Genomic DNA, 95,048 nt, shown 5'->3' with positions numbered 1-95,048 from the left:
GGTCGTACCAAAACATTTAATCTTCTTCAGAATTAAATGCCTGTACGACCGTAGCTCAGTTGGTTAGAGCACTAACACTCTCAATGACCCACGCCAAAATCGGTGGTTCGAATCCACTCGGTCGTACCAATTCTTAATGTTCCAAATTTAAAATATTTGTAGCTCAGTTGGTTAGAGCACTACCGCTCTCTATGACCCACGCCAAAATCAGTGGTTCGAATCCACTCGGTCGTACCAATTTATTCAAATTCCTCATAATTTTATTATCCTAAAATCAATATTATACAGTTGAAACTCAGTTGGTTAGAGCACTACCACTCTTATCGGCTCGGTCCAAAGGTCAATAGTTCGAATCCACTCGGTCGTACCAATTCTTAATGTTCCAAATTTAAAACATCTCTAGCTCAGTTGGTTAGAGCACTACCGCTCTCTATGACCCACGCCAAAATCGGTGGTTCGAATCCACTCGGTCGTACCAATACTTAATTTTCCAAATTTAAAATATCTGTAGCTCAGTTGGTTAGAACACTACCGCTCTCTATGACCCACGCCAAATTCGGTGGTTCGAATCCAGTCGGTCGTACCAATTCTTAATGTTCCAAATTTAAAATATGTAGTTCAGTTGTTTAACGCACTACTGCTTCAATCGTTTGCTCTCAGTCTCATACCCTGAATTAACGTTATGAAACTGAGTAGGAGCAGTAAAAAATTTATTAATTGGCGAGTTTCAAACCAATAATGCCAAGGGCGATCAGTAGCAAGCTGGCTATTTTTAATAGACTCACGCCTTCAGCTAATAGTGTCATGCCTATTATTGCTGAGCCAATAACGCCGATACCAACCCAAACCGCATACGCCAAACTAAGTGGTAATGATTTGAGTGCCACACTTAAGCAATAAAAGCTGGCAGCCATGGTTAAGATTGTAAAGAATGAAATGAGGGGTTTTGTGAAACCATCTGATTGTTTTAAGCCATAAGCCCAAGCGACTTCAAGTAAGCCAGCAGCAATAAGTAGGATCCAATTCATGGTCGACCTCTTTATGGGGTCGTCCCCGAATTTAATTTCAACTTTAAGGTCGTCCTCAAAGCGGTGTAGTACATCACTACACACGGCGCAATTTAGCACGCCCAAATTATCAAGGCAACTATAGCCACAAAAAAGCGAGCAATCTGCTCGCTTTTTTATACTTGGCTTTTATTCGTCGCCTATAAACTCACAGTTAGCGACCAATAATCAGTGCGCCACCTTGAGCTAATAAGTTTAAGGTTAACTTGCCACTGTTACTTACTGTGACTTGCATAGTACCAGCGCTGCCATCTTTTTTATCAAACAACAGGGTGATTTTTTTACCCGCTAACATAGGTAAATCAATATCTACTGTTTTGGCTTTACTTTCACCATTCACGGCTGCTACCCACCATGTTTGTTGATGACGCCTTGCGATCGTTGCATCTTGACCCGGCTGACCTGCAATATAGCGTGTTTCATCCCATACCGTTGGCATCGCCTTTAAAGTATCAATAACAAATTGGGGTTGCTCTGCAAGGTTATTTGGCGTCAGGCCAAAATGTTGCACTGGTGATTGATAAAGCACACCTGTTGCCAGTTCAAATGCATCTGTGGTTTTACGAATAGTGCCGACGGTTTGATCTTGCGATAAACGTTTGTTTAAAAACACTGGGGCAAAATCCATAGCGCCAATAGCATTACGAGTGAATGGTAAAATAGTCGCGTTATAGGCATGTAAATCTAACGAATTTTGATGAAAAACAAGGTTCTCCGATGCCAGTACCGCTTCAGAAGTGACGAAGTTAGGATACATTCTTTCCCAGCCACGCGGGATGGTGCTGCCATGAAAGGTGATCACTAAACCATACTGATTTGCATCTGTAAGAATATCTTCATACAGTTTAATGGTTTCTTGTTTATCACCACCAAAAAAGTCTACTTTCAGCCCTTTTACACCAATGCTTTGCAGCCACGCCATTTCATTTCGACGTGCAGGTGCACTGTTCATTCTATTTTGTGGGGTCTGTGGTGCATCATTCCACCAGCCATTTGAGTTGTACCACAAAATAACATCAACGCCCTTTCCATTGGCGTACTTAACCAATTCAGCCATTCTCTCGCGGCCAATGTTTTTATCCCACCAATTGTCGATTAATACATATTCAAAATTTAATGATGCAGCTAAGTCAATAAATTTGATTTGATCATCGTAGTTGATACTTGGGTCTTGCCAAACAATCCAGCTCCATGTTGATCGACCCATTTTATAATTTTGACTTGCTTGATAAAGTGGTTTAACCAAATCAAATGCCACGGTTGATTCAACAATTGGTTTTAAACTTGTTCCTAACGTGATGGTACGCCAAGGTGTGGTTGCTGGCATTGCCATAGCGGCATAAGTTGCACCAATGCCATTGTTTTCACCGGCCTGAGGAAATGAAATACGATATACACCGTCTTTCGTGCCTTCGCTTAATTTTGAGCCAACATAATGACTATCAACACCGGTTTCTGAAATTAATAACCAGCCTTTGTCGCTATTTTTAAATAATGCAGGAAAGGTATAGCCCACGCCGTTCGCTGACGGTGTACCAAGGGCTTCGTTAAAGGTGTAAGGCTCTTCGTAACTTGGTTTTGTTTGCATCCAGCCCGTTTCAGGTAAGGCTTGTGGGCTTATAAATGTAGTTGCATTATCTGGTAGGTTAAAAGCACTGTATTCAGCTAACACCTTGATACGGGTATCTGTTTCAGCTCCCGATATCTGATAACGAAATGCAACATCGCTATCAGACACATTAAACTCGACGCCAAGCATTCTGCCGTCTTGGTTTTCAAATTGCGCTTTGAGTGTATTCGCTGTGTAATTTACGTCACTTACCTTCGCATTATGCAGTTTATAGCTTTTATTGACCGAAGCGGTTGTATGGCTTTTATATTTGAGGCTTTGTGAAAAATCACCTAGGTTGGTATTTAAACCAAGCTTTGATTGCTGCAAAAAAACCTGCTTGCCATAATTTACGCTATAAACAAGCTGGTTTTGTTGTTTTTCGAGTTTTACAGTTATTTGTCCATCAGGGCTTGTAACGCTAAGCGGTAATTGTGCGTGAGCAAGCATAGAGCTTGTGAGAAGTGATATATAGAGACTTAGTTTTATCATTGTTGTTATCCTTAAGCTGTAAAAGCATTAGGTGATACCATAATACAAATGTAAACTTTTTGTCACTCAAGTCTACAACTATAAGCTGTGATCGAAAAATGTACTCCATTCGTTAAATATTGTTACAGTTCCTAGGTTGTATATTTACGGCAAAAGGCTAAGCTTTAGATAAATAACAAAAACTTAAACAATTTATGAAACTATTAACAGTGTTCTTTTTATTCGCCTCATATCAAGCCCTTGCGGGTCTAACACCTGTTAGTTTTGAAAAAAATGGTGAAATCGTCACTGAAGAAGCGGTGCGTTTCAACGGCGGATACGGTTATAACCTAAGTGCCAAACATGTTTTAAAGCTCGTCACTTTAGATTGGCCTCCTTATATTGACGAAAACTTGTGTAACAAGGGCTGGCTCTATCAATTTACTGTCAGCTCACTTCTTGAAAAAGGTTATGGCATACACATTGGTTTCTACCCATGGGCGCGTGCCGTTAGAGAAGCTGAATTAGGGCGCGCTGATATTCTTTTTCCTGAGTACTTCATTGAAGATGATGTTGTATCAGATAATTTTCTTAGTAAAACTCGCAACAATTTACTTGCTTTAAGTCATGAAATACCTGGTGGAGATCTATCATTCGTGGCGTTAAAAGGAAATCAAATCCCTTTCAATGGTGATTTAAAATCAGTTGAGAATTTACCTATTGGTGTAGTCCGCTCTTATAAAAACACAAAAAAACTCGATGCTATGATTGATAATAAAGAAATCGATACAATCGTCGCAAATAATGAATACCAGTTAATCCATCTTCTACTAAGTAATCGAGTAAGTCTGATTGTGGCGGACCTTGAAGTTCTTAAAGCCAGTGTTTATAAGTCTGAATTATCAATTAGCGGCAAACGACAAATTTTAGAATCACTGGTCGCGCTAGAACCAAAGCTTGAATACAAACCGCTTTATTATTCTATTAGTAAATCAACGCCGCACTGGCAAAAAGTTTTACAAGATTTAAATGATGAAATTGAACTGATGCAACAAAGCGGCAAGTTTGATGAATATATTGAAGAAATGAAACAACAGTGCTACGGATCAGACAAAGCGGCGTAACCGCCGCTTTATTTTGATTATATCAGTACGCGATTGAGTACTACTCGGGCACTCTAACCCAGCCTTCCATCAACACACGCGCACTTCGGCTCATACTTGCTTTAGTGACTTGCCAATTGCCATCAACAAGTGTTGCAGCAGCGCCGACTTTTAAAGTGCCAGAAGGATGACCAAAGTTTACCTCTTGTCGCTCACCACCGCCTGCCGCAAGATTTACTAAAGTTCCAGGTATGGCAGCTGCAGTACCTATTGCTACCGCAGCCGTGCCCATCATAGCATGGTGCAATTTACCCATCGACATAGCACGTACCACTAAATCAATATCTGTACCACTGACAACTTTACCGCTTGATGCGTGATACGTTTTAGCAGGTGCTACCCAAGCTACTTTTGGCGTATGTTGGCGTGCCTTTGCTTCATCAATATGAGAAATTAGCCCCATTTTCAACGCCCCATAGGCGCGAATTGTTTCTAATTTTTCAAGTGCCGATGCGTCACCATTTATGGCTTCTTGAAGCTCTGTGCCATCGTAGCCAACTTCACTGGCGTTAATGAAAACTGTAGGAATACCCGCATTGATCATCGTTGCAGACAACATACCAATACCCGGCACTTCTAGCTCATCGACTAAGTTACCTGTTGGGAATAAGGCCCCTTCGCCATCTGCAGGGTCCATAAATTCAAGTTTTACTTCAGCGGCTGGAAAGGTCACGCCATCAAGCTCAAAATCACCGGTTTCTTGCACTTCGCCGTTAGTAATTGGCACATGTACTATAATGGTTTTACTAATATTGACTTGCCAAACTTTAACTTCGACAACGCCGTTGTCTAGAATTTTGCTGGCATCAACAAGGCCGTTCGACACAGCAAAGGCTCCGACTGCAGAAGTTAAATTTCCGCAGTTACCACTCCAATCAACAAATGCTTTATCAATAGCTACTTGACCAAATAAATAATCAACATCGTGATCAGGTTTCGCGCTTTTTGATAATATTACCGTCTTACTGGTGCTTGAGGTTGCACCGCCCATACCATCAGTTTGTTTTTGGTAAGGATCGGGGCTACCAATCACACGTAACAACAGGTTATCGCGCGCCTCACCTGCCACCTGGGCAGGCTCAGGTAAGTCAGTTAAGTTAAAGAAAACCCCTTTACTGGTGCCGCCACGCATATAGGTCGCTGGCACCTTAATTTGTGGTTTAAACGCCATCGCTTAGTGCTCCTCAGATTCTAAAAAATCTTGCGCGAAACGTTGCAGTACACCACCCGCTGAATAAATTGACACTTCTTCAGCGGTATCTAAACGACACGTCATTGGTACTTCAACGGTTTCACCATTGGCACGAGTAATTACTAATGTCAGTGTTGCGCCTGGTGTTGGCTCACCTTTGACACTAAAACTCTCACTACCATCAATACCTAGCGTAGTTCGTGTCGTGCCTGCTTTAAACTCAAGCGGTAATACGCCCATACCAATTAAGTTAGTGCGGTGAATACGCTCAAAGCCTTCTGCTGCAATCACTTGAACACCAGCTAGGCGAACACCTTTTGCAGCCCAGTCACGTGACGAACCTTGACCATAATCGGCACCAGCTACAATGATAAGCGGTTGTTTGCGCTGCATGTAGGTTTCGATAGCTTCCCACATACGCGTCACTTTGCCTTCTGGTTCAATGCGAGCATATGAACCTTGCTTCACTTCACCATTTTCTTTAACCATTTCATTCAATAACTTAGGGTTAGCGAATGTAGCACGCTGTGCTGTTAAATGGTCACCTCGGTGAGTAGCATAGGAGTTAAAATCTTCTTCTGGGAGACCCATTTTAGCCAGGTATTCACCAGCAGCACTTGACGCTAAAATCGCATTCGAAGGTGATAAGTGATCAGTAGTGATGTTGTCGCCCAACACAGCTAATGCACGCATATCACTAAGAGAGCGTTCACCCGCTAATGCGCCTTCCCAATAAGGAGGACGACGAATATAGGTACTTTGTGGACGCCATTGGTAAAGTGGATCGTTGTCTTCACCGTAATCTACACTTAAGTCAAACATTGGCTCGTAAACCTTTTTAAATTGTTCAGGTTTAACACTTTGTTTGATCACCGCATCAATTTCTTCATCTGTTGGCCATAAATCCATAAGGCGAATTTCGTTACCTTGTTGATCATGCCCTAATACATCTTTTTCGATATCAAAACGAATAGTACCGGCGATAGCATAAGCAACAACCAGCGGCGGTGAAGCTAAGAATGCTTGTTTAGCATAAGGGTGAATACGGCCATCGAAGTTACGGTTACCCGACAGTACAGCGGTTGCGTATAGGTCGCGGTCAATCACTTCTTGCTGAATTTTAGGATCAAGCGCACCACTCATGCCGTTACAGGTTGTACACGCAAAGGCAACAATACCAAAGCCAAGTTGCTCAAGCTCAGGTAACAAATTAGCTTCTTCTAAATAAGACTTAACCGCTTTAGAACCCGGTGCCAGTGATGTTTTAACCCATGGCTTACGAGTTAACCCTTTAGCGTTAGCATTACGCGCAAGTAAACCTGCGGCAATAACATTGCGTGGATTACTAGTATTCGTACAACTTGTGATTGCAGCAATTATACAGGCACCATCTGGCATTAAGCCTTCTTCATTCTCAACAACGCCAGTGATACCCGCTTTATCAAGATCGCTAGTTGCAACACGGCGATGTGGATTCGAAGGGCCCGCAATATTGCGACCAACTGATGATAGATCAAAGGTTAACACACGCTCATATTCAGCCGTTTTAAGGCTATCACTCCAAAGGCCAGTCTCTTTTGCGTAAGTTTCGACGAGTTTAACTTGCTCTTCTTCACGGCCAGTTAAACGTAGGTAATCAAGTGTGTTGTCATCAATGTAAAACATCGCAGCTGTTGCGCCAAACTCCGGCGTCATATTAGAAATAGTTGCTCTATCGCCTAATGTAAGTGCATCGGCACCTTCGCCATAAAACTCAAGGTAGGTCGATACAACTCTTTCATTACGTAAAAATTCGGTGATCGATAATACGATATCGGTTGCAGTAATACCCGGTTGTGGCTTGCCTTTAAGCTCGACACCCACAATATCAGGTAAACGCATGTAAGATGCACGGCCAAGCATCACGCTTTCAGCTTCAAGACCACCTACACCGACTGCAATAACACCTAATGCATCGACCATAGGTGTGTGGCTATCTGTACCAACTAATGTATCTGGGAATGCCACGCCGTCACGTTTTTGGATCACAGGCGACATTTTCTCTAAATTGATTTGATGCATTATGCCGTTACCCGGCGGGATCACATCAATATTTTTAAATGCTGTTTTCGTCCAATTAATAAAGTGGAATCGGTCATCGTTACGACGGTCTTCAATAGCACGATTTTTTTCAAATGCGTCAGGTTCAAAACCTGCGTGTTCAACCGCTAATGAGTGGTCAACAATTAACTGAGTTGGTACCACGGGGTTTACTTTTGCAGGATCGCCGCCTTTTGCAGCAATGGCATCACGTAGGCCTGCTAAATCAACTAACGCTGTTTGACCTAAGATATCGTGACACACAACGCGCGCAGGAAACCATGGAAAATCTAAATCACGCTTGCGGTCAATCAATTGCGACAATGCATCATTTAGCATTTCAGGGTCACAACGACGAACTATGTTTTCGGCAAGTACTCGCGATGTATAAGGAAGTGTGGCATAGCTGCCCGGTTTAATTGCATCAACAGCAGCGCGCGTATCAAAGTAATCGACGCCGGTGCCTGCTAATGGTTTTCTAAAATTTGTATTCATGATGATTCTACTTGTACTTGGTGACGGTGAACAATGGTGGGCTGATTGTTTTTGTATTTATTTCGCCCCTTCATAAAGGGGCAGCCAAGCCACCCCTATCACTGATTTAATTAACGATTAACGCTCAGAAATTGGCGTGTAGCTACGCGCTTCTGGGCCAGTATAATCGGCACTTGGGCGAATAATACGGTTATTAGCACGTTGCTCTTTCACGTGTGCTGTCCAACCTGTTACACGGCTCATCACGAAAATTGGCGTAAATAACTTAGTTGGGATACCCATGAAGTGATACGCAGATGCATGGAAGAAATCAGCATTACAGAATAATTTCTTTTCACGCCACATAACTTCTTCACATCGAACAGATACAGGATATAGAACATCGTCACCCACTTCTGCAGCCAGCTTTTCTGACCATTTTTTGATGATCACGTTACGTGGATCTGATTCACGGTAAATAGCGTGACCAAAGCCCATGATCTTGTCTTTACGCTCAAGCATGCCCATCAGCGCATCTTCAGCTTGGTCTGCACTTGTAAAGCCTTCAATCATATCCATAGCCGCTTCGTTCGCACCACCATGAAGTGGACCACGTAAGCTACCAATTGCACCCGTTACACAAGAGTGAATATCAGACAATGTTGATGCACACACACGCGCAGTGAATGTTGATGCATTAAACTCATGCTCTGCATAAAGAATTAAAGACACATTCATTACTTGCTCAAACAGTGCTGATGGTGCTTCGTCATGTAATAAACGTAAGAAGTGTGCACCTACCGAATCATCATCTGTTTCAGTTTCAATACGAACGCCGTCATGGCTAAAACGATACCAGTAACAAATAATGCTTGGGAATACGGCAACCATGCGGTCAATCGCATCATTCGCCTCTGAGAAGTCTTGCTCCATTTCTAGGTTACCTAGCATTGAACAACCCGTACGCATTACATCCATTGGATGCGCGTCTTTAGGAATGTTCTCAAGCACTGTTTTAAGTGCATCTGGTAAACCACGTAGTGATTTTAGCTTTGCTTTATATTCAGTCAGCTCAGACTCTGTTGGTAATTCACCGCGCGACAGCAAAAAAGACACTTCTTCAAACTGCGCTTTATCTGCTAATTCACTAATATCATAACCACAATAAGTTAAACCTGAACCTGACTTACCTACTGTACACAGAGCTGTTTCACCTGCTACTTGACCACGTAAACCTGCGCCGCCTAATGCTTTATCTACCATGAGTGTTCTCCTTATATGTTGTCGTTATGATTTTTTAGCTGAGAAAAGGTTATCGAGTGTGTTTTCATATGAGTGATAATCTAAAAACTCATATAATTCTGCACGTGTTTGCATATTGTCTACTTGGCTTTGTTGCGAGCCTTCGCTAAGAATAGACGAATACACATTAAGTGCGGCTTTGTTCATCGCTCTAAATGCACTAAGTGGATAAAGTACAATTTCAACACCCACTTCGCTCAATTGCTCAGTTGTATAAAGCGGTGTTTGGCCAAATTCAGTGATATTCGCAAGAATTGGCACATTTAAAGCTTTAGCAAACGCTTGGTAATCTGCTAAATCATGTACCGCTTCTGCAAAGATCGCATCTGCGCCAGCTTCAACACACGCTGCTGCGCGGTCAATCGCGGCATTTAAGCCTTCTTTTTGGAATGCATCAGTACGCGCCATAATATAAAAATCACTGTCTGTTTTGGCATCAACCGCCGCTTTAATACGGTCAACCATTTCATCTTTAGACACGATCTCTTTATTAGGACGGTGACCACAACGTTTTTGTGCTACTTGGTCTTCAATATGGAAGCCCGCTGCGCCTGCTTTGGTCATTTCTTTAACGGTACGAGCAATATTAAAAGCACCGCCCCAACCTGTGTCAGCATCAACAAGAAGCGGTAAGTCGGTAGCGCTGGTGATTCGACGAATATCTTCAAGTACGTTATCAAGGCTAGTCATACCTAAATCTGGCATGCCGTATGATGCGTTAGCAACACCCGCACCTGAGAGGTAAAGTGCTTGGTGGCCTGTTTTCTCTGCCATCATTGCGCAGTACGCGTTGACGGTGCCAACCACTTGCAATGGCTTGTTGTTGGCGATTGCCTGTTTGAATTTTAATCCTGCTGACATTGGATAACTCCTATCTTTGAACGGTTTCAGCTCTTTGGCTAACTCTATTTTTTAAATCTAAATTGTGACTGTTTAACTACGGCGCTACTGATTTTTTGCTGCGAGTAAGTCAAACTTCGTCTGAATATTTGCCTGAGACGCACTGATATGGCGCTTCATAAGCATTTCGGCTAATTCACCGTCATGGTTTTCAATGGCATTAATAATAGCCAAGTGTTCATCAAACGCTTTTGATACACGTGGCCCAACCATCCCCATTTGTACACGGTACATACGAATTAACTGGTACAACTCATTACATAACAGATGAATTAAGTGTGCGTTTTTCGACCCTTTAATAATGCGATAATGAAAATCAAGGTCGCCCGCTTCTTGGTAGTATGATTCACCTTCTTTTACACGCTGTGTTTGTAAGTGCTGATTCAATAACTGTTTTAAACCCTGTACTTCTTCAGGTTCCATGTTGTCGGCAGCTAACCGACAAGCTAGCCCTTCTAAGGCACTACGAACCTGATAGACTTCGATTAAACGCTCGGCGGTTAGCGCAACAACACGACAACCGACATTTGCTTTACGCTCTACCAAATAACAGCTCTCTAAACGATTTAGTGCCTCACGTAAGGTGGCACGGCTTACACCATAGCGTTTAGCAAGTTCTGGCTCAGAAACTTTGCTACCCTGCTCGATGGTGCCTTGGACAATTTCACGACGCATGTCGACAAACACTTGGTCTGATGCTGTTGTTATCGTGATATCGTTGTAGTTATCGTTGGCTTTTTGCTCTGTCATAATAGGTCTATCAAAGTACTAAATTAAGATTGTCGACAATTTGTGAGTTCACTATGCGCCCTATCATTGAAACTGTCAACCTTGAGATCGGAAAAACAGGCTAAAAAACCAGCGAAATGTCGACATAAATTGATATTTATCAAAAATAATGGCTATAAAGAACATTTATATTAGCAATGTGTCGACACTTCAATCTCACTGTTAAAAAGCTAAAAATATCCCCTGATAGCGCTATAAATGGTATGATCCAGCTATTATTACGTGATGTGAGAGCCATTTAGTGGACGCTAATACATATATTCCTGACTCATTTATTGATGATGTAAAAAGCTACCTTCCTGAACATTTATCATTAGACGACTTTATTGCAGCCTGTCGCCGCCCACTAAGACGATCTGTTCGCGTAAATACATTAAAAATGTCAGTCGATGAATTTCAGCGTCAATGTGCCAAAAAAGGATGGGAGTTAACAGCAATTCCATGGTGCGAAGAAGGGTTCTGGCTAACACGACCAAGCGACGAAGAAGCCGCCCTTGCAATCGGTAATACCGATTTACATTTAAGTGGTGCTATGTATGTGCAAGAAGCCAGCTCAATGTTACCGCCGGTAGCACTAAGAGCCGAAGTTAAGCAAAGCGATGCAGTACTTGATATGGCATCGGCACCGGGTTCAAAAACATCACAAATTGCCGCCATGATGGATAATAGTGGCGTGTTAGTGGCCAATGAGTTGTCATCGTCACGCTTAAAAGTATTGGCTGCAACCCTCAAACGTATGGGTGTGGGTAATTGTGCATTATCACATTTTGACGGTGTGATATTCGGGGACTACATGTATGAGTGCTTCGACAGCATTTTGCTAGATGCCCCGTGTTCAGGTGAAGGCACGGTTCGTAAAGATGCAGACGCCCTAAAGAATTGGTCAATCGAATCTAATATTGATATTGCTGCTGTGCAAAAAGCCCTTATCAAAAGTGCCTTTTATGCCTTAAAACCAGGCGGCACATTAGTCTATTCGACCTGTACTTTAACACCCCTTGAAAACCAACAAGTGTGTGAGTATCTATTAGCAGAGTTCCCTGATTGCATCGAAGTACAACCGCTCGACAGCCTGTTTGATGGCGCAGACAAAGCGACAACCAGTGAAGGTTATTTACATGTTTGGCCGCAAACTTACGACAGTGAAGGTTTCTTCATCGCTAAATTTAAGAAAGTAGCATCAAGCGATAACCCAAATCAAAAAGTTAAAAAAGGCGCATTTCCGTTTGCTGAATTTGATAAAAAGCAAAGCCAAGCGTTTATGCAAACAATTAAAAAACAGTTCGGTCTAAAATCACTTCAAGGCACCTTAATGCAACGTGATAAAGAGCTTTGGTTGTTTCCTGATGGCTTTGATGAACTGCATGATAAAATTAAATACTCACGTTTAGGTATTCAACTTGGTGTGATCCACAAAGGCGGTGTTCGCTTAACTCACGAGTTTGCCACTGTCTTTGGCCAAGATTGCGATAAAAATACCTTTGAGATGTCTGCTTGCCAAGCAAACGATTACTTTAACGGTAAAGATATTAGGCTCGAAAAACCAACGCAAGATAATGGTGAAGTAGTTTTAATGTTATGTGGTTGTCCGGTAGGCCTAGGTAAGTGGCAAAAGAATAAAATTAAGAACTCATTACCTCGTGATTTGGTCCAAAATGCCCAGTTGATAACTTGGGTATAAGTTGCGCATAAAGACTGTATAAATAAGGCGCTAATTTAGGTAAAAAGCTGTAACAGACTGATTTTAAACCAGTATAAAATTTGTACATTTACCGTGCAATTTCCTGTTGATTAACTACACTTAAAAGTACTTTCTACTTCTCCCTACTGAATTTAGAAGGTGTTTTTTTTATAGTTAGCGCAGGCTCACACGAGCCACCCCCTAAGCCCAGAACAATGCGGATTCGTTCTGGGCGTTTTTTTATTCTAATGTATTCGATTAATTATCGTTTAAATCGAATTCAGTTATTTGGTTATCAGCGTGAATAAGTTCATATTTAGCAAGTAAACCGTCATTGAGCTCAATTAAGCTGATAGCCGCATTACTGACCAAATACTTTTGTCCTTCGCCTTTGGTTTGATGTTTATCAACTTCCATTTGCCAACGTTTAGTGAAAAAGTTAAGTGGGCTTTTCGGGGCATATAAAATTGAGTCGAGTTTATCGAGTACATTAATAAGTTTGCGTGGGAACTCATTTTTAATACCACTGGCAGTCAACTGCCAAATTCGGTTTTTATGTTTACCAAAGCGCTTTTGCACTGAAAAACAAAATGAATAATGGACATCACCAGAGAGGATCAAGGTTTCTTTTGGTGTATCTTCACGGCGAAAAGTATCTAGCAGTTTTTTAGCAGAACCTTCATGGGCCATCCAGTTTTCAACATCAACCAACAATGGCTGCCCGCAAAAATTAAAAATAGCTTGGATTGCTTCAATCGATTTAACACCAAACACCGGTGCTGGAGATACAATAATCACTTTATCGTGAGACAATAAGCTTTCTTCTAATTCAGTGAGCCTTTCCCAATCAAGTAAGCCTGATGGTTCATTGAAATTTTGCTCATTACGCCAGCGATGGGTTCGGGTATCGAGAACCACAACTTTGGGGATGGTATTAAGCTCGTAATGCCAATGGTTAAAATTGAGTATTAGCTTATCAAAGTCTTTAAAATGCCAGCTCTGTTGTTGCAGGCTTTGTTTAAAACTGGGTAATAAAGACAAAGTGTTATCACCGGCATCATTACCAATCCCTTGCATTAACCAATAACTAATCAGGCCATTATTTACAATACGACGGCTAGCTGGGTGCTGATAAATAGCTTGCTCCCACCCTGCTGTTAAGTTCCAATCATCGGTGACATCATGATCATCAAACATCATTAGTGTCGACACATTGGCGAATAACCTTTCAACACTCTGAAGGCCATTTGCAAAGCCAACCAGTGCGTCCTTTTCAAGTTTAAATAGGTTAGCGTATTTAGGGGCTAATGCTGGGCATTCAATTGATTCAAACTCAATTAGCTGCCAAGTAACAGCACTGAAGTTTAATAAATATAGCGCTATAAATTCTTGAAAATGAATTAAATGGTTTTCAGCTTTTAAGCTTGAGAAGTGTGGCTCATCTTTTTTAAGCCAATAACCAACACCAAATTTGCTCCGTTTTTGCCAAGGTACTTTGGGTAAGTGTAAATGGCGCTGATAAAGTTGCTGCTCGAACCCTGCTGGTAAATCTAAATCAAGCGCTGGCTCTTGAAATACACCAAATAGACTAATCACTTTTTCAATCGCGAGCAGCATAGGCCCTGCGACATCATCCGCATATATTTGATCGCCAGATAACAATAATAGATCAGCACCTGCATTAAGTGACTGGCGCTGATCATTTTGCCAATTATCTGCAGCTACAAGGCTATCTTTTGCAGGATGATGAGGGTTACGACACGAACCATGCAGAATTCTATCGAGTCGATTTGGGATCACAAATGCAGGAGATTCTGCACGTTCATAGCAATAAGACGATAAATCAAGGCTTTTTTCTTCATCATGTAATGAATAGTAGATCAGTGAGTCAACTGCAAACTGGCCATTGACAGGCATGACATTGATGAAATTTAAGTAAAGATGTTGCCCTAATTGGATGGACTCTAAGTTCGAGTATGTTTCAACTCCGCTAAACTCAATTCGGTAGTGGCAAGGCCTAGTTGTAACAAATTGAAAGCACACTCGCCCTGCATCTGCTCGGCGTACCATTGGCCCCATTACTAACTGAGGTAAGTTCGATACGCCGTCCACTATTATGCCCTTTTAGCTTGATTAAACAACGAATAAAAGTTGTTAGTTGTTGCTTCAGCTAATTCGTTAAAAGTAAGCCCTTTTAACTCAGCGATGTAGTAAGCCACATCTTCAACATAGGCTGGTTGATTTGTTTTACCACGATATGGAACAGGCGCTAAATACGGTGAATCTGTTTCGATTAGTAAGCGATCTAGCGGAATTTGCTTTACAACGTCTTTTAACTCTACGGCATTTTTAAACGTAACAATGCCCGAAATCGAAATATAAAAGCCCATATCAATGGCTTTTTTGGCCATATCCCAGTTTTCTGTAAAGCAATGCAATACACCACCACACTTCTCGGCATTGTGAGCGCGCATTAAGTTGATGGTGTCTTCTCTGGCATCTCGTGTATGAATGATTAGCGGTTTATTGAGCTCATTAGCAACCTCGATATGACCAACAAAGCTTTCTTGCTGAACAATATGGGTCTCTTTTGAGTAATAGTAATCAAGACCCGTTTCGCCAATTGCCACCACTTTGTCGTGGCTTGCATGTGAAATAAGCTTTTGCTTATCGAGTGCGTCTTTTTGATCAAGTGGATGCACACCGCATGATGCAGAAACATCTGGATAGTGTTTAATTTTATCCAGCATACTTGGGAATTGATCTAAAGTTACGCTTACACATAAAAAGTGTTCTACTTTCTTAGCGCGAGCGTTTTCAAGTACTTGGTCTAAATTAAGGTCGAGTTTATCGAAATCAAGCCTGTCTAAATGACAATGAGAATCTACAATCATGGTACTACTTTTATTACATGGTATAGGTCGGATTGCCTGAGTTTAACATAGTACCGAGTAGTTTTTCGATTTTGGCATTTAAATTGGTTTTATCATCGATAAAATTCACACCAATACCTGGCGGGTTTGAGCTTTGCGCACCTTGTGGTGTGATCCAAGCAACTTTACCCGTTACGACATCATCTTCGAGTGCATCTGGTAATGTTACTTTTAAAGCCAATGAATGACCCATTTCAAAGCGCATATTAGTGCGCACAAACAAACCACCATTTTTTAGATAAGGCATGTAACAGCGATATAATTCTTCCAAGTCTTCGATATCTACTAATAATTCTTGCACGATATATCCTAATTTTGACTTTCACGTAAAGTAAACGCTAATTGTGAAATGGCTAGTTCCATATTTAAGCCAAGCACATGCGAGCTGTTATAAAGAAACTCTGAAATAGCAGATTGTGCTTTTTGATAATTGAAAAAGTCCATTCCTAATACTAATTGCGTTTTAAGATGCTCTGTTAAAAACAAGGCAAATACATTAACCAAGCTATGATCTTTATTAAGGATGTCGACTAACGCACTGAAATTATGGCTGTCTTTTATCTCAGTTGCAAATTTAAAGAGTGAATCAATAGCTTCAAGTTGGTTATCATTTTGCCACTGCTGAACAAGCAGTGGCTGCCTAGCGAATAACTCTAACCATGAATAATTAGCAATGTTCAGTGATGCTAACCATTGTGTTGTATATTCTTGGTTAACCTTTATTTCGTGTACCGCACAGCGACTTAAAATTGTTGCAGGTAATAATGCTGTTTGTTCGCACGTTAACAATAAATAACGGCGCAAACTTGGCTCTTCAAGGGTTTTTAATAAAGCATTAGCCGCTGCAGTGGTCATTTTGTGACACTGTTCAAGCACCACTACTTTGTTACCATTTTGCGCTGCTGAATGGTTGATAAAATCACTGATCTCCCGAATTTCATCAACGCCTATTGTTTGGCCTTCTACTTTTACAACGCGTTTATCAGGATGAGTACCCGCTTGATTTAGTTGGCAGCTTTTACAATTGCCACAGACTTTTAAGTTTACAGGTGACGCACAAAGTAACCCATCAGCGAGCGAATCGACTAAACGTTGCTTGCCAACTCCTTTATCACCATTAAATAGCTGTGCATGATGAAAGCGTTGCTGTGCTAAACTTTGCGCAAGTTGCTGATAAAGCCCTTCAAGCCACGGCAAAGGCATATTAATTTAAACCTGCAAAAAAGTTATCAAGCACAGTTGTGATTGCCGCATGTACTTCTGGCATTGTTTGGTTTGCATCCACAGTTTTGATACTGCTATCAGTTTTAGCTATTTCAAGGTAGCGTGCGCGAGTGCGCTCAAAAAAGTCTAATGCTTCTTGTTCGATACGATCAAGTTCACCACGTCCTTTAGCGCGAGCAAGACCCACAGCTGGGTCAATGTCTAAATAAATGGTTAAATCAGGTTTTAAACCATTTAGCACCATATCAGCTAAAAAAGAGAGTTTAATCTGTTCAATACCACGACCACCACCTTGATATGCTTGTGATGAAAGATCATGGCGATCACCTAAAACCCAAGTGCCCTTTTCAAGTGCCGGATTAATAACATTAGCAACCAATTGCGAACGTGCTGCATACATGATTAACAGCTCTGTTTCACTCGTCACTGTTTCTTGGTGAGCCTGTTTGACGATATTACGCAGCTCTTCAGCCATAGCTGTACCGCCAGGCTCACGTACATTAATAAAATCGACTTGCTTGTTTTCTAAATAAGCTTGGCATACGGCAATAGCCGTTGATTTTCCGGCCCCTTCTAGGCCTTCAATCACTATAAATTTCGCTGTCATATGACTCAATTCTGGTTGTTAGTTTAATTGGTACTGCTTTACCGCTCGATTATGTTCTTGCAATGTTTTCGAAAATTGATGGCTGCCATCCCCTTTCGCAACAAAATACACATATTCAGACTCAGGTGGATTAACCGCGGCCAAAATCGCTGCTTTCGAAGGCATGGCTATGGGTGTTGGCGGCAAGCCTTTTATCTTATACGTGTTATACGGTGTATAGGTTGTTAAATCTTTTCGTTTTATATCGCCATCAAAATCAGCACCAATACCATAAATAACCGTTGGATCGGTTTGTAAGCGCATATTGGTTTTTAAACGATTGGTAAATACCGCAGAAATTAATGGTCGCTCAGAAGCAAGGCCCGTTTCTTTTTCGATGATAGAAGCCAGTATTAACGCTTCATACGGTGAGCTTAATACTAAATCTGGCGCTCTAGTTTGCCATGCGGTGTCTAATTCCTGCTGCATTTTGTTGTATGCGCGTTTTAATAAGCCGCTGGCACTATCTTCGCTATGGTAGTGATAGGTATCAGGGAACAACCAGCCTTCTAAATTCTCTTGCGTGTTACTTATCTGCGTCGCTAAATTTTCTGTATCTAAGTCTTGGCTTAAATGCGCTTGCTTTTGAATATTAGCAACAACGTCACGAAGTGGCTGACCTTCAATAATTGTGAAGCTAAAGCTCACTTGTGCACCTTGATTGATACGACGAATATTATCAATCACAGCGCTTGTATCCAGTTCATAAAGACCCGCTTTTAGATCAGTAAGCGTAGGATCTAATTTAGCTAGTACCTGAAATTTAAAACAGCTATCAACCCACTGCTTTGAATGCCATGCTTGGCAAAGTTGATTAAAGCCGGTGCCACGCTCCACTTTAAATAAAGTACTATTTCCAACTTTTAACGGCATTTTTAATGCTGATTGAAGTTGTTGATAGCCAATACCACAACATAGCAATGCTAATAACAGCACGCTAACAATGACTTTTATCACACACTCTCCTTGGCAAACTGCGCCGTTAATAGCGCTTTACTGCATTCAATATCAAACTGTGTATCAGCAATTCGTGCAACGGGCACCACGCCCATTAAACTATTACACATAAATACGGCATCCATAGCTAAAAGCTCATCTAATTGGATTGCTTTAAATTCAATGGCTAACTTATCACATAAAGCGCTGAGATAAACCCCAGTGATACCGCAGCGGTCTAACTTAGGTGACATAACTTGACCGTCTTTAATAGCAAAAATATTTGCAGCAGAGCACTCAATCACATTGTTATCATAATCAAGTACAACAACGTCATCACATTCAAGGCTGCTCATTTGCTTTTTGATAAGCACTTGCTCTAAACGGTTCAATGTTTTTAAGCCTGCAAGTAAAGGTTGATGTGCAAGTTTCACGTCACTGATTTCAAGGTTTGCCCCCTGCTGCTGCCAACTTTTATAGTGTGAAACTGCAGGCATGGTACTGATCAGCACTTGGATACTTGGTGTGTCTGGTAAGCCATAACCACGCCCACCTGCACCACGGGTGACAACTATTTTTAAAATACCGGTTTGTGTATCACTGATTACGTGGTTAACTTCACGCTCAATTGCGCTTAAATCTAATTCGGGGAAAAATAGTCTTTGCGCGCATTCTTCTAAACGCGCTTTGTGTAAATCCCAGTGCTCAACGACAGAATTCATCACAGAGGCTGTGGTAAAAAAGCCATCACCATAATTTAAGCCACGATCTTGCGTGCTTATTGTGGTGTCTGGTGTGACTATTTTTATTGTTTGTTTTAATTTATTCATACAAAAAAGCCCAGTTAAACAACTGGGCTCTTCTTTTTAGTCCGTTGTTAAAAAGAATTATACCTTTTTAAACAGCAACGAGCCATTAGTACCACCAAAACCAAATGAATTACATAGTGCGTAATCCAATTTAGCGTCACGTGCAGTGTGCGGTACGTAGTCTAAATCACAGTCTTCATCTGGGTTATCAAGGTTGATTGTAGGGCTTACTTTCTGGTCAACAAGTGACAAGATAGTAATAATTGACTCTACCGAGCCTGCTGCACCTAACAAGTGACCCATCATTGATTTAGATGAACTTACCATCACATCTTTCGCTGCATCGCCAAAAATAGTTTTAACAGCGGATGTTTCGGCTTTATCGCCTGCATTCGTCGATGTACCGTGAGCATTAATGTAACCAACTTGGTCTGCATTAACTTGTGCATCGTTTAGGGCATTTTCCATCGCTAGAGCCGCGCCTGCACCGTCTTCAGGTGGAGATGTCATGTGATATGCATCGCCACTCATACCAAAACCAACGAGTTCAGCGTAGATCTTCGCGCCACGTGCTTTAGCATGCTCATATTCTTCAAGTACGATAACACCAGCACCATCAGCAAGAACAAAACCATCACGGTCTTTATCCCAAGGACGAGATGCTGCTTGTGGATCGTCGTTACGAGTTGATAATGCACGTGCCGCATTAAAGCCACCCATACCAATTGGTGTCGATGCTTTTTCAGCACCACCGGCTACCATTGCATCTGCATCGCCGTATGCAATCATACGTGCAGCGTGACCAATGTTATGTAGACCTGTAGTACAGGCTGTAACGATTGAAATATTAGGGCCACGTAAACCGTGCATAATCGATAAATGACCAGAGATCATATTGATAATGGTCGAAGGCACGTAAAACGGAGAAAGCTTACGCGGGCCGCTATTTAATAGTTTGATGTGGTTTTCTTCAATTAAAGTTAAACCACCGATGCCAGAACCCACTGCTACACCAACACGAGTGGCGTTTTCTTCAGTGATCTCTAGACCAGAATCTTGTAGTGCTTGTACACCCGCTGCAATGCCATATTGGATAAACAAATCCATTTTCTTTGCATCTTTCGGTGACATGTAAGCTGATGCATCAAAGTCATTCAGCAAACCTGCGAATTTGGTGCCGAAACTTGAGGTATCGAAATGCGTGATAGTTTGAATACCACTTTTACCGTTTAACAAACCTTGCCAAGTAGATTCAACATCATTACCTAGCGGTGTCAACATTCCTAAGCCAGTTACGACGACTCGACGTTTAGCCACGGGTTGCCTCCAATAAGGAAATTATTTTAGGTGGGGTGTATACCAAATTTATTAGTATCATTCTATAGATAGACTAAGGGCAGCTTAATGCTGCCCTTAAAATCAAAATGCGTAAAATTACTCAGCGTGAGCTGTAACGTAATCGATTGCAGCTTGAACTGTAGTGATCTTTTCAGCTTCTTCGTCTGGGATCTCAGTGTCGAACTCTTCTTCAAGAGCCATTACTAGTTCTACAGTGTCAAGTGAATCAGCACCTAAGTCGTCAACGAAAGAAGCTTCATGTTTTACTTCTTCTTCTTTAACACCTAGTTGCTCAATGATAATTTTCTTTACGCGTTCTTGGATGTCGCTCATTCTTCTTTCCTTTATTAAAAACGCCAATGCGTTATTTTCAGATTGCGGCGTAGTTTACGCCGCATAATTCTGTGATTCAAGGATTTGCTGATAATTACTTATCTGGTCAAACCTCTCGAATAGTATTTGTTCATTTATCGCTTATTTTCATAGCGAATTCAAGTATGTTTAAAGCAAGATCACAAAAATTTCAACAATTTTCGATAATCTTTCGCTAGCAAATTTTTGCTAACTTTCATTAAACCATGTACATCGCGCCATTTACGTGCAATGTTTCGCCTGATACATACGCAGCAGCGTCAGATGCTAAATAGCATACCGCAGCAGCGATTTCTTCAGGTTGACCTAAACGCCCTGCAGGTACATTTGCAAGCGTAGCTGCTTTTTGGTCTTCAGTCAGCTCGTCTGTCATATCTGTTTGGATAAAACCCGGTGCAACAACGTTCACTGTGATGCCACGTGATGCCACTTCGCGTGCTAATGACTTAGTAAAACCAATTACACCCGCTTTCGCTGCAGCATAGTTAGCTTGACCCGCATTACCCATAGTGCCCACTACAGAACCGATATTAATGATACGACCATTTTTCTTTTTCATCATAGGGCGTAAAACAGCCTTTGATAAACGGAAAATTGAGCTTAGGTTCGTGTCGATGATGTCATCCCACTCACCGTCTTTCATACGCATTAATAAGTTATCGCGAGTAATACCTGCATTGTTAACTAATACGTCGATATCGCCTAAATCAGCCTTGATCGCAGCAAGTGTCGCCTCAATCGATTCAGGATCTGTAACGTTAAGGGCATAACCTTTACCGTTGTCACCTAGATATTCACTGATTTTAGCAGCACCTGATTCGCTTGTTGCAGTACCCGCTACTTTTGCACCTTGTGCAACTAGCGTATTTGCAATCGCTTTACCAATACCACGGCTTGCACCAGTGATTAGGACAACCTTGCCCTCAAGAGAAAATAAATTTGTCATTCTATTCCTACTTATTTCGCTTCATCAATAGCAGCTTGCGTATTAACCGCACCACATACCATTGCTTTATCAATTCGTTTAGCAAGGCCCGTTAATACTTTACCTGGGCCAAACTCATAGCTTTGTGTGATACCTTGCGCAACTAATGCTTGTACAGTTTCAGTCCAGCGTACTGGGCTGTAAAGTTGACGTACTAATGCATCTTTAATTGCTTCACTTGATTGCTCAGCTTTTACATCAACGTTGTTGATTACATCACACTTAGGTGTATTAAATGTTAAAGTGGCTAAATCAGCAGCTAATTTCTCAGCAGCTGGTTTCATTAGTTCACAGTGAGAAGGTACGCTTACTGCAAGTGGTAAAGCACGTTTAGCACCTGCTTCTTTACATGCTTCTGATGCACGCTCAACTGCCGCTTTATGGCCGGCAATAACAACCTGACCTGGTGAGTTGTAGTTCACTGGTGAAACCACTTCACCATTTGCTGATGCTTCACACGCTGCTTTGATTTCGTCGTCACCTAAGCCGATGATTGCAGCCATAGAACCAACACCCGCAGGTACTGCTTCTTGCATATATAAACCACGATTTTCTACTAGTTTAACTGCTTCGCTTAAGCTTACAACGCCAGCACAAACTAATGCTGAATACTCGCCTAAACTGTGACCAGCCATAACAACATCGGCATCAGGGTTTGCGTCTAACCATTGACGGTAAATAGCAACACTAGCTGTAAGAAGTGCTGGTTGTGTACGATGGGTTTGATTTAATTCTTCTTCTGGACCATTTAGTACAAGTGCAGCTAGATCATAGCCAAGAGCTTCAGATGCTTCAGCGAATGTTGCTTTAGCAATTTGAGAATCAGCTAATAGTTCAGATAACATGCCCACAGTTTGTGAGCCTTGACCTGGAAATACGAGTGCAATTTTATGTGCCATACTTTGCTCTTATAATTAAACAAAAAAATATTCTGTAGCAGGCAGCATAACAAGTTTTAGATATGCTGCACTACTTTGTTGTTGGATGTGTTTGCTCAAAAATCGCAGCGATTTTTTCAGGGAGTTGGCGTTCGACTTCCCGCGCGGCTTCATCAATAGCAGCATGAAACGCCTTTGGTGAGGCATTGCCATGGCTTTTAACAACAATACCGCGCAATCCTACCAGACTTGCGCCGTTATACTGGTCGGGGTTCACCCGCTTGTAGAGTTTTTTTATCACTGGACGCAATAAAAACGCTAAACTTTTGTATAAGAAATGTTTGTGTAAGGCTTTGGTGAGTTTATGCATGATCAGTTTGGCAATACCTTCACAGGTTTTTAATGCCACATTACCTACAAATCCTTCGCACACAATAACATCGGCTTTTCCGCTGAAAATATCACTACCTTCACTGTAACCTGTGTAGTTGAGATATTCACACTGCTGCATTAACTGTGCAGCTTGTTTTATTCCTTCATGCCCTTTGATGTCTTCAGAGCCAATATTCAATAAACTAACTCTTGGGTTATCACACCCAAGTGCCTGCCCTGCTACCACAGAACCCATAATGCCAAATTGATAAAGGGTTTGTGCGTCACAATGCACATTAGCGCCTAAATCAAGTAAATAAACAGGGTTTTTACGTTCGGTTGGAACAGCAGAGATTAATGCAGGACGTTTTACGCCTGGAAGCATCTTTAATACATAATGCGCCATAAAAAATAACGCGCCTGTATTACCAGAGCTTACACACGCTTGCGCTTCACCCGATTTAACTAAATCGAGGGCAACTCGCATTGATGAATCTTTTTTAGAACGGACCGCTGAAGCAGGTTCACACGCATTTGTCACGACTTCGCTACAATGGCGAATAATTAAACGAGGGTGTGAAACAGAATCGAGTGCTTCGAGTTCTTTTAGAATAACTTGCTGATTACCACATAAGATGAGTCTTAAGTTGGTATTAGCATTTACCGCTTGCACGGCAGCGGGGATAGATGAACGGGGGCCGTAATCGCCCCCCATCATATCTAACGCTATGGTTAGATTGGTCAGCATATAGCAATCTCTTAGTTAGAAATTACTTTAACGCCTTTGTAGTAACCGTCAGCAGTTACGTGGTGACGACGGTGAGTCTCACCAGAAACTTGATCTACAGTTAAAGTTGGACCACTGATCGCATCGTGTGAACGGCGCATGCCGCGTCTTGCACGAGACTTTTTGCTTTTTTGTACAGCCATTAGTCTTCTCCTAAGAATCTTTCTTAAGTTGTTTCAAAATATCAAATGGATTTGGTTTGTCATCTTTTGCTGCTAATTTACCAAAGCTAGTAGGCTCTGATGAATAACTGCATGAAGCTTCGTTGTGTGTAGGCACTATTGGAATAGCTAAAATCAGTTCGTCTTCGATTAACTCAAATACGTTGATTTCACCGTTTTCGTCAAGCTCTACTTCATCGTAACCTTCAGGTAGATGATCTGACTCTGCATCCAAACCAATTGGCGAATACACAAAGTCTTGTTCCAAATCCAACCCTAATTCTCCATTACAGCGTTGGCAAGTTACAGTTACATGTGTTGATAAGTTACCACTTATTACCACTAAACCTTGCTCGTCAATTTTGCAATGAATCTTTACCGCTATTTCACCTGCTTCCTCCTGCACAACTTGCTCTAAACGAGAAAGTTTTTCAAGCGGGACAATACCGTCATACGTTAAACGATGTTGAGCTGCTTTGCTGGGATGAAGAGTGATGGGAATTTTCACCTTTTGCATAGGGGCTGCATCATATAGATAGTTAGTAAGTTAGTCAAAGTAAAAAACCAATTTTGGTAGGTTTTTAACGATCTTCTGCTTTGTTTTCGGATTCATTGTGGCTTATCCTTGGCAAAATACAATTTTCATCCAGAATTTATTATGAAACCAACACTTATATTAGCGTCAAGCTCACCATTTAGACAGCAATTATTAACTAAGTTTAACTTACCTTTTCAAAGTTTTTCTCCAGATATTGATGAGTCCCCTATCGCAGCTGAAACACCAGAGCAATTAGTTGCTCGTTTAAGCGAGCAAAAAGCCCGAGTTGCCAAACAACATTTTAGCGAAGGATTGGTGATCGGCTCTGATCAAGTTGCGGTATTCAACGATACAATTTTAGGTAAACCTCATACTAAAGAGAATGCCATTAAGCAGCTATCATCATTTAGTGGCCATACAGTGACCTTTTTAACGGGTTTAAGTGTTTTTGATATACAAAGCGATAAAGCAATTACCACCGTGGTGCCATTTGATGTGACATTTAAAACACTCACACATGAGCAGATCAATGCTTATTGCGATACAGAGCAGCCATACAACTGTGCAGGTAGCTTTAAAAGTGAAGGATTAGGCATCTGTTTATTTGAAAAGCTCAGTGGCGATGACCCTAATACATTGATAGGCCTGCCACTGATCACACTAACTAAAGTGCTGGCTGAGTTTGGTGTTGACGTGTTAACTCTGCAAGGGGCGTAGTTAAAACCTGCAAAAGTTGTTGGTATGAATCAACAACACATAACGGCGTATGTTGTTGCAACTGCGCCGGGCTATGGGCACCAAAACTCACTCCAATACAAGCAATGCCTGCGGCATTAGCCATTGCCATATCGAGTTGGCTATCGCCAATCATCACAGCATCGCTTTTTGCGATGCCCTGCTCACGTAAAATTTGCTCAAGCATATCTGGAGATGGCTTCGACTCAGCATCGTCAGAGCATTTTATATTCACAAAGTACTTACCAAGGTCTGACTCATTAAGAAGCCTATCAATGCCTTCACGTCCTTTACCGGTAGCAACAGCCAATTGCATACCTGCATCGCTTAACTGCTTTAAAACGGATTCTACATCTTTAAATAAAGGTGTAGGTGTAACATCTAACTCACGGTACTGTGCTTTGTAACCTGCAACGAGTTCGTCGCTTAAATGTAAATGCGCCGGAAAAAGCACTTCAGTGGCTTTTGCCAGCGATAAACCAATAACGTCTTTCGCTTGTTGCTCTGTTGGAACAGGAATACCTAAGTCTCGCGCAGTATTTCGCAAGCAGGTGACAATTTTTGGCACAGAGTCCATCACTGTGCCATCCCAATCAAAAATAACCAGCTTAAACTTGTTCATTATCTGCACGTAGCTTTTTGATACAATTTTGAAGTGCATTATCGAGTGGCGCTTCAACATGCATGGTTGTTTCATTTTTAGGGTGCATAAAACGTAAATCGTGGGCATGTAAAAACAAACGATTTAAACCAGTCAGTTTATTCACGTATTGATCGAACTCTGCAACGCCATATTTATCATCACAAGCAATTGGATGACCTTTACATTGCGTATGCACACGAATTTGGTGAGTACGCCCCGTTACCGGCGACGCTTGTACTAATGAGCACTCAGCATATCGCTCAAGCACACGAAAACGCGTGTGCGATGGTTTACCTTCAGTATTATCAACACGCACCACACGCTCACCAGACTTTAAGGTGTTTTTACGAAGTCCTTCGGTAACGTTTTTCGTTTTAGAATCCCATTGACCATCAACTAATGCCCAATAGTTTTTCTCCATGGTTTTTTCACGTAACTGTTTATGTAAATCAGTTAACACTGAACGACGTTTAGAAATAAGCAAGCAACCTGATGTGTCACGGTCTAGTCTGTGTACAAGCTCTAAACTACGCTCTTCAGGACGAAGTACGCGAAGTGCTTCGATTAAGCCATAACTTAGGCCACTGCCACCATGCACAGCCATACCCGAAGGCTTGTTGATCACCATTAAATACTTGTCTTCAAACAAAATGGCGTCTTCAAGTTGTTTTACTTTATCGAGTTTTTTTGGCACAAACTCTTCTTTTTCGGCCACTTTGATAGGTGGAATACGAATCACATCGTTTAGTTGTAGTTTGTAGACAGGTTTTATGCGTTTTTTATTTACTCGCACTTCGCCTTTACGAAGGATTTTATAAACTGCACTTTTAGGCACACCTTTTAGGTGAGTAATAAGAAAGTTATCAATACGTTGACCTAGATGGTCTTCACCTATGGTGACAAACGAAACTTGTAAGCCGGTTTTTTCTGACATTGCCTAATCACTGATTTAAGTAAATAATTTAGTTGCTAACGCGACTGTAATAGTGGGATAATCACCGTCGCGAACATAAAGTTTGCAAGTAACAACGGTGCTTTTATCACATTAATACATTCGTGAAGCATATTCTGGGTTGCCGATCATACAGATCCGCGCTAAGTTTTCCAAAGCTTTTATAATTACCCAGCCAACACGAGCGTTCAATTATCGGCGATGCGCGTAATATATTGCCTGAATAATTTGAGCACGAATGTTGATTAATGAACATAAAAAGCAATTGAACAAGATAAATTGACTGATAGTGACGACGTAGCAACGTCATTCAGAAGCAGCTGTTGTAGCAAGACATTGAATAAAAATTTGAACATGGTCGACTTCGGGACAAAACTCGTAAATTAAAACCGCAGAATTGGCGGCAGTTTTGACACCTATAAGAATTTAATAACGTGACAACATGTTATTGTCAGCCACACTTAGTGATGCTCAATGTAAGCAAACAACTTCAGGTTTTGACTTTACCCAGTCGTGAGACTGCACAAAAACAACCGTCAGAAACCACTGAACAGACGAGTTTATACCGTCATGTCAGCGACAGAATTAGTAGAGTAACAATATGAAACGTATGCTAATCAATGCGACGCAGCAAGAAGAAATGCGCGTTGCACTGGTTGATGGCCAGCGCCTGTATGATTTAGACATAGAGAGCCCAGGTCACGAACAAAAAAAAGCAAATATTTACAAGGGTAAAATTACCCGTATCGAACCGTCATTAGAAGCTGCCTTTGTTGATTATGGCGCTGAAAGACACGGTTTCCTTCCTCTTAAAGAAATAGCTCGCACCTACTTCCCACAAGGCTATACATTCCAAGGTCGTCCAAATATCCGTGACGTGATCAAAGAAGGCCAAGAAGTCATTGTGCAAGTTGATAAAGAAGAGCGTGGCCAAAAAGGCGCTGCGTTAACGACTTTTATCAGCGTTGCAGGTAGCTATTTAGTACTTATGCCTAACAACCCTCGTGCCGGTGGTATTTCTCGCCGTATCGAAGGTGATGAGCGTACTGAACTTAAAGAAGCACTAAGCCGTTTAGAACTACCTAAAGGCATGGGCTTAATTGTTCGTACAGCAGGTGTTGGTAAATCATTTGAAGAACTAGAGTACGACTTAAAAGCACTATTAGTGCATTGGCAAGCGATTCAGCAAGCTGCTGATAGCGGCCCTGCTCCGTTCTTAATTCACCAAGAAAGTAACGTAATTTTCCGCGCAATCCGTGACTATTTACGTCGTGACATTGGTGAAATTTTAATTGATAAAGCACGTGTATTTGAAGAAGCGAAAGCGCATATTGAGCGTTTCCGTCCAGATTTCATGAGCCGCGTTAAGCTTTATCAGGGCGATGTACCACTATTCACTCACTACCAAATTGAAAGCCAAATTGAATCTGCTTTCCAACGTGAAGTTCGCTTACCATCAGGTGGTTCAATTGTAATTGACCCAACTGAAGCACTTACGTCTATCGATATCAACTCATCTAAAGCCACTAAAGGCGGTGATATCGAAGAAACAGCACTTAATACTAACTTAGAAGCAGCAGACGAGATTGCCCGTCAATTACGTTTACGTGACTTAGGTGGTCTTATTGTTATCGACTTCATCGATATGACACCACCACGCCACCAACGCGAAGTAGAGAATCGTTTAAAAGACGCTGCTCGTCCTGACCGTGCCCGTGTTCAGATTGGTAAGATCTCACGCTTTGGTCTGCTTGAAATGTCGCGTCAGCGCTTACGCCCTTCATTAGGTGAAGCAAGCCAAGGTCCATGTCCTCGTTGTAATGGTCAAGGTACGATTCGTTCTAACGAATCAATTGCACTGTCTATCCTTCGTTTAATCGAAGAAGAAGCAATTAAAGACAACACATCACAAGTAAATGCACAAGTGCCTGTGGCTGTTGCCGCTTACCTATTAAACGAAAAACGTCGTAGCGTGCAACGCATCGAAAAACGCCATAACGTTGATGTTGTGATCATTCCTAATCAACACATGGAAACGCCACATTACGAAGTAGTTCGCTTACGTAAAGACGAAACAATCGAAACAGTAAGCTACGAGCAAGTTGTTGCTCCTGAGCCAGAAGCATTTGAAATGGCTAAAGCGCCTTCAGCACCAGTTCGTGAAGAGCCGGTTCTTAAAGGTGTTGTTATGCCTACTACACCTGCACCTCAAGCTGCACCAAAAGCTGAGCAAACAACGCCTGCGGCTAAAAAGTCAGAAGGTGGATTATTTGCTGCAATTGGTAAGTTCTTCAAGTCGTTATTCAGCAATGCCGAAGAAGAAGCTGAAAAAGAGCAAGAAGAGAAAAAAGCAGCACAAAGACGTAGCAATAATCGTCGCAACAACGACAACCGTCGTCGTAGCAACAACCAACGCCGTCGCAACTCTCGTAATAAACGCCCTGACGATGCACAAGCTAAAGAAGAAAACACAAATACTTCAAATAAGCCTGAGCAAAAAGAAGGTAACGAGAATCGCAACAAACGTCGTCGTAATTCTAACAACAGAAAACGTAATGAAAAACGTAATGATGATGTAGAACAAACGAATAAAGACACTGCACCAGAGGCGAAATCTGAGCAACCAAAGGAAACTAAACCTAAGGTTCGTCGTCAACGTCGCAACTTACGCAAAAAAGTTCGCGTAACAGATGAAAGCGCAGATGAAGCAAAAGCAGTACAAACTACTGAAACAACTGAGCAAGCACCTAAAGTTGAAAAACCAACTAAGCCTGCAAAAGAAAAAGTAGCAGTTGAAACTGAACAAGCAGAACAGCCTGTTGCTGAAAAGCAAGTACCTGCAGAACCAGTAAAAGCTGACGCTGAACCTAAACAAGCAGAGCAAACTGAATCGGTAGTTGAAACATCAACTGATGAAGAACAAGCTCAACCTCGTACACGATCTCGTCGTTCACCTCGCCACTTACGTGCTGCTGGTCAACGTCGCCGTCGCCCTGAGCATGATGAAAAGTCGAGTGATGACAAAGCTGATGCGCCAGCATTTATTCCTGTAGCAGATCAAGCTGCTGCTGAATATGAAGCTGAGCTAAAGGCAAAACAGGCTCAGGCTGAAACTGAAGAGCCTGTTAAAACTGAAGAGCCTGTTAAAACTGAAGAGCCAGTTAAAACTGAAGAACCAGTTAAAACTGAAGAACCAGTGAAAGCTGAGGAACCAGTGAAAGCTGAAGAACCAGTTAAAACTGAAGAACCAGTTAAAACTGAAGAACCAGTTAAAGCTGAAGAACCAGTGAAAACTGAAGAACCAGTTAAAGCTGAAGAACCAGTTAAAGCTGAAGAACCAGTGAAAGCTGAAGAACCAGTGAAAACTGAAGAACCAGTTAAAGCTGAAGAACCAGTTAAAGCTGAAGAGCCAGTTAAAACTGAAGAACCAGTGAAAGCTGAAGAGCCAGTGCAAGCTGAAGAGTCAGTTAAAACTGAAGAACCAGTGAAAGCTGAGGAACCAGTGAAAGCTGAAGAGCCAGCACAAGCTGAAAAGTCAGTGAAAGCTGTAGAACCTGCTAAAAATGAAAAAACTATTTTAGTAAAAGGTTCAGCAAGCGCTGCAATGGCAAAACCTACGCCAGTTGCAGATAGTGAGCCAGAGCCAACACCAGCGGCTATGGCGCATGACAAGCGTACAGCTATTCCAGATAGCGGCCTTCGTGCAGGTTCAATTAAACCTGCTGGCAGAGCCCGTGCTGATATGGCAAAAACCTTAGCGGCTGATTAATTTAGTCACTTAATAAAAAAGCCGCGTTTATAACGCGGCTTTTTTGTGTGTATTTTTCTTATAAAGCAATATCTTGTGTACCTAGGTGATTGGCATAGCCACCTACAAGAACCTTATAAACACCCTGCTCATCCGAATAAACACTGGCAGAAATATGTGAACTGCATCCCATTGCTCGGCCTTGTTCAAACTTGAAATGGTTTTCTTGCTGTACTAATACGTGTTTTGATAAGTAGCATGCAAGCGCGCCACTGGCGCTACCGGTTGCTGACTCTTCGGGTATACCAACCAAAGGCGCAAAGTTACGACAACTTGCGGTCAGCTCACTTTGCTCTTCACATAATTCAAAGGCATGCACACCAATCACATTATGCTGTTGGCAGATCTCGCTAAGCGCTGCCTCATCAATAACAATTTTATCTAAGTAGCCATTCGGCACAGCGACTATAATATCCGGCAATCCTGTAGTTATTACATCGATCGGCAAGCCAGTTTCTGCAAGAGTCGTTTCATCAAGCCCTAATAAGCCTGCAAGGTCGTCATAAGCAAAGTTGCCTAGGTATTTTGGCAAGGCTTGCTCCATGGTAATTTGCCCATCTTCGGCAATTGTTACACCTAACAAGCCCGCTTTTGTTCGTTGAGTGTAATAGCCAGGTTTTAATAACCCTTGTTCGAAGAGCGTAGCAAACACAGCTAGGGTTGCGTGGCCACAAAAATCAACTTCTTCAGTTGTCGTAAAAAATGACACAGCAAAGTCAACTTCATGATCTTGCGCCACAAATGCGGTTTCTGAAAAGCCAATTTCTTTTGCAATCGTCAGTTTTTCTGCGTTTGTGAGTTTATCTGCATTCAAAACGACACCTGCTGGGTTCCCGCCTGTATTATTTGCACTAAAGGAGTTAACTAAAAATGCGGTTATTGTCATTATTGTGTGCCTTGGTTTAAATTAAATTCAAAAAACAACATGCCATTTTCCTTAGATGCTTGCTCTTCAAAAGCCAACTTTTTTAAAAGCTTAATTGATGGTGTATTTGACTCGTCAACACCTGCGATGAGCTTATGCCAGTGTGACTGAGTGCTAGCCAGATTGATAAAACCCTGCAATAACTCAAATGCAAGACCCCGCCCCCAATATTGCTCAGCTAACAAATAACCTATATGAGCATCTTGGTTTTCGGTATAGATAAATAAAAGCCCAACAACATCTTGATGTTGAGATTGCACCATTAGTAAACGGCACTCGTTAAGCATGTTAGCCAACCACTTTTCGGCAGCAGCTATAGAATCTATCCCCTGAAAATAACTCGGTAAATTCTCAACTACAGCAGGTGTTAATATCGCTGGTAAGGCAATCGTTAATTGATGATGCTCAACCATTGACGAGCTTGCGTTTATTTCAATCACATTTAACCTTTTCGTAGTGAAAGATAAACTCATTTTTCATCACCTAGTAAAAGCAATAGTAAAATAACTTATTACATAGACCATTTATTTGAAACAACTAAGATTGCAACACTAACGCTTATTACAGCAAATAAAAGACCTATAAGCAGTTGCCGATATGCAATGAAAATTGAAAATCCAATAGCAGCACCGATAAAAAAATAGCCCAGTATTAGCTTTGTTACGTTTAATAACAGTCGTGTCCCTCATCTGTTACCTCATCCTTGATGTTTCTTCTAATTTTTACTGTTTCGGTAAGTCAGGGTCGAGCTTCCCGCCTTCGTTGATATAAAGGCTGTCCTTTATCAATTCCGACAAGTACTCAGCATAGCGTTTTAACTCAGGATCAGTCACCGATTTCAATGCTGTTTCCAAATCGTCTAAGTAACCTACATTTTTATTTTGCTCTGCAAACTGCTTTGAGTAGTTCGTCGCCAAATAAAGATATTCAAGTCGTTTATATCCATTTAAATCTCCATTAAGGGCATGTTGAATATCTTTAAATGCTCTAGCTCGATAATTATTTGCCTTATCAAGGTTCCCTAAAGACTGCTGCCAACGAGCAAGGATCCTTAGCAACTTATTTTTAAAAAATTCATCTTTTTCGCGAAGTGCGTAAGTTTGCTCGAGCAAAGCTAACTTTTGCTCAAGAGTTGGCTTCGAAATGTGTTGAGACGCAAGAAATTCCGTTATTCTCTCAATTTCTGCAGGTTTAAGTTCGTCAAAATCACCAATTAAAGCTATAAAACCCGATGTCTCGCAAAACCAAATGCCATTTCTATCCGTATGCGGCCAAAACACCTGATCATATTTTGATGGCCAACTGTAAATATAACCACCATAGCTTGCAGGCTCTGCAACCTTGCATTTTGCATCCTTAACTATTGGGTCATCTACTTCTAACTCTCCCCAAGTTGTTGAGTTAGCAAAAGACGATAAAACCAAAAAAGCCACCGATAACTGTTTTTTCATAAAAACTCCCTTATAAACACCTTTAAAGATTTGATAAGTAGTTACACCTTCACGATATTCACTAAAACGTTTCAAAATCAGTTAAGGGGTTATAATTGTCATTTTAATTTTCAGCTGTTTGGTTTTGTGGATGAGTTACCACTTGTCTGAGGCCTCCGGAGGGCATGCATTTTTTATCTCTGCCACAAGCTTTCTTTGCTGAGCAGTCGGTTCACCTTCAACAATCGCTACCTCATCGACGAGATAACAAATTGAAGCTGCTTGCTCTTTTGTTACTTTATCTAAGCATCGCTCAATTACTTTGTGAGGTTTATCGTAAACGTCGCTAGTATGCCCTAATAAATGCGTACTTGAGCGTAATAAATCAGTTGCTTCTTTCATAGTTAAATGAAATTCGCTGTTAAAAAGTGATAAGATTTTTTCTTTTTGTTCTTTACTCATTTCACCGTCTATTTTGGCTACTGCGACCATATATAACGCAGCTACATCCATGGGTGAATCTAACTTAAATGCAGGATTTAAATCATGGTGTTTCCTGAATTTACGACGTCGGTACCAGCTAAAAGGATTCAACCAACCAATATCTATCCCCCCTTCTTGAAGTCGATTCAGTAACACCAAAATGGTCACTACAATACCTAAAACACCTAATACAACATGCATAATTTTTCCTTATTTTTATTGCAGTCTATTGTTATTTATATTTTTTAAATTCTTCAGCCGTAAAATTACTTTTAAATGTAAAAGCATAGGGTGTGTCGCCGTTATCTCGCAGATATTGCAACCTTTCTAATGCCTCTTGAGGTGTTGGAATATGCTTATCTTCAACCCACCATAAAACATAGCTATCTTCTGCTAAGCGGTGAAACCATTCACCTTTTCTGCGCATGAAATCTCTGTGGTGAGTGCGAAACATAAAATTTTTTAGATCTTCAACGCTTTCCCACACAGACATATTGATTATCATATTTGGATCATCAAACAATTTAATATTGGTGGCATCGCCTGATTTGTCTTTTAATCGCCATACAAAACCAACACTGTTTTCAGCCACCCCATTTATTAAATCAAGATTATCTACAAAATCTTTTATTTCTGGGGCATCCAATGGGTATTTAGCAAGAGCAATATTTAGTTGGGCAAGTTTCATTAATGACTCTCCTTAGCCATCGGGGAAGTGTGTACCTTGAGTGTATTAAAACTAAGCGATATAGCAATAGCAACGTCATTGATATTAGTTAAATTCACCTTGCACAATTGCTTATAAATAAAAAAGCCCAGCAAGTGCTGGGCTATAAAACGAGTATTTATAATCTTATCGCTTAAAACTTAGAGCTTTAAGCTTGAGCCAAATTAACCTTCGTCTTGCTCCATAAAGCGCTGAAGCTGGTCTTTAAGATTAGGTGGAATACCTTTAATTACCAGTGTATCGGTTGCTTCGTTATACATGACGCGCTCACCTAAGTGCTTACGTTCAAAGCTCACGCTAACACCGCCGCCCATGCCAGAGAACTTCACCATGCTAGTGACTGTTTTCTTATCAACAGGGAACGACTCTTCTAAGTCATAACTTTGCTCTTGGCAGAAGCTTTCAAATGGACTGTCGTCATTTTTCGATAAGGTTGCAGAAAGCTCTTTAACGCTGGCATCTTCACCTGTGGTTACGCAATCATTACAGTAATCAAAAACTTGCTTACGTAGCTCATCTTTTTCTGACTTGTCGTATTGTTGCTCAGATAAATAATCTTCTACAGCACTAAGCATAACTTGGCTTTGCTGTTTAGGATCAATGCCCTCTTCGCAGCCTAAAAAGTCTAAAAAGAAATCAGCTACTTTACGACCTGCACGACCTTTAATAAACGACACATAGCGATTATCTTCTGGTTGCGTATCCCACGCAGTTAAATCGACACGTGCAGCTAGTTGCATACGCGAAATATCTAAGTGACGAGATGACGCTAAATCAAGCTCAGAAGTAATTGAGTAATGCTCTTTAATATTGATCATCGCAATTAACAAGAAGTCACTTGCAACATATTGATAATGGCAAAAAACTAAATAACCCGTTTCGTTAAAGGCATACTTATTTAACTCTTCTTTTAGCACATTCGTTGCTTGCTCTGTCATGTGCCAAAAGCCAAGTTCGTCGTTACGGTAACTTTGCATTGCCGAAGCAACAATGCTGTTTTTCTCGCCGCTGAATGCACAGTAGCCTTTACCTGGCTTACCATTATATGCATGGTGTAGCTGCTCTATAAAAACGGCTACTTTATCGTTAACAACCATCTCATCATTGCGTAAATGAATATCTGTATCGTCATCTTTTTTGTCTACATAATGAACGACTAATTTTTTAACATCTATTGTCATCTTTGTTTTTCACGCCTCTGGTGTTAAAATACGGGAATATAACTCTTTTTATCGAACCAACTGATGCCTATCATATCAAAATATTCTAATGAGCAAGTAGAACAAATCGTTGATCAGCTGATTGATGTACTAACAGAGCACAAAGCGCCTGTTGATTTAAGCCTTATGTGTTTAGGAAATTCTATCACGCATATTTTAAAAGAGCATGTACCATCAGAGAAAAGACAAGCTGTTGCCGACAACTTTGCAAAAGCATTAGCACAGTCGGTTAAATAAGATTTATGAATTTATCGCAACAAAGTCAGTTTTCTTCAAAAGTAAGTCAGCTTTTAAGTTGGGGCCATTGGTTCACCTTTGCAAACATAGGGTTAGTGCTATTTATTAGCTTAAGCTACTTGGTTGCAGACAGTGCACCGACAACCTTCATGGGCTATTTATACATGCTCGTGACCTGGTTAAGCCACACCAGCTTTATTACTTTTATTGCCTTTGTTTTAACGATATTTCCATTAAGCTTAGTGTTTCCATACCCTCGGCATATCCGAGGGATGGCAGCCATTATTGCAACCCTCGGCGCGTCATTCTTAACACTTGATGCCTATGTTTATTTTAACTTGGGTTATCACTTAAATACGTCTGCTCTACCTGAAATCGTTTCTTTGTTGTGGCACCGTTTAACAAGCTCACCGGCATTAACAACGATTCTTGCAGGCGGTATTGTGCTGCTAATTTTAGCGTTCCAATTATTAGTCAGTAACTACACCTGGCACCATTTGGCACGCTTAAAACAATATAAGTTCCCGCGCTATGCAACCAGCACAATTTTAGTGTGTTTTGCACTTAGCCACAGTATTCATATTTGGGCAGATGCCAATTTAAAATTTGATATCACTAAACAAGATAATGTATTGCCGTTGTCTTACCCTACTACAGCAAAAAGCTTATTAGCTAAAAACGATTTGCTTGATTTAGAAAGCTACAAAGAAGCGCACGATGTGAGGCTTGACCCACATAATATCGATTACTTAGCACCTACTCCACTTGCCGAGTGTAAAGCTGAGTCGAGTGCGACTATCGATATTTTAGTATTTGAAAATAATGCTGACCTTGAGCAATTTGTTGCCACTGAGCCAGCACTACGTAAAACAGACTTGTTCTTACAACCTGTAGAAACAGAAGATACGTTATTTAGTTTAGTGTATGGCCTGCCAGCATTTTACAAAGCCCCTATTCTAGACAAACAGCAACTGCCTGTGTGGCTTGCGGATAATCGCTCAATTCAAATTAATGGTTTTGAGCAATTCGAGTTTATTAATAACGACGACCAAAACCCAGCGGTTCGCCTTGTACGCGCAGACGCTACAACACAAGCGCGTGAATCTGCTAATGCCGTGTTTGCCTTTAGTCTTGCACAGCAGAGCAATGGTATTGTTACAGCCTCTCGCTTATACAGCTCAGATAAAAAAGTTGTACAAACCGAAGGCCTTATTCAACCAAGTGATATTATCGCCACCAGCGTAGGCCATTATTTAGGTTGCAAAACCCTAGCTAAACAAAGCATGTTGGGCAGTAACTTATACAAACGCCATGACGACACGGGTGTTAACTACTCGCAAAATGTGTTCATCGCATTTAAAAAAGACAGAATTACCCTGATTGATTCAGACGGTAATTTTAAAAACATTTCAGCAGCACAAGGCTTTGCCATTGAACAAGGCCTAGATATTCCATTCTTAGTGCAAAGCATTAAAAAGCTGAAACGATATACGCCCTAGCGCTTATTGATAAATCATTATTTCGAGCTAGCTTTAGATATTAGACACCTTAATTGATTAGGAGACACGGACGTCATGAAAGCCATAATCATTTATCTAATATCAATTACACTACTTTGTTTTACCAACACATCACTTGCTGCCACCACAGAATACTATAAATGTGTCACAGACAGAGGCACGGTATTCAGTGAGTTCCCCTGTGGTAGCCGTGCAACCAAGCATAAAATTCAAGTAACCGATCCAGACTTAAAAGCACCGCAAAACTTTGTTAAAGAGCTCAACGAGCTTGAGCGCCAGCAAATTATCAGAAACCTCGAAGCTGAAATTCGCAGCTATAAACACCGGTTAGATATTTTAAGCCGTGATCGAGACCGAGCTCAGTACCAGCAAGAGCAGCGCTTAAACCGAATTTTGTCTGATAAAGAAGCGAAGCAAATTAATAAAGACATTAAAAAACAGCTAAAAGCAATTAACAAGCAATACGGGCGCGACGTAAAAAACGTTAATAAAAAACTCGCAAAACTTGAGAAAAAACTCGCTCGCTATAATTAAATACACTTTACTATTGGGTTTGAAGAATAAATAACATATTCTTAACACCAATAGAGTTATTGCTCTATGTTGGTATTAGTAAGGAGTTTATATGCAGCCACAACACATTGCAGAGTTAATTTTATCTGGGTTTCGCAATCACTATAAACTCTTTCAAGCAATTACAGCCAAAGCACCACTTGCGTTTGCACATCGTGATTGGCAAAAAATAAATGAGATTAGCAAACTCAGAATTAGCCATTACGATGATCGGGTTAACGAAACCATTGCTAAGCTCAAGTCGCTCAACGAACAGCAAATTATTACCTTAGATCAAACCTGCTGGCTCGAAACCAAACAGCTTTATCAGCAATTTTTGCGCTTTCACCCTCAGGCAGAACTTGCCGAAACCTTTTACAACTCTGTTTTTTGTCGTTTATTTCATCGTCGTTATTTTAATAATGACTTCATCTTTGTAAAAGCGACGCTTGCAGATGCCCCCGCACTTCCAATGGAAGTTGAATACCGCAGTTACCACCCTGTTGTTGATGGCTTAAGACCCACGATACGCAAAATTATTAATCAGTTTGATTTTAAAGCGCCCTTTGTTGATTTAGAACGCGATATTCGCTTGCTGGTAAAAGCCTTTTATAAACAAGCGCCCGATACACATCACCAAGCATGGCAAATGCGCTTTGATATACTGCAAGCCCCGTTTTACCGAAACAAAGCGGCTTATATTGTTGGCCGCGTGGTATCAGAAAGTGGCGTACAGCCATTTATTATTGCGGTGTTACACCATGAAGACAAAGGGTTATACCTCGATGCCCTACTCACCAAATCATCGCAAATGCGGGTTATCTTTGGTTTTGCCCGTGCTTATTTTATGGTTGAAACCCATGCACCATCAGCGTTAGTACGCTTTTTAAATCAACTTATGCCAAACAAGACCCTGGCAGAGCTTTACAATGCAATAGGCTTTCATAAACAAGGTAAGACCGAGTTTTACCGAGAGTTTTTAAGTCATTTAGATCATTCAAACGATCAGCTTGTAATTGCCCCTGGTACACCTGGTATGGTGATGATGGTATTTACCCTGCCGTCGTTTGGATATGTGTTTAAAGTCATTAAAGACACCTTTGGTGAAAGCAAACCCTTTGGCCGCGATACCGTATTAAAACGCTATCAATTAGTAAAAAGCCATGACCGTGTTGGCCGCATGGCCGATACCATAGAGTATTCGAACGTCGTATTTCCACTAGCCCGATTTGATAGTAAATTACTTGCAGAGCTACGTAAAACCATTGGTTCTTCGATGATTATTGAAGGCGAATGGTTAATCATCAAGCATTTGTATATAGAAAGACGCATGACACCGTTAAATCTGTATCTTGAAAATGCCAGTGAACAACAAGCGTTTGAGGCGATAGAAGAATATGGCCAAGCATTAAAAGAAATGATCGCCGTAAATATTTTCCCAGGCGACATGCTGTTGAAAAACTTTGGGGTGAGTAAACATAATCGCATTATTTTTTACGACTATGATGAAGTTCAGTACCTAACAGACATGAACTTTCGGGCCTTACCAAAAGCAAAGTCGTACGATGATTACTTAACCAATGAGCAAAGTTACTCTGTGGCACCACAAGATGTGTTTCCAGAGCAATTATGTACCTTTGTGACAGCAAACCCGGTGTATAAGCAATATTTATTGAGTACACACCCAGAGCTTGAAGATCCAGCCTATTGGCGACAAGCACAATACAATTATAAGCAAGGTGTAGTTAGCCACATTTATCCATACCCTGCTGCACAACGATTTATCCATTATTGGTAAACACCAAGGACACACAATGAATATAAGTAAAATAGATTTAAACTTACTTGTTTACCTAGATACTTTACTAAGGGAGTGTAATGTAACTAAAGCTGCTAACCAGCTAAGCATTACGCAGCCTGCCATGAGTAATGGCCTAAAAAGACTCCGTAATTTATTCAACGACCCTATTTTAGTGCGTACCAGCGAAGGTATGGTACCTACAGAGCGCGCAAAAGAGCTACAGCCGGTGATCCGCGGCATTTTAATGACCCTTGAAGAAACACTTGCCCCAAATCGCGAGTTTGAAGCATCACAAAGTAAGCGTGTTTTTCGTATCATGGCCAGTGACTATGCAGCAAGTACCCTTGCTCCTCGCTTATTAAGTAAATTACACGAAGAAGCGCCCGATACAACACTCGATATTTTGACCCCAAGTGATGTAACCTTCCACGACGTTGAAAACGGTAAGGTAGATATGGCTATCAACCGCTTTGAAAACTTACCGCAATCGTTTCACTACAAACAAATTTGGAAAGACAGCTTTTGCTGCTTAGTAAAAGCAGATAACCCGATTATCAAAGACTTCAGCCTCGACAGCTATTTAAAAGCCCGCCATATCTGGGTAAGTAAAACAGGCTTTGGTGTAGGTGTGGGTATGGACCCTAAAGATGTGCAAAAGCTAGGTTGGGTTGATGAGGCGCTCGCTCACTTTGGTAAACACCGTAATATTGCCACCTTTACCCGTAACTACCATGTAGCCATTCACTTAGCGAAAGAACAAAACTTGGTTGCTACATTACCATCAAAAGCCGCAAATATTTATTTAGATGATCCGGGCCTTAAAATTCTTGAGCCGCCATTCCCTATTCCGCCATTTGAGCTCGATATGATTTGGAGCCCGCTATTACACCGTGATGCAAGCCATATTTGGTTACGCCAAAAGGTTGCAGAAGTAGCCGACGAGCTTAAGTAAGATTTTACCAACCAGATTGTAATTATTGCTGATAAGCAAGATGTTAGCTTAGCTTATCAGCAGTCCCCCCTTCTTTTAAAAACCAATAACCACTTGAAATACAATAACTTTATATTTTAGTAATGAACTGGAATATGCTTTGCAAGTATCTAATTGCATTGTTTTTAATATTCAAAAAGAGGTCATTATGAATACTCATCAAGGACAAGACGTTCATCATATTGCAGATATCATCCAAGTTATGAATAGCGGTATCGATTTTTATGAAAAAGCACAGGAAAAAGTAACCGACCCAAGCATAATTGCCTTATTTCAACGCATGATAGATGCGCGTAAAGTAAGTGTTGAGCGCTTACAACCTTATGCTATTAACGAAAATGGCGAGCGCGAAAATGGTTCTGATTTTGCTGTAGAAGCGCGTAAAGCTTATACATCAGTAATCACCAAACTCGGTGCCGACAAAAACGCTACCTACGTTAGCGAGCTTGAAGAAGTTGAAGATAAAACGCTAGCCGAAATCAAACATGCGCTTAAAAAGCCACAACCCCATGATTGTGAAGCCGCGTTATCAAAAACCCTGCTGACGATTCAAAGTTGTCATGCTGAAATGAGTAAAATGAAAAAGCATTAAATTGTGAGAGTGCAAAGCCCAGCAAAGCTGGGCTTTTATCTGTTTAGATATACTGTTTATTATATCTAAATTAAACTTCTTGGTTGTAACTTCATTTGACAGACAACTTAGAACTAATCCACCATCCAGCCAAAGTTCGGCTAAGGTCCAATAGCTGACATAAGACATAACTAGTTATTGCCCTTTTAGTGTTTCGCATGACTGAACTAGCTTTGGTTGGTACTTGCCTGTTGGCTTAATTTTAGTAATACTGAAAATGTCTATTGCTTTAGAGGTATACCAACAACTTGCTTCTATCAAGAACTACAGAAGGATATGAATAAATTGGCAAGGAATAATAACCAGCTCGCTTTGGCTGATGTTTTAAGGGAGTTTGAAGAAAACGGCACTACCTTTACCGCTGAGATGGTAGCCCAACGCACCGCGTATAGTAAAAACTCCATCAACAAGTACATTAATGAGAAGTTGCTTAATAAGTACATTTTTCATGCTGGTTCACGTGCCAAATACCGAATTGAAGGAATAAGCGCCTTATCAAATGACGAGTTCCTTGCCGTAATGAGTCAGTCAGCGAAAACTAAGCAAAAAAAACCGGAAGAGCAGTTTCACGACAAGCTGGTTAGTCGGAGTCTCGATGCGTTTACTTTAGCGCTGGAGGTATATAACCGACCAAGTATGAAAAACCGTGTTGAGGCCTTCGCAATCATGATGGTCAATGCTTGGGAACTGTTACTTAAAGCAGAAATACTCAAGGCTGAAGGGTATGAAAAAATTTTTAATGATGGGGATAGAAGTATATCCATTTCAGATGCGGTTAAAAGGAGGCTGCAAGAAAAAGATCCTGTCAGAATCAATTTAGAGACGATTATTGATTTACGTGACCACGCCATCCATCTGCTGATACCAGAATTACAGCCACAATTGTCCCGGCTTTTTCAAGCAACCGTTCTGAACTATCAAACACGTTATAGACATGAAATGGGTAATGCCCCTCTTGCTGGGCAAAGTGTGGGTATGCTGAGTTTGGTTGTAGATGGCCCCGCTCCAGAAGTAGCATTAATTCAAAAGTTGTATGGTAAGCATGCTGCTCAATCAGTATCGAAATTCATTAAACGCTTTGACGAAACATCGAAGACGGTTGATTCTACAGAGTTCTCAATCCCAGTTGACTACAGGCTTGCGCTTGTTAAGCGGGAAGATGAAAGCGATCTGTCACTTAGTGTGGGTGATGCCGGTGAAGGGGCTATTATAATCACGAAGACTAAAGATCCAGATGCTACACACCCCTACCATACGAAAGAGACCCTTGACGAAATAAATAAACGGCAGGCAACCATTTCAATCAAGAGTGGTGCTTTTCAGGCCGTGCTGAATAAACACAAAATTAATTATCAGACAAAGTCTGATATGCGTTGGGTGATTGATGGGAGACCTCGCTATTCTGAAAAATTCATCCGATGGTTTGTGGACAATTTAAAGCAACCCAAGTGGCTGGAATCAGCTAAGGAATTTAGACGCAACCAACTTAGGAACAAGCGCTGATATGTCAGAAATAAAGTTTGATAGTGAGACTCTTGACGGATGCCTATTCATCGGTGTTGTGTACGACTTATACCAACCGCTCTGCTTTCAAGATTTTGAATTTGGAACAGCTCCTTCCGACGTAAACTACGTTTTACACGTCCATCACAGGGCAAATGCCCTGAACGATACATTTAAGTCACTTGAAACAATCTATCAATTATTGTCATTGACGAATCTTCCGGTTGAAACACCACTTGGAAATATTTCACGTTACAACTGGGTGCGTTCGATTCTAGATGTCATGTTAGGTAGAGTAACATCGATTAGGGATTGCGTATTTCTATTGATTGAATCGGTTTGTGAGGTTGGCCTATCTCCGCGTAAGGTATCCAGAAAAACGTTAATTAGGAATGAAAAAATAATAACTAACAATAGGTTAATAGAACTAATAGATGAAGTGGCTGAAGCGGGCAAACATTTACGAGAGGAAAGAGATAGACTTTTTCACCGTGGAGAGAGAAGAGCTTTGGGGAGCCTCCCAGAATTTTATTATGCAGCAAGTGCAATGGAAGCTTTTGGAGTTTCAGGCAAGCATACTGGACCGGACGGCGAGGAGTTGGTTCTCGAAGCGGAACACAAAAATGTTATTACGGAGATAGAGGTCGATTTCCATCAAGTTGTAACTGTTCTGTCGGCAACGCTCACTGAAATATTTTCAAACCTTTACCCGATGTTTAAAGAGACATTTATTGGAAAAATGAAAGCCGGAGATGGTATAAGCAAAGACGCATTGGGTTTGATAGAGCGAGCGGAATACTACAACAGTAAGTTTTATCAAAACTAACCTATTGAAATAGAATTAGTTGAGTATTCACGACTATGATTGTTGCTATAAATGTCAGAGGTGCGGCAGCTTGTAAATTAACTTATTAAGCGCTTTACTGTTTCTTAAAGTAATATTTTTCGAACTATAGAGGATGAGTGGAAAAGCCACTGACTCATTTATGTCCAAAAACGAGTTAATCCGACACTATACTTCTTGCGCATATTAAACTGTCAGATTTTATTAAGGACTAAAAACAAATCTGACAAGATATGATAAAGGTTGATTATAACTAAGCTCTCCTAAAAAGCGTTTCAACTATTTAACATCAAGTTCCATTACAACACCGTCTTCATCGTCTTCTTCGGTGACCACAAAACCAAACTGAGAATAAAATTTGCGCATCATATGGTGGCCAGGCATGTAGAGTATGGTTATTTTTTTACATTCTGGAATTTCTTTCATCTCGTTAATTACTAATTCTGTTGCGATTTTACCTATACCTTGGCCTTGATATTTTACATCAACCATAAACTGAGCAATGTAAAACTCATCAGGTAGCCCTTCTTCAAGCTCTTGGTAATATTGAATAAAACCGACAACCTCATCTTCACGATATATTGCCCGATTAACATAATGGGGATAAAAGCTTGATTCAGCGATAGACTCTGAATTTAACGCTACGTAATCCTCTTGCTCTTTAGTTATTTCTAAGTGAATTACATCCAGCCAATTATCCTTCGTAACATCACGCAAAGTTACATTCATAAAATTCCCTTTATTTTTTCAGTAAATGTATAGATATGGGTAAAGTGAATAAAAACAATACATAATTGAAAAATATGACTTTAACTATATACGACAACTTTTACATTAAAATCGCTTGGTCGTTAAACCACCAAGTTTATTTGGTAATCAAATAATCGGGAGCACCGCCAAGCGATTTAGTTTTATTTATTGGCCCGTTAAACGCTTAGCAAATGAAATCGCATAGGCTGTTGAGCGTAATTTAAGTACTTTATCATCACTTGGCTTAAACCCTTTAGATAACAGATTTGGGTCATAATTAGTGAGGTCGCAACCTGACTCACCTGTCGATTCTATGGTGAGCTTTCCTAAATTAATTGTTTTGCGCTCCGCAGGCCATTGTACTGAAGGGTCAGTTAATGCATCACCGGGCTTGGCTAATTGTGCTTGAAAACGATAATGAACCTTTCCTTTCGCTAAACCCTCTTCAAGTCGCTTAGCCAGAAATGATTTAGGGAAGGTTTTCATTTGCTCTTCAGTTAGCACCTGCTCAGGCTCTTCTGGCACCATGGTCCATCTAAAGGCATGCTTAGCGCCCTTTTCATCAACCATGTAAAAGGTATGCACACCAAAATAACGCGAAGACACATACGATGCTGGCGGGTTATGGCTTTGCAGCCAATTAAATTGCCCTAAGGTACTCGGGTTTTGCTCTCTGTATGCTTTTACTTTTGCATAATCGATTTGCCCAGTTTTTTCGTCAGGTACTAAGGTACTTAGCAAACCAAAAAACGCTTCTGGGCTTTTACCTGCAAATACAGGTGTACTTAGCCCTGCAATATTGTGTACATCACCATTTTCTAGTACAAACTGCACCCCCACTCCTCGCGGCGAGCGTGATGTTTCATCAGCATGAGGGTTACCACCGCCCATAGAAAAGCGAATATTTGTTTTTGACGGTGCGTTAAATAAAGGGCTAATTGAATACTGCTTTGCTGCTTGATTAGGTGTAAATGTGCCGACAGCGCACACCCCTTTGGCGTGACCTTTTCTGATACCGGGTTGCTTACCTGACAGCTTTTCGAATAAATTAATAAAATCTTGCCCGTTTACTGATTGCTCAGCAAAACTTACTGTTGGTAAAACAAGACACATTGCACAAACTAAAGACGTAATTTTTATCATTTATCCATCCTTTAAACTTAGTTCCGACAAAAATGACCAGATAAACTTCAAAATGATTTCATCAAAGTTAATAAATATTTTTACCAACAAAAACGCTACAAATATTTAATAAACTTAGAATATTTATTTAACCACCGTTTTTTTAAAAGCTGCTAACTTTAAATTTAGGATCCGAAAAACTGCTGTGGCGCCCAGCATTTTAAAAATAATCCGTGGTATTAATCACGACTATGGCTAGTCCACTTAATCGTAAATTTTGTGGCTTAGTCAAAAACAACAAGGACCTAATTATGGTGAAACAACATAAAAAAACCACTGCAAACGCTGATGTAGATATGACTCCTATGCTCGATATTGTGTTTATCTTGCTGATATTTTTTATCGTCACAACCTCATTTGTTAAAGAGCGCGCTATTGAAGTGAACCGCCCTTTAGCAAAACCAAGTCTTGAAAACCCTAAAAAACAAGCACAATTTACTATCACTGAAAACGACAGTATTTATTTTGCAAATAGGCTTATCACACCAGAGCAGATAATCGCTAACCTTGCGTTATTTGCCGCACAGTTTGAAATGACCAATGTGCAAGTAACAGCAAGTGAGCAAAGCAGCCATAAAACCTTGGTCACCTTGCTTGATAAAATAAAACAATATCAAGATGTACCAATTGCTATCAGCACGTCTTTATAACTTATCTCAAAGGGTCATTTGACCCTTTTTTAATATTAAAAATAAAAAACCGTCACATCTTTGTAAAAAAGCCTCTCTATTATTGTCTGCAACAAATCTGGTCTAGTCCAGATTAAATTTAAAAATAAGAGGCTCAACAGATGATTAAACGACGTACACTCAGCACAGCTGTTTTTTTGTGCAGCTACCCATTTTTATCAGCGCATAGCGCTTTTGCCACTGATGCAAAAATTCAAGGCTCTATCACAGATCATAGTAATCGCTTGCCAGGTGCTTTGGTTAAAGTCGTTGGCACAAATCAATCAACGGTGACTGATTATGATGGTAAGTTTGAGCTTGCTAAATTAGATGCAGGCCACTACCAACTTGAAGTTTCGTATATGGGTTATAGCAGCCAGATTGTTGATGTTGAGATAAGCAACAATGAGGTTAAATTACTGTCTCCTATTGTGATGGATAATTCAGCTAACACCATTGAAGAAGTCGTTGCTGTTGGTCAAATTCAACGTGGTGAAATGGCTGCGGCCAATAGCCAAAAGAATGCTAAAAATATTAAAAATGTTATTTCGGCTGATGGCATCGGTAAGTTGCCAGACCGTAACGCAGCTGAAGCAGTTCAACGCATCCCTGGTGTTTCTATAGAACGCGACCAAGGCGAAGGCCGATTTGTTGCTGTTCGCGGCTTACCTGCCCAGTGGAGCTCTGCAACTATCAATGGCAACCGATTACCAACTGCAGAAGAAGAAACCACCAGCCGCGCCACTGCGTTTGACTTTTTCCCGAGTGAGCTTATTGAATTTGTAGAGGTATCAAAAGCATTAACGCCAGAGATGGAGGGAGATGCTATTGGTGGTAACGTTAACTTTATAACCAAAAAAGCACCCGATGATTTTGTATTTAATGCCAATTTAGCACTCGGTCAAAACGAACTAGCTGATGGCAATAACTACTCTGCCAACTTACTTTATGGCGATCGCATCTTAGATGACAAGTTAGGTTTTTTAATTAACGCAACAGCGTGGCAACGCGACTGGGCAACAGATAACTTTGAACCACGTCGAGGAAATGATGGTTTAGGTATTTATCGTTTAGAGCTAAGAGATTACACCGGAACTCGTGAAACTTACGGTTTAAATGGTTCTGTTGAATACCAGCTAGAACAAGGCAATGTTAGTGCTAGTGCAATGTACGGCACACTAATCGACGATGAAACGCATTATAAGCATCGTATGCGTTTTGATAAAGACAGAGCAGAGCTACAACATATTAGAAATGAGCTCATAACAGAAATGACGGGCTTTGAGTTTGCTGGTGAGCATTTTTTTGGCTACGACAAAACATTAAATTGGTCTTTATCTAGCTATGAAAACGAATTTAGGTATGGCAACACGCCTAACAGTGAAGATAACAGTTATTTTGTAGTTCGATTTGACCAAAAAAATGTCGGTTACGAAGGCCTTGAAGACAGAGATACAGGCAAAAACTACGCTTATAACACGATTGATGGTGGTTCAGATCCATGGGATCAAATCAGTACTCATCTACCAAGTGGTTTTTCGTTTGATCCAAGCCAAATGGGCTTATCGTGGGTCGAACTTTATAAAATTAAGGTGAATGAAAAAGATAAAATTGTTGCCGCTTTAGACTTTGAGTGGCAACTCAATAATGATCTTATTGTTAAAGTAGGCGCAAAGTATCGCGATAAAGAACGCGTTGCTAGGTTCAGCGATGAATTTTATGCATGGGATACTGAAAACTATGGCGCAGCCCCTACTCTGAGTGATTTTGCATTAGCCGACCAACCTGGGCGAAGTGACTATTTAAGCGAGCTTTCTTACGATTATCAAAGTCAGTTTTCGCAAGTTGCTAGTACTGATGACTTAGCGAATTTTTGGAATAACAATAAAGACAAGTTTGTCCTTGATAAAAGTGAATCTGCTTTAATCGAAAATGGTGGAGCACTTGGCAGAAACTTTGATGTTAATGAACAACATACATCTTTATATGGTATGGCTACATATACCATTAATGCTAATTGGGAAATGCTAACAGGTCTTCGTTTAACTCAAACCGACACCGAAGTTGACGGTTATATTTACCTTGCAGATGAAGATAAAGTCGAAAGCGTTAAAGCAAACAATGACTACTTGTCTGTGTTACCTGCATTGCATTTAACCTATCACCCTAACAGTCAAACCAATTATCGACTTGCATTAACTCGCTCTTTTGCTCGTCCTGACTTTGGCTCATTAACGCCAGGTGCAACTTACTTAGAAGCAGACAACGAATTAACTTCTGGTAACCCAAATTTAGAGCCGACTTATTCAAATAATGTCGACTTAATGGCTGAATACTTCTTTGACCGCTTAGGGTTAGTTTCTCTGGGGGTATTTTATAAAGATATTACCGATCCTATTTTTCAAAGTAGCTCTATAGGAGAGTTCGGCAATAACACTGGGGTTAATATTATTCGCCCTGAAAATGGCGATAGCGCATGGCTTGCAGGTCTCGAGGTCGCGTTCAATCGTGATTTAGGGTTTATTACACCTGAACTAAATAACTTTGGCATCATGGCTAATGCGACCTTCATGGATTCAGAAATGACGATTCCAGATCGCGCAGACAAAGTCTCCATTCCTCGCCAAGCAGATAGTCTCTACAACTTTACGGTGTATTACGATAATACGCATTTTGCAGCTCGATTAGCCGTTAACTTCAAAGGTGAATACATTGAAGAGCATGGCAGCAGCAAACAATTTGATAGCTATTATGGCGACAATACAAGCGTTGACTTTACCACGTCATATCAGCTTAACGAAAACGCATTAGTCTACCTCGAACTGAATAACTTAACCAACGAGCCTCTTAAATACTACCTAGGCGATGAAAGCCGTCCTCTACAAGTAGAGTACTACGGTGTACGCGGCATGGTTGGCATTAATTATCAGTTCTAATCAGTTTTTGAGTTGTATGCGGGGCCATTGCCCCGCAAAGGATACCTAATGTTTTCACACCCTAATTGGCTTAAACGTGCGCAAGGAACCGGTTTTGTGTTATTTGCAGCCAGTGCTGCATTTCTCACTTACTTTTCTATGTACGCATTTCGTAAGCCATTCACTGCAAATAGTTACACTGAATTCGACGATCCGAGTTGGCAGATAAGCTTTAAGATTGCACTGATTTTGGCGCAAGTTTTTGGCTATTTATGCGCTAAATTTATTGGCATAAAAGTTATTTCAGAGATGCAGCATCAGCAACGAGGTTTAACAATTATTGGCCTGCTTGCCGCTGCAGAAATATCGCTGGTGTTATTTGCTATCACTCCGATTGGGTTAAATGTTATTTGGCTATTTTTTAATGGCCTCTCACTAGGCATGATTTGGGGACTTGTTTTTAGCTTTCTTGAAGGAAGAAAAACCAGTGAAATTCTAGGCGCTATTTTGAGTGTCACTTTTATATTGGCATCAGGCCTTGTTCGCAGTGTAGGCAAATGGCTTATTGATACACTAAATGTACCTGAACTTTGGATGCCTGCAGCAACAGGTGCGCTATTTTTCCCGCTGCTATTGTTTAGTGTTAAATGCTTAACCCTCATTCCAGAACCAACAATAGAGGACGAACAAGCAAGACAAAAACGCTTACCTATGGATGGCAAAGCCCGTTGGCAATTTTTTAAACAGTATTGGTTTGGTATTAGCTGCCTCATTTTAAGCTTTATGCTGTTTACTGGTTTTCGTGATTTCCGTGACAATTTTGCAGCTGAAATTTGGCAAGCTCTTGGCCATGGTGAAGAACCTGCCATTTTCGCCTACGCGGGGATAAGAATGTCATTTATTGTCCTTATCGCATTAGGTGCGATGGTTTTGGTAAAAAACAACAAAACCGCATTTTATGTCAATCACGGCTTTATTTTATTCGGTGCCGCTTTGTTATTGTCGAGTACCTTTGCTTTCGAAGCTAACTTGATATCCGCAAAAGCGTGGATGGTCTTACTTGGCTCAGGTCTCTATATCAGTTACATCCCGTATAACTGTTTTCTATTTGACCGAATGATTTCTGCCGTTGGCTCTGTCGCTAATGCTGGTTTTTTAATTTATCTTGCTGATTCTGCAGGCTATCTTGGCTCTGTCAGTATTTTACTGTACAGAACATTTGCTATGCCTGAACTCAGTTGGCTTAACTTCTTTATTAACGCTTGTTACTTAGTTGGCATTGTAGCCGCCGCTTTAGTTGCATGTTCACTGTGTTATTTCACAGTACGTTTATCCCCTATTCGAACTCATCACTCAAAACAGGTTGTGACCTGAAACAATTAAAAGAGAATCTTATGAAAAACATAGAAGCTATCATTTTAGATTGGGCTGGAACTGTCGTGGATTATGGCTCAGTTGCCCCCACCACCATTTTTGTTGAAGCATTTAAACAAGCTTATGACTTTGAGATTTCACTTGCTGAAGCGCGTATTCCAATGGGTATGGGAAAATGGGATCACATTGCCACACTTGGAAAGTTAGAGTCAGTTGCTTCACGCTGGCACTCACAGTTTGGCCGAGCAATGTCAGACTCAGATATTGATCACATCTATCAAACTTTCATGCCATTGCAAAAGGCTAAAGTAGCAGACAGAGCAATGCCTATTCCTGGTGCGCTTAAAGTGATCAATCGCTTAAAACAGCAAAACATCAAAGTAGGCAGTTGTTCGGGCTACCCTCGCCAAGTTATGGAAGTGTTAGTCAGCGCCGCTGCAGACTATGGCTATCAACCGGATCATTGGGTAGCAAGTGACGACCTTAAAGCCGGTTCTCGCCCTGGCCCTTGGATGGCTCTTGAAAATGTAAATGCTTTAGGCATTAAAAAAGTTGCTAACTGTATCAAAATTGATGATTCAGCCCCCGGCATCGAAGAAGGTTTGAATGCCGGCATGTGGACAATTGGCCTCGCATTAAGCGGTAATGCGGTTGGCTTAACAGAGCAAGAGTGGCAAGCTTGTAGTGCTGAACAGAAGCAACAACTGACACGCCAAGCTTACCAAAGCTTGTACTCTGCAGGTGCACATTTCGTGGTCGACTCACTGGCCGATATTGAAGCTGTTTTAATGGAGATTGATGCAAAACTAAGCCGAGGGGAGCGCCCATAATGCAGTTTCAACCTTTTTGGTTTGATAACGCAATGCAAGAGGAAGCCAATGCGCTTCCTCTTGCATTACCTGCAAAGCATCATTGCGATGTATGTATCATAGGTGGTGGTTTTACTGGTCTTTGGACCGCAATCAAACTTAAGCAGCAACAAGCTAATTTAAAGGTTACCATCATTGAAAAAGGCTTTTGCGGGCAAGGTGCATCAGGGCGAAATGGCGGTGCAATGTTAACTTGGTCAACTAAGCTGCCCAGTTTAAGTAAGTTAGTCGGTCTCGAAAAGGCACTGTTTTTAGTCAAAGAGTCTGAGTCAGCGGTTCATCAAATTGCAGAGTTTGTTTGTCAGCACGGTATCGACTGCGATTGTCGGATTGATGGCTGTTATTACACCGCCTCAAATGAAGCACAAAAGCACTTGTTAGCCCCCGCAATAAAAATGCTTGAGGATAACAATCTTAATGCGTGGCAACACTGTGATACTCAAGCTCTTATCAATACAGGATCAGCCGCCAATATTAACGGTCATTATTCACCTCATGGTGGAAGTATTCAGCCGGCAAAATTAGTTCGTGGTTTAAAACAGGTCGCTGAAAGTTTAGGCGTTACAATTATTGAACAGTGCCAGTACACAGCACATAGCGGACAGTCCCCCCTAAATGTTGAAACAAGCCAAGGTAATATTTGTGCTAATCATCTAGTATTTGCCGTTAATGCGTGGCTCCCTACCCTAAAGCCGCAGTTTCAACGTAATATCGTGCTGGTTTCAAGCGATATGGCAATTACTAAACCGATGCCTGAAACGCTAAATCATTTAAGTCTCAATCATGGCGCTGCAATAATAGACTCCCGTATTTTTGTAAACTATTACCGAACCACTACTGATGGTCGATTAATGCTTGGCAAAGGCGGAAATTATTTTAGCTTCGCAAACAGAATGAGTGATAAATTTGAGCAGCCGAGTCGCTATCAAACGCTATTAAATAACTCTTTATCACACTTTTTCCCTAAGCATAATTTTGAAATTGATCGAACTTGGACAGGCCCTTCTGACCGAAGTGTCACTGGCTTCCCGTTTTTTGGACATTTGAATAATCAAGCAAACGTTATCTACGCCGGGGGTTATTCTGGTAATGGCGTCGTACAGTCTTTTTTAGGGGCAAATATTCTGTGTGCTTTAATTTTAAAGAATGCACCTGTTTGGCAACACTGTGGCCTTGTAAATCAAACATTAGACAACTTTGTAGTTGAGCCCTTTCGAACTGTCGGCGCTTACCTAATTCGTAATGCAATTCGTCGTAAAGAACGAGCAGAAGACAATAACACCCATGTAAATCCAATAGATACGTATCTTGCCAGCCTCATAGGCAGCGCAGGAAAAGTCGATATGAAATCGTAGAGTTTTTTAGATGGCCATTACACACCAACAAACAATTACACAGATCTGTTATTTATTTGAGCAGTTTGGTTACCAACACTATGACGAAATTTGTACTCAGTATTCTCATGCAGCCCAGTGCGCTGGGCTTGCATTGCAGCAAAAATTAAGCGCTGATACTGTCGTTGCTGCATTTTTACATGATATTGGACATTTAATCGCACAGCAGCAAAATCTCACTATGACCAAGCAAGGATATGTAAATCACTGTGAGCTTGGCGCTATTTTTTTAAAAGAAAATAACTTTAATGATGCTGTCGTTGCCATGGTTTCTCAACATGTTCAAGCTAAACGCTATTTAGTCGCAAAGAATGCAGGTTATGAGCAAACACTTTCGCCTGCCAGTACACTCACCTTGCAACAACAAGGTGGCCCTTTGTCGTTACAACAAGCTAATCAATTTTCAGCCCAGCCATTTTTTGAAGAAATTTTACAATTAAGAGAACTTGACGACTGTGCAAAAGATCCAAATATGCATATTGAACCACTTTCTTTTTGGCTAGATTACTTAGATAACTATTTAATTTCATAATCAAACGTTATAAATCCCTTTATTATCAGTTAAGCTAAAGCTGTATTTAGCAAAAAGGCACCGTATGCTTTTATATCAACAAATCAGAAATTACATACATCAATTACTAAGCGAAGGGACTCTGAACACGGGTGACAAACTCCCTTCTGAGCGTTTGTTACAAGAACAATTTAACTCGACCCGTATTACAGTCCGTGAGGCACTACTTCGTTTAGAAGCTGAAGGATTGATCTATAGCCAAACGCGCCGTGGTTGGTTTGTAACACCAACAAAACTTAAGTGGAACCCTGCCACTAAAGTAAACTTTTATGAACTTGCAAAACAACAAGGCTTTGTTGCTGATACCCAAGTGATTAGCCATCAAGAAATTAGCAATCATGATTTAAAAGCAGAATTTTCTGCATCAACTTTGCACCATTTGCAACGTGCCCGCAGCCTTGATGAGCGCTTAGTGATGTTTGAAGATATTTTTTGTGATGCTGCGCGTTTTGATGGACTTGCTGAGCACAACCTAAATGGCTCGATAACACAAATAATGGCAAATCAATACGCAACAAATGTAGTCAATGAGCAGTGCGCGATTAGTGTGACTGTCCTTCCTGACGATGTAGCACAGGTATTGCAAAAAAATAGTGGCACACCCTGTTTAAAAGTTATTCGTAAACGCTTTGATGAACTAGGCAGTTTAGTGGATTACAATGTTGAGTATTGGTTGCATAATGCTATTGAAATGACTGTAGAAGGTCACTAAGGCAATAAATGAAAAAAGGCTTTGTTAAACAAAGCCTTTACACGGGTGAACATTCTTTATAACCAATATCTGCTGTTTGATATTGCCTCAATTAAACGTGTAATATCGTTTTCGAACACATGACCAATATTGCCAATTCTGAAGCAGTCAGCATCTGACACCTTACCTGGGTAAATCACAAACCCTTGGTTTTTAAGCAACAAGTAAAACTCTTTAAAGTCATACCCATTCGCTGTTGGAGAATAAAATGAGGTGATAATCGGTGAATGTAAGCTCTCATCTAAGAGCGTTTGAAAACCTAACTCTCTCATCGCAGTGACTAAAAGTTGCTGATTGTCTTTATAACGCTTATGACGTGCTGCAATACCACCCTCTTGTTCTAATTCAATTAGAGCTTGATGAAATGCGCGTACAACATGTGTAGGAGATGTGAAACGCCATTTACCTTGATTATTCTCCATACACTGCCACTGTGCATGTAAATCAAGTGACAACGAACGTGCAACCCCCTGTGATTCTTCAATTAAGTCACGTTTGCAAATTACAAAACCAAAACCTGGAACACCTTGAATACACTTATTAGATGAGCTAATCATTACATCAATGTGCCAATCTGCTAAGTCAAACGGTACGCCACCAAAGCTGCTCATTGCGTCTAAAATATACACTTTGTTATGGCGTGATAATAGTTCGCCCACTTGCTTTGCTGGGTTTAGCATGCCGGTCGTCGTTTCGCAGTGCACCATTGCAACATGACTAATGTTTTCATCACTCAAGAGTGTTTTTTCAATGTCGTCACAGTTTGGTAGCTGCGTTTCAGTGTAATTTAAAACACAATGGTCAACACCTAAATACTTGGCAATTTCTGCCATCCGTTTACCATATGCGCCATTGTTTATTATTAATAACTTATGTTCATTTGCGACTAAACTACCTAAAGCACTTTCTACACTCGCAGTGCCACTGCCCTGCATTAATGTGCACGTATAGTCAGAACTTTTAGTGGCCAAAGTTACAAGTTTGCTGCGAATAGCCTGTACAACACCTAAGTTATAATCGTCATCCCATGTACACCAATCCTTTAACATCGCTTGTTTTACACTGTCCGATGTTGTTAATGGGCCAGGAGTTAACAGTAAATATTCATTCATTTTTAATATCGCCTAAAATCTGGTCTAGTCCAGATATTATTAGGGATTTATGTTGATAAAAAAAGTGAAGTTTTTATGACTGCATTAAAAAAGGGCCTAACGGCCCTTTGCAAGTTAAATAATAAAGGAATCTAAAGGGAGTTTAGAACTTGTACTCTGCACCTACGTAGTAGTACGCACCGTTAAAACCAAATGGTGCTGAACGACGTGAGTAAGTGAATACACCAGGGCTTGAAACAATTGTGTTGCCGCTAGCATCAACAATCGTACCCGAGCGCGAATTACCAATGGTGTTCTTATCTGGGTAAACATCAAATAAGTTATTTGCACCAATGTTAAATGACAGGTTTTCGTTAAAGAAGTAGTTAACTTTAACATCAGTTAAGATTTCAGCACCGTATGTTTGACGGCCACCATCTTCAACTGTGTATTCGCCGTAACGGTTTAGAGATAGGTTTACAGTCCAATCTTCTAAGCGGTAAAGCGCGCTTAAGTTAATGCGGTCTTCAGGTTGCCATTCTTCGATAATTGACGTTTCTTGGGCAGAAAACACATCTTCTACCGGAATAGTTTCAAGACCACTGCCTGATGGCGTAAATAAATCAACCACATCTGTTTTAGTAAAGTTAGCAGCAAAGGTGAAATCTAGCGTACCGCCAAGACCTTCTGTGTTCCATGTGGCAACTAAATCAACACCTTCTGTTTCTGTGTCTGCACCATTTAAGAAGAACTGACCCGCACCTGCGCCTGAGCTTTCAAGTGCAGCATCTAGCGTATCTGATAAACCTTTACCTAAACGGTTTGAAATAACGATACGGTCGTCGATATCAATCGAGTAGTAATCAATGGTTAAATTGATATTGTCGGTTACGTTATACACAATACCTAAACTGCGGTTTTGTGACTTCTCTTCTTTTAGCTTAGGAATACCAATTGATTGCGCTAAAGTACTGTCGTTTCTGAACGTACCTACTTGCTCAGCCACTAAGCTGCCGTCATCGCCTACAACAAACTGAGTACTTACGTTATTAAAGTAAAGTTGTTGCATAGAAGGTGCTCTAAAACCTGTGCTTAATGCACCACGCAAAGACACATCTTCAGTGACAGACCAGTTACCTGCTAACTTAAAGTTAACGGTATCACCAAAGCCTTTGTAGTTATCGTAACGTACCGCACCTGAAATAATTACATCATCGATAACATAGGTTTCTGCATCAATATAGAATGAGATCACATCGCGCGACTCATCAACAGATGATGCCGGATCTGAGCCACCAAAACCTTGCGTACCGCTTGCAGCGTCAACACTACCTACCCCGCCATTTAAGCCAGAATAGATGCTCACACCATCAACTGTATCGTAATCACGGTATGCGTATTCGCTACCTTCAAGAATACGGAACTCATCGGTACGAAGCTCAGCACCTAGTGCTAATGAGAAGTTGTCGTAATCTTTGGTGTAATCAAGGTTTAGAGTTTGCAGTGATAATTCAAGGCCATATGCATACGCTGAACGCGGGATAGTGGCACGAATTTCATCAGCCGTTAAACCTTGGTCATAACGAAGGTAGTTAGCATAAGAGCCGTTGATAGTGTCGCTTGTGGTGTAATCAATGCTGTTTTCACCGTAGGTGTACGATAAATCAATGCTTGAGTCATTATCGAACGATTTTTTATAACCAAAGTTATAAGACACGTCATCAATGACAGTATTAATTTTCGGTAAGAACCCCATAGGAATGGTTGCATCACCATCTTGTAATACAGGGTTACCATTAGCATTTGCGTTATGACGGAAAAACGCAGCTGATTCGTTTTCACGATTTGAATAAGTGATAAAGCCATATAGCTCACCACCAGCAAGCTCGTAGCCAGTGTTAACGGTTAGAGCAAATTGCTGTGAATCTGCATCACCAATTCTAAACGTATCACGAGGTGCCGTTAACTCACGAGGGTCGCCTGCTAAAAGCGTACCGTCATCAAGTTCAGTACAGCCGTAAAATTGACATGAGCCATGAAGGCCAGCACGGTTTGTCGGCGCACGGTCACGGTAGTTGATTGTGGTATTTAAATAACCTTCATCACCTAAAGCAAAACCTTTGTTGAAATCAACAGTTACAGTTTCGCCATCGCCCTCTGAGTACTCACCGTAATTAATCGCCGCTTTACCTCCCTCTTCAGCGTCTTTTAATACGATATTAATAACACCTGCGATGGCATCTGAACCATATTGCGCAGCAGCACCATCACGTAATACTTCAATACGTTTGATTGCAGCAGCAGGAATAGCATTCATGTCGGTACCCGCCGTACCACGACCTACTGACGTATTAATGTGAATAAGGCTCGCTTGGTGGCGGCGTTTACCATTGATAAGAACTAAGGTTTGATCTGGCCCTAAGCCACGTAATGTTGCAGGGCGAAGTGCATCAGTACCATCACTGATAGACGAGCTTGAAAAGTTAAAAGACGGTGCAATAGCCTGAAGCATACGGCCAACTTCTGTTTGACCTGTATTCTCGAGTGCTTCGGCACTTAAAATATCAACCGGAACCGGCAAATCTTCAACCGAGCGTCCTGCTACACGGCTACCGACAACGGCAATTTTTTCGATGTTTTGTTCTGCTGATTGATCTTCTGCTAACGCTTGCGTATTGGCGGCAAGCAGTAATGGCACGACTGCAGCGCTGACCCCTGATACTTTGATCATGTTATTATCTATCCTATCTACTTGTTTGAGTTTTATACTCAGCAAGCCTTGTTGATCAACAACCGCATCGAGCTCAGTGCCTTCTAGCATCGCATTCAGTGCATCAAGTTTGGTGTAAAAACCAAACACTGATTGCGCTTGATATTGCTTTGCTAATTCGAAAGAAAAAATGACTGTTTGTTCGGTTTGCTTTGCAAATTCGATTAACGCCAAATCAGCTCGTTGCGCTTTGATGTCAAATTGCAGCATTTGTTTTTCAGCCGCTATTGCTACTTGGCCTGCTGTAAGGCCATAAATAACAAAAGAGGCAGGTAACAACGGCAATTGCTTACTGCGCAATTTAAACAAACAAGTGAGGAAGAAAAATCCGCTATGTAAATTTAACTTTTTTTTAATTAATTTTTTGTGACGAGAAAGTGGCGCACAATTAACATCATTAGATTGGCGTATTCTCATAGACAGAACTAACCTTTTGCAGCGATAGTTAAGCTAACACGATGTTCACCTAAACGTTGATGTTCTACACCTAAGTTGACCTGTAAAGAATCAAGCAAACCTTTAATGTCACCAGTTTTAAACACGCCAGCCACTTTTAAAGAGGCAAGTTCTGGATCATTTAATTCAAAACGTGTGGCGGTATAACGACTCACCTCTTGCAGAGCTTCGTCTAAAGACTCGCCATTAAAAATCAGCATTTCTTGTTGCCATGCCAAATCACGTTGTACGTCATCAACAGATAACTGCTTAATTGGTTCTGTTTTACTTTGTTTTATCAGTGCTTTCTCACCAGATACAACAACATTAGCGCGAAGCGCTTTTATATCTTCACTGTTATCTGAGGCGTCTTTTAAACGATTAAAGTCGCTAGCATCAACCTGCGTACCAGGATCAGCAATCATCACCTTGCCCTCGGTCACCACTAGCTCTAAGTCTGAAGCGGTATTTCGCTGAACATTAAACACTGTACCAAGTGCAGTAAATGATTTATCACCAGCAATAACCGTAAACGGACGGCTGGGGTCTTTGGCAACATTAAAGCGCCCTTCACCGCGACTCAAAATTAATTGACGACGATCGCCTGAGTAGGCAACTTCGAGTTTAGTATTGGTATTAAGCTGCACAATAGTGCTGTCTGGTAACACAAATTCAGCTTGCTCACCCACTTTAGTGCGGTAAATTTTGCTAAATTTGGCGTAGTCATTTTCTTCACTTTGCCAATAGCTTGAATAGATAAGCATGATACAACCAAGCAACATCACCACTAAAAAGCTGGCTGCGGTTGACATACCAAATACAGCAGGTTGTTTTTGCGGTGCTTTATAAGGAAACAAACTACTTAACTCATTAAGCACACTCATTTCATCCCACAAGGTCGCAAGTTCAAACAGAGCCTCTTGATGAGCCATACTTTGATGAGCCCAGATATGTAATTGGCTAACTTCATCTTTAGATAAGCCACGATCAATTGCACTGATCCAATGACTCGCCTGCTCTTGAATCATGTCTTTTGATGAAAATGGATGAACATTACTCATTTGCTCACCTCTTTTGCAGTGAACTCTGTGGTAGGGGTAAATGCCTGAGGTTGTACATCGTGTGATTTCATTGCTCGGTGAACATGCAATAAGCCTTTAGCAATATGTTTTTCAACAGTACTCTCGCTGAGATCCATTTTAGCTGCAATTTCCTTTTGGCTTAAGCCATAGACTTTTTTTAAGATAAAACATTTTTTAACCTGAGGGCTTAATTCGTTAGTTACTCGGCAAAAAAACAAAAAACGCTCTTTAGAAGTCACTTCATCTTCAAGTGCCATTGAACGCATGTGATGCTCAACCTGCTGTTGTTCATCTAACGATTCTTTGTATTTATTGTCCCATTTAGCGATGTGATTCAGCGCTAAATGTTTAGCTGTTTTCAGCATGTAACTGTGAGTATATTCGATATTTTGCTTAAGATCAGCTTCATAACTTTTTATAAACGTTTCTTGTATAATATCTTCTACATCATCAGGGCTGACAATTCGCGATACAAAGCGCCTAAGCTTGCTCGATATCTCAGTAAAAGCGGTGATAACCCCAGTTTGTTCTGTCATCCTTAACTCACCTTTATTATATTTTTATTGCTTTAGGGTACGAGATTTCAGTTTAATTACAAGCCATTTGTTAAGTTTTTGTACCTTAAGTAAACAAAGATTTCATAAACTCATAAAAAACCTCTGTTTTACGCGTCACTAGGTTGTTTTGTGGTTTTAAAAACCACACTGGCGCATCAGCATCAACTAGGCTATTAGGGAGTATTTCAATTAACCGCCCTTCGGCTAAATCGTCTTTAATTGCAATATAAGATTTAATCGCTATGCCATGGCCTGCAATCGCAGCCTGTGTCATGTTATCTGAATTAGATACAGTAAAACGCGTTCTCGCATTATAATTAATGACTTGTCCGCCTTCGCTAAATTTAAGCTGTCGCTGCCATGGCAAACACACCCAGTAATGGTCTTTAAGATCAGCCACCGACTTAGGTTGCCCATATTTTTCAATATAGCTCGGTGCTGCGCACAAAATACGTGAATTATTAACCAGCTTACGAGAAAGCAAGTTTGAATCTGCTAACTGACCAACTCGAATAGCCACATCTTGGGCATCATCAACAATATTCACAAATTGATCTGTAATCATAAAATCGAGTTTTAAGTCGGGAAATTGCTGTTCAAAGTGGCCAAGCTCAGGCATCACAAATTTTGAAAATACCCAAGGCGGCATAGTGACTCTTAAAAGCCCTGTTACTGCTGAACCCCGTGCGCCAATTTGATGCTCTGCATCATACAAGGCCTCTAAAATGGCACCAGCACGTTGATAAAACAGCTCTCCTGCCGGCGATAAGCGTATTCGCCGACTATCACGAAACAACAATACAGTACTTAACGCTTTTTCTAACTTACTTAAGCGATGACTTACCGTAGCTGGTGAGAGGCCCTGAGCTTTAGCGGCGGCAACTACACCTTGGTTTTCAACTATGGCAATAAAGGTTTCTAAATCACATAAACTGTACATGGCTTTGATTCAACATTTTCGAATTTAGGTTTCAGTTTTGTATTGTATATATAAATATTTAAAACTCTATACTTGCTACTAATTGTAAAAAATGATTGGAGCATGTATGTCTTTAAAAACCCAAATCGACGCCTTTGAAGTGCAAAAGAAAGCCAATGTCCCTGCTGATATCTTAAATTTGATGGATGTAACGACTGAAAAACTAATTGCTGAACAATTAAGTGAACATGCTTTAAAAGTCGGTGATAAGTTTCCAGCATTTGAATTACCCGACAGCAAGGGCAAACAAATCAGCTCGACTGAATTGCTAACTAAAGGCCCGCTTGTGCTTAGCTTTTACCGTGGTGGTTGGTGCCCGTATTGTAATTTAGAGCTTCGCGCGCTTAACAATATGCAACAAGCATTTGCTGATCAAAATGCACAGTTAGTTGCTGTTTCGCCTCAGTTACCTGATGAATCACTGTCTACCCAACAGCAAAACGAGCTAGCTTATACGGTGCTTTCTGATGTGTCTAACTCTTTGGCTAAAAAGTGTGGCCTAGTATTCACCTTAGATGAACGCTTGATCCCTGTTTACGATCAACTTGGTTTAGATATTCCAAAAGCCAATGGTGACGAAAGCTACGAATTACCATTACCAGCAACCTACGTTATTGATAGCCAAGGGGTAATTCAATTTGCATTTGCCCATGAAGATTACACTCTAAGAGCAGAGCCTTTAGATGTTCTTAACGCAGTTAAGGCACTAAATCATGTTTAAAAAAGTATTTTTTAGTCTAGTTTTATTGGTAACCCTAACTTACTCGGGAGGCACAATGGCAGAGTCTCAACACCAAGCAAAACCAAAAGTAATTGTGTTTGATGTCAACGAAACCTTGCTTGATCTTGAACAAATGCAAAGCTCAGTCGCTAAAGCGCTTGATGGCAATACCCAGCTATTGCCACTTTGGTTTTCGACAATGCTTCACCACTCTTTAGTAAGTACGGTATCGAATGATTATCATGACTTTGGTGAAATCGGTGTTGCAGCACTGATGATGGTGGCAAGTAATAATCAAATTTCGTTAACCAACGAGCAAGCAAAACAAGCGATTGTACCACCGCTTTTATCTTTACCTGCGCATAGGGATGTTAAACCAGCATTAGCGAAATTAAAGCAAGACTATAAACTAGTCAGCTTTACAAATTCGACAAACAACGGTGTAAAAGCACAGTTTCAACATGCTGGCTTAACAGAATACTTTACTCACCGTTACAGTGTTGAAGATATTAAAGTGTATAAACCCGATCTGCGCGCTTACAAGTGGTTGCTTGAACAATTAAATGTAGCGCCTCACGAAGCCTTGATGGTTGCTGCTCACGGCTGGGATGTAGCAGGCGCTAAAGAAGCGGGTATGCAAACAGCGTTTATCGCAAGGCCCGGTAAAGCGCTTTACCCACTGGCAAAGCAACCAGATTACATTGTTAAAAACCTTGAAGAGTTAGCCTCTTTACTAACGAAAAAGTAAAAAACGATTTAAACCCTTAAATTAACGCAAAGCGAAAATGCTTTGCGTTTTTTTGTGCCTAATAAAAAAGTAAACTACAGGGTGTACCTTTCTCTTTTTTGGGTATAAACTAAACGCTAATTGAAAATGCATAGTGACGTCTTTCATCCTGATAGACTACTTTTTATGTATACCTACTTAACAATTGGACTGTGGAGTAAACATGCGTCTGCCTTTCGCACCTGCCAAATTATCATTATCTGCGTTGTTATTAGTTTCTGCTCCTTTGCTACTGCAAGGTTGTTCTGAAGCGCCACAGCAACAACAGGGTCAAATGCACCCCGCCGCTGTCGCGACTATGACAATGGAAACTCACGATGCACCTTTTACTATTGAGCTGCCAGCGACGCTGTCTGGTTCAAAAGAAGTTGAAGTTCGTGCCCGTGTCACCGGTATTCTTGAATCACGCAACTTTGAAGAAGGTCAGCGTGTAGAGCAAGGCCAATCACTGTTTACAATTGACCTTGAACCTTATCAACTTGCGGTTGACCGAGCGCAAGCAGCACTTGATGGTGCAAAAGCAGCGCTTGTTCAAGCTGATCGTGATGTTAAACGATTAGCTAAACTACGTGCCGAAAAGTCCGTTTCACAACGTGACTACGATAACGCTAGTTCAACCAATGATATTGCTAAAACTGATTTAGCAGCTGCAAAAGTTGCCTTAAAAGAAGCGCAACTAAACCTTGAATATGCGCAAGTGAAAGCCCCTGTTGCAGGTGTAATGGGACGTGAGTTTGTTTCTGAAGGCACTTATGTTTCTGGTCCAGATTTATTACTGACTCAAATGACTCAGTTTGACCCTATTCGTATTCGTTTTGGCTTATCTGAGCGTGAACAACTGCAAATGCGTCAAGATGTTAAAAATGGCTCACTGACATTACCTGAGCAAGGCCATTGGAAAACACAAATTAAACTTCAAGACGGCTCGTTATACGGACAAACCGGTGAAGTTAACTTCTCAGATGTGCGTATTAATCCAAACACAGGTACCAGTGAGTTTCAGGCAATTATTCCTAACCCTGATTTTCAACTTCGCCCGGGCCAATTCGTGCGCGTTGAGTTAAGTGGTGCAGTACGCAAAAACGCTTTCATCGTACCGCAACGTGCAGTACTTGATAACGGCACCGGTAAGTTTGTTTATGTAGTAAGTAAAAACGAGCAAGGTATGGATGTCGCTTTACCTGCCCCTGTTACTGTAGGTGAGTGGATCAAAAAACCAGAAAACGAGCAATACCAAAATTTTTGGTTAATTCGCAGTGGGTTAAAAGAAGGTGACCAAGTTATTGTTGATGGCATGGCACGTATTTTCTTCCCGGGTATGCCAGTCAATGTTGGCAAACCAGCCGCTAACCCTAGCCACGCAAAATAAGCACAGGAAGTCTTATGTTTTCTCGTTACTTTATAGACAGACCCATTTTTGCGTTTGTTATCTCTATTGTTATTGTACTTGCGGGCCTTGCTGCGATGCGCAGCTTACCTGTGGCGCAATATCCTGAAATAGCCCCACCGGTTGTACAAGTAACCGCAGCCTACCCAGGTGCATCTGCCGATGTGCTTGAGCAAACGGTTGCGACACCGATTGAAAATGCCATTACCGGTGTTGAAGGCATGATGTATATGTCATCAACGTCAACCAGTGCAGGTTCAACGACCATCGAAGTTACTTTTGAAATTGGTACTGATGTTGACCAAGCAGCCGTTAACGTAAACAACCGTGTTAAGCAGGTTGAAGCGCGTTTACCTGAAGAAACACGCCGTCAAGGTGTGGTGGTTCAAAAAGGTTCTTCTAGCTTTTTACAAGTTCATGCCTTTTACTCACCAGATGGAACACGTTCAAGTTTATGGACATCAAACTATGTCACTATGAACGTGCTAGACCGTGTTAAACGTATTCCAGGCACTACCAGTGTACAAATTTTTGGTGCCAAAGATTACGCAATGCGTATTTGGCTGCGCCCTGATGTAATGAGCCAGTTAGGTGTTACTGTTGAAGAAATTGCAGGGGCAATTCGCGTACAAAATTCACAATATGCGGCAGGTAAAATTGGTGCAACACCAACTACACAATCTCCACAAGAGCTGGTTTACAGTGTAACTGCACAAGGGCGTTTGTCTGAGCCTGAGCAGTTTGAAAATATCATTATTCGTTCAAACACTGACGGCAGTAGCTTACGCTTAAAAGACGTTGCCCGCGTTGAGCTTGGCTCAAAAGACTATAACTTCAAAGGGACGATTAACGGTAAAGAAGCGGTACTGTTAGGTATCTTCTTGCAACCGGGTGCTAACGCTCTTGATGTAGCTGAAGAAGTAAACAGTGTTATTGAAGAAATGAAAAGCCAGTTCCCGACCGGACTTGCACATTTAACCTCGTACGACACAACCCGCTTTGTTGAAGTATCGATTCGTGAAGTTGTAAAAACACTGCTTGAAGCCATGGTATTAGTATTCTTAGTGGTGTACTTATTTTTACAAAACTGGCGCGCCACGCTTATTCCAACTCTTGCAGTGCCAGTATCACTACTGGGCACATTTGCCGGTATGTATATGCTGGGTTACTCAATTAACTCACTCACCTTATTCGGTATGGTGCTGTCGATTGGTATTGTTGTTGATGATGCCATCGTAGTACTTGAAAACGTTGAGCGTATCATGCACGAAGAAGGGCTCGGTGCTAGAGAAGCCGCTGTTAAAGCGATGGGCGAAGTAAGCGGCCCGGTGGTGGCAATTGTTTTAGTACTTTGCTCAGTGTTTGTGCCAATTGCGTTTTTAGGTGGCTTAACCGGTGAGTTATTCCGCCAGTTCGCTATTACTATTTCGATTGCTGTAAGTTTATCGGGTGTCGTTGCTTTAACGATGACGCCAGCGCTTTGTGTACTTATTTTAAAACAAGAACACAAGCAAACTGCCCGCTTCTTCTTATGGTTTAACGACATGTTTACCAAGATCACCGGCCGTTACGTTGGTGCTGTTGGATTTATGGTGCGCCGTGGTCTGTTAGGTCTGATCTTAATGACAGGTATGATTGCCGCAACGATTGGCCTTTGGCAAAACACCCCAGGTTCGCTTGTGCCAGATGAAGACCAAGGTTATTACATCTCTGCAATCTTCTTACCTGACGGTTCATCACTTGAACGCACAGAGCAAGTCACGCAGCAAGTTGTTGAGGCCGTGCAATCAAACCCAGCGAACGAAAACGTGGTAGCGTTTACCGGTTTTGACTTTATTGGCGGTGGTTACAAAAACAGCGCTGCAACCTTATTCGTGACACAAAAACATTGGGATGAGCGCGAAGTTGATACCAAGGCGCTGGTGCAAGAGCTCTTTATGAAAACAGCAGGTATTAAAGAGGCGCTCGTTCTTGCCTTTAATCCTCCGGCTATTTTTGGTTTAGGTAACACAGGTGGTTTTGAGTTTTACATTCAAAACAAAGGTGATAGCGACCCAGACAAACTTCAACATGCAATGCAGTTGATGACAGCTGAAGCACAAAAGAGCCCTATTATCAGTGGCCTGCAAACACTTTGGCGCCCTGACGCACCACAGCTACGTGTTGATGTTGACCGTGAACAAGCCCGTGCCATGGGTGTAGAAATTGATGATGCGTTCACTGCCCTTGCCGGTAACTTGGGGACTTATTATGTTAACGACTTCAATAAATTTGGTCGCGCATGGCAAGTGCTAATGTCTGCAGACGCTGAATTCAGAATGAAGCCTGATGACATTGGCCGTATCTATGTTAAAAACAACCAAGGTACTATGGTGCCGCTTTCAGCCTTTACCACTATCGAGTATAGCCGTGGCCCTGAAAACCTAAATCGTTATAACAACTTACCAGCTGTTAAACTGATGGGTAATGCAGCGCCGGGTTACAGTTCGGGTCAAGCTATTGCTGAAGTTGAGCGTATTGCACAAGCCGTTTTACCACCTAATATGACCTACGAGTGGACAGGCTCTGCATTCCAAGAGAAACGCAGTTCAGGCACCACAGGAATTGCCTTAGGCCTTGCTGTGATCATGGTATTTTTGATTCTAGCAGCGCTATATGAGCGTTGGTCACTACCGCTGTCTGTGATGCTTGCTTTGCCATTTGGTACCTTTGGTGCGCTTATAGCGGTTTGGGTTGTGGGCATGACAAACGATGTATACTTCCAAATTGGTCTGGTAACACTTCTTGGTCTTGCTAGTAAAAACGCGATTCTTATTGTTGAATACGCCTTGATGAAACATCAACAAGGCTGGAGCGCAAGTACGGCTGCGCTTGAGGCTGCGCGTTTACGTTTTAGACCAATCATTATGACTTCGCTTGCTTTCATTTTGGGCGTTGTGCCTTTAGTACTAAGCTCTGGCGCAGGTGCAGGTGCCCGTCACAGTGTTGGTACCGGTGTAATGGGCGGTATGATGGCAGCGACATTCCTGGCAGTATTCTTTGTGCCGCTGTTCTTTTATTGGTTAACGGCACGTAAGTTAACTGAAAAACGTTCAAGACAAGAGCTTGCTGATGAGATAGCAGCACATCATCAACAAGAACATGTTAAAACCCAAGAGGGTAACCTGTAAAAAATGAAGGGCAAACAATGAGTTTGCCCTTTTTTTTGATTATTTGATTACTAGCAATTTACTGCTTCGAACGCTAGTATTAAGGAAAGATGTGTGGAGTACAGCATGAATAATCAAAAATTAGCCGAATTTGAACAGTATTTTCAAATCAACGAGAGCAACCGTGTCAATTTATATGCGGTTGAACCAAGTGCTGTGCCAAAAACCAATGCTGAACTTGAAGCGGATATCCCTGCCCTATTTAAACTTGCCAACGAAGTAAACGAACTTGAGCAAACAAGCTTACGACCACTTCGTAATCTAGGTGATGTTGCACAAGAACTGGCGGCCTTTTTACAGGCGCAATCTCGTAAAATTGATTTAATCATGAGTCACATCTTAGCCTCAGAGCAGCCTGACGATAACGCAAACTATTGCGATAGTTATGGCGGTGGCGGTGTAAAACTTACCTCAGCTGATGTGTATGAATTAGGGCAAACATTTCGCACAAAGTTATTCTTACAACACGAAGCATCAGCTATTTATTGCTATACCGAATTAGTGGCCATTGAAAAATGTGATGATGATAAATACCAATACACATTATTGTTTACTGCCATTCGCGATGCTGACCAAGATTTAGTCGTAAGAGCGGCCCTGCACGCACAAACACGCCAACTAAAAAAACGTCAGCAAGAAAACAATCAGCAAGACAGTTAAAAATCACGCTTTATCGCGCACAAAAAGCTGACATCTATGGCTAAAATGCTAAACTAGCCCCACCTTAGTTTGTTTAATACCTTCATGAAATTTAGACTTTTACCTGAATGGGCTGAGCAAGATGCAGTTATGCTTACTTGGCCTCATCAAGACACAGATTGGGCAGCAAATTTAACCGCTGTTGAGCCTGTGTATGTAGCACTTTGCCAAGCAATAAGCCAACAACAAGATGTTGTGATTGTGGCACATGATAATGCCCTCAAAGCACATATTGAGGCATTACTTTCAAATGCAGAGGTTGATGCTAAACGCATTCACTTTGTGGTGACACCCTGTAACGATACTTGGGCACGTGACCATGGCCCATTGACCTGTGCGAATATTGATGACGCAACAGAATTGAAAGTAATGGATTTTATTTTTAATGGGTGGGGCAATAAGTTTGCAAGTGATCTTGATAACCAAATTAATCAAGTACTTGTAAAAAAAGTCGCTAATTCTAAAAATGGCTATCAGCAAAGTGAACTGGTTCTTGAAGGCGGTGGCGTCGAGATCAATGAACACGGCGTGCTACTCACAACCAGCGAGTGCTTATTAAACCCAAATCGTAACCCAGAACTCACAAAAGCAGATATAGAACAAACGCTGGTTGAGCAACTGGGTGCTACGTCGTTTCTTTGGGTTGATCATGGTTACCTTGCGGGTGATGATACCGACAGCCATATTGATACGCTGGTACGTTTTGCACCAAACAACACGCTTGTTTATGTACAGTGTGATGATAAAAATGATGAGCACTTTGCAGCCCTTAATGCAATGGAAAAGCAACTGCAATCATTTAAAACAGCCGAGGGTGAAAACTACACGCTGATTGCCTTACCTTGGCCAAAAGCAGTGTTCGATGAAGATGGTGACAGATTACCTGCCACATACGCTAATTATTTAATTATCAATAAAACCGTTTTAGTACCAATTTATGGTGATGAAAACGATCAACTGGCGCTTGGTCAGGTTGCCAAAGCATACCCAGATCACACTGTAGTAGGTATTAATTGTGTGCCAATTATTCACCAATTTGGCAGCTTACACTGTATTACAATGCAATTACCGCGCGGCTTTTTAGCAGGAACAAACAATGACTAAACCAACGCATTTAAAGGTTGCTCTTGTTCAGCAATCAAACACCGATAATGCTCAAGACAATATGGCAAAATCAATTGCTGGTATTCGTGATGCAGCAAGCCAAGGCGCTAAGCTTATTGTTCTTCAAGAGCTACACCGCAGTTTATACTTTTGCCAAACCGAAGATGTAGACGTTTTTGATTTAGCAGAAACAATTCCTGGCCCAAGCACAGACACCTTAGGCGCACTTGCCAAAGAACTTAATGTGGTGATCGTGTCATCATTATTCGAAAAGCGCGCTACAGGACTTTATCACAATACTGCTGTGGTACTTGAAACTGACGGGAGCATTGCCGGTAAATACCGTAAAATGCATATTCCTGATGACCCAGGCTTTTACGAGAAGTTTTATTTTACACCAGGTGATTTAGGTTTTGAGCCTATTCAAACCTCTGTCGGTAAATTAGGTGTATTAGTATGTTGGGATCAATGGTTCCCAGAGGCTGCACGCTTAATGGCAATGGCCGGTGCTGAAATTTTAATTTACCCAACAGCCATTGGCTGGGACCCGCGTGATGAAAAAGACGAGCAAACACGTCAAAAAGACGCTTGGGTTATTTCACAACGTGCTCATGCAGTTGCCAACGGCGTGCCGGTGATCAGCTGTAATCGTGTTGGCCACGAAAGTGATCCAAGCGGTCAAAGTGAAGGTATTCAGTTCTGGGGGAACTCGTTTATCGCGGGCCCTCAAGGTGAAATCTTAGCCGAAGCGAACAACAGCGATGAGCAATTATTAGTTGTTGAATTAGACCAAGCACGTAGTGAAAACATACGTCGAATTTGGCCTTACCTTCGTGATCGTCGTATCGATCACTATCAGGACTTAACCAAGATTTATCGAGACTAAGCAGAAAAAACAGTTTAAAGGAGTAGTAAATGGCGTTTGCGCAATGGGCAGCATTGCCTTGGGTAAAATCTGAAAAAGATAAAATTCAATGGGGACAACTTACCGGTAGCGGGCTTAGCATCGCAATCGCAGAAGGTGTAAAACAACACAACGAGCTGGTTGTGATTGTCACCCCAGATACGCCAAGCGCCCTACGCCTTGAAACTGAACTCGAATTTCTGTTGCCCGAAAACCCAGTCATGGTCTTCCCTGACTGGGAAACACTCCCTTATGATCATTTTTCGCCCCATCAAGATATTATTTCTGCGCGCTTAGCCACGTTAAATACATTAAAAAAAGAACAACAAAGTGTATTAATCGTGCCAGTGTCGACCTTGATGCTGCGTACTGCCCCTGCTTCGTTTATTTATGGTTCAACCCTTAAATTTAAAGTGGGCGATACCCTAGATACCCACACACTACGTGAAAACTTAGAACAAGCGGGCTATTTACATGTACAACAAGTGATGGAGCATGGTGAATACGCGATTCGCGGCTCTATCGTTGACTTATACCCTATGGGTAGCCCGCACCCATTCCGTTTAGACTTTTTTGATGATGAGCTCGACAGCATTCGTTTATTTGATGTTGAAAGCCAACGTTCAGATGAAAAGGTCGACAAAATTGAGTTACTGCCAGCTCACGAATTCCCAACTAACGACGCTGACATTGAGCGTTTTCGTATCAATTATCGTGAACAATTTGGCGCAAGCTCTGAGCAAGACTCAATTTATATGCAGGTGACTAAAGGAACCTGGCCTGCGGGTATCGAATATTACATGCCACTGTTTTTTGATGAATTGGCAACCATCTTCGATTACTTACCAAGTAATACAACCTTTATGCATTTTGGCGATATTGAGCATGCTGCTGATCAGTTTTGGCATGATGTGAATGTACGCTATGAAAACCGCCGTGTTGATCCGCTCAGACCTTTGCTTGAACCTGTAAAGCTGTATCAAAGTGTTAATGAGCTATTTGGTGAATTTGGTAAATACGCGCGCATTCGTTTATCACAAGCAAAATTAGGCACCAAAGCGGGTCATATAAACCTTGCTAGTAAAGAGCTGCCAAATGTTCGTATTGATCATAAGTTACATGAACCATACCAAGGTTTAATTGACTATGTTGCCAGTGAGAAAAAACAAAAAGGCCGCGTGTTGCTCTCGGTTGAATCGGATGGCCGCCGCGAATCATTACTCACTTTATTAAAGCCAAGTGGTTTAAAGCTTAAAGAATTTGAATCGTTTAGCGATTTCACCAGTAGTTCGAGTGATGTTGGCCTAATCGTTTCGCCACTTGAGCAAAGTGTGGTGCTAGACGGTAAGCCGCGTTTAACCATTATCACAGAGCAAGAGTTATTAGGCATTAAGGTCTCGCAGCGTCGACGCCGTAAACATAAGTACGAAGCCAGCCAAGATGCGCTTATTCGTAACCTTGCTGAGCTACGCGAAGGCCAACCAATTGTGCACCTTGATCACGGTGTAGGCCGCTACCAAGGCCTTGAAACCATTGATGCTGCCGGTGTGATCACTGAGTTTGTTACGATCATCTACGCTAATGAGGCAAAACTATACGTGCCCGTTTCTGCGTTACATATGCTGAGCCGCTATTCTGGTGGCGAAGAAGCCTCTGCCCCACTCCATAAATTGGGCTCCGATGCGTGGGAAAAAGCCAAGAAACGTGCCGCCGAAAAAGTCCGTGATGTTGCTGCTGAGCTATTAGATATTTACGCTAAACGTCAAGCAAAGCCTGGCAATAAATTTAAGCTTGATGGCAGTGCTTATCGTCAGTTTAGCGACAGCTTCCCATTTGAAGAAACTGACGATCAACGCAACGCCATTGAGTCTGTGCTCTGTGATATGCAAAGCAAACAAGCGATGGACCGTTTAGTGTGTGGTGACGTTGGCTTTGGTAAAACCGAAGTGGCAATGCGCGCTGCCTTTGTGGCCGTAAATGATAACAAGCAAGTTGCGGTACTTGTACCAACCACACTACTTGCACAGCAACATTATGAAAACTTTAAAGACCGCTTTGCCGATTTACCAATTGAGGTTGGCGTTTTATCGCGCTTTAACTCAACCAAAGAGCAAAAAGACACCCTAGATAAAATGGCTGAGGGTAAATTAGATATCGTGATTGGTACTCACAAGCTTATTCAACAAGATATTCAATTTAAAGATTTGGGCTTATTGATTGTTGACGAAGAGCACCGTTTTGGGGTGCGTCAAAAAGAAAAAATTAAAGCATTACGTGCCGATGTCGATATTTTAACGCTCACAGCAACCCCTATCCCACGTACGTTGAACATGGCAATGAGTGGTATGCGTGACTTATCAATCATAGCCACACCGCCTGCAAAACGTTTAGCGGTTAAAACCTTTGTTAGACAAAGAGATGCTGAACTTATTCGCGAAGCAATTCTGCGTGAGATTAAACGCGGTGGTCAGGTGTATTTCTTACACAATAATGTTGAAACCATAGACCGAGTTGCTGAAGAAATTAGCGAATGGGTACCTGAAGCCAGCGTAACAACCGCACATGGTCAAATGCGAGAGCGCGAGCTTGAGCAAATTATGAGTGATTTTTATCACCAAAAATATAACGTGATTGTGTGTACCACCATTATCGAAACCGGTATCGATGTACCCACTGCCAACACCATTATTATGGATAGAGCAGATAAGCTGGGTCTGGCACAACTGCATCAGTTGCGTGGTCGTGTAGGCCGAAGCCATCACCAAGCGTATGCCTACCTACTGACTGGTAACCCTAAATCACTCAGTAAAGATGCGGTTAAACGCCTTGAAGCGATTGAATCACTGGAAGACTTGGGTGCAGGTTTTGCGCTCGCAACCCATGACTTAGAAATTCGTGGTGCCGGTGAGCTGCTTGGTGATGATCAATCAGGTCAAATGCAAACCATTGGCTTTAGTTTGTATATGGAAATGCTTGAGCAAGCGGTTAACTCCCTCAAAGAAGGTAAAGAGCCAACCCTTGAGAACTTATTAGGTCAACAAACTGAGGTTGACTTAAAGCTGCCAGCGTTATTACCTGATGATTATATTCATGATGTAAACGTACGTTTAGGAATCTATAAACGCATTGCAAGCTGTGCTAATCTCAATGATATGGACGAGTTACAGGTAGAGCTGATTGACCGTTTTGGTCTACTACCTGACGCCACTAAAAACTTATTCAGTTTGCAGCAATTAAAACTGCAAGCAAGTAATATTGGCATTAAGAAGATTGAAGCAAACCCGAAAGGCGGTTATTTTGAGTTTAGCCAGCATACAAAGGTTAACCCTAGCTTCATTATAGGTTTGATACAAAGTGCACCGCAGGTGTATAAAATGGATGGCGCAAACAAACTGCGCTTTGCAATTAGCGAAGCCAACGCTCGCGAACGCTTAAAAATGGTCACTGCAATGATTGCAGATTTCGAAAAAAAGGTTAGCCATTAATGTTGTTTAGAAATAGTTTACTACTGCTTTGTTGCTTATATACAAGCTCGTCATTTGCAGCACGTTGGTTCGAAATAGAAGTTCTTATTTATAAACAGCGCCCAGCCCCTTATTTACAGGAAGATTTCAGTTTAAAACACGATGAAATCAAGGCTAAGCGAAGCAAAGACTTATTATCTCCAGCTTACTCAGCACAAGCTAAACAGGCATGTATTGAGGGTGATAGCCGCTTTCGCTCAAATTCGTTTACCGATTCTTTAGTGAATAGCAACCCTCACTCTAATGTATGTGACGACAGTGTTGATTTTTTAGCAAGCTATAATCAACTGCCTGTTACACCCGTTGTTGAGCCCCGTGAAGACACTGACGACATTTACTTAATGGCGCCAGAACAATTACAATTTGTTGAGCAAAAAAATCAGCTTGATAGAAAAGGCTTAACCCCTATTTTGCACACTGGGTGGCGTTTTCCTGAAATGAGTGAAAGAAACGCACCCAGTATCCGTTTATTTTCCGGTGAACACTTAGCAAAACACTCAACCCCAGTAGAGAATGAAAATAACGACTTTATAAGCCTAGTGGGCCCTACTGAGCGCTATATTCCCGACCAGTTGCAAAATGTGCCAAAGTGGGAATTTGATGGTTTAATGAAAATTTATGTTCGTCACTACCTATTTATAAACGCAGATTTTGATATTAGTCAGCGCCTAGAAAACGGTGATTACGAAAAAGCACGTTTTTCACAATTTAAACGTGTGATAAGTAACGAGATACATTATTTTGATCACCCACGTATGGGTATGATCGTGCAAATAAGACGCTACAACCATTAATGGATACAATTATGAAAAAATATATGGCAATTGCAGCAGCGGCTGCAACACTTACTTTAGCGGGTTGCTCAAAAGTAAACTTAGAGAACTACGAAAAAATTAAAATTGGCATGGATAAAACTGAGGTTGAAGCTATCTTAGGTTCAGCAGATAAGTGTGAAGAAAAGACACTACACACTAACTGTATTTGGGGTAACAAAGATAAAAATATCGAAATTACCCTAGTGTCAGACAAAGTATCGCTTTATAGCAAAACTGGTTTAGACGCTAAATAAACCCAATTGGGTGGCCAAGGCCACCCTTTCATCTTTCATCTTTCAGAATGTCAGTTTGTGAGTAAATACGCTCAATATTAACAATTTTGCTGCGATTTAACGTAATCTTGTAGCGCTGATACAAAGTTTCATCTTCGCTTTGTGTAAAGACTAATACCACATTTAACTGATAACGCCTCTCTACGGCTTTCTTAGAGATTTTATTACTATCAAGATGATAGAGCTTACCTTCCCCCCGCTTTAAGTAGCGAGCAAACGGTGCCAAGCTAAATTGCATGGTTTGTTGCAAGGTATCGTAGCCTGGTAAAAACTCTTTCGCGTTAACTTGTGTTTCGCTTGCAAAATGCAGCCACTGAGCAGCCTGTTTATTTTGATGTCGGCGCTTTGAAAAAATTCTTCTTACCGCTTTAGGCAGGCGTTTAAAACTGGTGTATTCAAGCCAAATGTATTGGCTGGCAATTTTGTCTTTGGTTATGCTGTTTTTAAACTGAAAGCGCCATTTTGGTCGCCCTCTTACGATAGCTCGCCAGATCACCCGTGTGATGTCTTCTTTAAATATTTCACGAAGACCATAAATAACACCCAAGATCAAAATCAAGGTTGCTGTTACTTCGGTAAAGTTTGAGCGAGCATTTAACACAACCAACATCACAAAGGCCATGATCACAGCGGTCACCGTGCCCTTTACCATGCGTTTTAAATAACTGTTTAAATGCCGTGTAGTGCGATTAAGTACCACCCCATGCTCAATTAAACGTTGTAACAGGCGCATTTTATTAGTGATACGGTTGGCATCTTCGAGTGTTGATTGCGAATTATATTCTTGCTCATCACGATAACTGTTTTCAGCTTTGCAGAACTCTAATAAATCACTGCGCTCTTTTGCAAAATCACTACTGCGCGGCCCTTCATCCAATAGTTTCAAAAATGACTGCTCTACATGCCAACTTAAGTAGTTATCGGCATTTTTATAAAATGGCAGCAGCTTTTCATCATCGGGGGTATAGCGTCTTAGCTTTTTCAACAAGCCTTTGGTTTGCTCGCACAACTCAATGGCAACAGGGTAAAACTCTTCGGCTTCTTGGTGTTTTAAGGTGTCTTTGATATCTGCATTCAGCGCGAGTCGAACTTGATAACAAAATAAGTTTAAGTTTTGTCGATAATCCTGTTGTTCACCTTTGTTTTTACTAACAAAGCGGCTTCTCACTAAGGGTAAGTGAATGTTGTTAGCGTTATACGCAAGATGCGATTTAAAATTGTTGTTAAAGAAAGATTCTTCGCTCAGTGTTTGTGGGTTAACACTCATTTCATTCGGAATGGAAAAATACAGGTCGAGTCGTTGCTCTGTGCGTGGTTTAAGCTCAGGCTCAATAATGAAGGATAAGTTTTCGTCTTGTTTAAGCAATATCACCTCGTTTTTTAATAATGCTCCCTTAGTTTACGCGTTGATAGGCTTTCAGACAATAAAAAAGGCCCAGTAAAAACGGGGCCTTAGTAATCATTTCAAACTAGATTAGAACTTAACGTTAATACCAGCGTGGAAACGACGACCTAATACATCATATGTGTACGGGTCAGTGTTTGAATCATTGTTACCTGAGTAGTAAGGAGGCTCTTTATCAAATAAATTGTTTACACCCGCAGATAGTGTAACTGTATCTGAAAGTAAGTATGAACCACTAATGTCATGATAAACAACAGAAGGAGTCGTAGGCGCTAAACAGCTCGATGGATCATCTTTACATAAGTAGCTATCCATACCTGCAATGTAACGAGCTTTATATGTTGCATCCCAGCTTTCGCCTCGTGCTGACAACGTGAAATTTGACTTAATGTCTGCGTAGCCACCAGAACCTGAAGTGATCAGGCCAGCATAGTCTACTGTCTCATCAAGTACAGTTACAACGTACTCGTCAAGATAAGTTGTGTCTAATGCAGCTTTCCAAGATAAACCAGCAGCTTCAAAGTTATACGTTAGGTTAAGGTCTAAACCAGACGTCTCTTCAGAACCGATGTTTTGTAATTGGTTATTGAATTTAACACGACCTGTGCTATCCATGCTGATGTTAGCAGATTGACAAAGTACAGTGTTTGCATTGTCAGTAGTTGCTAAACATTGATCAACAATGTATTGCTCGTTAACTGAGGCAATCGCATTTTCAATTTCAATTTTGTAATAATCAAGTGTCATGCTGAAGCCTTCGAACCACTCTGGCTCGTATACGATACCAGCGGTTAATGTATCAGCTTCTTCAGGTGTTAGTAGAGAGTTACCACCAACAGTGACTTCTGCTTGGTCTTGCGCTCCAGGGAACGTAATTTGTTCAAATGATGGTGAATTACCTGAGTAAAGCTCAGATACTGTAGGTGCACGGAATGCTGTTGATACAACACTACGTAGCATTAGCTCATCATTTGCTTTCCAAGTTAAACCTAGCTTCCAAGTCTCATCTGAGCCAAATGTGCTGTAATCAAACGCACGAATAGCAGCGCTTAATTCAACATTTTGCGCAAATGGTGCATCGGCTAACAATGGTAATGCAAATTCAACATATGCTTCGTTTACGTCAAAACCACCTGCTGTTGGCTCAACTGGAGGATCATTTGCCAACCCTTGAGCAGTTAAAGAATCAGGCGTGTACCAAGCTTTTTCTTGACGACGTTCAACGCCTGCTGCGAATGCAGCATAACCTGCAGGCATTTCAAATAGCTCACCTGAAACAGACGCTGCAATAATAAATAGCTGGCTACCACCATTGTTTACTTCAGTATAAACATTTTTACGGAAGTCCTCAGATACCCATGCGGCTTGGTCAATAGGGTTGAAGGTTCCAGCTGTGATTTGGTCCTGAATTGCACCCATGTTGTGAAGATTGCTCAGCTTATCAACTGAATCGTTACGACCGAAGTTAGCTGAAACATCCCAAGAGTAATCACCGATGAAACCTTGTGCACCCACAACAGCACGTACAGTGTCAACAGACTGTTCAAAGTAACGTGCACCAGTGTCAGACATACGACGACCGTAAGAAATCATATCACCGTACTGATAGTTTCTTTCTTGAGTTACGTAGCTACCATCAGCATTTTTATCTAGATAACCGTCACCATCAAGATCAACACGCTCATCATAACTTTGGCTAAGAAGTGCATTACCCATATTTTCAGTGTATTCGAAGTCAAACCATACAGGTTGTGGAGCCATTTGTTGCTCTGACCAACGCTTAGTGTATGTGAATTCAGTGAATAAAGACGTATCATCAGATAATTCGTATGTCGCGATACCTGTTAGATTTAAACGCTCCATTGGCGTGTAAAGATAGCTAGCTGGTGAATAGTTGTATGCGTCTTCATTGGCATAACGGTGATAATCACCACCACGGCCAGTTACACCGCTATCATCTATTAATGATACTTGAATATCATCACCAGCGGCGTTTACAGTTGTACCTTTATCACCATTACCATTCCAGATGTGGCCACCTTCATTATATGAAGAACCCGTACAGTATAGGCCATTGCTACCTTCTGCTAATGGACACTCTGAAAAACTACGGTCTGCTTGAGATGCTTTACCACGGTCAGTATACTGCATTCCGATAACAATGTTTCCCTTATCGAAAGATGTACCTACTGTGAAATCAATTGAGTTTTCTGTTGCATCACCTTCGCCTGTGATCGCAGTATTAGCGTTCATGTCTAGGCCTTCAAAATCGTCTTTTAAGATGATATTTACAACACCAGCTACCGCGTCAGTACCGTATACAGCAGAAGCACCATCTTTAAGTACTTCCACAGACTTGATCATAGAAACAGGAATTGTATTTAAGTCAACAGTTGAAGCTGCACCTGTACCAGATGCAATCATACGACGACCATTCACTAAAACTAATGTACGGCTTGCACCTAAACCACGTAAATCGATACGTGCATTACCACCAGAACCATTGTTGATACCTGGGTTAGTCATCGCGCCGCCAGTAGCGGTCATTTTTTGTAATACGCTATCGATGCTTGTTGCACCCATTGCTTTGATGTCATCTGCACCAATAATTGTTACTGGGCTTGCGTTTTCCATATCAGAACGCTTAATACGAGAACCCGTAACTTGAATTTTTTCAATAGACTCTGCTGCATCATCAGCAGCTAAAACTTGCATGCTTGAGAACATTGGGATTGCTGAAACAACAGCTAAACCAAGAATTGATTTTTTCATGTGAAAACCCTACTTGTTGGAAATTTACCTTTAGTTAGGTAGCGCTCGTTATTATTAGAATCACGAGTCAGCGGAGGGCAACTTAGGCCCAGCTAACTGAACGAAAACTGAATAAAAGATCAAATAAAGAGCAACCCAGAAATGGCGTACCAACTTTAGGTAATAAGGTTTCACGATGTATCAATGTTAATAGAAAAAAACACCTACATATCAACAAAATAACATTATTGAGTAGCAAAAAAAACACGATTGAAATCAATTGCACGTACTTTGTAATCAAGTGTAATCAAAGCCTAATTAATGCTACAAATGAAATTTTTACAAGTTGATCACACAACGTTATAAAAACCGTAAAAGCTTGGTAAGACTGCTAACCATAGTTATTCACTTAAATTAACTAAATAGACAAAGTTAGTCTGTTAAACAGTGTATTAGAGGATGATTTTTTGTTTTTGTTCCGTCAGTTTGTAATACCGTATAAAAATACGACTAATAAAGAACATCAAAGTAAAAAAAGGTGAAGCAGAAATTGCGCTAATCACAGCTTTTAGATAATAAAAAACTGCGATCAACAATAATGAAGGAAGATGTTATCGAGTTTGCAGTGAATCGAAATAATAAAGCAAGGTTTGTGGTTGATTGTCGCCAGAAGTATAAGTGAGCATCATTTTCCAAGTCATAACAGGTTCAGAGCATGCGCCAACCATAGTATCAGCAACCCAAACTTGCCCTGTCTGTTTAAACTGCAGTGGAATAAAACCCATATACATGGTGACACCTTCAAGTTTTGCTGAAAGGTTTTTAGCCTCCTTTGGTAACTTTAGGTTAATCGTAAACGGTGTTTCTGGACTGATATCTGGGTTATTTAGCCAAACTTCTACATTATTAGGGTAATTGCAATGACTATTGTTCTGACAACTTGTACTTGTGCTGCCCTTATCTATACTTTGGCTATCACATGCAGCTAAAAAAAGACTAAAAAGGAACACGGGAAATAAGCTTATTCGCACTCTATTTGCCTGTATAAAATAAAGTCAGATACTAATTAGAATGCCCAAAAAAGACAACAGGCACCTAATAATAAGTCAATAAAAATACAATCTCTGACAAAAAATAACCAACAAAGCGCTAAAATTTGATTGATGTCATAATTTTATGCAATTGACCTATCTTTTTAAGGTCAAAAATTTTATCATTTCCATCGCAAAAATAAGGGTTTCTCGAGTTTGTTTTCTGAAGCTAGCACCGCTAAGTTGGCTTTAGGTAACATGCTTGTGAAGTAATAGTAGGCCCCACTTTGAATAAAAGTGGGTAATTCATTTCTAAAACGCATTTATTGCAGCGGAAGCCAGAAAATGAGCCAAACAGTAGCATCACAAACTGAGTACAATTATAAAGTTGTACGCCAATTCGCTATTATGACAGTGATTTGGGGCATCGTTGGCATGAGTGTTGGGGTTCTGATTGCTGCCCAATTAGCTTGGCCAGCACTTAACTTTGATACACCATGGTTAACTTACTCTCGACTACGTCCGTTACACACGAACGCAGTAATTTTCGCATTTGGTACAAGTGCACTTTTTGCGACGTCTTATTACGTCGTACAACGTACATGTCAAACGCGCCTTTTCTCAGATAAATTAGCAGCCTTCACCTTCTGGGGTTGGCAACTTGTTATCGTACTAGCAGCGATTACCTTACCATTGGGTATCACAAGCTCAAAAGAATACGCAGAACTTGAATGGCCAATCGATATTCTTATCGCCGTTGTTTGGGTAACTTACGCAGTTGTATTCTTTGGTACGTTAATCAAGCGTAAAGTATCGCACATCTATGTTGCGAACTGGTTCTACGCTGGTTTCATCATTACTGTTGCCGTTTTACACATTGTAAACAGCATGGCAATTCCAGTTTCACTAACTAAATCATACTCTATTTACGCAGGTGCTGTAGATGCAATGGTTCAGTGGTGGTACGGTCACAACGCTGTTGGTTTCTTATTAACTGCTGGTTTCTTAGGTATGATGTACTACTTCGTACCAAAACAAGCAGGTCGCCCTGTTTATTCTTACCGTTTATCGGTTGTTCACTTCTGGGCTCTTGTTTCTTTATACATCTGGGCAGGTCCTCACCACCTACATTACACTGCGCTTCCAGACTGGACGCAAAGCTTAGGTATGGTTATGTCAGTTATCCTATTCGTTCCATCTTGGGGTGGTATGATCAACGGTATCATGACGTTATCAGGTGCATGGCATAAACTACGTACTGACCCAGTACTTCGTTTCTTAGTTGTTTCTCTATCTTTCTACGGTATGTCTACGTTCGAAGGCCCTATGATGGCTATTAAGTCAGTTAACGCGCTTTCTCACTACACTGACTGGACTGTAGGTCACGTACACTCAGGTGCACTAGGTTGGGTTGCAATGATTTCTATCGGTGCTATTTATCACCTAATCCCTGCACTATTCTCACAAGGCCGTATGTACAGTGTTAAACTAGTTAACACGCACTTCTGGTTACACACTGTGGGTGTTGTTCTATACATCGTAGCAATGTGGATCTCTGGTGTAATGCAAGGTCTTATGTGGCGTGCAGTAAACTCAGACGGTACGTTAATGTACAGCTTTGTACAGTCATTAGAAGCTTCGTATCCGTTCTATATCATGCGTTTCCTAGGCGGTGTATTCATCGTAACAGGTATGCTAATTATGGCTTACAACGTTTATCGTACTATTGCAGCGAAGAAAGATTCGCTTCAACTAGACGCTGACGCACAATTGGCATAATGGAGTAGCACGATGAGCAATAATAATTCACAAAACAAACACGAAATAGTCGAAAAGAACGTTGGCCTAATGGCTATCTTGACTGTCTTTGCAATCAGCTTTGGTGCATTAGTTGAGATTACTCCACTCATGTTCCAAGACGATACGACTAAACCTGTTGATGGCTTACGCCCTCTTACAGCGTTAGAAATGGAAGGCCGTGATATCTACGTGCGTGAAGGTTGTTACAACTGTCACTCACAAATGATTCGTCCTTTCCGTGACGAGGTTGAGCGTTACGGTCACTACTCTGTAGCTGGTGAGTCAGTATGGGATCACCCATTCCAATGGGGTTCTAAGCGTACTGGTCCTGACTTAGCGCGTGTTGGTGAGCGTTACTCAGACGATTGGCACCATGCTCACTTAATGGATCCACGTGCAGTGGTACCTGAGTCAAACATGCCAGCGTTTCCTTGGTTAGACGAAAACAGAGTCGATACGACCCATACACTTAAAAAGCTTCAAATATTCCGTGATAGCTTCGGAATTGATAAAGCGAGCGACCGTTACGACGGTAAAGGTTACGGAAGTGACGAAGAGCTACAAGCTGACATTGCGAAAATCGAAGCCATGAACGGTGGTCAAGGTGCAACTGAAATGCAAGCTCTAATCGCTTACTTACAACAGCTTGGCACACACTTGAAGTAATTATTATGGATTACGGAACATACAGAGGCATTTTGACTCTGGTAATTTTAGTACTGTTTATTGTGATTGTTGTATGGGCATACAGCAAGCGTAGCAAACGCCGTTTTGACGATGCTGCTAATGCCATATTTGAAGATGAAAAAAAACACAACAACACAATCTCTAATGAGGAAAAGGAGTCTGAGAAATGACTAGCTTTTGGAGTATATGGGTTATTGTATTAACCCTAGCGTGTCTTGCTATCATCTTCGGCCTACTTCTGTGGAACTTAAAAAACTACGCAGGTGTGAAAGAAGGCGAAAGCTGTGGTCACGAATTTGACGGCATTGAAGAACTTAACAACCCACTACCAAAATGGTGGACTTATATGTTCTTCGCGACATTTATTTGGTCTGTATACTACCTTGCTGCTTACCCAGGTTTAGGTAACTGGGAAGGTTTAGGTAAATGGACAAGTTCTAACCAAGGTATTACCTCTTTAGCTGAGTCTAAAGAAGCGACTGAACAAGCATTAGCTAACGGTGAGAACGTTCAATTAGACCAAGAATTTATCGCTGCTGATGAGCGTTTTGGCCCAATCTTTGAGTCATTCGCAAAACAAGATATAGAAACACTAGTTAAAGACGAAAAAGCGCTTGAGATTGGTCAACGTTTATTCTCTCAAAACTGTGCACAATGTCATGGTTCAGATGCACGTGGTGGTCAAGGCTTCCCTAACCTAACGGATAACGATTGGTTATACGGCGGCACACCAGATAAGATCAAAGAAACACTTCTTTACGGTCGTGTTGCTGCGATGCCACCTTGGGGTGATGCGCTTGGTGAGCAAGGCATTAAAGAAATGACTGCTCACGTACTTAGCCTTTCTGGCCGTACTGTTAACCAAAAAGACGCTGCTGCAGGTGCTGCTAAGTTTGCAATGTGTGCTGCGTGTCACGGTGCTGACGGTAAAGGTTCAGTTGCACACAACTTACCATTTGGTGCACCTAACCTAACAGATAACATCTGGTTATACGGTGGTTCTAAACGTGCTGTTGAAGAAACACTAATCAATGGCCGCGCCGGTGTAATGCCAGCATGGAAAGACATTTTAGGTGAAGATAAAGTTCACTTATTAACAGCGTACGTTTACAGCTTATCGCAAGATAAATAACCACGCGGTTAATAAAATGTATAAACAATTAATCTTTTAATTCAATAGATTAATTAAGATCAAAAAAGCCTCCATCTGGAGGCTTTTTTTTAGTCTTTTGCTTTTAAATCCGATAAAATGCGTACAACGTTTTTAAAGGTATAAGTACTATGAAACCCACTCCTTGGTATAAAAACTTTTGGCCATGGTTTTTAATCTCTTTTCCTCTTGCAGCTATCATCGGCTGTGCTGGTCTTATTTATATGGCAATTGGCAACGGCCCAGATATGGTTGTTGACGATTATTATAAAAAAGGCAAGGCAATTAACCTTGAACTCAGCAAATTTAATAAAGCAAAAGCACTTTACTTACATGGCGATTTAAATGTTGCAGACGACAAAGTAACATTCACTTTCACCAAGGGTGATGCAAGCAATGTTCACTCTTTAAAAATGTCTTTTTATCATCGCACCATTAAAGCCAATGACTTTGATGTAAGCTTAATGAAAAACGCCCATGGCGATTTTACTGCCCTACTCGACACCCATGTTGACGGTGCATACACAGTGTTTATTGAACCAATCGATAACAGTTGGAAACTTAAAGAAGATGTCATTTTACCAACTGATAAAACGATTTCGATTAGCCCTGAATATAAGTAGTAAACTCTAATGTCCGATAATTGCTTTCATTGTCTTGAAAGTGTGCCAAAAGGCTTTAATGCGACTGTCGAAATAGACGGTAAGGCACAACCTATGTGTTGTATTGGTTGCCAAACGGTTGCTGAGAATATCGTCGCCCAAGGCATGACCGATTATTATAAATTTAGAACTGTTCGCTCTGGTAAAGTTGAACAGCTTGTTCCAGAGCAACTCGAGTTGATTAAAAGTTACGATAACGAAGATATTCAAGACGAGTTTATTTCAGCCACTAATGATTTATCAGAAGTACTATTAACGGTTGAAGGCATCACCTGTGCTGCCTGTGCTTGGTTAATCGAAAAACAACTACTTAACTTAAAAGCAATCAAACGTGTTGATGTAAATACTTCGACCAACCGTGCCATGATACAATGGGATAAATCGGTTACACCGCTTAGCCAAATTATCACCTCATTACATGAAATCGGCTATAAAGCCTACCCGTTTCAGGCAGACCTTGAAGCGAGCCAAAAACAACAAGCCGCGAAAGCTTATATCCGCCGTTTAGGGGTTGCCGGTCTGATGACCATGCAAGTAATGATGTTTGCTTTCGCTATGTATTTTGGCATGTTCTCTGGCATGGAAGAGAACTTCGAGCAGTATTTTCGCTGGATAAGCTTAGTACTTGCATCTCCTGTAATTCTTTACAGTGCCCTGCCATTCTTAACCAATGCTATTAATGGTTTAAAAGCCAAACAGCTGAATATGGATTTACCCGTCTCATTAGCGATTTTTGGTGCTTATGGGGCAAGCTGTTATGCCACATTAATGTCGGTTGGCGAAGTTTATTTTGAATCTATCTGTATGTTTACCTTCTTATTATTATTAGGTAAATATTTAGAATTTAGAGCCCGTTTAAAAGCCAGTGAATTTACCGCTAACTTGCAAAAGTTACTGCCTCTTACAGCTCGTATTATCGATGAGAATAACCAAGAATCGATAATTGCGGCCAAAAAACTAAAACTGGGTGATGTTGTGTTGATCAAAGCAGGTGAAACCATTCCTGCTGATGGTATTGTTACAAAAGGTCAAACAACCGTTGATGAAGCAATGATGACGGGCGAGCATCAACCCGTTAACAAGTTTATCAGTCATCAAGTTTACGCAGGTACTATTAATCACGATGGCGTTATCAGTATTGAGATCAACAAAATCGGTCAAAATACCCTGCTTAATCAAATTATTAAGTTGCAACACACAGCGTTAACCAAACGCCCGCGATTAGTTGAGATCACAGATAAAGTAGCACAGTGGTTTGTTGCCTGCTTATTAGTATTTGCCTCAATAACAGCGATTGGTTGGTATCAAATAGACCCCGAGCATGCCTTTTGGGTGACTATTTCTGTACTTGTTGCTACCTGCCCTTGTGCGCTTAGTTTAGCGATTCCAACTGCCCTAACTTGTGCAGTTGCAAGCTTAACAAAGCGTGGGATTTTAATTAAGCAAGCCCACGTATTAGAAACGCTACCACAATTAACTGATATCGCCTTTGATAAAACAGGTACCTTAACGCAAGGTCGCTTTACCATTGAACGCGTTGAGCTAGTAAACAGCCAGTACAGTGAAGCTGATGCATTACGCTTATCTGCCCAACTTGAAAGCTTCTCTGAGCACCCTATAGCTAATGCATTTGCTGGTTTCAACGACTCAATAAACCCTATTGAGAATGTGACTATCGAACCGGGTAAAGGCATTACCGCTTTACTCAATGATCAACACCTTGCGATAGGTAAAAGCGGTTGGTTTGATACCGAAAAAGCTGATGCTCAAGCAACCTTGTATATCGATAAACAAGTCATTGCGCGCTTTTACTTAGCAGACAGCTTACGTGATAACGCAGAAAAACTGGTTACTACACTTCATTCACAACAGCTCAAATGCCATATGTTAACGGGCGATGCCTCTAACAGTGGTGAGCGAATTGCAAAACAGCTAAATTTAGATACCGTGCATGCAGCATGCAGCCCTCGCGATAAACAAGCCCATGTTGAAACATTGGCAGCTAAAGGTGCCATTGTTGCTATGGTTGGTGATGGCGTGAATGACAGCCCGGTATTTGCCAGTGCCCATTTATCTATCGCAATGGAAACCGGCGCTGATATTTCCAAAAATAGTGCTGATGTGGTATTACTCAATAGTGATCTAACGGCTATAGAACATTTGCTTACTGTCTCGAAAAAGACGCGCCGTATTGTTAAGCAAAACTTGGCATTGTCACTTATTTACAATGGTTCGATCTTACCTCTGGCAGCCCTTGGGCTCGTTGCTCCTTGGATGGCCGTCATCGGTATGTCTGCAAGCTCCATTTTGGTTATTACCAACTCATTAAGGTTATTAAAACTATGAGTATCATCTATATGCTTATCCCAATTGCCATTTTATTTGTGCTAATTGCAATTGGGGTATTCTTTTGGGCTGTAAAAAGCGAGCAGTTTTCTGATTTAAATAAACAGGGTCACAGTATTCTGTTCGAAGACGATAAAGAGCAGCATAACAAAAGTAATGATTGATCCGCTGTTTATTAGTGCATTTATAATGGGCTTGTTAGGCAGTGGTCACTGCCTAGCTATGTGTGGCGGCATTGCCAGTAGTTTACAACTTGCTGCCAACAAAAATCGAGCAGTAAGCTTTTCGGTTGCATACAACCTAGGCCGAGCACTCAGTTATATGCTGGCCGGTGCACTCGTAGCTGGAATTAGTAGTCGCTTCGCGGCGCAAAATACCAGTATATCGGTAGCTTTGTCTTTTTTGAGTGGTATTTTTATGCTACTAGTTGGGGTTTACATAATGCGCTTAGCGGCAACCCTACAGTGGCTAGAAAAACTAGGCAAGGCGCTCATATGGCAGCATTTAGCTAAACTCAATCGTTTTTTATTACCGGTCGATACAACCCCTAAAGCCTTGCTTTATGGCGCTTTGTGGGGTTGGTTACCCTGTGGCCTAGTTTATTCTGCGTTAACCTGGGCACTCACAAGCCCATCAGCTCTTCACGGTGCAGGCGTAATGTTATTTTTTGCTTTGGGAACTTTTCCAGCAATGATCAGTGTTGGTCTTGTTAGTCAAAAAATAAATACTCTTTTTAACCATGTTTGGATAAGGGTTATTCTAGGCAGCGTAATAATATGGTACGGTATATACTTATTAATTATAGCAACCGATAAGTTAGTTCATTAACCTAAAGTTGTTAACCTATTTGAATGGATTTGATGTATGGACTTCTCACAAAACAAGTCAAAAGGCTTATGCACAATTAGCTGTAATAATTGCAGTATCAGCCAGCTATGTTTGCCATTTTCATTAAACGGTCAAGAAATGGATCGTCTCGATGAAATCATCGAACGTAAAAAGCCTCTACACAAAGGTGATTATTTATTTGAGTCTGGCGAAAGCTTAAATGCTATTTATGCGGTACGCTCTGGCTCGTTTAAGTCTTATACTTTGTCTGAACAAGGTGATGAACAAATTACTGGCTTTCACTTGGCTGGTGATTTAGTCGGTTTCGATGCAATCAACAAAATGGCTCATCAAAGCTTTTCGCAAGCCCTTGAAACTTCAATGGTATGTGAAATTCCATTCGATACTCTAGACGAATTAGCAGGTAAATTACCTAAGCTACGCCAACAAATTATGCGTTTAATGAGTAATGAGATTAACTACGACCAAGAAATGTTATTGTTACTCAATAAAAAGTCAGCTGAAGAGCGTCTAGCAAGTTTTATTTATAATCTTGCAGAGCGTTTTGGTGAACGTGGTTTCTCACGTAAAGAATTCCGTTTAACCATGACACGTGGTGAAATCGGTAATTATTTAGGCCTTACTGTTGAAACAATTAGCCGCCTTTTAAGCCGCTTCCAAAAAGCGGGCTTTATTAAAGTTGAAGGCAAATTTATCACCATTTTGGACCAGCAAGCGCTTGCAGCAACAGCAGCGATTAAATGTAAATAGAGTTTGATTTAACGCAACTTTATATTGTTTGCCCCTTTAACTGTTCTAAATTTAGGTTACACTCAAAGTACTACTTTTTGCGGAACAGTTAAGGAGCAGCACATGGACGCAATTAAACGAATTTTAGCAGTTATAGACCCAACCAAAGAGCAGCAACATAGTTTAAGCCGCTCAATTGATCTAGCCAAAAAATCTGGCGCGACCATCACCGCTTTCCTCAGTATCTACGACTTCTCTTATGAAATGACCACAATGCTTTCTGCTGATGAGCGTGAAGCAATGCGCGAAGCCGTAATAAAAGACCGCCAAGAATGGTTAAATGAACAAATTGCCCTTTACCCAGAGCTTACCATTGATAGCTGTGTGGTTTGGCATAACCGCCCTTACGAAGCCATTATCAATACCGTGATCAACGATGGTTTTGACCTAGTTGTCAAAGGCACCCATCAACACGATACACTTAAATCGGTTATTTTCACCCCAACTGACTGGCACCTCATTCGTAAGTGCCCTGCTCCAGTTTTACTTGTTAAAGAGAAAGAGTGGCCAGCAAAAGGCAATATTTTAGCTGCTGTGAACGCCGTGAGTGAGAATGAACAACACCTTGAACTTAACAAGCGTATTATCAAAGACGCTCGCTTCATTTGTGACTTGGCTAATGCCACTCTTAATTTAGTGAATGCCTACCCAGCAACGCCGGTTAATATCGCGATTGAAATTCCTGAGTTTAACCCAGGTGTTTACAACGAATCAGTTAAAAAACATCACTTTGAATCAACGCTTTCATTAGCTGAAGGCTTTGAAATTGACCAAGCTCATTGCCACATTGAAGAAGGCTTACCTGAAGATGTTATTCCTGATGTGGCTGCGCGCCTCAACAGCGAATTAGTAGTGATTGGTACAGTTGGACGTACTGGCTTAAGTGCAGCGCTTGTCGGTAACACAGCAGAGCATGTGATTGACAGCCTTGACTGCGATGTATTAGCATTAAAACCAGACGGCTATGTAAGCCCACTTGCTAAATAACCTATTGAATAGATATTAAAAAAGCCCCTGTTTGGGGCTTTTTTATATATACAGTTTAAGAGTTTTATATATTTGTTACATCAATAAATAATGATTCATCAATGTTTGTTGATGAGACCACCGCCTCGCTAAAGTCATAGCTTTCACGATTGCCTTCTCTATCAAGTGGTAAATTTTCAAAATCAAATAAGTTTCTGTCTGCAAGCTGGCTTGGGCTAACATTTTGTAAAGACTTAAAGATACTCTCAACACGACCTGGAGTTTTCTTATCCCACTCTGTCAGCATGGCTTTGATTGATTGACGCTGCAAGTTTTCTTGTGAGCCACATAGATTACAAGGAATGATCGGGAAGTCTTTGTGCTCAGCGTATTTAATTAAATCTTTTTCACGGCAATATGACAACGGACGGATTACCACGTTACGTTCATCATCAGAGCGTAATTTTGGTGGCATCGCTTTTAGTCGTGAACCATGGAACATATTTAAGAACATTGTCTCAACGATATCATCCATGTGATGACCAAGTGCTAGTTTGGTTGCACCAATTTTTTCTGCAAATGAATAAAGTGTGCCGCGACGAAGTCGTGAACACAGACCACAGGTTGTTTTGCCCTCTGGTACTTTTTCTTTTACTACTGAGTAAGTATCTTTATCAACGATGTAATACGGAATATTTAGCGTCTCAAAGTAATCAGGCAAAATGTGCTCAGGAAAACCAGGCTGCTTCTGATCAAGGTTTACCGCAATAACTTCAAATTTAATCGGCGCTGCTTTTTGTAAATTAAGCAAAATATCTAGCATTGCAAAAGAATCTTTACCACCACTGATACATGCCATAACAACATCACCGTCTTCGATCATGTTATAATCAGTAATCGCGGTACCAACATGCCTTCTTAGACGCTTTTGAAGTTTATTAAATTCAAGAGTTTCTTTTCTAGTATCAGTTTGATTCATTTGCTCTGCTCATACAGGCTTTAGTAAGCCATGTTTCATAGTAAAAAGTTCGGCGTGGATTATACGGACTTTTTGAGCGAGTTGAAATGATTAGCGTGGGATAATTAAAACGCTTCTCTTGTAGAGATACCACGTACAGCACAGCGCTTTGGGAATGAAGGTTAAGGATTCAGGTTATTTATATTTAAAACAGGTTAAGTGGTGTTTTCTGGATTTACTAAATAATTTATATGAAACAACAATTAATCTAAAAAGTTCGAAGCAGCTACTTCCGCCTCGATTATGGCTCTATGCGCTTTTAAACCAATATTTGTTGAATAAAAATCTGCTGCTATTTTAAGCTCTTGTGGTGATAATAAACTAAGAATTTTAAGCTTAAAAGCCATCTTGGCGGCACTCATGTCTGTTGGCTCTGCCAATACCGATGTCCCCATCGCATTTATCAACAATTGCTTTTGACTTTCAGGTAAATCTTTTAGTGTATCTGCTAATATTTGCTTTGTATCGACCTCTACAATACCACCAAGGCCATTGAAGATTTCATCCATTTTCAATGCATTATAGAACCGTTCAAATTCTAATTCTGCATTTGGCTCAGACTGAGCCGAACACACGATAAATGGCAACGAAAACAAAATCAGCAAACAAACTCTCATTTAATTATCCTTATTTTTTAGTTTTACAACTTAGTCGAAAGCCAAATAGCAAATTTAGTGGAGTGCTTAACGACTAATCTGATTGGTGAATAATAAAGTGAACTTGAACCATTCACTTTGCCTAGGTTCTGGTGTTCAATTTCATCTTGTTGAATGCTTAGTACCGTTTGATATGCGCTTTTATTATTTTTCTCTAAATAGCTTAATTGCCATTCTAGATGATGAAGAACCGTTGATTCAACGGCTTCTGTACACACCCAAATTGCTTTACGGCCAAATAAAGCAGTAATCAAACCTAAACAATAACCACCCAAAGACCAAAACCAGATTGCGTGGCAATGCCGTACTTTATGTTCCTTTAACCAACAATCAAAAGTTTTGAAATGCTCGATTTCATGATTTAGCATTTCTTTAAGCTGTACAGAGATATCTTGATATAAAAACTTAGCGACAAATAACTGAGCCTTATAAATGCTTATCGCCCCAAATTCACCTGCATGATCAACACGCACAATTCTAGCGACTTCTTTTGAGATCATCTTAATTGCTTACTGTGCATTTATAACGGGAAGCTGTACAAGCAAGATCAGGCCAGTCATCTCTACCCCAGCAATACTTATCATTTCTAAGTGGTTTTAGATGCCAAACTACTGGCTTGCCCTTATTATCTAAGCGAGTTTCATTTTCAAGCTGCACACGGACTAAATTTTTCTCTGCTGAGAGAATATTATAAACGAAGGTTTTTCTCGCTTCAGACTCAGAAATATAGCCCTGTTCGTCATATGAGATTTCTAATGTGTTGTTTTTGAAAGCTACGATATGAAAATTAGCTTCACAAACTGGGCTATTTGTAGACTGCCATGAGCCTTGCAACTTAGTTTGCATTTCTTGGTTGATAAGTGAATGACTACTACACGCTGAACATAGCAGTAAAATAACAAAAATAGACGCTAAAGGTTTCATTAAGATGCTTTTAAGTCCCTGAAAAATTGACATTTAGCATATCGAGAATCGTAAAAATGTCCAGCGATACGCTTAATAAAAACAAAGGGCACAATAGCCATGTGCCCTTTGTTAACTTTAAGCGCTTTTAGTTTTAGCTTTTTTATTCTTTGCCAATCGTTTGGCACGTTTTATAGCCGATTTTTTCGACGCATTTTTCTGCGCAATTTTTAACACTTTAGCCTCTTTTAATTGCTTTTTTGCTGCTTTAAAGCGCTTTTTAGCATTTTCAGCTAGGTTCTCAGCTTCGCTGGCACACTCTACAGCTGCTTGTGCTTTTAGTGCTGCATCTTTTGCAAGTTCAGTGGTTCTTGCCACTTCTTTTTTACTCTTTTCAAGAATTTTTTCGAGCTTAGCAAGACGTTTCTCAAATACTGACTGTGAATTTTGCATAGTATTCTCCTTCACTGGCGTATAGACATGCGGGTAGGTTCGGTAACAATAAGCGAGTCGACACAATTTACTACATCGTGATCTTTCTCCGGGTAATCTAAACAACTTAAGAAGTGGCGCATACAGTTGATTCTCCCGCGCTTTTTATCGTCAGATCGAATTTGTGTCCAAGGTGCATCCTTAGTATGGGTATGAAACATCATGGCATCTTTGGCATCACTATAATCATGCCATTTAGCCAGTGATGCCATATCAACTGGGCTTAGCTTCCATTGTTTGAGTGGGTCGTTTTGGCGCGATTTAAAGCGTCTAAATTGCTCTTCTCTACTGACCGAAAACCAATATTTAAATAGCTTAATACCGCTATTCACCAACATACGCTCAAGTTGAGGTGTTTGACGCATAAACTCCAAATATTCGTGATCATCGCAAAAGCCCATTACCTTCTCAACACCGGCTCGGTTATACCAAGAACGATCGAAAAGTATGATTTCACCCTTAGTAGGTAAGTGGTTAATGTAACGCTGGAAGTACCATTGATCACGCTCTCTTGCAGATGGTTTTTCTAAAGCCACTACGTGCGCCCCGCGAGGATTTAAATGCTCCATAAAACGCTTTATAGTGCCACCTTTACCAGCCGCATCTCGACCTTCAAATAAAATCACAATTTGTTGTTCAGTCTCTTTGGCCCAACCTTGCATTTTTAAAAGTTCGATTTGCAATTCGTGTTTATGGCGCTCGTATTCAATCACGTCCATTTTTCGTTTATACGGGTATTTACCGTCAGCATTCCACTTTAAGCTTGGGTTTTTAACATCTAGATCAAAAACCACATCCTGTTTAGCATTGTGTTCGGATAAATTCTGCTGTTTTACTGATACAGGTTCGACATTGACTGTCTGCATAACGACTCCTATTAAACTATAACTACCTATATTGAGAACTTTATAGTTTTACTTTAAGCCAGTTATAGCTAAGTAACTTGATCTAAATCTATATTTTCATTCCTTAAAAATTCATTTAAAAATAGAAAGTTAGCACTTAATAATTAAGTAAAGATCAGGCTAGCAATATACAATCAAGTCTTTTTTCTATAATAAAAAACAATCAGAGAAAACTAATACATTCCGACTATTTCTATGTTTCAAAACACACTGAACCTTAAATACACAGCAATACAAATAGTTAGGAAAAATATGAATCAAGGGAATAATTTAGAGCAAAGAAACAGTCATAGTAATTGTACTAACTACGATGAATTTTCAATTTTGCTCATACGTCTAAATGCTGAGATAAACTTTTGAAAAAAGAAACATAAGAACTATCTGTGCTTCACAACGAAAAAAGGACCTAATTAAGGTCCCTTTTGTCGAAGTTTAAACGCTTTTAGCCAATATATAGTCCGTTATTTAACAATCCAAGGTGTGGCGCTGATAAGCTCAGCATGACTGCTTAGTACTGTGTTATCGTCTTGCCAGTCGTCTGTTACTTTTATTGAGCAACGCTGCTCTTTACAGCTAACGCCATTTGCCGAGATAGCGTCTTGACCATTAAATTTAAGTACAACACCTTGTTGTTCAGGAAGCAAAAACCACATTAATTTGCTGACAAAAAAGCCTGATAAATCAGATAACAGCTCGTCAAACTCTTCATTTAACGTATATAAGTTTGCTTTACTAAGTTCAAAATCTGCCAAATCAGTCGCTTCAATCTGTAACTTTAATTGGCATTCATGTTTAGGGTTTTCTGGTTGCACAACAATAACAGCTTTATCTGTATCTAATTGCTTATCAAAAGGTAAAAGTAACTGAGCTTTATCTGTATAAGTTAAGTCAAACTCTTGTTTTTCTGTAATTATTTTACCTGATTTAATAGTGCATACTTCGTTACTAGCAATATCAGACAAATAAAAGTTAACTTGAGCGTATTGAAACTCACCTTTATTCACGACTTTTAAACGATCATAAAAGCCATCATAAGCAATAACAAATTCAGTTGCTGCGGCTTTAGAGGAAACCGCGCTTAGCGCAACCGCGATGGTTGCTGCTTTTAACCATGGAAGGAGTTTATTCATCAAAGTAAGCTCTATTTTGATTTATCATAGTGTTTAATTCATCAATATATGCTTCACGGCGCTCAGAGTATGATAACAAACCTTGTGTTAACTTGGTTGCTTCTATAGGTTTTTGCTGGCGACGTAAATCGGCACGAATTAATCGTAAATCTTTATACGCAGCATGGGTATTAATATTTTTAAAATATGAGCTTACAGCAGCACGTACCGATTTAAATGCTGTCACTTCATGGGCCGCTTCGTTAGCACGGCGACGAGGAACCATGCCACAACCCTTTTTGTAACACCATTGACCGAAAAAGTTTAAACCAATCCGTGCAAAGCGTGACGTGCCCCATGCTGATTCATTTGCTGCTTGCATTAGCGCAAGCTCTTTAGGAATGATATCAACTCGACGTAGTGCTTGGGTAAGCGATAAAGTGTCAATAGTGTTAGGCAACTTGTAGCTGGTAAGAATTTTTTTAATATCTGACTTTTGCTTGCTCGTAAGCGGCTCATTGTACTCAAGCATCATGCGCGCAATTTCTAGTTTAGCTCGCTGCTGTAAAATTTTTTTATTTTCGGCCTCAACATGTGGGCGAATAAAATCAAAAAAAGCATGTTTCTTCTCTTTTACATCAGTAAATGCTGCAAAGTCAGGCAGTTTTACATTATGTAATGGTTTTTCTTTTTTGATTACGCGCTGGGTTCCGGTAGGCGTGCTCTGAGTTTGTTCAGATTCTTCAACTGTCACTTCTTTTTCGATAAATGGCGAAAATAACGCCCATGCAAAAAAAGCGGTTAATAAAGCTCGAAAAACGTACTTAAGCATGTATTCTCTCAAATAAACTACTACTCATGTGCGGTTAACTCACGCACACACAAAGGCGAAGTATACCAAAGCAGATGATTTTTAGCGAATTCAGCACTATAAAACCACCCATAAAAGGGACAAACTATTGACGTAACAGTGTAGTTTGCTCGCAATTT

86 protein-coding genes and 1 tRNA gene are annotated in these 95,048 nt (G+C 40.9%); 40 read left to right on the top strand and 47 right to left on the bottom strand.

Features of this window, described 5'->3' with window-relative positions; all coding sequences use genetic code 11:
• Positions 1 to 44: 44 nt before the first annotated feature.
• Positions 45 to 129 (top strand) — tRNA-OTHER (locus tag JIG37_RS06180).
• Between the two features lie 584 nt (positions 130 to 713).
• Here the strand turns inward: JIG37_RS06180 and JIG37_RS06175 are convergent.
• Together JIG37_RS06175 and JIG37_RS06170 are read right to left on the bottom strand one after the other, a co-directional pair.
• On the bottom strand, positions 714 to 1,028 hold the full coding sequence (locus tag JIG37_RS06175; RefSeq protein WP_054554730.1) for a multidrug efflux SMR transporter: 315 nt from the start codon (positions 1,026 to 1,028) through the stop codon (positions 714 to 716).
• A gap of 193 nt (positions 1,029 to 1,221) precedes the next feature.
• Complete coding sequence (locus JIG37_RS06170; RefSeq protein ID WP_199528960.1) at positions 1,222 to 3,168, bottom strand: glycoside hydrolase family 97 protein; 1,947 nt, start codon at positions 3,166 to 3,168, stop codon at positions 1,222 to 1,224.
• A gap of 209 nt (positions 3,169 to 3,377) precedes the next feature.
• Here JIG37_RS06170 and JIG37_RS06165 point away from each other — a divergent pair, with 209 nt between their 5' ends.
• Positions 3,378 to 4,271 (top strand): transporter substrate-binding domain-containing protein, encoded by an 894-nt coding sequence (locus tag JIG37_RS06165; protein WP_249364138.1) that lies wholly within the window; start codon positions 3,378 to 3,380, stop codon positions 4,269 to 4,271.
• Positions 4,272 to 4,311: 40 nt separating this feature from the next.
• Here JIG37_RS06165 and prpF read toward each other — a convergent pair whose 3' ends face one another.
• The 5 genes from prpF to JIG37_RS06140 form a co-directional block, all read right to left on the bottom strand.
• Positions 4,312 to 5,481 carry a 2-methylaconitate cis-trans isomerase PrpF gene (gene prpF, locus JIG37_RS06160; RefSeq protein ID WP_138619735.1) on the bottom strand — a complete coding sequence of 390 codons (1,170 nt, stop codon included), beginning with the start codon at positions 5,479 to 5,481 and terminating at the stop codon, positions 4,312 to 4,314.
• Between the two features lie 3 nt (positions 5,482 to 5,484).
• Positions 5,485 to 8,076 carry a Fe/S-dependent 2-methylisocitrate dehydratase AcnD gene (gene acnD, locus JIG37_RS06155; protein WP_199528959.1) on the bottom strand — a complete coding sequence of 864 codons (2,592 nt, stop codon included), beginning with the start codon at positions 8,074 to 8,076 and terminating at the stop codon, positions 5,485 to 5,487.
• 117 nt (positions 8,077 to 8,193) lie between these two features.
• Positions 8,194 to 9,318 carry a 2-methylcitrate synthase gene (prpC, locus tag JIG37_RS06150; protein ID WP_138600115.1) on the bottom strand — a complete coding sequence of 375 codons (1,125 nt, stop codon included), beginning with the start codon at positions 9,316 to 9,318 and terminating at the stop codon, positions 8,194 to 8,196.
• A 24-nt stretch (positions 9,319 to 9,342) separates the two neighbouring features.
• Positions 9,343 to 10,218: a methylisocitrate lyase gene (prpB, locus tag JIG37_RS06145; RefSeq protein ID WP_054554724.1), complete on the bottom strand. Its 876-nt coding sequence runs from the start codon at positions 10,216 to 10,218 to the stop codon at positions 9,343 to 9,345.
• Positions 10,219 to 10,302: 84 nt separating this feature from the next.
• Positions 10,303 to 11,007 carry a GntR family transcriptional regulator gene (locus JIG37_RS06140; protein WP_138619737.1) on the bottom strand — a complete coding sequence of 235 codons (705 nt, stop codon included), beginning with the start codon at positions 11,005 to 11,007 and terminating at the stop codon, positions 10,303 to 10,305.
• Between the two features lie 280 nt (positions 11,008 to 11,287).
• Here JIG37_RS06140 and rsmF point away from each other — a divergent pair, with 280 nt between their 5' ends.
• Positions 11,288 to 12,727 (top strand): 16S rRNA (cytosine(1407)-C(5))-methyltransferase RsmF, encoded by a 1,440-nt coding sequence (rsmF, locus tag JIG37_RS06135; protein ID WP_138619738.1) that lies wholly within the window; start codon positions 11,288 to 11,290, stop codon positions 12,725 to 12,727.
• Between the two features lie 258 nt (positions 12,728 to 12,985).
• Here rsmF and JIG37_RS06130 read toward each other — a convergent pair whose 3' ends face one another.
• The 14 genes from JIG37_RS06130 to yceD all read right to left on the bottom strand — a co-directional run bounded on the left by JIG37_RS06130 (position 12,986) and on the right by yceD (position 24,685).
• Positions 12,986 to 14,806, bottom strand: a complete 1,821-nt coding sequence (locus JIG37_RS06130; protein ID WP_138619748.1) for an alkaline phosphatase D family protein — start codon at positions 14,804 to 14,806, stop codon at positions 12,986 to 12,988.
• Positions 14,807 to 14,841: 35 nt separating this feature from the next.
• Positions 14,842 to 15,621, bottom strand: coding sequence for a YchF/TatD family DNA exonuclease (locus JIG37_RS06125; protein ID WP_138619739.1), 780 nt, complete (start codon positions 15,619 to 15,621; stop codon positions 14,842 to 14,844).
• A gap of 13 nt (positions 15,622 to 15,634) precedes the next feature.
• Entirely contained in the window at positions 15,635 to 15,961 is a 327-nt protein-coding gene (locus JIG37_RS06120) for a PilZ domain-containing protein (RefSeq protein WP_054554720.1), read from the bottom strand.
• A gap of 8 nt (positions 15,962 to 15,969) precedes the next feature.
• On the bottom strand, positions 15,970 to 16,863 hold the full coding sequence (locus JIG37_RS06115; protein WP_138619740.1) for a DNA polymerase III subunit delta': 894 nt from the start codon (positions 16,861 to 16,863) through the stop codon (positions 15,970 to 15,972).
• Position 16,864: 1 nt separating this feature from the next.
• Entirely contained in the window at positions 16,865 to 17,491 is a 627-nt protein-coding gene (tmk, locus tag JIG37_RS06110) for a dTMP kinase (RefSeq protein WP_138619741.1), read from the bottom strand.
• 18 nt (positions 17,492 to 17,509) lie between these two features.
• Positions 17,510 to 18,487 carry an endolytic transglycosylase MltG gene (gene mltG / locus JIG37_RS06105; RefSeq protein WP_138619742.1) on the bottom strand — a complete coding sequence of 326 codons (978 nt, stop codon included), beginning with the start codon at positions 18,485 to 18,487 and terminating at the stop codon, positions 17,510 to 17,512.
• Positions 18,484 to 19,296: an aminodeoxychorismate lyase gene (gene pabC, locus JIG37_RS06100; RefSeq protein WP_138619743.1), complete on the bottom strand. Its 813-nt coding sequence runs from the start codon at positions 19,294 to 19,296 to the stop codon at positions 18,484 to 18,486. The genes mltG and pabC overlap by 4 nt, the downstream gene beginning before the upstream one ends.
• Positions 19,297 to 19,353: 57 nt before the next feature.
• Positions 19,354 to 20,592 (bottom strand): beta-ketoacyl-ACP synthase II, encoded by a 1,239-nt coding sequence (gene fabF / locus JIG37_RS06095; protein ID WP_138619744.1) that lies wholly within the window; start codon positions 20,590 to 20,592, stop codon positions 19,354 to 19,356.
• 117 nt (positions 20,593 to 20,709) lie between these two features.
• Entirely contained in the window at positions 20,710 to 20,946 is a 237-nt protein-coding gene (acpP, locus tag JIG37_RS06090) for an acyl carrier protein (RefSeq protein ID WP_016707440.1), read from the bottom strand.
• Positions 20,947 to 21,184: 238 nt separating this feature from the next.
• Positions 21,185 to 21,931 (bottom strand): 3-oxoacyl-ACP reductase FabG, encoded by a 747-nt coding sequence (gene fabG / locus JIG37_RS06085; RefSeq protein WP_054554714.1) that lies wholly within the window; start codon positions 21,929 to 21,931, stop codon positions 21,185 to 21,187.
• 11 nt (positions 21,932 to 21,942) lie between these two features.
• Positions 21,943 to 22,869, bottom strand: coding sequence for an ACP S-malonyltransferase (gene fabD / locus JIG37_RS06080; RefSeq protein ID WP_138600107.1), 927 nt, complete (start codon positions 22,867 to 22,869; stop codon positions 21,943 to 21,945).
• A gap of 70 nt (positions 22,870 to 22,939) precedes the next feature.
• Positions 22,940 to 23,968 carry a phosphate acyltransferase PlsX gene (gene plsX, locus JIG37_RS06075; protein ID WP_054554712.1) on the bottom strand — a complete coding sequence of 343 codons (1,029 nt, stop codon included), beginning with the start codon at positions 23,966 to 23,968 and terminating at the stop codon, positions 22,940 to 22,942.
• Positions 23,969 to 23,979: 11 nt separating this feature from the next.
• Entirely contained in the window at positions 23,980 to 24,150 is a 171-nt protein-coding gene (gene rpmF / locus JIG37_RS06070) for a 50S ribosomal protein L32 (RefSeq protein ID WP_036967969.1), read from the bottom strand.
• Positions 24,151 to 24,160: 10 nt separating this feature from the next.
• Positions 24,161 to 24,685 carry a 23S rRNA accumulation protein YceD gene (yceD, locus tag JIG37_RS06065; RefSeq protein ID WP_054554711.1) on the bottom strand — a complete coding sequence of 175 codons (525 nt, stop codon included), beginning with the start codon at positions 24,683 to 24,685 and terminating at the stop codon, positions 24,161 to 24,163.
• Between the two features lie 141 nt (positions 24,686 to 24,826).
• On the opposite strand from yceD, the gene JIG37_RS06060 reads away from it, so the two are divergent.
• Positions 24,827 to 25,423 carry a nucleoside triphosphate pyrophosphatase gene (locus JIG37_RS06060; RefSeq protein WP_199528958.1) on the top strand — a complete coding sequence of 199 codons (597 nt, stop codon included), beginning with the start codon at positions 24,827 to 24,829 and terminating at the stop codon, positions 25,421 to 25,423.
• Here JIG37_RS06060 and JIG37_RS06055 read toward each other — a convergent pair.
• Positions 25,371 to 26,063 (bottom strand): HAD-IA family hydrolase, encoded by a 693-nt coding sequence (locus tag JIG37_RS06055; protein WP_199528957.1) that lies wholly within the window; start codon positions 26,061 to 26,063, stop codon positions 25,371 to 25,373. The two genes, JIG37_RS06060 and JIG37_RS06055, sit on opposite strands and share 53 nt — an antisense overlap.
• The gene (gene rluC, locus JIG37_RS06050) at positions 26,050 to 27,018 is read right to left on the bottom strand and encodes a 23S rRNA pseudouridine(955/2504/2580) synthase RluC (protein WP_054554708.1); all 969 of its coding nucleotides are present in this window, start codon (positions 27,016 to 27,018) and stop codon (positions 26,050 to 26,052) included. Before rluC ends, JIG37_RS06055 begins: the two co-directional genes overlap by 14 nt.
• Positions 27,019 to 27,637: 619 nt before the next feature.
• Between rluC and rne the strand changes: the two genes are divergently transcribed.
• Complete coding sequence (rne, locus tag JIG37_RS06045; RefSeq protein WP_199528956.1) at positions 27,638 to 30,805, top strand: ribonuclease E; 3,168 nt, start codon at positions 27,638 to 27,640, stop codon at positions 30,803 to 30,805.
• Positions 30,806 to 30,863: 58 nt separating this feature from the next.
• On the opposite strand, the gene JIG37_RS06040 is transcribed toward rne, so the two are convergent.
• From JIG37_RS06040 to yejK, 6 genes are all read right to left on the bottom strand, one after another.
• Positions 30,864 to 31,730, bottom strand: coding sequence for a PhzF family phenazine biosynthesis protein (locus JIG37_RS06040; protein WP_199528955.1), 867 nt, complete (start codon positions 31,728 to 31,730; stop codon positions 30,864 to 30,866).
• Entirely contained in the window at positions 31,730 to 32,242 is a 513-nt protein-coding gene (locus JIG37_RS06035; protein ID WP_199528954.1) for a GNAT family N-acetyltransferase, read from the bottom strand. Before JIG37_RS06035 ends, JIG37_RS06040 begins: the two co-directional genes overlap by 1 nt.
• A gap of 249 nt (positions 32,243 to 32,491) precedes the next feature.
• The gene (locus JIG37_RS06030; protein ID WP_199528953.1) at positions 32,492 to 33,220 is read right to left on the bottom strand and encodes a hypothetical protein; all 729 of its coding nucleotides are present in this window, start codon (positions 33,218 to 33,220) and stop codon (positions 32,492 to 32,494) included.
• Positions 33,221 to 33,355: 135 nt separating this feature from the next.
• Positions 33,356 to 33,883: a TerB family tellurite resistance protein gene (locus JIG37_RS06025; RefSeq protein ID WP_199528952.1), complete on the bottom strand. Its 528-nt coding sequence runs from the start codon at positions 33,881 to 33,883 to the stop codon at positions 33,356 to 33,358.
• A 31-nt stretch (positions 33,884 to 33,914) separates the two neighbouring features.
• Positions 33,915 to 34,370 (bottom strand): DUF3291 domain-containing protein, encoded by a 456-nt coding sequence (locus JIG37_RS06020; protein WP_199528951.1) that lies wholly within the window; start codon positions 34,368 to 34,370, stop codon positions 33,915 to 33,917.
• Between the two features lie 203 nt (positions 34,371 to 34,573).
• Entirely contained in the window at positions 34,574 to 35,590 is a 1,017-nt protein-coding gene (gene yejK / locus JIG37_RS06015) for a nucleoid-associated protein YejK (RefSeq protein WP_187490658.1), read from the bottom strand.
• Between the two features lie 63 nt (positions 35,591 to 35,653).
• Between yejK and JIG37_RS06010 the strand changes: the two genes are divergently transcribed.
• The 8 genes from JIG37_RS06010 to JIG37_RS05975 all read left to right on the top strand — a co-directional run bounded on the left by JIG37_RS06010 (position 35,654) and on the right by JIG37_RS05975 (position 43,690).
• On the top strand, positions 35,654 to 35,866 hold the full coding sequence (locus JIG37_RS06010; protein ID WP_036967930.1) for a DUF1414 domain-containing protein: 213 nt from the start codon (positions 35,654 to 35,656) through the stop codon (positions 35,864 to 35,866).
• A 5-nt stretch (positions 35,867 to 35,871) separates the two neighbouring features.
• Positions 35,872 to 37,365 carry a DUF3413 domain-containing protein gene (locus tag JIG37_RS06005; protein ID WP_054561351.1) on the top strand — a complete coding sequence of 498 codons (1,494 nt, stop codon included), beginning with the start codon at positions 35,872 to 35,874 and terminating at the stop codon, positions 37,363 to 37,365.
• A gap of 75 nt (positions 37,366 to 37,440) precedes the next feature.
• Entirely contained in the window at positions 37,441 to 37,920 is a 480-nt protein-coding gene (locus tag JIG37_RS06000; protein ID WP_199528950.1) for a DUF4124 domain-containing protein, read from the top strand.
• 91 nt (positions 37,921 to 38,011) lie between these two features.
• A complete protein-coding gene (gene aceK, locus JIG37_RS05995; protein ID WP_199528949.1) occupies positions 38,012 to 39,736 on the top strand; it encodes a bifunctional isocitrate dehydrogenase kinase/phosphatase in 1,725 nt (574 codons plus the stop codon).
• A gap of 16 nt (positions 39,737 to 39,752) precedes the next feature.
• The gene (locus tag JIG37_RS05990) at positions 39,753 to 40,691 is read left to right on the top strand and encodes a LysR family transcriptional regulator (RefSeq protein ID WP_054554698.1); all 939 of its coding nucleotides are present in this window, start codon (positions 39,753 to 39,755) and stop codon (positions 40,689 to 40,691) included.
• A 187-nt stretch (positions 40,692 to 40,878) separates the two neighbouring features.
• Positions 40,879 to 41,322, top strand: coding sequence for a PA2169 family four-helix-bundle protein (locus JIG37_RS05985; protein ID WP_058584881.1), 444 nt, complete (start codon positions 40,879 to 40,881; stop codon positions 41,320 to 41,322).
• A 315-nt stretch (positions 41,323 to 41,637) separates the two neighbouring features.
• Complete coding sequence (locus JIG37_RS05980; RefSeq protein ID WP_199528948.1) at positions 41,638 to 42,864, top strand: DUF3644 domain-containing protein; 1,227 nt, start codon at positions 41,638 to 41,640, stop codon at positions 42,862 to 42,864.
• A gap of 1 nt (position 42,865) precedes the next feature.
• Positions 42,866 to 43,690 (top strand): Cthe_2314 family HEPN domain-containing protein, encoded by an 825-nt coding sequence (locus tag JIG37_RS05975; RefSeq protein WP_199528947.1) that lies wholly within the window; start codon positions 42,866 to 42,868, stop codon positions 43,688 to 43,690.
• Positions 43,691 to 43,987: 297 nt separating this feature from the next.
• On the opposite strand, the gene JIG37_RS05970 is transcribed toward JIG37_RS05975, so the two are convergent.
• Together JIG37_RS05970 and JIG37_RS05965 are read right to left on the bottom strand one after the other, a co-directional pair.
• Entirely contained in the window at positions 43,988 to 44,437 is a 450-nt protein-coding gene (locus JIG37_RS05970) for a GNAT family N-acetyltransferase (protein ID WP_054553078.1), read from the bottom strand.
• Between the two features lie 186 nt (positions 44,438 to 44,623).
• The gene (locus tag JIG37_RS05965; RefSeq protein WP_199528946.1) at positions 44,624 to 45,601 is read right to left on the bottom strand and encodes a catalase family peroxidase; all 978 of its coding nucleotides are present in this window, start codon (positions 45,599 to 45,601) and stop codon (positions 44,624 to 44,626) included.
• A gap of 290 nt (positions 45,602 to 45,891) precedes the next feature.
• Between JIG37_RS05965 and JIG37_RS05960 the strand changes: the two genes are divergently transcribed.
• The 7 genes from JIG37_RS05960 (at position 45,892) to JIG37_RS05930 (ending at position 54,143) form a co-directional block, all read left to right on the top strand.
• The gene (locus tag JIG37_RS05960; protein ID WP_054553076.1) at positions 45,892 to 46,290 is read left to right on the top strand and encodes a biopolymer transporter ExbD; all 399 of its coding nucleotides are present in this window, start codon (positions 45,892 to 45,894) and stop codon (positions 46,288 to 46,290) included.
• Between the two features lie 140 nt (positions 46,291 to 46,430).
• Entirely contained in the window at positions 46,431 to 49,244 is a 2,814-nt protein-coding gene (locus JIG37_RS05955) for a TonB-dependent receptor (RefSeq protein ID WP_199528945.1), read from the top strand.
• Positions 49,245 to 49,292: 48 nt separating this feature from the next.
• Positions 49,293 to 50,597, top strand: a complete 1,305-nt coding sequence (locus tag JIG37_RS05950; RefSeq protein WP_199528944.1) for a DUF5690 family protein — start codon at positions 49,293 to 49,295, stop codon at positions 50,595 to 50,597.
• 20 nt (positions 50,598 to 50,617) lie between these two features.
• Positions 50,618 to 51,427, top strand: coding sequence for a phosphonoacetaldehyde hydrolase (gene phnX / locus JIG37_RS05945; protein ID WP_199528943.1), 810 nt, complete (start codon positions 50,618 to 50,620; stop codon positions 51,425 to 51,427).
• Complete coding sequence (locus JIG37_RS05940) at positions 51,427 to 52,821, top strand: FAD-dependent oxidoreductase (RefSeq protein WP_199528942.1); 1,395 nt, start codon at positions 51,427 to 51,429, stop codon at positions 52,819 to 52,821. The genes phnX and JIG37_RS05940 overlap by 1 nt, the downstream gene beginning before the upstream one ends.
• 10 nt (positions 52,822 to 52,831) lie before the next feature.
• Positions 52,832 to 53,392: an HD domain-containing protein gene (locus tag JIG37_RS05935; protein WP_199528941.1), complete on the top strand. Its 561-nt coding sequence runs from the start codon at positions 52,832 to 52,834 to the stop codon at positions 53,390 to 53,392.
• 64 nt (positions 53,393 to 53,456) lie between these two features.
• Complete coding sequence (locus JIG37_RS05930) at positions 53,457 to 54,143, top strand: UTRA domain-containing protein (RefSeq protein ID WP_166339323.1); 687 nt, start codon at positions 53,457 to 53,459, stop codon at positions 54,141 to 54,143.
• Positions 54,144 to 54,199: 56 nt separating this feature from the next.
• On the opposite strand, the gene phnW is transcribed toward JIG37_RS05930, so the two are convergent.
• The 5 genes from phnW to JIG37_RS05905 all read right to left on the bottom strand — a co-directional run bounded on the left by phnW (position 54,200) and on the right by JIG37_RS05905 (position 61,057).
• Entirely contained in the window at positions 54,200 to 55,294 is a 1,095-nt protein-coding gene (gene phnW, locus JIG37_RS05925; protein ID WP_199528940.1) for a 2-aminoethylphosphonate--pyruvate transaminase, read from the bottom strand.
• A gap of 142 nt (positions 55,295 to 55,436) precedes the next feature.
• Positions 55,437 to 58,460, bottom strand: a complete 3,024-nt coding sequence (locus JIG37_RS05920) for a TonB-dependent receptor (protein ID WP_199528939.1) — start codon at positions 58,458 to 58,460, stop codon at positions 55,437 to 55,439.
• Between the two features lie 8 nt (positions 58,461 to 58,468).
• Entirely contained in the window at positions 58,469 to 59,539 is a 1,071-nt protein-coding gene (locus JIG37_RS05915) for a FecR domain-containing protein (RefSeq protein ID WP_138618222.1), read from the bottom strand.
• A complete protein-coding gene (locus JIG37_RS05910) occupies positions 59,536 to 60,096 on the bottom strand; it encodes an RNA polymerase sigma factor (protein ID WP_199528938.1) in 561 nt (186 codons plus the stop codon). The genes JIG37_RS05915 and JIG37_RS05910 overlap by 4 nt, the downstream gene beginning before the upstream one ends.
• A gap of 85 nt (positions 60,097 to 60,181) precedes the next feature.
• The gene (locus tag JIG37_RS05905; RefSeq protein ID WP_199528937.1) at positions 60,182 to 61,057 is read right to left on the bottom strand and encodes a LysR family transcriptional regulator; all 876 of its coding nucleotides are present in this window, start codon (positions 61,055 to 61,057) and stop codon (positions 60,182 to 60,184) included.
• Positions 61,058 to 61,163: 106 nt separating this feature from the next.
• On the opposite strand from JIG37_RS05905, the gene JIG37_RS05900 reads away from it, so the two are divergent.
• The 10 genes from JIG37_RS05900 to JIG37_RS05855 all read left to right on the top strand — a co-directional run bounded on the left by JIG37_RS05900 (position 61,164) and on the right by JIG37_RS05855 (position 74,500).
• Positions 61,164 to 61,817: a peroxiredoxin-like family protein gene (locus JIG37_RS05900; protein WP_166339333.1), complete on the top strand. Its 654-nt coding sequence runs from the start codon at positions 61,164 to 61,166 to the stop codon at positions 61,815 to 61,817.
• A 55-nt stretch (positions 61,818 to 61,872) separates the two neighbouring features.
• Complete coding sequence (locus JIG37_RS05895) at positions 61,873 to 62,565, top strand: haloacid dehalogenase type II (RefSeq protein ID WP_199528936.1); 693 nt, start codon at positions 61,873 to 61,875, stop codon at positions 62,563 to 62,565.
• A 202-nt stretch (positions 62,566 to 62,767) separates the two neighbouring features.
• Positions 62,768 to 63,973 (top strand): efflux RND transporter periplasmic adaptor subunit, encoded by a 1,206-nt coding sequence (locus JIG37_RS05890; RefSeq protein WP_199528935.1) that lies wholly within the window; start codon positions 62,768 to 62,770, stop codon positions 63,971 to 63,973.
• A gap of 14 nt (positions 63,974 to 63,987) precedes the next feature.
• Positions 63,988 to 67,161, top strand: coding sequence for a multidrug efflux RND transporter permease subunit (locus JIG37_RS05885; protein ID WP_138618207.1), 3,174 nt, complete (start codon positions 63,988 to 63,990; stop codon positions 67,159 to 67,161).
• A gap of 105 nt (positions 67,162 to 67,266) precedes the next feature.
• Positions 67,267 to 67,860, top strand: coding sequence for a PilZ domain-containing protein (locus JIG37_RS05880; protein ID WP_058584935.1), 594 nt, complete (start codon positions 67,267 to 67,269; stop codon positions 67,858 to 67,860).
• 84 nt (positions 67,861 to 67,944) lie between these two features.
• Positions 67,945 to 69,003, top strand: a complete 1,059-nt coding sequence (locus tag JIG37_RS05875; protein WP_199528934.1) for an agmatine deiminase family protein — start codon at positions 67,945 to 67,947, stop codon at positions 69,001 to 69,003.
• Entirely contained in the window at positions 68,996 to 69,889 is an 894-nt protein-coding gene (locus JIG37_RS05870; protein WP_054553061.1) for a carbon-nitrogen hydrolase, read from the top strand. The genes JIG37_RS05875 and JIG37_RS05870 overlap by 8 nt, the downstream gene beginning before the upstream one ends.
• Before the next feature lie 29 nt (positions 69,890 to 69,918).
• A complete protein-coding gene (gene mfd, locus JIG37_RS05865) occupies positions 69,919 to 73,392 on the top strand; it encodes a transcription-repair coupling factor (RefSeq protein ID WP_199528933.1) in 3,474 nt (1,157 codons plus the stop codon).
• Entirely contained in the window at positions 73,392 to 74,225 is an 834-nt protein-coding gene (locus tag JIG37_RS05860) for a peptidoglycan binding protein CsiV (RefSeq protein WP_199528932.1), read from the top strand. The genes mfd and JIG37_RS05860 overlap by 1 nt, the downstream gene beginning before the upstream one ends.
• 11 nt (positions 74,226 to 74,236) lie before the next feature.
• Positions 74,237 to 74,500: a hypothetical protein gene (locus JIG37_RS05855; protein ID WP_054553091.1), complete on the top strand. Its 264-nt coding sequence runs from the start codon at positions 74,237 to 74,239 to the stop codon at positions 74,498 to 74,500.
• A 28-nt stretch (positions 74,501 to 74,528) separates the two neighbouring features.
• Here the strand turns inward: JIG37_RS05855 and JIG37_RS05850 are convergent, their stop codons facing one another.
• The 3 genes from JIG37_RS05850 to JIG37_RS05840 all read right to left on the bottom strand — a co-directional run bounded on the left by JIG37_RS05850 (position 74,529) and on the right by JIG37_RS05840 (position 79,705).
• Positions 74,529 to 75,905: a hypothetical protein gene (locus tag JIG37_RS05850; protein ID WP_199528931.1), complete on the bottom strand. Its 1,377-nt coding sequence runs from the start codon at positions 75,903 to 75,905 to the stop codon at positions 74,529 to 74,531.
• A 108-nt stretch (positions 75,906 to 76,013) separates the two neighbouring features.
• The gene (locus JIG37_RS05845) at positions 76,014 to 78,716 is read right to left on the bottom strand and encodes a TonB-dependent receptor (protein WP_194442325.1); all 2,703 of its coding nucleotides are present in this window, start codon (positions 78,714 to 78,716) and stop codon (positions 76,014 to 76,016) included.
• Positions 78,717 to 79,306: 590 nt separating this feature from the next.
• The gene (locus JIG37_RS05840; RefSeq protein WP_199528930.1) at positions 79,307 to 79,705 is read right to left on the bottom strand and encodes a hypothetical protein; all 399 of its coding nucleotides are present in this window, start codon (positions 79,703 to 79,705) and stop codon (positions 79,307 to 79,309) included.
• 366 nt (positions 79,706 to 80,071) lie between these two features.
• On the opposite strand from JIG37_RS05840, the gene ccoN reads away from it, so the two are divergent.
• From ccoN to uspE, 10 genes are all read left to right on the top strand, one after another.
• Positions 80,072 to 81,505, top strand: a complete 1,434-nt coding sequence (gene ccoN, locus JIG37_RS05835) for a cytochrome-c oxidase, cbb3-type subunit I (RefSeq protein WP_036967883.1) — start codon at positions 80,072 to 80,074, stop codon at positions 81,503 to 81,505.
• Positions 81,506 to 81,517: 12 nt separating this feature from the next.
• The gene (gene ccoO / locus JIG37_RS05830) at positions 81,518 to 82,192 is read left to right on the top strand and encodes a cytochrome-c oxidase, cbb3-type subunit II (RefSeq protein ID WP_054553056.1); all 675 of its coding nucleotides are present in this window, start codon (positions 81,518 to 81,520) and stop codon (positions 82,190 to 82,192) included.
• Positions 82,193 to 82,197: 5 nt separating this feature from the next.
• Entirely contained in the window at positions 82,198 to 82,383 is a 186-nt protein-coding gene (locus JIG37_RS05825; RefSeq protein WP_010373992.1) for a cbb3-type cytochrome c oxidase subunit 3, read from the top strand.
• Positions 82,380 to 83,345, top strand: a complete 966-nt coding sequence (gene ccoP, locus JIG37_RS05820; protein WP_199528929.1) for a cytochrome-c oxidase, cbb3-type subunit III — start codon at positions 82,380 to 82,382, stop codon at positions 83,343 to 83,345. The genes JIG37_RS05825 and ccoP overlap by 4 nt, the downstream gene beginning before the upstream one ends.
• A 149-nt stretch (positions 83,346 to 83,494) precedes the next feature.
• Complete coding sequence (locus JIG37_RS05815; RefSeq protein ID WP_054553054.1) at positions 83,495 to 83,986, top strand: FixH family protein; 492 nt, start codon at positions 83,495 to 83,497, stop codon at positions 83,984 to 83,986.
• Positions 83,987 to 83,995: 9 nt separating this feature from the next.
• Complete coding sequence (locus tag JIG37_RS05810; RefSeq protein ID WP_054553053.1) at positions 83,996 to 86,371, top strand: heavy metal translocating P-type ATPase; 2,376 nt, start codon at positions 83,996 to 83,998, stop codon at positions 86,369 to 86,371.
• Positions 86,368 to 86,535 carry a cbb3-type cytochrome oxidase assembly protein CcoS gene (ccoS, locus tag JIG37_RS05805; protein ID WP_054553052.1) on the top strand — a complete coding sequence of 56 codons (168 nt, stop codon included), beginning with the start codon at positions 86,368 to 86,370 and terminating at the stop codon, positions 86,533 to 86,535. The genes JIG37_RS05810 and ccoS overlap by 4 nt, the downstream gene beginning before the upstream one ends.
• Entirely contained in the window at positions 86,528 to 87,199 is a 672-nt protein-coding gene (locus tag JIG37_RS05800) for a sulfite exporter TauE/SafE family protein (RefSeq protein WP_054553051.1), read from the top strand. Before ccoS ends, JIG37_RS05800 begins: the two co-directional genes overlap by 8 nt.
• Positions 87,200 to 87,235: 36 nt before the next feature.
• Complete coding sequence (locus JIG37_RS05795; RefSeq protein WP_054553050.1) at positions 87,236 to 87,970, top strand: FNR family transcription factor; 735 nt, start codon at positions 87,236 to 87,238, stop codon at positions 87,968 to 87,970.
• 102 nt (positions 87,971 to 88,072) lie between these two features.
• On the top strand, positions 88,073 to 88,996 hold the full coding sequence (gene uspE / locus JIG37_RS05790; RefSeq protein ID WP_138600031.1) for a universal stress protein UspE: 924 nt from the start codon (positions 88,073 to 88,075) through the stop codon (positions 88,994 to 88,996).
• A gap of 64 nt (positions 88,997 to 89,060) precedes the next feature.
• On the opposite strand, the gene ttcA is transcribed toward uspE, so the two are convergent.
• The 8 genes from ttcA to JIG37_RS05750 all read right to left on the bottom strand — a co-directional run bounded on the left by ttcA (position 89,061) and on the right by JIG37_RS05750 (position 94,890).
• Positions 89,061 to 89,954, bottom strand: a complete 894-nt coding sequence (gene ttcA, locus JIG37_RS05785) for a tRNA 2-thiocytidine(32) synthetase TtcA (RefSeq protein WP_054553048.1) — start codon at positions 89,952 to 89,954, stop codon at positions 89,061 to 89,063.
• A gap of 242 nt (positions 89,955 to 90,196) precedes the next feature.
• Positions 90,197 to 90,610 (bottom strand): hypothetical protein, encoded by a 414-nt coding sequence (locus JIG37_RS05780; protein WP_138600030.1) that lies wholly within the window; start codon positions 90,608 to 90,610, stop codon positions 90,197 to 90,199.
• Positions 90,611 to 90,633: 23 nt separating this feature from the next.
• Positions 90,634 to 91,149 (bottom strand): demethoxyubiquinone hydroxylase family protein, encoded by a 516-nt coding sequence (locus JIG37_RS05775; RefSeq protein WP_054553046.1) that lies wholly within the window; start codon positions 91,147 to 91,149, stop codon positions 90,634 to 90,636.
• Position 91,150: 1 nt separating this feature from the next.
• Complete coding sequence (locus tag JIG37_RS05770; protein WP_138600028.1) at positions 91,151 to 91,573, bottom strand: hypothetical protein; 423 nt, start codon at positions 91,571 to 91,573, stop codon at positions 91,151 to 91,153.
• A 117-nt stretch (positions 91,574 to 91,690) separates the two neighbouring features.
• On the bottom strand, positions 91,691 to 92,005 hold the full coding sequence (locus JIG37_RS05765) for a hypothetical protein (protein ID WP_054553044.1): 315 nt from the start codon (positions 92,003 to 92,005) through the stop codon (positions 91,691 to 91,693).
• Between the two features lie 11 nt (positions 92,006 to 92,016).
• Positions 92,017 to 92,910, bottom strand: a complete 894-nt coding sequence (gene ppk2, locus JIG37_RS05760; protein WP_138600027.1) for a polyphosphate kinase 2 — start codon at positions 92,908 to 92,910, stop codon at positions 92,017 to 92,019.
• A gap of 500 nt (positions 92,911 to 93,410) precedes the next feature.
• Positions 93,411 to 94,079, bottom strand: a complete 669-nt coding sequence (locus tag JIG37_RS05755) for a DUF2987 domain-containing protein (protein ID WP_199528928.1) — start codon at positions 94,077 to 94,079, stop codon at positions 93,411 to 93,413.
• Entirely contained in the window at positions 94,072 to 94,890 is an 819-nt protein-coding gene (locus JIG37_RS05750; protein ID WP_054553042.1) for a glucosaminidase domain-containing protein, read from the bottom strand. Before JIG37_RS05750 ends, JIG37_RS05755 begins: the two co-directional genes overlap by 8 nt.
• Positions 94,891 to 95,048: the final 158 nt, after the last annotated feature.

This window comes from Pseudoalteromonas sp. bablab_jr010 (genome assembly GCF_016464105.1).
Lineage (GTDB): Bacteria > Pseudomonadota > Gammaproteobacteria > Enterobacterales > Alteromonadaceae > Pseudoalteromonas > Pseudoalteromonas simplex.
The sequence above is the reverse complement of the archived record's forward strand: the minus strand, read 5'-3'. Positions and strand labels throughout refer to the sequence as shown.

Bases quoted from the DNA above. Each gene is read 5' to 3' on its own strand.
- JIG37_RS06035 (WP_199528954.1), bottom strand. From the start codon at position 32,242: ATGAGTTTATCTTTCACTACGAAAAGGTTAAATGTGATTGAAATAAAC.
- JIG37_RS06125 (WP_138619739.1), bottom strand. From the start codon at position 15,621: ATGATTGTAGATTCTCATTGTCATTTAGACAGGCTTGATTTCGATAAA.
- JIG37_RS05935 (WP_199528941.1), top strand. From the start codon at position 52,832: ATGGCCATTACACACCAACAAACAATTACACAGATCTGTTATTTATTT.
- JIG37_RS05770 (WP_138600028.1), bottom strand. From the start codon at position 91,573: ATGAAACCTTTAGCGTCTATTTTTGTTATTTTACTGCTATGTTCAGCG.
- fabG (WP_054554714.1), bottom strand. From the start codon at position 21,931: ATGACAAATTTATTTTCTCTTGAGGGCAAGGTTGTCCTAATCACTGGT.
- JIG37_RS05895 (WP_199528936.1), top strand. From the start codon at position 61,873: ATGGCAGAGTCTCAACACCAAGCAAAACCAAAAGTAATTGTGTTTGAT.
- JIG37_RS05915 (WP_138618222.1), bottom strand. From the start codon at position 59,539: ATGAGTAATGTTCATCCATTTTCATCAAAAGACATGATTCAAGAGCAG.
- JIG37_RS05955 (WP_199528945.1), top strand. From the start codon at position 46,431: ATGATTAAACGACGTACACTCAGCACAGCTGTTTTTTTGTGCAGCTAC.
- plsX (WP_054554712.1), bottom strand. From the start codon at position 23,968: ATGCTGACCAATCTAACCATAGCGTTAGATATGATGGGGGGCGATTAC.
- JIG37_RS05930 (WP_166339323.1), top strand. From the start codon at position 53,457: ATGCTTTTATATCAACAAATCAGAAATTACATACATCAATTACTAAGC.
- rpmF (WP_036967969.1), bottom strand. From the start codon at position 24,150: ATGGCTGTACAAAAAAGCAAAAAGTCTCGTGCAAGACGCGGCATGCGC.
- JIG37_RS05920 (WP_199528939.1), bottom strand. From the start codon at position 58,460: ATGAGAATACGCCAATCTAATGATGTTAATTGTGCGCCACTTTCTCGT.
- JIG37_RS05940 (WP_199528942.1), top strand. From the start codon at position 51,427: ATGCAGTTTCAACCTTTTTGGTTTGATAACGCAATGCAAGAGGAAGCC.
- JIG37_RS05880 (WP_058584935.1), top strand. From the start codon at position 67,267: ATGAATAATCAAAAATTAGCCGAATTTGAACAGTATTTTCAAATCAAC.
- JIG37_RS05845 (WP_194442325.1), bottom strand. From the start codon at position 78,716: ATGAAAAAATCAATTCTTGGTTTAGCTGTTGTTTCAGCAATCCCAATG.
- phnW (WP_199528940.1), bottom strand. From the start codon at position 55,294: ATGAATGAATATTTACTGTTAACTCCTGGCCCATTAACAACATCGGAC.
- phnX (WP_199528943.1), top strand. From the start codon at position 50,618: ATGAAAAACATAGAAGCTATCATTTTAGATTGGGCTGGAACTGTCGTG.
- JIG37_RS05755 (WP_199528928.1), bottom strand. From the start codon at position 94,079: ATGAATAAACTCCTTCCATGGTTAAAAGCAGCAACCATCGCGGTTGCG.
- JIG37_RS05870 (WP_054553061.1), top strand. From the start codon at position 68,996: ATGACTAAACCAACGCATTTAAAGGTTGCTCTTGTTCAGCAATCAAAC.
- ccoO (WP_054553056.1), top strand. From the start codon at position 81,518: ATGAGCAATAATAATTCACAAAACAAACACGAAATAGTCGAAAAGAAC.
- JIG37_RS05780 (WP_138600030.1), bottom strand. From the start codon at position 90,610: ATGAGAGTTTGTTTGCTGATTTTGTTTTCGTTGCCATTTATCGTGTGT.
- fabD (WP_138600107.1), bottom strand. From the start codon at position 22,869: ATGGCACATAAAATTGCACTCGTATTTCCAGGTCAAGGCTCACAAACT.
- uspE (WP_138600031.1), top strand. From the start codon at position 88,073: ATGGACGCAATTAAACGAATTTTAGCAGTTATAGACCCAACCAAAGAG.
- JIG37_RS05910 (WP_199528938.1), bottom strand. From the start codon at position 60,096: ATGACAGAACAAACTGGGGTTATCACCGCTTTTACTGAGATATCGAGC.
- JIG37_RS06055 (WP_199528957.1), bottom strand. From the start codon at position 26,063: ATGAACAAGTTTAAGCTGGTTATTTTTGATTGGGATGGCACAGTGATG.
- JIG37_RS06060 (WP_199528958.1), top strand. From the start codon at position 24,827: ATGAAACCAACACTTATATTAGCGTCAAGCTCACCATTTAGACAGCAA.
- yceD (WP_054554711.1), bottom strand. From the start codon at position 24,685: ATGCAAAAGGTGAAAATTCCCATCACTCTTCATCCCAGCAAAGCAGCT.
- JIG37_RS05775 (WP_054553046.1), bottom strand. From the start codon at position 91,149: ATGATCTCAAAAGAAGTCGCTAGAATTGTGCGTGTTGATCATGCAGGT.
- tmk (WP_138619741.1), bottom strand. From the start codon at position 17,491: ATGACAGCGAAATTTATAGTGATTGAAGGCCTAGAAGGGGCCGGAAAA.
- JIG37_RS05985 (WP_058584881.1), top strand. From the start codon at position 40,879: ATGAATACTCATCAAGGACAAGACGTTCATCATATTGCAGATATCATC.
- JIG37_RS05875 (WP_199528934.1), top strand. From the start codon at position 67,945: ATGAAATTTAGACTTTTACCTGAATGGGCTGAGCAAGATGCAGTTATG.
- JIG37_RS05950 (WP_199528944.1), top strand. From the start codon at position 49,293: ATGTTTTCACACCCTAATTGGCTTAAACGTGCGCAAGGAACCGGTTTT.
- yejK (WP_187490658.1), bottom strand. From the start codon at position 35,590: ATGACAATAGATGTTAAAAAATTAGTCGTTCATTATGTAGACAAAAAA.
- ccoN (WP_036967883.1), top strand. From the start codon at position 80,072: ATGAGCCAAACAGTAGCATCACAAACTGAGTACAATTATAAAGTTGTA.
- rne (WP_199528956.1), top strand. From the start codon at position 27,638: ATGAAACGTATGCTAATCAATGCGACGCAGCAAGAAGAAATGCGCGTT.
- JIG37_RS06140 (WP_138619737.1), bottom strand. From the start codon at position 11,007: ATGACAGAGCAAAAAGCCAACGATAACTACAACGATATCACGATAACA.
- acpP (WP_016707440.1), bottom strand. From the start codon at position 20,946: ATGAGCGACATCCAAGAACGCGTAAAGAAAATTATCATTGAGCAACTA.
- JIG37_RS05975 (WP_199528947.1), top strand. From the start codon at position 42,866: ATGTCAGAAATAAAGTTTGATAGTGAGACTCTTGACGGATGCCTATTC.
- JIG37_RS06040 (WP_199528955.1), bottom strand. From the start codon at position 31,730: ATGACAATAACCGCATTTTTAGTTAACTCCTTTAGTGCAAATAATACA.
- prpB (WP_054554724.1), bottom strand. From the start codon at position 10,218: ATGTCAGCAGGATTAAAATTCAAACAGGCAATCGCCAACAACAAGCCA.
- JIG37_RS06175 (WP_054554730.1), bottom strand. From the start codon at position 1,028: ATGAATTGGATCCTACTTATTGCTGCTGGCTTACTTGAAGTCGCTTGG.
- JIG37_RS06010 (WP_036967930.1), top strand. From the start codon at position 35,654: ATGCCTATCATATCAAAATATTCTAATGAGCAAGTAGAACAAATCGTT.
- JIG37_RS06005 (WP_054561351.1), top strand. From the start codon at position 35,872: ATGAATTTATCGCAACAAAGTCAGTTTTCTTCAAAAGTAAGTCAGCTT.
- prpF (WP_138619735.1), bottom strand. From the start codon at position 5,481: ATGGCGTTTAAACCACAAATTAAGGTGCCAGCGACCTATATGCGTGGC.
- acnD (WP_199528959.1), bottom strand. From the start codon at position 8,076: ATGAATACAAATTTTAGAAAACCATTAGCAGGCACCGGCGTCGATTAC.
- JIG37_RS06020 (WP_199528951.1), bottom strand. From the start codon at position 34,370: ATGAAACTTGCCCAACTAAATATTGCTCTTGCTAAATACCCATTGGAT.
- JIG37_RS05970 (WP_054553078.1), bottom strand. From the start codon at position 44,437: ATGAATGTAACTTTGCGTGATGTTACGAAGGATAATTGGCTGGATGTA.
- JIG37_RS05905 (WP_199528937.1), bottom strand. From the start codon at position 61,057: ATGTACAGTTTATGTGATTTAGAAACCTTTATTGCCATAGTTGAAAAC.
- pabC (WP_138619743.1), bottom strand. From the start codon at position 19,296: ATGAATAAATTAAAACAAACAATAAAAATAGTCACACCAGACACCACA.
- JIG37_RS05855 (WP_054553091.1), top strand. From the start codon at position 74,237: ATGAAAAAATATATGGCAATTGCAGCAGCGGCTGCAACACTTACTTTA.
- JIG37_RS06025 (WP_199528952.1), bottom strand. From the start codon at position 33,883: ATGCATGTTGTATTAGGTGTTTTAGGTATTGTAGTGACCATTTTGGTG.
- JIG37_RS05825 (WP_010373992.1), top strand. From the start codon at position 82,198: ATGGATTACGGAACATACAGAGGCATTTTGACTCTGGTAATTTTAGTA.
- JIG37_RS05810 (WP_054553053.1), top strand. From the start codon at position 83,996: ATGTCCGATAATTGCTTTCATTGTCTTGAAAGTGTGCCAAAAGGCTTT.
- prpC (WP_138600115.1), bottom strand. From the start codon at position 9,318: ATGGTAGATAAAGCATTAGGCGGCGCAGGTTTACGTGGTCAAGTAGCA.
- ccoP (WP_199528929.1), top strand. From the start codon at position 82,380: ATGACTAGCTTTTGGAGTATATGGGTTATTGTATTAACCCTAGCGTGT.
- JIG37_RS05815 (WP_054553054.1), top strand. From the start codon at position 83,495: ATGAAACCCACTCCTTGGTATAAAAACTTTTGGCCATGGTTTTTAATC.
- JIG37_RS05980 (WP_199528948.1), top strand. From the start codon at position 41,638: ATGAATAAATTGGCAAGGAATAATAACCAGCTCGCTTTGGCTGATGTT.
- JIG37_RS05965 (WP_199528946.1), bottom strand. From the start codon at position 45,601: ATGATAAAAATTACGTCTTTAGTTTGTGCAATGTGTCTTGTTTTACCA.
- ccoS (WP_054553052.1), top strand. From the start codon at position 86,368: ATGAGTATCATCTATATGCTTATCCCAATTGCCATTTTATTTGTGCTA.
- JIG37_RS05860 (WP_199528932.1), top strand. From the start codon at position 73,392: ATGTTGTTTAGAAATAGTTTACTACTGCTTTGTTGCTTATATACAAGC.
- aceK (WP_199528949.1), top strand. From the start codon at position 38,012: ATGCAGCCACAACACATTGCAGAGTTAATTTTATCTGGGTTTCGCAAT.
- JIG37_RS05885 (WP_138618207.1), top strand. From the start codon at position 63,988: ATGTTTTCTCGTTACTTTATAGACAGACCCATTTTTGCGTTTGTTATC.
- JIG37_RS05900 (WP_166339333.1), top strand. From the start codon at position 61,164: ATGTCTTTAAAAACCCAAATCGACGCCTTTGAAGTGCAAAAGAAAGCC.
- JIG37_RS05990 (WP_054554698.1), top strand. From the start codon at position 39,753: ATGAATATAAGTAAAATAGATTTAAACTTACTTGTTTACCTAGATACT.
- JIG37_RS05750 (WP_054553042.1), bottom strand. From the start codon at position 94,890: ATGCTTAAGTACGTTTTTCGAGCTTTATTAACCGCTTTTTTTGCATGG.
- JIG37_RS06130 (WP_138619748.1), bottom strand. From the start codon at position 14,806: ATGGGGCCAATGGTACGCCGAGCAGATGCAGGGCGAGTGTGCTTTCAA.
- JIG37_RS05800 (WP_054553051.1), top strand. From the start codon at position 86,528: ATGATTGATCCGCTGTTTATTAGTGCATTTATAATGGGCTTGTTAGGC.
- JIG37_RS06000 (WP_199528950.1), top strand. From the start codon at position 37,441: ATGAAAGCCATAATCATTTATCTAATATCAATTACACTACTTTGTTTT.
- JIG37_RS05795 (WP_054553050.1), top strand. From the start codon at position 87,236: ATGGACTTCTCACAAAACAAGTCAAAAGGCTTATGCACAATTAGCTGT.
- ppk2 (WP_138600027.1), bottom strand. From the start codon at position 92,910: ATGCAGACAGTCAATGTCGAACCTGTATCAGTAAAACAGCAGAATTTA.
- JIG37_RS06030 (WP_199528953.1), bottom strand. From the start codon at position 33,220: ATGAAAAAACAGTTATCGGTGGCTTTTTTGGTTTTATCGTCTTTTGCT.
- JIG37_RS05960 (WP_054553076.1), top strand. From the start codon at position 45,892: ATGGTGAAACAACATAAAAAAACCACTGCAAACGCTGATGTAGATATG.
- ttcA (WP_054553048.1), bottom strand. From the start codon at position 89,954: ATGAATCAAACTGATACTAGAAAAGAAACTCTTGAATTTAATAAACTT.
- JIG37_RS06115 (WP_138619740.1), bottom strand. From the start codon at position 16,863: ATGCCTTTGCCGTGGCTTGAAGGGCTTTATCAGCAACTTGCGCAAAGT.
- JIG37_RS05890 (WP_199528935.1), top strand. From the start codon at position 62,768: ATGCGTCTGCCTTTCGCACCTGCCAAATTATCATTATCTGCGTTGTTA.
- mfd (WP_199528933.1), top strand. From the start codon at position 69,919: ATGGCGTTTGCGCAATGGGCAGCATTGCCTTGGGTAAAATCTGAAAAA.
- rluC (WP_054554708.1), bottom strand. From the start codon at position 27,018: ATGTCAGAAAAAACCGGCTTACAAGTTTCGTTTGTCACCATAGGTGAA.
- JIG37_RS06170 (WP_199528960.1), bottom strand. From the start codon at position 3,168: ATGATAAAACTAAGTCTCTATATATCACTTCTCACAAGCTCTATGCTT.
- JIG37_RS05765 (WP_054553044.1), bottom strand. From the start codon at position 92,005: ATGCAAAATTCACAGTCAGTATTTGAGAAACGTCTTGCTAAGCTCGAA.